This window comes from Streptomyces fumanus (assembly GCF_014655295.1).
GTDB lineage: Bacteria > Actinomycetota > Actinomycetes > Streptomycetales > Streptomycetaceae > Streptomyces > Streptomyces fumanus.
Genome location: NZ_BNBI01000016.1, coordinates 1 through 111,497, shown reverse-complemented (window position 1 = coordinate 111,497; position 111,497 = coordinate 1). Strand labels below are relative to the sequence as shown.

Below are 111,497 nucleotides of genomic sequence, written 5' to 3'. Positions count from 1 at the left end.
CACCTCCGCGAAGGCCGCGCACCGCCAGCTCAAGGAGGTGTTCGGCCTGTCCGACGCGGACGCCTGGCGGGGCATGGCGCTGACCTCGATGATCGGCGTCAACGACGTGGCCGGGGAGACGTTCACGCTGGCGGACGCGGCGCGGGTGCGTGCCTTCGCGGAGCAGAAGTCCCTCGCCTGGGTGTCGATGTGGTCGGCCTTCCGCGACCAGCCGTGCGACGACGACGCCGGCTCGGACGACGCGGCGACCGACTGCAGCGGTGTGACGCAGGAGGCGGGGGCGTTCGGGAAGGCGTTCGCGGGCTGAACCGCCCCGGGGACAGGGAGACTTCAGCGCCGCCGGTGGACCAGGCGGCCCGCGCACACCGTCGCCAGACACGCCCCGCCGGACCCGAGGACGGCGAGGTCGGCCCGTCCCCCCTCGGCCAGCACGGCCGGGCGGGCGGCCGGCAGGACCAGGACGCCCCCGCGGACGGCGGCGGCCCGCAGCTCCGCGTCGACGTGCTCCGCCAGGACGGCCACCGCCCCCAGCTTCAGCACCGCGTGCACCCGCTCCCGCGGGCTCGGCGCGTCGGGCAGCGGCCCGTCGTGCAGCCGCCCGGGGCCCAGGACACCGGGCCAGCGCCGCACCCGGGCGCCGGGAAAGGCCCGTACCACGTCCTCGGCGGGTCCCACCCGGGTCACCCGCTCGCCCGTCACGGCGACCGCGGCGTCCCGCAGCGGCTCGCCGTCCCAGGCGGTACGGACCTCGTCGGCGGCGTGGATCGTCAGCACGGGGGCGTCAGTTGGCCGCGATCAGCTTCAGCTCGGGGTGGGCGGTGCCGCCGTCGATCGCGGTGGAGGAGATGTGCGAGACGACGCGGTCGTCGACGGGGTCGTTGGCCGGGTCGTCGTGCACGACGAGGTGCTCGTACGTCGTGGCGCGCTGCGCCGGGACCCGGCCCGCCTTGCGGATCAGGTCGATCAGCTCCAGCCGGTTGGAGCGGTGCCGGGCGCCGGCCGAGGAGACGACGTTCTCCTCCAGCATGACCGAACCGAGGTCGTCGGCGCCGTAGTGCAGGGAGAGCTGGCCGACCTCCTTGCCGGTGGTCAGCCAGGAGCCCTGGATGTGCGCCACGTTGTCCAGGAAGATCCGCGCGATGGCGATCATCCGCAGGTACTCGAAGAGGGTCGCCTGCGTGCGGCCCTTCAGGTGGTTGTTCTCGGGCTGGTAGGTGTACGGGATGAAGGCGCGGAAGCCGCCGGTGCGGTCCTGCACGTCCCGGATCATCCGCAGGTGCTCGATCCGCTCGGCGTTGGTCTCGCCGGTGCCCATGAGCATGGTGGAGGTGGACTCGACGCCGAGGTTGTGCGCCGTCTCCATGATCTCCAGCCAGCGCTCGCCGGACTCCTTCAGCGGCGCGATCGCCTTGCGGGGCCGCTCGGGCAGCAGTTCGGCGCCGGCGCCGGCGAACGAGTCCAGCCCGGCGGCGTGGATGCGCTGGATCGCCTCCTCCACGGACACCTTGGAGATCCGCGCCATGTGCTCGACCTCGCTCGCCCCCAGGCTGTGGATGACGAGCTGCGGGAACTCCTTCTTGATGGCGGCGAAGTGCTTCTCGTAGTACTCGACGCCGTAGTCCGGGTGGTGGCCGCCCTGGAACATGATCTGCGTCCCGCCCAGCTCGACGGTCTCCGCGCAGCGGCGCAGGATGTCGTCGAGGTCGCGGGTCCAGCCCTTCGCGGTGTCCTTCGGGGCCGCGTAGAACGCGCAGAACTTGCACGCCGTGACGCACACGTTGGTGTAGTTGATGTTCCGCTCGATGATGTACGTCGCGATGTGCTCGATCCCGGCGTACCTGCGGCGGCGGATCGTGTCGGCGGCGGCGCCCAGCGCGTGCAGCGGGGCGTCGCGGTACAGGGCGAGGGCCTCTTCGGGGGTGATCCGCCCACCGGCGGCGGCACGGTCGAGGATGGGCTGAAGGTCGGCCTTCTCGGTCACCGGCGTCCCTTTCGTAAGGGGTGTGGACGGACCGTTTCAGCCTACGCCAGCCGTCGCGCCCGCCTGACGCCAGGCCGGGCGCCCCGGCGTACGCGCTCCGCGCCTCACGCCGCGTACGCGCCCGCCAGTACGCCGAGGAAGGCGCCCGCGATGAGGAACGGCCCGAACGCGATGGCCGTCCTGCGTCCGGCCCGGCGCGCCAGGACGAGGACGCCGCCGTACACCGCCCCGAGCAGGAACCCGGCGAGGGTGCCCAGCATCACCGTGGCCCAGCCGTACCAGCCGAGGACGGCCCCGGCGCCCAGGGCCAGCTTCACGTCGCCGAAGCCCATGCCGGCCGGGTTGATCAGCCACAGTACGAAGTAACCGGCGCCCAGCGCGAGGGCGCCCAGCAGGGCGGTGGTCCACGACCCGGCGTGCTCGGGCAGCAGCGCGGCGAGCCCGAGCAGCGCGAGCGCGGCACCGGCGAAGGGCAGGGTGAGCGGGTCGGGCAGCCGGGCCACCCGCCGGTCGACGACCGCCAGCAGCACACCGACGGGCGCCAGCAGCAGCCAGACGACCAGCTCGGGCCGGGTGCCGGTGGCACCGGCGAGAGCGGCGCACACGAGGGCGGTGAGGACGGCGGGGGGCAGGGGGCCGGGGGCGTACGAGCCTCCGCCCTCCGCGCGCGTTGCTCCGCTCTCCGCGTACGAGCCCTCCGCGCGCGTTGCTCGGTCCTCCGCGTACGAGCCTCCGGGTCGAGCGCGCGGCCCCGTGTCCTGCGGGGACGGAGGTTCGCCCGCCGCGTACGAGCCCTCCCCCGCGGCGCACGCGCCGCACCGCGCTCCCCCCAGCCATCCCCGTACCGGATGCCCGCCCGGGCACCGGTCCCGCCACGGCTCCCCGGCGGGGGCGGAGAAGCGGTACGCGGCGCGCGGCAGCAGCGCGCCCGCCGCCGCGCCCCACAGCGCGGCGGCGGCGACGAGCAGCACGTCGAGGACGCCCATGGAGGTCATCCGGCCGCCGGGGACGCCTCGCGCCAGGTCGGGAGGAGTTCGTCCAGGAGCGCCTCGGTGCGCGGCGGCAGCCCGCGCGCCCCGCCGCGTCCGGTGAGGTCGGCGGCGAGGGCGCGCAGCCGCTCGGGGTCGCCGGTGGCGTGCGTGGCGCGCAGCAGTTCGTGCCAGAGGCGTTCGTCGGCGGGGGCGGTCCGCAGCGCCGCGTTCAGCGCCTCGATGGCCTTCTCCGTGCGGTCCTTCTCCAGGTGGAACGCGGACAGCGCCAGCCCCGTGTCCGCGACCAGCAGCGGAAGCTGGGCGTCCACGATCTCGTGGGTGAGCCAGCGGTAGCGGTCCCCGGGCCGGTCGGCGAGGAGCGGCCCGCGCACCAGCACCAGCGCGTCGGTGAGCAGCCGCCCGCGCACGGCCCGGTTGTCGGCGCCCTTGCCCTGCGTGGCCTCGTAATACAGGGAGCGCAGCACGTCGAGGTCGGAGACGACGGACCGGGCGAGGGTGAGCCGTCCGGTGGCGTCGGTACGGAGCCGGGGGCTCCCGTCGGGGTCGGTGCCGAGCCAGTCGCGCAGCCGTTCGAGGAGTGCGTCGCGCACGTCGTCGGTCACGCCGCGTGGCCAGAGCGCGGAGGCCAGGACGCGCGGGTGGACGCCCTCGCGGTGCAGCAGGAGCAGCGCGAGCGCCTCGTGCAACTGGGCGCCGCGGTCGGGGTCCGGGGCGTCAAGCCCGATGATCTCGTACGGGCCGACCAGGCGCGCGTACACCGCGGGCCGGCCCTCCTCGCTGATGTCGACGAGGAACGGCGGGCTGTTGCCGGGCCCGCCGTCGGGTCCGCTGCCGGGGTCGGCGGCGGCGAACAGGTCGACCACGGCCCGCCGCTGGGCGGCCGGCAGGAGCTGGGCGTCGAGTTCGAGGCCGAGCAGCGGGGCGAGCAGCCGCCCGTCGGCGGTGATCTCCATCTCCCAGGCGGCGCCGGGCAGGTCGCCGCTGTCGGTGCCGACCAGGTACCCGATGCCGAGCCGGGCGGCGTCGGCGGCGAGTTCGGCGAGGCGGTGCGCGTCCTCGTCGGAGGGCCGCGCGGCGAGCAGCACCAGGTGCGGGGCCCAGCGGGTGTGCTGGGCGGGGCCGGTGCGCCCGGTCAGTACGGAGTCGTGCCCGGCGGCCCCCAGCGCGCCGCGCCGCTGCCGCGTCTCCGCCTCCATCGTCTCGAACAGCGCCTCGGTGCCGTCGAGGTGCCGGATGCGGTTGGGCGCGAGCGGGGTGAGGTCGTCGCCGAACCCGACGAGGGTGATGGTCATGCGGTCCGACCAGCCGTTGGTGGCCAGTTCGGCGGCGACCGACGCGAACACGGCGGCCCGGTCGGCCTCGGCGCCGCTGAGCGAGACGATGCCGGGCACCGACTCCAGGTTCAGCAGCAGCCGGGAGTCGTCCATGGTGCCGAGGCTGACCAGGCCGGGGTAGGGGGCGGCGGTGTCGGTGTCCTCGTACCGCTCGGCGTCGGCGCGGGCCAGCGTCCAGAACGTCTGGTCCTGCCCCGGCCGCCAGGGCGCCGGCGGCTTCCCGGCGGGCTGGGCGAGCTGAAGGTGCAGGTCCCCGTGGCTGAGCCAGGCCGCGTACACGACCGGCAGCGCCCGCGACTCCCCGGCCAGCGACGCGGCGAGCCCGCGCAGCGCACGGTCGAGCATCCGTACGCCGTCGGGGTCGGCGCCGACGAGCAGCGCGTCCTGCGCGTCCCGGGCGTCGCCGGTGGGCGTCGGCGGTTCCATGCCGCGCCGCCCGCCGACGGCCCCGAGCGCCGACTGCCACAGCGCCTGCCGGCGACGCCGCCCGAGCGCCCCGAGCAGCCCGGCGGCGAGGAGGGGAGCGGTGAGGAGGGCCTCGGGCAGCCCGAACGACCGCTGCTCCTGACCGGCGGGGGCGGGGGCAGGGGCGGGCCGCTGCTCGGGAAGCGAGGCACCGGAGTCACGGTCACCGCGCTCCTGCTGTTGCTGCTGCTGCTGTTGCTGTTGCTGTTGCTGTTGCTGATCCCCGGTCCGGGCATACGCATCGATCTGCTGCCGCACCCGCGGGGAGACATCGGGCGCCTCGTCGGGCATCTCGACCAGCTCGCCGCCCCGCGCGTCCCCGGGCATCTCCATGATCCACCCGGGCCGGATGAGACTGGCCTCCGACAGCCTCGAACCGTCCGGCTGCACCCGGTCCTTGTTCAGCTCGAAGATCTCCTTGTACCGGCGTCCGTCCCCGAGGTGCCGCTCGGCGATCTCCCAGAGGGAGTCGTGGTGCCGTCCCTCGGGCGGCTGGATCCGGTAGAACTTGGTGTCGCCGTGCTCGGCGGTGCCCCGGGCGTCGGCGGCGGCCTGGGACGCCTGTTCGGCGAGGGCGCCCGCGGCGGCGCCGGTCCGCGCCTCCTGCTGGGCGAAGATCCCCGGCGTCTGCTGGGCGGCGGCGACGGCGGGCTGCTGGTTGCCCTCCAGGCCGTGCTGCTGCCCGAGCTGCGCCAGCCCCGGCGTGAGGCTCGCGGCGGTGGCGCCGACCAGCAGCAGGGCGGCGACGAGCTGCCGCGCCAGCAACTGGCTGGGCCCGGCGCCCGGAACCCGCCCCGGCACGCCGACACCGGAGAGCGCGGCCTTGATCTCGACCAGCACACAGGCGGTGAACTGGGCCCACGCGAACCAGACGATGACGGTCAGGATGTTCAGGAACGTCCCGACGGTGATCTCACGCTGCAACCAGTCCAGGCTCGGCGCCCCGCTCGGCAACGGCCACCCGATCTGCGTCGCCAGCGCGAACGGCACCCCGAGCACCAGCACGACCAGCACGACGAAGGCGAGGAACGCCTTCACGAAGTCCCCGACCGTACGCCGCCGCATCCACACGGGCTGCGGCGTCCGGTTCCTGGGGACCGGCGAACCACCCGTCGAGGCTGACGGGCTGGAAGTACGACGTCGCGGCATGGCGGGTGTCCCGGATCGATGTGGAGGGAGGGTCGTGGAGAGATCCTATTGACTCCCACCGCCCCAACGAAGCCCCCGCGGAACCGCCCCCCTGAGGCAGGCCCGGTAAGCCCGACTTGCCCCTATCCCCCTTTTTTCATCACCCGCCGAAGATCTCCTCGGCATCGGCGGCATGCACGGCCCGCTGCGCCCAGACCTCAAGCTGCTCCAGATCACTACACGCCCGCACCCGCTCCCGCACCCCGTCGGACACCGGAATCCCCCGCCACTCCAAAATCCGCAGCGTCATTTCGACCCGGTCCTGCACACGCCCGGCCTCGCGCCCCTCCTCGCGGACCTTCTCGGCCACCGGATGCCGAAAGAAGTAGTGCATCTCCGCCATCAGTTCCCTCCAGATCTCCTTGGCCTGGAAATCGGCCAGACACGATTCGACGAACTGCCCGAAGACCGCCGCGCTCTCGGCGTCGATGGTCCGCAGGGCGGAAGCCAGTGGCTCCAGTATGGCGCCGGCTTTCGGGCCGCGCCCGTGCGTCATGGCCGAGAGAACGGCGAGCGGTACGTCCCTCTCGGCCACCCGCGTATCGGCGATCACCGGCACGTTGTCCGGCCCGATCACCAGCGGCCGTACCGTCAGCGAGTGCCAGCCGGGCAGCCCCAACCGGATCGGCTGCGCCGCCCAGCGCGCCGTCCCACTGCTCTGCGTGATGACGACGAGCACCGGCTCGCAGCGGTACTTCGCGTACAGATACGACAGGTAGTACGCCCAGCTCCCCCGCTTGTCCTCGTCCCGCTTCCCCTGCGCCTCGACGACCAGGAGGTACGCCCCGCCGTCCGTCTCCACCCGCATCAACGTGTCGACACGCCGTTCGACAGGCTCGATCTCCGTCAGATCCGCATTCAGCACCGCGAATTCGCGTGGCTCGGGAAACGGCACATGCAGCACACTCTGTAACGCCCGCGTGAGCAACGCCGGGTCTTTCTGGAAGACCCAGTGCAGCGCCTCGTGCGACGAGCCGACCATCAGCTCTCCCTCCAGTACGACGCGTACAACGCGCCACGCGGCCGCGAGGTCACACCACTCGCGCACCGTCGCCGTGGAAGTAGCCCAAGCACCGGTGAACCACCGACAGGCACCGCCCGTCGGCCCGTCTCACCACCCCCAAGGCGTCCGAGCGCTCTTGAGGGCGCCGTGGTGCCGTGCGATAACTTCACAGCACGCTCTGACACGGGCGTTGCTGGAGTGACGACGGGGGAGTACGCGTGTCGCACAGGCCGACGGACTGGCACATACTCGATCTGGACAAGGACCCCACCCCCGGCGACCCGCACCGCATCCGTCAGCTCGCCGGTACCCTGCACGACTTCGCCGAGGACGTGGGCGAGGCGTTGCGGGACCTCAAGGGCATCGCCAAGGAGGACGAGATCCTCTCGTGGGCGGGGAAGACGGCCGAGGTCTTCGCGGAGGAGTTCGCGGACGCGCCGAAGAAGCTCCGCAAGCTGAAGAAGTCCTACGACCTGGCCGGTGACGCGCTCGCCTCCTTCTGGCCCGACCTCCAGGACGCCCAGGAGAAGGCCGACAAGGCGCTGCGCGACGGCCGCAAGGCGCGCGAGGAACTCACCACCGCGCAGACCGCCCTGTCCGGCGCCCAGGACTGGGTGCGCACGGCGACCGAGAAGGCCGACTCCTACGACCCGGCCAAGAACGGCGGCCGGGACATCCCCAAGCCCGACGAGGCCGACGTCCGCCGCGCCACCCGCGACGCCCAGCACGCCAAGGCCCGCGAGGCCGCGGCCCAGCGCAACGTCGACACCGCGCAGAGCGCCCTCGACGCGGCCAAGAAACTCGCCGCCCAGGCGAAGGGTCTGCGCGAGGAGGCGGCCCGCCGCACGGTCACCAAGCTGCGCGAGGCGTCGGACGCCGGCATACCCAACCGCCACTGGTGGGAGGAGATCGGCGACTGGGTCTCCGACCACTGGGACGAGATCGTCACGGTCTGCAAATGGGTCGTGACCGTCGTCGGCATCATCGTGATGATCGTCGGCGGCCCCTTGGGCTGGCTGGTCTTCGCGGCCGCCCTGGTCGTGATGGCCGACACGATAAGAAAGGTCATCAAGGGCCAGGCAGGCTGGGGCGACCTCCTATGGGCGGCCCTCGACTGCATACCCGCCACCAAGGGCTTCACCAGCCTCGCCAAACTCGGCAAGCTATGGAAGGCGGGAGGTCTCAGGGCGCTGGGCACCGGCCTCATGGGCGGCATCGGCGGCGGCCTGAAAGGACTGGCCAACGGTATCCGCAACGGGTCGGCAAACGTCGTCTCGATGGTCAAGGGCCTCGCTTCCCGGGGCAACAAACCGCTGTCTTTCAAGGTTCAGCCGTTCAAGGACGGCCGGCCCGGGATGCTGGTGTTCAAACCCGGAGACCCGCTGCTGAAAAGCATGAACCGGATCAAGAACAACGGAACCTTCGACGTAGGCATTCACGGCTCCCCCACCTCGGTGGGATACCAGATCAAGGACGGCCCGGCACACCTCTCGGAGAACTGGCACAACTTCAACCACCGAGAGATCGCCTCACTGATACGCGCACACGGCTGGAACGGCGAGACCGTCAGGCTCCTCTCCTGCCAGACAGGAATGAAGGCCGACGGCTTCGCGCAGAATCTGGCGAACTCCCTGGGCGTCAAAGTCGAGGCACCCAATGATTACCTATGGGTGTGGCCCAACGGCAGAACGGCCGTGGCACCGTTCGACGCCAGCGGAACCTACATGCACCCCAAGCTTCGCGGCGCTTTCGAAACCTTCTACCCCAACGCAGGAGCATAATCCATGGCCAAGGTACCCGTACCGCACCGCATTGGCGAACCTCGAACGGAAGCCGAGTTCCTTCCGGACACTCTGCCCGAGGAGCTGTCCGACCGTCTCGCCAGCTTCCTGGAAGAGGCCGAGCCGATTCTCTACTCCCCGGGAACCATGCCGGACCCGTTCTCCGACTCTCCGGACATGCACGTCCGTGTCGGCATCATGACGGACGGAGAATGGGTATGGCATCTCGCCTGGTCCGACTACGTCAAATACCACCGCGTCTCCCCGCCGGACGACTTCCTCGAACACATCACCGCCCTCGACTACACGGCACCGGACATCACCGTGGAACACGCCATGGAGATCGCCGAAGCCGAAGGCATCCCCATGCCCGATTGACGCGAGGGCACAGGACGGGACCACGCCGCTGGACGGCACGAACGAAGCGAGAAAATGAAGGTCATCACCGAGTACTGAGCGTCCGGACGCTCCTTTCGGCATCTCGGTCTCCGTTCCCGAGTCGTGCAGCACACTCTGTGATGGTGAGCCCGTGGGCCGTTCGAGGACACGAGGAACGGGCAGATTCCAGGCTGCGAGGAGCATTATTACTATGACCTTTGACAGGTTTCTGGCGAACCCAGAGAAGATCAGACCTCTCTATGCAGACTTTCCCGCGCTGCGCGGTGTCAGAGTCCGATCCATCAACCTGAACTGGCGCGGCCCCAACGTCGCCTTGCGGCTCGACCTTCCGATCTTCCCCGAACACCCGCCGCAGGAGTGGGCGGATGCCGGAGTCGACACCGTGCAGTGCCAGCTTCGCTTCCTCGCCGCGGGGACGATCTCGCTCAGTGACTGGTCTCCGCCGGCCACTGCCGACATCGAGACGGTGCCCTGCGGGGAGCCGGGAACCATCCGGGTCACCGCCACCGGTGACGGAATCACCCTGTCATTCACCTGCAGCGATTCCGTATTGATCGGCCACCTCAGCGCATACCGCAGCCGTTCCGACGGCACCGATGCAGGACGCCACCTGTTCCTCAGCCGCATCGACGCCCGCCGCTACACCTCGCTTCCCGGAACCGATGAGAAGACTTTCTATGAGCGTTTCTGACTGGACCCATATCCTCCGGCACGGCGGCCTGACCGATCTGTACGAGGATCCGCCCGCCCCGGATCTGTGCCAGATCTTCTACGCACACATCGACGAACGCGGTGACTCGGTGACTCTGGGGTTCTCGACGAATTCCCTTCCTACCACTGTCCCCCTGGAGTGGCAGGAGCAGGAATACAACACGGTCGAATTCTTCCTGACCTTCTCGGAGATCGCGGACCTTCAGGTGACCGACTGGGGTCCGTCCTGTGCGCAGCAGATCGACGTGGCTCGCGGCGACGACGAACGTTTCGACGTCAGGCTGGGCAGCACGCAGCGCGGAATCTCCTTCACCTCGCCCTCGGTGGAACTCACCAGGAGGCGCGCGTACTTGGCCGCCCACACCGAGTGAGTCCGCTCGGCCCACCTACGGAGCTTCTTCTGTGACTGTCACCCCTATAGGAGTGTCCCTTTCCGTTCCCGAGTCGTGGTGGGAGTTCGACATCCGGCCCGAGGGGCGTGAGGCGACCATCCGTGCCCTGGTCGACGCGCGGGTCCGCGAGGTGCCCGACCTGGCGCCGTACCGTGCCGAGATCTCGGCCATGCTCCGCAAGATGGCCAAGGACGCCCACGACTCCGGGGCGTTGTACCTCGGCTGCATGGCCGAGAACTTCGACGGTGTCCCGTTGTCCGCGACCGTCACCGTCTCGGTGCTCGGCGCGAAGGACCGGCAGGGCGTCGCCCTGTCCACCGATCCCCGCGCGATCGCCGAGAACCTGCGCACGATCACCCCGCGCCGCGAGGGCGACGCCTGGCGCAAGGTCACCACCGTCGACATCCCGGACGTGGGCACGGCGGCGCGCAGCTACGGCATCGAGGACGTGCCGGTCGCCGAGGGCGACAGCCGTACCCTGCGCATGGTGCTGACCCAGACGTACATTCCCGTACCGGGAACCACTGATCAGGTCGTGCTCGTCTCCGGGGCCAGCCCCGTGCTGGACCTCGCCGAGGCGTTCCACGACATCTTCGACGCCGTGACCAGCACCTTCCGTTTCGTCTGACCCGAAGGGGGCCGCACGCCATGGGCAAGGGAAAGAGCGATCTCGCGCTGCCGCTGGAGGAGTTGGAGGGGTACGGGCGCCGGCTGCGGTCGCTCAAGACGCGGCTGAATCACACCAAGAAGCTCTTCGAGTCGTACAAGGACGACATCGGTGACGGCAGCGTCAACGACGCCCTCGGCGACTTCGAGTCCAACTGGGAGGACGGCCGCGAGGACATCACCCAGCAGCTCGACGCCCTGGCCGACATGTCCGACGCCGTCGTCCGCGAGTTCAAGAAACTCGACGACGAACTGACCAAGCAGATCAACGACGCGGTGAAGACGGGGGACAAGAGGGGCGGCAAGGGTGGCGGCGAGGGCTGACCGGGACCGGACGGTCCGTTCCGTCGGGTTCTTCGCCGAGTTGTCGCCCGGCTGGGGGCTTCCCACCGACGGCCCGATCGGGGACGCGGTCAGGCCGGTGGGCGAACCCGACGAGGACGGCATCGTCGCGTACCTGATGAACGGCACGGGCCTCTGGTCCGAGATGAGTGCCACCACCGACGTGCTCGACCCCGAGGGGCCCACACTGGCGGGCGCCGGGTCGCTCCGCACCGACGGTACGTGGGTCTGGCGCGACGACCTGTCCTATTACGTACACCGACACCACGTAGTCCTGCCCGCACCGTTCCTGGCGCGGGTCCGGATGCTGGACCACACTCCCCCGCGGGTGCCGGACAGCAGACTTGCCGACATCCTCACACGGGACCTGGGGATCCCGTTGGATTGAGCCGACGAACGGACCGGCTCAGCCGACCTCGTTCTCCGCCACCGCTCGGCCCCGGACCACCACGTCCCCGCCGTAGAGCATGCCCGTGAACACCGGGGAGTACGTGAGCCGCACCTCGACCTCGACGCGGGCGGTGTCGGCCGCGACGCAGTGGGTGCCGGCGATGTCCGCGCCGGTCATGTTCATCTCGCGGGCGAAGGTCTTGACCCGGGCGTCGCAGTTCTCGTAATTGATCGGCGCGGGTCCGCCCTCGTTGTCGTAGAGGGCCTCTCGGTCGATGTCCTGCGCGGCGAAACGGGCCGCCTGTTCCGCGATGTCGGCGGCGCGTTCCCGCTTGGAGATGGACAGGCCGCCGTCGATGACGAAGGCGGAGAGAGACAGGAACACCAGCGCGAAGATGATGACCGCCCCGGCGCCCGAGCCCCGGTCGTCCAGTCGCCCGCGCCGCGCATCGAGCCATCCGCGCGCCCGGGCCCAGCCCCTGGCGTTCACGCCGTCCTCCGGTACGGGTCCAGCGGGGAGCTGAAGCTCGCCGACAGCGTGGTCGGGATGTCCAGGCCGATCATCGCCAGGCCCCGGACCTCGCAGCTCACCTCGACCGTGAACAGCGTGTCGGGTGCGAAGCCGGCGCTCTTCTGCACCACCGACACCGGGCCGGAGCAGACGTCCTCCAGGTCGGCCCGGGCCGCCTTCCGCGCCTCCGCCATCGCCGTGGCGTGGTCCTTCTGGATGGAGCCGGCGCGGGCCGCGTCCCGGGCCGCGCCGTCGATCGCGCCCCGGCCGTCGACCAGTTGCCCGAACGCGACCAGGACCAGGATGAACAGGATCATCACCGGCGCGAGGATCACCACCTCGACCGTGGACAGCCCGCGGTCGTCCCGCCCGTACGGGACCATCAGTCCTCGCCCTCCCGCACGAACCGTTCCACCGGCCCCACCGACCGCGCGTGCACCGTCAGGTCCAGTCCGGGGAAGACCGTCGGGATACGAGCCGTGATCTCCACGCCCACCGTGTCCTGCTCCGGCTGGAGCAGGGTGACGTCGGGGGCGAGTACGAGCTGGGGGCCGAGCTGGCTGATGTAGCTGTCCACCACGGTCGCCGCCTCGCCGCGCCAGCTTCCGGGCTGGGCGTCGGCCGTCGCGCGGGCCTTGCGCGCCCCGGCCTGGGCCGCCGCCTGGGCGACGTGGTCGGCGAAGAAGTACAGCGCGAACTGGACCGTCGCGAAGATCATGAAGAACAGGACCGGGGTGAGGAACACGAACTCGATCGCGGTCATGCCGGAGTCGCCGCGGGTGGCCGCCGCCGTACGTGCGGCCCTCACCCTGCGGCGCGTCCAGTCGCGGAGTCTCGCCCGCATCCCCGTGCCCCCGTGTCCCCGTGCCGTCCGCCGTTCCCGCGTCCGGCTCAGCAGGTGCTGTCGGCGTCGGCGCCCTTGATGCAGTTGCCGACCTTGGTGGCACCGTCGCTGAGCGCGGTGTTGATGATGGCCGCCACCACGCCGACGATCGCCACGACGACCGCGGAGATGATGACCCACTCGACCGCGGAGGCGCCCCGGTCCAGTTCGCCGGAGCGGGCGCGCTCCACGCGGGCCCGCAGGAAGGTGACCAGGAAGTCCATCGCCGGGATGCCGGTGCTGAAGTTCCGTCCGTTCATGATGTGTCGTCCTCTCGAAACAGTGGGTGGGCAGGGGTTCGCCGGAAGCCGCTCACACCTGGAACACCCGCATCGCCGCCGGAAAGATCAGGAACACCAGGAACCCGGCGCACAGCAGCAACTGGGCCACCAGCATCGACTGCGACTTCTCGCCCGCGCTGCCCTCGATCTCGGCGAGTTCGCGGTGCCGCATGGTCTCGGCGCGGGAGGCGAGGGACTCGCGGACCTTGGCGCCGTCGTCCGCGACCAGGGCCAGCGAGGCGGAGAGGTCCTTCAGTTCCTCCACGCCGAGTTCCTCGCCGAGCTGCCCCAGCGCCTGCCACTGGCTGACGCCGGTGATCCGGGCGTCGGCGAGGGCGTTGCGGATGCGCTGCGTCGCCCAGCCGTCGGACACCTCCGCCGCCGCCATCAGGGCCTCCGGCAGACCCCGGCCGCCGGCCAGGCTCATGGAGACCAGGTCCAGATAGGCGCCGATCACGCGCCGCAGGTCACGGCGTTTGTCGGCCGCGTCCCGCCGGATCTCCAGGTCGGGGAGGAAGAAGAAGACCACCGCGCACAGCAGGGCCAGCCAGACCGGGACGACCGGGCTGCGGTTGAAGCCCAGCGCGTAGACCACGGCGAACAGGAACGGGCCGAAGAACAGGCCCGTCGCGCCCAGCAGCACCTTCGTGGCGAGGAACTTCTCCCAGCTCCGGTCCAGCACCGCCAGGTCCGCGCGCAGCGAGCGCTGCTCCCAGCCCTGCTGGAGGTAGAACTCGGCGACCCGCGCCCCGACCTGGGCGCGCAGCGCACCGAACCGCCCCGTCTCCTGGGGCGCGCGCGCCGTCTCGTACGCCGATCCGCGCGCCCGCATCGCGTCGATCCGGGCGACCTGCTGGATCGGGCTGCGCCGGCTCGGCATCAGGGCGCGTACGAGGGCGTAGACGCCCAGGCCGAGGACCGCGCCGACCAGGACCGGCATCGTCAGATTCACCGTCGTACCCCCTCTTCCTGCTGCCCCGGGTACGGCTGCGGCTGGGCCTGGGGATGGGGCTGAAGCTGCGGCTGCGGCTGGGCCTGCGGGCCCGGCGCGCCGGTACGGGGGCGGACGAACCGTACGCCCGAGTCGCCGCGCACCAGGAACCGTTCCGGCGTCTCGATGGTGGACAGCTTGCGCAGCCACCAGAAGCCCAGCGCGAACAGCCCGCACACGCAGAGCAGCACGAGCTGCCCGACCGGCGTCCCGTACGGCTCGACGAAGTCGCGGTTGAAGACGGACAGGCCGAGGACGAACGCCACCGACACGGCGACCACGATCTGCACCGACCGCCGGGTGGAGGCGCGCTGCGCCATCACGCGCTGGCGCATGTCGACCTCCTCGCGCGCCGACTTGGCGAGCGCGCCGAGCACCTGCCGCAGGCCGGGGCCGCGCAGCCGCGCGTTGAGGATGAGCGCGGCGACGATGATGTCGGCGGAGGCGTCGTCGATCTCGTCGGCGAGCTGCTGGAGCGCGTCCGGCAGCGGCGTACGGCTGCGCAGCCGGTCGACGAGGGCGTCCAGGTGGGGCCGGAGCACGGGGGCGGCGGCCCGCGCGGAGGCCGGAATGGCCTGTTCCAGGCCGACCGCGCCGGCGATGGTGTCGCGCAGCGACTCCGTCCAGGAGGCGAGGGCCTCGACCCGCTTCATGGCGGCACGTTCCTCGGCGGCGCCGCCGAAGAGGCGGTCCCAGAAGAAGACGAGGACGCCGGCCGCGATGCCGAGGACCGCCCAGCGGGTGAGCAGCAGCACGGCGAGGCCGACGATGGCGGCGAGGGAGCCGCGCTGTCCCGCCCAGCGGATCAGTTCGGCGGCCCGCTCGCCGGCCTGCCGCTTCTCGTGCTCGGGCCGGGCGGGCAGCCCGCGTACGGCGATCAGGAGCAGGGCGAGGCCGCCGCCGACGGCGACGCCGCAGCCGATGGAGTACAGGACGGTGGTGGAGAACAGGCCGCCCATCGAGCCGAGCGAGCCGAGTGCCGCGTTCGTCGTACCGCTGGTCATGCTCACCCCCACGTTCCGCTGGGCCGGTATCCGTGCGCGATGAGGTCCTCCAGGCAGGCGAGGGGGGCGTGCGGCACGACCCGGCCGTCGGGTGTCTCGGCGAAGACCTCGCTGGACAGCACCCGTCCGTCGACGCCGTTGACCTCGCGGACGGAGGTGACCATGCGCTGGAGGCGTCCGCCGGTCTGGAAGGAGTTGCGCCGCTGGATGAAGACGACGAAGTTGACCGCGCCGGCCACCAGCATCTGGCTGGCCTCGATGGGCAGCCGTTCGGCGGCCTGGAGCGCGTACGTGGAGATGCGGTTGAAGACCTCGCTGGAGCTGTTGGCGTGGATCGTGGACAGCGAGCCGTCGTTGCCCTGGGACATGGCGTTGAGCATGGTGACGATCTCGTCGCCGAGGACCTCGCCGACGATGACCCGGGAGGGGTTCATGCGCAGCGAGCGGCGGACCAGTTCGGCCATGGTGATGGCGCCCTGGCCCTCGGAGTTGGGCAGCCGTTCCTCGAACGCCACGACGTTGGGGTGCAGGTCGGGGAACTGATCGAGTCCCAGTTCCAGGGCCCGCTCGACGGTGATGAGGCGTTCGTGCGGCGGGATCTCGTTGGCGAGGGCGCGCAGCAGCGTCGTCTTTCCGGCGTTGGTGGCACCCGCGATCATGATGTTCTTCCGGGCCCGGACCGCACAGGCGAGGAAGTGGCCCAGCTCGGGCGTGAGCGTGCCGTTGCCGACCAGGTCGGAGATGAACACCTTGCCCATCCGGGCCCGGCGGATGGACAGCGCGGGCCGGCGGGCCACGTCCATCACGGCCGACAGCCGGGAACCGTCCGGCAGCCGCAGGTCGAGCTGCGGATTCGCGGAGTCGAACGGGCGGGACGACAGCCCGGAGTACGCACCGAGCACCTGGATCAGCTCGATCAGCTCCTCGTCGGTGTCGGCGACGGGCTCGCCGCGCACCTCGCGCCCGTCGCTGTAGCCGACGAAGACCTGGTCGCAGCCGTTGATGTCGATGTTCTCGACCTCGGGGTCGTCGAGCAGCGGCTGGAGCCGGCCGACGCCGAACAGCGCGGCGTGCACGGCGGCCGCGTACTGCTCCTCGGTCGCGGCGTCCAGCGGCGTCCGGCCCGCGGTGATCTCGGTGCGGGCGTACTCCTCCAGGATCTGCGCGATGACCGCCCGCGCGTACTGCCGCTCGTCCTCGGTGGACATCGGGGGGACGCCGTTGACCTGGTCCAGGCGGCGCTGCTCGGCAATCCGGTCGCCGGCCTCCTGCCGGAACCGCTTGACCAACTGGTGGTCGACAGCGGTCATCGCCCGGCCTCCGCGCGGCCGCCCAGGTGCGGATCGGCGGGTACGGACCAGGCGGCGCCGAACTGCTGGTAGAGGTCCGCGGTGACCTTGCGGGCGGTGCGGACGAGCAGCGACTTCTCCAGCCGGCCGCGCTTGCGCCCGGCCAACTGGTCGGCTCCGGCGGGGTCGTCGGCTATGGTCCCGACCACCCGGGCGCCGGTCTGGGCGTGCACCAGCATGTCGTTGACCTGCCCGGAGAGCTTGCCCGCGGTGCTCGGGTCGGCTATCAGGACGACGCCGATCGCCGGGGAGGCGAGGCCGGCGGCGCCGCGCGGCCCGCCGTGCAGCCTGGTGGTCAGGGCGGCGGCCCGGTCCCGGACCCGGGCGATGGCCTCGGGTTCGGTACGGGAGATCAGCAGCACCAGCGCGGCGTGCGGGAACAGCTCGACGGCCGGGGTGTCGCCGCTGATCCGTCCGCAGTCGGCGATGACGTCGGCGGGCGCGTGCGGCGAGTCGGCGAGCGAGGCGAAGGCCCGGCCCAGCGTCGGCCACAGCCCGGCCAGCCCGGCGGCCTGCTCGGCGATCCCCAGCCCGACCAGCACCTCAAGGCCGCCGCTCAACGGCTGTACGTGGTCCCAGAGCTGGTCGGGTACGAGGCCGCGCCGGGCGGTCGCGGCGATGGACAGCATCCCGGTGTTGGGGTTGAGCGGCCCGCCGTGCGCGGCGGCGGAACGGTACACCAGGTCGCCGCCGGCCGGGTCGGCCTCGGCGAGCAGGACGCGGCGCGGCCAGACCGCGGCGAGGGCGACGGCCGCGGTGGTGACGCCGGGGGAACCCTTGTCGGCGGCGAGAGCGATGAGCGCCATGGCTTGTCGGTGCCGCCTTCTACTTCGCCGGGACGCGCACGACGGCCAGCTCGCCCGCGGACGCCGCCGAGGCGAGCGCGGCGGCGTCGCCCGCGTCGACGAGGAGGGTGAGGGAGAGGTTGCCGGTGCTGATGGTGGAGTCGCCCGGCTTCTTCGCGGTGTAGACCTGGGCGTCGTCGACGAGCGCACCACCCCCGGAGGAGGCGGCGGTGTCGTCACCGCTGTCGGAGGACGAGGACGAGTTGTTCGCCCCGACCCGGTAGGCGGCGACGTGGTCACCGGGCTTGATGTCCCCGGGGTACTGCCCTTCCTTGAGGGCGACACCGAGGACGGCCTTGCCGGCGGGGAGTTGCTGTTCCTTGGCGAACATCTCGCCGACGGCGAGGGAGCCCGCGTAGATGGTGGACTTCGCCTTGTATGCCTTGAGGGCTTCGCGATTCGACCACTCGACATAGTGGATGCCCGGGTCCTCAGCGACCATCACCGAGGTGACGTTCTTGTCGGTGATGGACTCACCGGCCTGGATGTCGGCGGTCACCTTGACGACCTCGATCCGGTCCCCCACGCGCAGCACGAGCATGGTGGCGCCCAGCGCGCCGACCAGGATCAGCAGGACGGCGAGCGCGGCGAGGGCGGGTTTGCGCTCGCGAGGAGGGGTGGGAAGCCGGTCACCGACCGGCGCCTGAGCCGGACCCGCGGCACGCCCCGCGCCCGCCCCCGTACGCTCCTGGATCTTCACGCAACCGCTCCCCGTACGCCCACGATCTGTCTGCCAAGTCCGCGGAGGACTCCGCGTTTTCGGACACTTCGCCCGGGTCCGCCCGACCTGGGCGAATAGCCAGCGCCGCGGCGAGTGTCAAGCCATCGCACCGTATCAGCAGCCCATAAGCCCCTCAAGGCGTACTCCGCCCGCCGCCACCCGCCGCCGACACGGTTACCCATCTGCAACTTCGCGCCCGCCGACCCCCGTTGGGCAAGGCGCCCACCCCCCTCCTCGCCTGTGCGGCAGCGAATCCCGTTCAGCGGCGAGGGACCACCGCCGGGAAGCCGCCCGTCACGGGCCGGCCATGATGCCTGCACGATTCACTCACGGGGGCGGAGGCCGGGGGCACGGGCGGGATTCGCCCGGGGCGGTGACGGCGGCGGTGACGGCGATGACGTACGGGGACGGCCGGCGCGACGCACCCCCGGCGTCCCGTCCACTCTGGCGAGACCCGTCGTCACGCGGATACCGTCGGACCCCTTGACTGGTCATTCGCCACACGGGGAGCCACCTTGAAGCGCCGCACTCTGCACGCCGCCGCCGCGCTCGCCGCCGCCTCAGCCCTGCTGCTGACGGCTTGCGGCGGCGAGGACGACGGGTCCGGGGGGAACGACAGGATCGCGGGGGCCGATACGGGGGATACCGCACCCTCCGAAACCAGCAGCCCGTCGCAAGCCGCGGCCGACCGACCGGCGATGGATCTCCCGACGGACGTCAAGGAAACCTTCGAGAACTGGAAGACAGGGGACGCGGAGAAGGACGCGATCCTGGCAGACGCCGGAAGGGCGCAGACCGCGGTGACCTATTCGGTCACGCAAGGCGACCCGGACTCATCCGCCCTGAAGTTCTACCAGACCGGCACGGCATTGGCCGGAAGCCAGGACTGGGTGAAGGGGATCGTCGACGCTGGACTGACCTACTCCGGTTCGGTCTCCTATTTCGCGCCGAAGATCAGCGTGTTCGACAAGCAGTCCGCCGGCGTCTCCTACTGCGCCGACGAAAGCAAGGCGTTCAACAAGAACAGGAAGACCAACAAGGTCGACAAGACTCCCGCCACGGATGATTCCTACGTGCTGTACAGCACGCGCCTCGAGAAGAACAGCGAGGGAGTCTGGCAGACGACGAAGCTGCAATCCGAGCGGGGGAACGCGAAGTGCGTCCGGTAAAACACCACCGCCGATGGCTGGTCACCGGCGCGACCGCCGGACTCATCGCGCTGACCCCCGCTACCGCCCTGGGGTGGGGAACGCCCGGCGAGTCCAACGGCCAGACGCAGATCAGCGGCAGCCGAAGCGGCAACCGCCTTGTGTCCCGTATCACTTACACCGGCGCCACCACGGGCTCGACCGCCCAGCGCACCGGTGCTGTGCAGCCGGTCGGCGACTGGACACCCCCGGCCTGCTGGTACGAACCCCGCTCCGCCGACGAGTTCTCGACGTACGTGGAAGACATGTACGACGAGACGGTCAACACCCCAGGACAGCACAGCTACGCGAAGACCGCCGTCGGCATGTTCCGCGACCAGTACAAGGACGGCGAGTACAAGAACTACAACCTGGACAAGAAGGACGAGGGCACCTGGTGGGTGGCCGTCCAGGACGAGGACCGCTGGATGGAACCCGAGGCCCAGCTCTGTGACAAGCAGCCCTTCTGGGTGGAGAACGGAGAGGCGCCGCCCGTCACGAACGCGGTGACGCCGAAGATCCTCGCGGAACTCGCCTACAACCGCGTCCGGTTACCGTCCACCGAGGTCAGCCTGGCCCCGGAGGGCACCACCAAGGTCAACCTCCCGACCTGGGCCTGGCTGGACAAGGCCGCGTTCAAGCCTGTCTCCGTGACCGCTTCCCTGAACGCGGGCGGCCTGAACATCCTGGCCACCACCACCGCGAAGCCCGTGGCCCTCACCCTGGAACCAGGCACCGCGGACGCCGAAACGCACCCGGCCTCCGGCACATGCGTATTCAACGCCGACGACTCGATCGGCGAGCCCTACACCAAGGGCAAGGCCGACCGCACCCCACCCTGCGGCATCACCTACCTGCGCTCCTCCGGCGACGGCACCTTCAAGCTCCGCGCCACCATCACCTGGGACATCACCTGGACCGGCACCGGCGGCACCGGCGGCGACCTGCCCGACGGCACCTTCGGCACCACCCAGGCCGTCACCGTCCAGGAGATCCAGTCCGTCAACCGCTGACAGAGCGCGCATCTCCCCCGTGAGCGCCCACGCCCTGACCGAAATGATTCGCACTGGCGAAACCGAGAATCCCACCGATACCGTCTGTGCCTTTGACTGCACATCTGTCTCACGGGGAGCCCACTGTGAAGCGCCGCACTCTGCACGCCGCTGCCGCGCTCGCCGCCGCCTCAGCCCTGCTGCTGACGGCCTGCGGCGGCGAGGACGACAAGTCCGGCGACAACGACAAGATCGCCGGGGCCGACCAGGGAACAACGGCCCCCGAAACGTCGGCGCAGCCCTCGAAGACCCCGGCAGCGGACAAGCCCGACGGCGTGGACGTGTCCCCGCCCAAGGACATGAACCTGGTCTTCGACTGGGACCGGCCGGAGAACGAGAACGAGGCGGCGGCGATGGACGACGCCGCGAACTATCTGCGGGCGATCTATCGGGGGGTGGACAGGCGCACGTCCCAGGATGCCGCCGTGGCCTCCTACTCCACGGGCGAGGGACTGACGTACGCGAAGACGCAGATCGACAGCCGAGTCGAGGGCGGCTGGACGGCGACCGGCACCCGCCGTCACTACCAGGCGACGACCCGGTCCGCTGCGAACGGCAACTCGGTGGAGATCGCGTTCTGTGTGGACTCCAGCAAGTTCTATGCCGAAGAGGTCAAGACCGGAAAGGTGCTGAAGACCAAGCCCAGCATCGCCGACTTCGATTACTTCAGGATCATCATGGTCAAGTTCCCCGCTGGCGACGGCCTCTGGCAGGCGTCCAAGGTGTTCGTCGAGACCAAGGCGGAGAAGTGCCGGTGAGCGGGTCACGACGCACGGCATTGCGCGTAGGCATCGCTGCTGCGGCCCTGACCGTCGGCGCCGTCGCCCTTGACGAACCGGCCTATTCGGCGGAACAGACGGGCAACAACGAGGGCGCCAGCAGCGAACAGGCGGCGGGAAGCGACTCCACCGGCATCTACGCCACCGCCCGAATCCACTACTCCGGCTCCGTCACCAAGGACGGCAGCACCGGCAACATAACGCCCTCCGACATCACCTGGTCACCACCACCCTGCTGGTACGCCCCCTACCTCGGTGCCAAGGACTTCAAGAAGAAGATGTCCGAGAACATCGACAACGCCCTGAACACCCCCGGCATGGGCGGCACCGCCGGCTCGGCGATCGGCGAGGTGAAGCGCCACTACGAGGACGGGTACGGCTGGACCGACACCCCGGGCTACCAGGACTACAACGTCGAGAAGGACGGCGAGGGCATGTTCTGGGCCGGCGTCGAGAACCCCGACGAACCCGACATCCTCAAGCGCGGCTCCTGCACCGACCTGCCCTTCTGGGTCGACAACGGCGAGGCCCCGCCGCCGCAGTACGAGGAGGCCGTCCGCCCGGAGATCCTCGCCGCCCTCGCCTACCAGCACATGCGGCTGCCCGACACCAAGGTCAGCCTGGCCCCGGAGGGCACCACCAAGGTGAACCTGCCGACCTGGGCCTGGCTCGACAAGGCCGTCTTCGACGAGGTCCACGCCACGGCCGCCATCGACGTCCCCGGCTTCCACATCGAGGCCACGACGACCGCCAGGCCGGTGTCCCTCACCCTCGAACCGGGCACGCCCGACGCCCAGACCCACCCGGCCTCCGGCGAATGCCGGATCAACGCCGACGACTCCATCGGCGAGCCCTACACCAAGGGCAAGGCCGACCGCACCCCACCCTGCGGCATCACCTACCTGCGCTCCTCCGGCGACGGCACCTTCAAGCTCCGCGCCACCATCACCTGGGACATCACCTGGACCGGCACCGGCAACACCGGCGGCGACGACCTGCCCGACGGCACCTTCGGCACCACCCAGGCCGTCACCGTGCAGGAGATCCAGTCCGTCAACCGGTGACCGGCAACAGGAAGCGGTCCGACCCGACCGCTGCAGAACAACCACACGAAACGAAACACCCCTAATGCCCGCTATACGAAACTGTTCGCGCTGGCGGCACAAGGAGCCGCCCCGATAACGTCGATCAGCTCGGTCGAAGCCGTCGCGCACCGGCGCCTTCGGCCTCGCACACCCATGACGACCGCTCGCGGAGACCGGACACCAGATGAGTGACCTGCGACTCGAAGACACCGTCTTCGAGCATCTGAAGAAGACCTTCTCGTCCATCAGCGACCGCATGGAGTCGACCCGGCGCACCTTGCGCGGCTCCGACGCCTCCGTCGTGGGCGAGAGCGGGCTCGTCGAGGATCTTCAGGACTTCGCCGACGACTGGGGCTACGGCATCAAGCAGCTCGGCAAGCACACGCACGGCGCCGTGAAGATGATCAATACGATCAGCAAGACGTTCGACCAGGTCGATCTGGACCTGGCCGAGTCGCTCAAGGTCAAGAAGAAGGGCCGGTAACCGTGTCCGGAAAGCGGCCCGCCTTTCCCCACATAGGGTGGGACCCGACTCCCGGAGACGTGGAAGACACCCGCGAACTGGCGAAGAAGCTGGGCAGCCTGGCCGGCGAACTGGGCACCGCGGTGAAGGAACTGGAGCGCATCGAGAGCGGCGCCTGGAAGGGCAAGACGGCCCTCGCCTTCACCGAGTACATCGGCCAGGACGTCACTCCCCTCGTACGCAAGAGCCACGAGTCCTTCGACAAGGCGTCTCGTGCGCTGCACCGCTGGGCCAATGAGCTCAAGGACTTCCAGGACGAGGCCGACCGGCTGGAGAGGGCCGCCGGCGAGAAACTCGACGAGCAGGAGAAGGCGGAGGCCAAGGCCGGCGGCAAAGGCAGCAAGGAACTCGGAGAAGCCTCCAGCGCCGTCAACGCGGTCACGCAGAAGGTCTACGACCTGCAGGAGCGCTACAAAGCAGCCGCCCGCCAGATCAGCAAGGAACTGGACAAGGCCGCCGACATCGCCCCGGACGAGCCCGGCTTCTGGGACAAGCTCGGCAAGGGCATCTCCGACGCCTGGAACGCCACCGGCGACTGGCTCAAGGAACACGCCGACCTGATCAAGGCAATCGGCGACGTGCTCAGCGACATCACCGCCGTACTGGGCCTGCTCGCCATCGCGACCCTTCCCTTCCCGCCCCTCGCCGCCATCTTCGGCACCGCCGCGTTGATCGGCAGCGGCCTGACGCTGGCTACGCACGGGGTCGCCAAAGCCGCCGGCGCCGACGTGGGATGGGGAACACTGGGGCTGGACGCGCTGGGGCTGATGCCGGGCATCGGCATGTTCAGCAAGGGAATCAAGGTCGCCGGAAAGACCGCCGACGTGGCTGAGGGGGCCGCCAAGGCGAAGACGGCTCTGCTGGGAGCGGGGTTCCAGTACAAGAACCTCGGTGCCTCACGCATTCTGATGTCTTTCGGAAAGGCATCCAGCGACCTCGCGGGAGGGCTCGGGAAGGCCGGCCTGGTGAAGATCGGCGGCATGTCCGACCATGTCTACGAGGTGTCGCACGTGAGCAGCGGCCTGAAGTCGCGTATGGGCGGCCTCGTCAGCGCCGGTTACCACGAAGGTCAGTGGTTGGGTACGAAAGGGATCAATACGCTTTTCAAGGGGAACGTGGATCCGCTCAGTGGCGTCGGCAGGGCCATCGACGGTGGTCTGAAGATCGCGCCCAAGGTGGCCACGCATATCGGGCAGGCAGTGTCCGGCGACTAGAAGACACCCACGGGAAAGACCGCATCACCATGACCATTTGGCAGCCCGATTCTGGGGAGACACTCCTCGCTCGCTCCCCCGTGACCTTCGCAACGGGGGCCGCACCGCGTGTACGGGGCATGCGCTGGTTCCGCGATCCCGACCGCAACGACATTCAGCATGAGCTGCCGGGCTGGCCCGAGGGCCCGTCCTTCATCGCCCGTTCGGTCGGCGGCGGTGTCGCCGAGAGGTCATTGCGAGGGGCCGCGGTGGCCGCCGGCGTGGCCGTCATGGCCTTCCTCAGTTCCGCGGGGGGCAATCTCAGCGGTGGGAGCACAGCCGACGGCGAGGGATCCGACACCCCGGACGTTCCGCAGGACGAGGTCGAGGACTTCCCGGTGATGTGGGCGGCGCCCGGCGGCATCGCCCGCACACTGCCGTGGCAGCTTGACCCCGGCCGCGAGAATCAGAAGCTATTCACCACCCACCTGATCGTCACCGACCGCAGGCTGGTCATCGTCCACCTCCCGTACTACGGCAAGGAACTTGGGCGGATCGAGGACGACGTGCTCTGGCAGTGCACCCGGAGCGATATCCAGCAGGTCACCCGAAGGAATTTTAAGGACGGCACCGATTTCGTCATCGCTTTCGTCGACGGCTCCTGGTGCAGACTGCGCTCCATCCGACGCGTACAGCTCCTGCGCTACCTCGCACCGCCTCGTGACCTGCTCGCCCTCACCGACCTGGCTCCGGACCAAAAGAAGACCGTTCTCGCCTTCGCCGAAGAACACGAGTCACCGGGTACCCCGTTCCCGATCGTCAGTCGCAACCCGACCGGGCGTCTCAGGGTCGAAACTTTTCCGCTCAGCCGGTACACGTCCGCGTTCGGTGCCGCGGAAGTGAACATCACCATGGACTCCGACGGCCGGAAGGTCGACGTCGGTGACTACCTGCCCGAGGACTTCTGACCACGATGCTTTCCTCCTCCGCCCCTCCTGCGCCGGCTGCGTCCGTCGGACCACCCCCCATCTGGTTTCTGGTCCCCGAGGGCTTCTTCGCTCTCCCACTCGGCGAGACGCCCGAGGAACGGGCACGCCGTGCGGATCACTTCGTACGGGAACTCTTCAGCCGTGGGGACGAAACCGTATGGGGACCTGCGGCCCCGTATTACGCGTCTCTCGCGGAGATGCTGGCCGACACCGGTGTCTCCTACGCCGCCCTCGGCCTGTTCTCCACGTCCGAGGAGGAACTCCCGGACAGTCCGGACGGGATCTCGCGGCACGAACTCGCCGAGGGGGCCGCACAATGTGCTTTCACCCTGGCAGCCGTACCCACGGACCATGCCGCGTCCGACACCGATGTGGTGGCCCAGGGCATCGTCGCGGCACTCTCCCGGGACCCGTACAACGACGTCCGTTGGCTGGACCTCCCCTGCGGGCCGGCTGTCGCGTGTATCACCTGGCGGCAGTACGGGGCCGGGCCGCAGGCGACCGAAAGCGATGAGGACGCGGAACTCGTCACCGCCCAGCTCCAGATCCACATCCCGTTCCCCACCGGTCCTTTCACGGCGGTCTTCACGGTCCTGACGGCGTACGTGGACCACTGGCAGCGGTTCTGCGAGATGACGGAAGCCATTCTCCAGACGGTCTCCTTCGTCGACCCGGCCGATGGAGAAGACAGCGAGCCCTCGATGAGTCCCACGGTCATTGGGCCGTGAGGCGTCAGAAGCCGATGGTCATCGTCCGCGCCATGCTGTTGACCGGGCCTTGCGCAAGCCCCGCCTGCCCAACTCGTGGCCGGGCCGGCCGTCAAAGAACCCCGGCCGGCCCGCCGTTTCCGTCGGAGACTTACCTGCTTCGCGCCTGCTTGGCCAGTTCCTCGTCGATCTGTTCGAACTTGTCGGCGGCCGTGGTCAGGTAGTCGCCCATGCCGTCCAGGCCGTCGAGGGTGTCCTTGGTGCCGCGGACGAACTCGTCGAAGTTCTCGTCGAACGCCTTGGAGGAGGACTTGGTGACGTAGCCGGACTGGACGAGGTTGTTGATGTACTTGCGGAGGCCGTCGAGCTTCTCCTGGAGCTTTTCCTTTTCCTTCACGACATGCTTGGCAGCTTCCCGCATGTCCTGGTATGTGATGTCAAGGTCCTTGGCCATGAAGCCGCTTCCTCTCACCATGCCGCAGGGCCAACCCCCGTGGCTCCCTGTTCGCGGACAGGACCGGTCGACTGCCGTCGGGCCGGGCCGGTGTGATCGTCCGTTCTTGCGGCAGCAGCTTACGGGTGTGACTTGTGGTGTCACATCCCCGAAGTGTGAAAGCGCGGTCGGGGGAACGTGTCGGTCGTTGCCTTGGGGGGGGAAGGGGCCCGCGCTCCCGTTGCCCCGTTGTCGTACCCAGCGGATATCGTCGTTCGGACCGTGACTCGTGTCGCGGTAGCGGGCCATGGGGGAATGCTGGGGAGGACGAGCGTGCGCCTGACTCTGACCGTCGTCGACCCGTTCGGCGGGGGCACCGCCGATGTGGTGCTCGACGCCGATCCCGAGTCCACCGTGGGGGACATCGCCGCCGAGCTGGCCCAGCAGGTCGGCGGGCAGGGCGCCCAGGTCATTCCGCTCGGGCCGCAGCGGCTCGCCCCGGCGGGCGACGCGCCGCCGGTGTACGTGGACGGGTATGCGGTCGATCCGTCGGCGACGGTGGTCGGGTCGCCGTTGCGGGACGGGGCCGTCGTCAGTCTGCGCGACCCGGCCGGGTGCGTGCCCGGCGAGCCGACCGGGCTGGTGGAACTGCGCGTCGTCGGGGGGCCCGGCGCCGGGTCCGTGCACCGGCTGGGGGTCGGGCGGTACGACATCGGCAGCGGCGCCGCCTCGTACGTACGGATCGACGATCCGGAGGTCGACGCGCGGGCGCTGACCCTCTCCGTGGCCACCGACGGGACCTGCACGGTCGCCGTGCACGCCGGCAAGGAGGGCATCACCCTCGACGGGGAGCCGATCGGGGAGCGGGAGGGGGACGACTGGCCGCTCGGGGGGCAGATCGGGGTCGGCAACAGCCTGCTGGAGCTGGTCCGTTACACGCCGCCCGACGCCGCCCTGAAGTGGTCCGAGGACGGGGTCGGGCTCGACTACAACCGGCCGCCCCGGCTGCGTCCGCCCGAGCGGCAGACCACGTTCCGGCTGCCGTCGCCGCCCCGGGAGTTCGAACCCCGGCCGCTGCCCTGGCTGATGGCGCTCACTCCGCTGGTCGGCGCGGTCGTCTCGGTGCTGATCTTCCAGCGCTGGTACTACCTGATCATGGCGGCACTGAGCCCGCTGATCCTCTTCGCCCAGTACTTCAACGACAAGAAGCACGGCCGCAAGTCCCACGCCAAGCAGGTCAAGGAGTACAAGGAGCAGAAGGAGCGGATCGAGCGCGACGCGCAGCGGGCGCTGGTCGTCGAGCGCGACGACCGGCGGCACGCCGTACCGGACCCGGCGACCGTGCTCTCCGTGGCGACCGGACCGCGGACCCGGCTGTGGGAGCGGCGGCGCAGTGACCGGGACCATCTGCTGGTGCGGGTGGGCACCGGGCAGTTGCCCTCCGAGGTGGTGCTCGACGACCCCGAGCAGGACGACCACCGCCGCCAGGTCACCTGGCGGATCGAGGACGCGCCCGTCGCGCTGTCGCTGCGCTCCCTCGGCGTCATCGGCATGGCCGGACCCGGGGACAGCGCGCGGGCCATGGGACGGTGGGCCCTCGCGCAGACCGCCGCGCTGCACAGCCCGATGGACGTGCAGTTCTACCTGCTGAGCGAGCACGCCGCGCGGGAGTCCTGGGACTGGGTGCGGTGGCTGCCGCACGCCCGGCCCTCGGCCGGCCAGGACGTCAACGCGCTGATCGGCACGGACGCCGAGACCGTCGGCGCCCGCATCGGCGAGCTGACCCAGATCCTGGACGCCCGCAAGAAGGCCGCCGAGCAGCACCGGTCCCAGGGCACCGCCTTCAGCGACCCGGACATCGTCGTGGTCTGGGACGGTTCGCGGCGGCTGCGGTCGTTGCCGGGGGCCGTACGGCTGCTGCGCGAGGGGCCGGCCGTCGCCATCTACGCCCTCTGTCTCGACGCCGAGGAGCGGTTCCTGCCGGGTGAGTGCCAGGCGTTCGTCGTCGCCGAGCCGAAGGCCGATGCCGAGACCGGGGCCGGGGCCGGGGCCGGGGCCGGCCGCGCGGCGCCGGTCCCGGCCCAGCAGGTCGTCGGCGGTTTTCCGTCCTTCCAGGCGTGGCACACCGGGGCGCCCGAGCCGGAACGGACGCAGGACGTACGGACGTTGCGGCTGCGCGTCGAGGAGGCGGGCGCCGAGCGGATCAAGGACGTACGGCCCGACTTCGTCACCCCGGCCTGGTGCCTGCGGCTGGCCCGGTCGATGGCGCCGCTGCGGGACATCAGCGGGGAGACCGAGGACTCGGCGCTGCCCGCGTCCAGCCGGCTGCTGGACGTGCTCCAGTTGGAGCCGCCCACGGGCGAGGCGATCGCCGCGCGGTGGCGCATGGGCGGGCAGTCGACGCTGGCGGTGATCGGTGAGTCGTACGACGGGCCGTTCGGCATCGACCTGCGCAAGGACGGGCCGCACGGTCTGATCGCCGGTACCACGGGTTCCGGCAAGTCGGAGCTGCTGCAGACGATCGTCGCCGCGCTGGCCGTGGCGAACACGCCGGAGAACATGACGTTCGTCCTGGTCGACTACAAGGGCGGCTCCGCGTTCAAGGACTGCGTGAAGCTGCCGCACACCGTCGGCATGGTCACCGACCTCGACGCCCACCTCGTGGAACGGGCCCTGGAGTCGCTGGGCGCGGAGCTGAAGCGGCGCGAGCACATCCTCGCCGCCGCCGACGCCAAGGACATCGAGGACTATCAGGACCTGGTCCGGCGCGATCCCGCGCGCCCGCCCGTGCCCCGGCTGCTGATCGTCATCGACGAGTTCGCGTCGATGGTCCGGGACCTGCCCGACTTCGTCACCGGGCTGGTCAACATCGCCCAGCGGGGGCGGTCCCTCGGCATCCACCTGCTGCTCGCCACCCAGCGGCCGAGCGGTGTCGTCTCCCCCGAGATCCGGGCCAACACCAACCTGCGCATCGCGCTGCGCGTGACGGACGGCGGCGAGTCCACGGACGTGATCGACTCCCCCGAGGCCGGGCAGATCTCCAAGAGCACCCCGGGCCGGGCGTACGCGCGGCTGGGGCACGCCTCGCTGGTGCCGTTCCAGTCGGGGCGGGTCGGCGGGCGCCGGCCCGGGGCCGCGGACCCGGCGGCGCTGCGCCCCTGGGTCGGGCCGCTGGCCTGGGAGGACCTGGGCCGGGCGGCACTGGCCAAGCCGCCGTCACAGGCCCGCGAGGACGACGAGATCACCGACCTGAAGGTGCTGGTCGACGCCGTCCGGGACGCCAACCGGGCGCTCGGCATCCCCGCCCAGCACAGCCCCTGGCTGCCCGCGCTGGACGAGACGCTGCTGCTCGACGACATCGAGGTCCCGGCCGGGTCGGCGCCAGCCCCCGGCGCGCTGCCGCCCGCCCCGTACGGCGTCGAGGACCTGCCCGCCGACCAGGCCCGCCGCCCGGTCGTCGTGGACTTCGCGTCCTTCGGGCACCTGATGATCGGCGGCGCCCCGCGCAGCGGCCGGTCCCAGGTGCTGCGCACCATCGCGGGCTCGCTGGCCCGCACCCACTCGGTCGCCGACGTCCACCTGTACGGCATCGACTGCGGCAACGGCGCCCTGAACGCGCTGACCCGGCTGCCGCACTGCGGCGCGGTCGTCGCCCGCAACCAGACCGAGCGGGTGGTCCGGCTGGTCAACCGGCTCAAGGGCGAGCTGGACCGCCGGCAGAGCCTCCTCGCCGACGCGGGCTTCGCGGACATCGGCGAGCAGCGGGCCGCGGTCGCCGAGGACGAGCGGCTGCCGCACATCGTCGTCCTGCTGGACCGCTGGGAGGGCTGGGTGCCCACCCTCGGCGAGATCGACCACGGGGCGCTGACGGACGAGTTGCAGACGATGATGCGCGAGGGCGCCAGCGTCGGCATCCACCTCGTCCTCACCGGCGACCGCACCCTCCTGGTCGGCCGGATCGCGACGCTCACCGAGGACAAGTACGGGCTGCGGCTCGCCGACCGCGGCGACTTCTCCGCGCTGGGCATCCCGGCCCGCAAGGTCCCCGAGGAGATACCCCCGGGCCGCGCCTTCCGCAACGAGTCCGGTACGGAGACGCAGTTCGCGCTGCTCGCCGAGGACACCACCGGGCAGGGGCAGGCGGCGGCGCTGGGCGCGATCGGCGAGGCGGCGGCGGCGCGCGACGCGGGCGTGCCGCGGGCGCGGCGGCCGTTCCGGGTGGACAGCCTGCCCAGCCGGATCTCCTTCGCCGAGGCGTGGGAGCTGCGGGACCCGGAGGCGTCCCGGTCCAGGCTGTGGGCGCTGGCCGGGATCGGCGGCGACGAGATCGTGGGCTTCGGGCCGGACCTGGCGGCGGGCGTCCCGGCGTTCGTGATCGGCGGCCCGGCCAAGTCGGGACGCTCGACGGTCCTGGTCAACATCGCGCGCTCGCTGCTCGCGCAGGGCACCCGGCTGGTGCTGGCCGCGCCCCGCCAATCGCCGCTGCGCGCACTGGACGGGACGGACGGGGTGCTGAAGCTGTTCACCGGCGACGACATCGACGAGGACGACTTCGAGGAGCTGCTCGACGAGGCGGAGCCCTCGCCCGAGCGGCCGGTCGCCGTGCTGATCGACGACGCGGAGATCCTGGAGGACTGCGACGCCGCGAGCCAGATGAAGAAGATCGTCTCGCGCGGTGCCGAACGCGGCCTCGCGCTCGTCCTCGCCGGTGACGAGGAGGACGTGTGCAGCGGCTTCTCCGGGTGGCAGGTCGACGCGAAGAAGGCCCGCCGCGGCATCCTGCTCTCCCCGCAGGAGACCTCCAGCGGGGACCTCATCGGGCTGCGGCTCTCCCGGGGGCTGGTCGGCGGCCAGATCACCCCGGGCCGGGGCATGCTCCACCTGGGCGACGGGGAGCTGCGCACGGTGGTGGTGCCGGGGTGAGCGACGACGCACCCCAGCGTGCGCAGGGCGCCCCTCAGGGCTGGAGCAGCTCCACGTGCACGTCCGCCGGGAACCCGGTCGTCGGTCCCACCCGGCGGGCGAACTCGGTGACCGCCGCGAGCTGCGGGGCGCCGAAGCGGAAGTCGAGGGTGGTGAAGTACTGCGCGAGGGTCGCCTCGTCGAAGTCCTCCCAGCGGGCGGCCTGCTCGGCGACCTTGTCGACCTCTTCCAGGGAGAGGTTGCGGGAGGCCAGGAACGCCTCGTGCACCTTGCGCGTGATCACCGGCTCGCGCTCGGCGTACTCGCGCCGGGCGGCCCAGACGGCGAAGACGAACGGCAGGCCCGTCCACTCCTTCCACAGCGCGCCCAGATCGTGCACGTCGAGGCCGAAGCGGGGCCCGTCGAGCATGTTGGCGCGCAGGGCCGCGTCCCCGATCAGGACGGCCGCGTCGGCCTCCTGCATCATCAGGCTGAGGTCGGGCGGGCACGTGTAGTAGTCGGGCTGGACGCCGAAGCGTTCGGCGAGCAGCAACTGGGCGAGCCGGACGGAGGTGCGCGAGGTCGACCCGAGGGCGACCCGGGCGCCGTCCAGGCGCTCCAGCGGGACCTGCGAGACGATCACGCAGCTCATCACCGGGCCGTCGCAGCCGACGGCGATGTCCGGGAAGGCGACCAGTTGGTCGGCGTGCTTCAGGAACTCGACGAGGGTGATCGGCCCGATGTCGAGGTCGCCGCGCACGAGCTGCTCGCTGAGCTTCTCCGGGGTGTCCTTCGTCAGCTCGAAGTCGAGGAGCGTGCCCGTTCTCGCGAGCCCCCAGTAGAGGGGCAGGCAGTTCAGGAACTGGATGTGGCCGACACGCGGCCGGGTGCGAGAATTGTCCACATCGCGAGGCTAGCCCTCACCCGGACGGGTCCGGGCGGCGACCCCCGGGCACTCCGGCGGCGCCCCCGGCAGGCCCCGGCGGCAACCCGCGCACGGCTTTCGGACGGCTTCCCGTGCGCCCTTTCCGTGCGCTCCCGGACGACTCGCGGGCGGCCCCCGGACGACTCGCGGGCGGCCACTCGCGGGCGGCCCCCCGAGACGGCCCCTGCCCGCCCCCGCACGCCCCCCGACGTCAGCCGGACGCCCCGAACCGTTCAAACCTTCGGGTGAAGTGATCTTGACCTCTGTTGCTTTCCGCCGCCCACATGCTAGGCTCGCCGCAAGTTGCAGTTTGGTTTCCCTTGCAGTACAGAGCCTGCGGAGCATGTGACCGCGGGCTCTCGTCATTCTCAGACATATGCAGTTGTGCGGAATTGGTCTTCACACTTGCTGGTGCTGGAGCAGGGCAACCCTTTGAGCCCAAGGAGGGCTTATGGCTACCGGAACCGTGAAGTGGTTCAACGCCGAAAAGGGCTTTGGTTTCATCGCCCAGGAAGGCGGCGGCCCCGACGTCTTCGTCCACTACTCCGCGATCAACGCGACCGGCTTCCGGTCCCTCGAGGAGAACCAGCAGGTGTCCTTCGACGTCACCCAGGGCCCCAAGGGCCCGCAGGCGGAGAACGTCACCCCGGTCTGATCTGATCCTCCGATCCGGATCGAGCAGCAGTACCCAAGGAGCCCCGCGCCGTCCCGACGGCGACGGGGCTCCTGCCTTTTCCGGGCCGCGCCCGGTGCCGGTGCCGCCCGGTAGCTTGGCGCACCATGACGCAGACCACACCCGACACCGACACCGACGCCGACACCCTCCGCCCCACCCGGGTCTTCTACGACGCCATCGCCGAGGACTACGCCGAGCACTTCCGCGACGTCCTGGTCGTCGCGCCGCTGGACGGGGCGCTCCTCGCCGCCTTCGCCGAGACGGTCCAGGCGGCCGGTCCGGACGCCGGCCCGGTGGCCGACCTCGGCTGCGGACCGGGGCGGATCACCGGCCACCTCGCCTCGCTGGGCCTGCCGGTCTTCGGGCTGGACCTGTCGGAGGGGATGCTGGCGGTGGCCCGGCGGGAGAATCCCGGGCTCCGCTTCCACCAGGGGTCGATGCTGGCGCTGCCCCTCGCGGACGGGGCGCTGGCCGGGGCCGTGTCCTGGTACTCGACCATCCACACGCCCGAGGAGAAGCTGCCGGACCTGTTCGCCGAGCTCCACCGGGTACTGGCGCCCGGCGGCCAACTGCTGCTGGCGTTCCAGGTGGGTGACGTACCCCTCACCCTGGAGAAGCCCTTCGGGCGCCCGGTGTCGCTGGACTTCGAGCGGCGGCGCCCCGAGCGGATGGCGGAGCTGCTGACGCGGGCCGGTTTCGACGTGCGGTCCCGCACCGTACGGGAACCGGAGGAGGCGGCCGGGGAGTCCGCGCCCCAGGCGTTCCTGACCGCGACCCGCACCTGATCCCGCCCGGCCCGCTCGCTCACCCCTGGTACAGGCCCTCCACCACGTCCGCGAAGTCCCGCATGACCGCGCCCCGGCGGAGTTTCATCGAGGGCGTGAGATGGCCCTCGTACTCGGTGAGGTCCCTGGGCAGGACGGCGAAGCGGCGGATGGACTCGGGGCGGGAGACCAGCTTGTTGGCCTCGTCGACCGCCCGCTGGAGGACGGCGCGCAGTTCCGGGTCGTCCACCAGCAGCTCCGGCGGCACCGGGTGCTTGCCGTTCATCCGCCGCCAGTGGGTGATGCCCTCGGCGTCGAGGGTGATCAGCGCGGCGACATAGGGGCGGCGGTCGCCGACGATCATGCAGTGGGAGATCAGGGGGTGGGAGCGCAGCCAGTTCTCCAGCGGGGCCGGGGCGACGCTCTTGCCGCCGGCCGTGATCAGCAGCTCCTTCTTGCGGCCGGTGATGGTGAGGTAGCCCTCGTCGTCCAGGCTCCCGAGGTCGCCGGTGGCGAACCAGCCGTCGGGGGCGGCGGGCACCACGCCGCCCGCCCCCGGGTCCCAGTAGCCGTGCAGGACCTGCTCGCCGGCGACGAGGATCTCGCCGTCGGCGGCGATCCGGACCCGGGTGCCGGGCAGCGGCCAGCCGACCGTGCCGAGGCGGGGCTTGAGCGGCGGGGTGACGGTGGCGGCGGCGGTGGTCTCGGTGAGGCCGTACCCCTCGAAGATCTCGATGCCGGCTCCGGCGTAGAAGGCGGCGAGGCGGCGGCCGAGCGGGGAGCCGCCGCAGATGGCGTACTTGACCCGGCCGCCCATGGCGTTGCGGATCTTGCGGTAGACCAGCGGGTCGTAGCAGGCGCGGGCGGTCCGCAGGGAGCGGGAGGGGCCGCTGCCGGTGCCGGTCTGCCGGGCCTCCAGCGCCTCCCCGTACCGGACGGCGACCGAGGCGGCGCGGTCGAAGGTGGCGGCCCGACCGCCGGCCTCGGCCTTGGCGCGGGCGCTGTTGAAGACCTTCTCCAGCATGTACGGGATGGTCAGCAGGCAGGTCGGGCGGAAGGCGGCGAGGTCCGGCAGCAGCTCCTCGGGTCTCAGGCTCGGCGCGTGGCCGAGGCGGACCCGGGCGCGGACGCAGGCGACGGCGACCATGCGGCCGAAGACGTGCGACATGGGCAGGAAGAGCAGGATCGAGGGGTCCTCGTCCGTGTTCGCCTTGAAGACGGGGTAGAGCAGCTCGATCGCGTTGTCGACCTCGGCGAAGAAGTTGCCGTGGGTGAGGGCGCAGCCCTTGGGGCGGCCGGTGGTGCCGGAGGTGTAGACGAGGGTGGCGAGGGTGCCGGGGCCCAGCATGCCCCGGCGGACGTCGACCTCGGCGTCGGGGGTCCGGTCGCCGAGTTCCGCGAGCCGGTCGACATGGCCCTTCTCCATGACCCACAGGTGCCTGAGGTCGGGCAGCCGGTCGAGTTCCGGGCCGAGCGCCGCCGCCTGGGCGGTGGTCTCGGTGACCAGGGCGACGGCCCCGGAGTCCTGGAGTATCCAGCGGGTCTGGAAGAGGGAGGAGGTCGGGTAGACGGGGACGGTGACCAGTCCGGCGGCCCAGGCGGCGAAGTCCAGGAGGGTCCACTCGTAGGTGGTGCGGGCCAGCACGGCGAGGCGGTCGCCCGGCATCAGCCCCTCCGCGAGCAGGCCCCTGGCCACCGCCCGGACCTGCGCGGCGAACTCGGCCGCCGTCACGTCCCGCCACCGCCCGTCCGGGCCCTTGCGGCTGAGGACCACCGCGTCCGGGACCGCGCTCGCGTTGTCGAACGGCAGGTCGGCCAGCGACCCGTGCCGCACCGGGGGCGCGAACGGCGGTACGTACGCCTCCCGCACCACACCGTCCAGTTTCCGGATCTCGGGGGTCACGAGGACGGGGCCGGGCGCGTCGGCGTAGGCGGCGGACGCGGCGAAGGACGGAAGCGGTGTGGACACGGGCGGCTCCTGAGACGTGCAGCGGCGGCACTGCTGTGCTGCGTGACGTACGTGCCTCGCGCGCCGAGGCGTTCACCGGTGGACCACGAAGGGGAGGTCCCGCGGTCAGGTCGGCGATCGTACGGGGCGCTCGTGGGGAGTTGGTGCGGGTTCGGGGACGGTACGGCGCCGGGGGTGTGCAGTCTCGGGGGTTACCTGCCAGTAGGTCAGGTTCGTTCCAGAATGGCCGTGACCCCCTGGCCGCCGGCCGCGCAGATCGAGATCAGCCCCCGGCCCGGCCCGCCGCGTTCGGCGAGCAGCGCGGCCAGGGTCGCCACGATCCGGGCGCCGGTGGCGGCGAACGGGTGCCCGGTCGCCAGCGAGGACCCGGCCACGTTGAGCTTCGCCCGGTCCACGGGGGCCAGGCCCCGCTTCTCCCAGGCGGCGAGGGTGGCCAGCACCTGGGAGGCGAACGCCTCGTGGATCTCGATCAGGTCGAAGTCCTCGATGCCCAGCCCGGCCCGCTCCAGCATCCGCGGCACCGCGTACGCCGGGGCCATCAGCAGCCCGTCCTCGCCGCCGGCCACGTCCCCGGCGACGAAGTCCACGGCGGCCGTCTCGTACGCGGTGAGGTACGCCAGCGGCGTCAGCCCCCGGGCCGCGGCCCACTCCTCGCCGGCCAGCAGTACGGTGGCGGCGCCGTCCGTCAGCGGGGTGGAGTTGCCGGCCGTCATGGTCGGGTCGGGGTGGTCCAGGCCGAAGACCGGCTTCAGCGCCGCCAGCTTCTCCGGGGTGGAGCCGGGGCGCAGGTTCTGGTCACGGGCCAGGCCCCGGAAGGGGATGACGAGATCCTGGAAGAAGCCGCGTTCGTACGCCGCCGCCAGTCGCTGGTGACTGGCGGCGGCCAGTTCGTCCTGGGCCCGGCGGGTGATGCCCCAGGCGCGGGCGGTGACGGCGGCGTGCTCGCCCATGGACAGGCCGGTGCGCGGCTCGGCGTTGCGCGGGATGTCGGGGACCAGGTGGCCGGGGCGGATCGCGGCGAGGGCCTTCAGCCGGTCGCCGGCCGACTTCGCGCGCCGCGCCTGGAGCAGGATGCGCCGCAGCCGGTCGTTGACGCCGAGCGGGGCGTCGCTGGCGGTGTCGGCGCCGCCCGCGACCGCCGACTCGGTCTGGCCGAGGGCGATCTTGTTGGCGGCGGCGATCACGGCCTGCAGGCCGGTGCCGCACGCCTGCTGGATGTCGTAGGCGGGGGTGCGCGGGTCCAGCACCGAGCCGAGGAGGGTCTCGCGGGCGAGGTTGAAGTCGCGGCTGTGCTTGAGGACCGCGCCGGCCACGAACTCGCCGACCGCGCCGGGCTCCTGGAGCCCGTACCGCTCGGCCAGCCCGTCCAGGGCGGCGGTCAGCATCTCCTGGTTGGACGCGGTGGCGTACGGGCCGTCGGAGCGGGCGAACGGGATGCGCGTACCGCCGACGACCGCGACCCGGCGGACCCGCGCGGGCTCAAGGGAACTCATCTCGATCTGCTCCTCCACCGAACGGAACCGAATCGGGCCGGCACGGCCCATCCTACTATTACCTGCGGTAACCTTACTCCAGAGTAAGCAGATCGGGAGCTGGGAGTCACGCATGGCCGACCGCTATCTGAGCTTCACCGGCACCGCGCCGGGCCGTTTCCTGACCCGGCGGCTCGGCCTGCCGCAGCCGGCGCCGCTGCGCCGCTGGTCGCCGGAGCACCCCGAACTGGACGGCGGGACCCTGCTGCTGACGGCCGGGAAGTCCGAGCTGGACCTGTCCTACCTGGAGGCCGGCGCGTCCGACCGCCCGGCCGCCGTCGTCCTGGACGCCACCGGGGTGCGGGACGTCGAGGGGCTGGCCGAGGTGCACGCGGCGCTGCATCCCGTGGTGCGGTCGGTGGCGGCCGGGGGGCGGGTGGTCGTGCTGGGGGCGCCCGTCGACGAGGCGTCGCGCGGGGCGGGCTCGTCTTCCGGCGCGGGGGCGTCATCGGGGGCGGGGGCGGCGCGCGAGGCGGAGGCGGCGCGCGAGGCGGAGGCGGCGCGCGGGGCGGGCTCGTCTTCCGGCGCGGGAGCGTCGCTGGGGGCGGGGGCGTCGCGCGGGGCGGAGGCATCGCGCGGGGCGGGCTCCACTTCCGGCGCGGGAGCGTCGCTCGGCGCGGGGTCCTCCCTCGGCGCCGGTGATCATCACCGCGCCGCCGCCCAGCAGGCCCTGGAGGGCTTCACCCGTTCGCTCGGCAAGGAGATCGGCCGGGGCAGGACCGTCAACCTGGTCCGGCTCACCGACGGTCCGGCCGCCGAGTCCACGCTCCGCTTCCTGCTCTCCCCCAGGTCGGCCTACGTCAGCGGCCAGGTGATCGGCGTCGGCGCGGGCCCGGTCACCGCCCCCGCCGACCCGGCCCGGCCCCTCGCCGGCCGTACCGCCCTGGTGACCGGCGGGGCCCGCGGCATCGGTGCGGCGGTCGCCGAGACCCTCGCCCGGGACGGCGCCCGCGTGGTCGTCCTGGACGTACCCCAGGCCGAGGCCGACGCCCGGCGCGTCGCCGACCGGCTCGGCGGCACCGCCCTCGCCCTCGACATCACGGCCGCCGACGCGGGCGCCCGGATCGCGGACGCGCTGCCCGGCGGACTCGACGTGCTGATCCACAACGCCGGCATCACCCGGGACCGCAGGCTCGTCAACATGCCGGCCGACCGCTGGAGTTCCGTCCTCGACGTGAACCTGGCGAGCGTGCTGCGCACCACCGACGCGCTGCTCGCCGCCGGGACGCTGAGGGCGGGCGGCCGGATCGTGGCGACGGCGTCCATCGCGGGCATCGCGGGGAACGCCGGGCAGACCAACTACGGGGCCAGCAAGGCCGGGATCATCGGCCTGGTCCGCGCGCTGGCGCCGCGCGCCCTCGCCGAGCACGGGGTGACCGTCAACGCGGTCGCGCCGGGCTTCATCGAGACGACGATGACGGCCGCGATCCCGCTGTTCATCCGGGAGGCCGGCCGCCGGATGAACTCCCTCGCCCAGGGCGGCCTGCCCGTGGACGTCGCCGAGACCACGGCCTGGCTCGCCCACCCCGCGTCCGGCGCGGTCAACGGCCAGGTCGTGCGGGTCTGCGGCCAGAGCCTGCTGGGGGCGTGATGACCACCGCCGCGTACCGCACCGGCACGCTGAGGTCGGTGCCCGCGCTGCCGCCGCTGCTCGCCCGGGGCGCGCTGCTCTCCCCGGTGAAACGGCCGCGCCCCGGCGCGGAGTTCCCCCGGGTCCGGCTGGTCCTGCCCGGTCTGACCGCCGACCTCGCCAAGCTGGCGGCGTACGAGCGGGTGTGCGGCTTCCCGGTCGGCAAAGACACGCTGCCGGTGACGTATCCGCACGTCCTGGGGTTTCCGCTGGCGATGCGGCTGATGAGCGCGCGGGAGTTCCCGCTGCCGCTGCTCGGCCTGGTCCACACGTCCCTCGACATCACCCGCCGGGGCCCGCTGCCGGCCGGCGAACCGTACGAACTCGCCGTCCACGTCGCCGGGCTGGCCCCGCACCGCCGGGGCACGGAAGCCACCGTCGTCACGGAACTGCGCTCGGGCGGGGAGCCGCGGTGGGAGTCCCGCAGCACCTACCTGGCCCGGCATGGCACGCCGGACGGCACCGAGCCCGCCCGGCCGCGGCCCGACCCCCTTCCCGTACGGGCCGAGTGGCGGGTCCCCGGGGACCTCGGGCGCCGGTACGCCGCCGCGTCCGGGGACCGCAACCCGATCCACCTGCACCCGCTCACCGCCCGCCTCTTCGGCTTCCCCCGCGCCATCGCGCACGGCATGTGGACGGCCGCCCGGTGCCTGGCCGAGCACGGCACACCGGAGGCGGTGACGGTACGGGCGCAGTTCCGGGCGCCGGTCGCGCTGCCGGGGACGGTGACGTACGGGGCGGAGGGCGGGCGGTTCGAACTGCGGGGCGCGGACGGACGGCTGCACGTCACCGGCGAGGTACAGCCGCTCTGAGCGCTGCCCTGCCCGGCCCGCGCGCCACCTCGGCCGGCCTCCGCGTCCCCTCCGCCGCGCTGAGCGCTACCCCGCCCGGGCAGCCGCCCCGTCCCCGGACTCGTCCCCCGGCGGCACCCAGGGCCGCCCCCGCATCAGGTCGTCCAGGCCCGCCCAGGCGAAGTTCATCAGGGTCGCCGCCGCCTGCCGGGCGGTGACGCCCGGGGTGGCGCCCGCCCAGTCGGCGAGCGACTCGGCGGCGCCGACCAGGGCCTCGGCGAGCCCGGCGACCTCCCGTTCGGGCAGGTCGGGGTCCCGGTGGGCGGCGCGGGCCGCGGCGGCGATGAGCTGGGTGACGAAGGCGACGATCTCCGCGCGGGCCGCCGCGACCTCGGCGGCGAACCGCTCCCCGTGGGTGCGGGCCTGGAGATGGAGCACCGCCCAGCCGTCGGGGTGCTGGGCGGTGTGGGTGAAGAACGCCCGCAGCCCGTTCCACAGTTGGCGGTCGGCGGGCTGCCCGGCGGGCCGGGCGCCGGCCCGGACGGCCTCGGTGAGGGCGCGGGCCTCGCGGCGGACGACGGCGGTGAAGAGGTCTTCCTTGGAGTTCAGGTAGAGGTACACCAGCGGCTTGGACACGCCCGCCAGTTCGGCGATCTCGTCCATCGACGCGGCCGTGTACCCGCGCCGCGCGAAGGTCCGTACGGCGGCGTCCAGCATCTGCTGCTCACGGACCGCACGCGGCATCCGCTTGGTCTTTCCGGCACCCATGCGGTTCAGCGTACGGTCCGTGCGGCGGTCGCCGGAGCGTCCTACGCGGCGGCCGGCACCGGCTCCTCGTCGCGCACCGGCTCGGGCTCGTCGATCGGGGAGCTGTGCGCCCGGTCGTAGGCCACCCGGTCGAGCAGGCCCTCGCGGGCCGAGACGATGACCGGGATCAGGGCCTGGCCGGCGACGTTGGTCGCGGTGCGCATCATGTCCAGGATCGGGTCGATGGCGAGGAGCAGACCGACGCCCTCCATGGGCAGGCCCAGCGTGGAGAGGGTCAGCGTCAGCATCACGGTGGCGCCGGTGAGACCGGCCGTGGCGGCGGAGCCGACCACCGAGACGAACGCGATCAGCAGGTAGTCGCCGACGTTGAGCTGGATGTCGAAGATCTGCGCGACGAAGATCGCGGCGATCGCCGGGTAGATCGCGGCGCAGCCGTCCATCTTGGTGGTGGCGCCGAACGGCACCGCGAAGGACGCGTACTCCTTCGGCACGCCGAGCCGCTCGGTGACCTTCTGGGTCAGCGGCATGGTGCCCACCGAGGAGCGGGAGACGAAGGCCAACTGGATCGCGGGCCAGGCGCCCTTGAAGAACTGCAGCGGGTTGGCCTTGGCGACGGTGGCCAGCAGCGTCGGGTAGACCACGAAGAGCACGATCGCGCAGCCGACGTAGATGTCGGCGGTGAAGGTGGCGTACTTGCCGATCAGGTCCCAGCCGTAGGTGGCGATGGCGGTGCCGATCAGGCCGACGGTGCCCAGCGGGGCGAGCCGGATGACCCACCACAGGGCCTTCTGGAGGAGTTCGAGGACGGACTCGCTCAGGGTGAGGATCGGCTTGGCCTTGTCGCCGAGCTGGAGGGCGGCGATACCGGCGACGGCGGCCATGAAGACGATCTGGAGCACGTTCAGCTCGGTGAACGGCGTGATCACGTCGGTCGGCACGATGCCGGTGAGGAAGTCGAGCCAGGAACCGGTGTGGTCGGGCTTGGCGCCGTCCTTCGGGGTGAGGCCGGTGCCGGCGCCGGGGTTGGTGACCAGGCCGATGACGAGGCCGATGGCCACCGCGATCAGCGACGTGATCATGAACCAGAGGAGGGTGCGGGACGCGAGGCGGGCCGCGTTGTTGACCTTCCGCAGGTTGGTGATCGAGACCAGGATCGCGAAGAAGACCAGCGGGGCGACGGCCAGCTTCAGCAGGCCGATGAAGATGCTGCCGATCTTGTCCAGGGTGGTGACCAGCCAGGACACGTCCTGGCCGCGGGCGAGCCAGCCGAGCAGGACGCCCGCGACGAGGCCGGCGATGATCTGGGCCCAGAAGGGCACCTTGACGGACTTGGTGAGTGAGGACACGGACGGACTCCGTAGGGGGACGGGACGCGCAGGGCTGACGTGACGGGCGGGGAGAAGCGGGGGGACGTCAGGGGCGACAGCTTGCGGACGCGCACCGGCAGAGGTCCACGTGCAGCCGCTGCACGAGCGGGACGCTCGCGGGGAACGGGGGCGCGGCTACTGACTTCATGTCTATGACTTTAACACTAATGCTTTGAGACACCCATAGCCTGACTTTGAGAGGCGGGGGGCGCCTTCTCCCCGTGCAACGCAAAGCGCCCCGGGTGACCGGGGCGCTGGTACGGGATCGGGGGCCGGGTCAGGAGGTCTGACCCTGGGCCCGGGTGGCGTCGTCGGCGACGTCCTCCTGGCTGCGGTTGGCGTCCAGGTTGGCCTTCATCCGGTCCACCCGGCTGACCACCTGCACGGAGGCGCGGTCGCGCTCCTTGCGCAGCGCGACGAAGCTGATCGGGGCCGAGATCAGCAGCGCCAGCAGGACGATCCACATGCCGTTGGAGTCGCCGAGGCCGCGCGGGAAGACGCCGGAGTAGACGAGACCCCAGACGACCACGAGGCAGCCCACGAAGATCCCGAGGCGCATCAGCGTGTAGCGGAGCATCTCAATCCACTCTTCCGTTTCCGGCACAAAGGGGCACGTCCAGTGAAGCACGCCGCACCACCGGCCCCGCACGGGGGTACGCGGGTACGGGCATCAGGTCAGCGGCAGCAGCATGAACACGTCGTCGCGGTCGTCGCCGGGCGCGACCCGGATGGCGCCGGGCACCCGGCCGACCTCCTTGTAGCCGCAGGACGCGTAGAACCGCTCCAGTCCGGTGCCGCCCCGGCAGGTGAGCCGGATCGCCTCGATGCCCTCGCAGGTGCGGGCCGCGTCCGCGGCGGCGGCGAGCAGGTCACGGCCGTACCCCTGGCCCTGGTGGCGGGGGTGGACCATCACCGTGTAGAGCCACAGCCAGTGCGTCATCAGCCGGTGGGTGTTGAAGGTGAGGAACGCGGTGGCGGCCACCCGCCCGTCCGCGTCGTGCCCGACCAGCAGCCGGGTGCGGCCCTCGGCCATGGCGACCAGGTGCCTGACCAGCTCGGGGCGGATCTCCTCCCGGGTCACCGGCGGTACGAAACCCACCGCGCCGCCGGCCAGGGAGACGTCGGTCCACAGGTCGAGCACGCCGTCGCGCAGGGCGGGGGTGACGGCGGGATCGAGCGTAAAAGTAAGAGGCACGGAGCCATCGTAATCATTACCGGAGGGGTCGTTCAGCCGAGCGCGCGGGCGGCGGTCTCCAGGTCGGCGACCAGCCCCCGGTACGCCGCCTCCCGGTCGTCCGCGCGCAGCACCGCCGACGGGTGCACGGTCGGCACCAGCCGCTCCCGGCGCCCGTGGATCTCCTCCTCCAGCACCGTGCCGCGCACCTGGGTGACCCGGAACGACGACCCGAGCAGCGCTTTCCCGGCGGTGGCGCCGAGCACCACGATCAGCTCGGGCCCGACCAGCGCCAGCTCGGCGGCGAGCCAGGGCCCGCACGCCTTGGTCTCCCGTACCGAGGGCGCCTTGTGGATGCGTCGCTTGCCCGGCTCGGACCGGGTGAACTTGAAGTGCTTGACGGCGTTGGTGACGTACGCCTCGGCCGGGTCGATGCCGGCCTCCGCCAGCGCCCGGTCCAGCAGCTTCCCGGCGGGGCCGACGAACGGCCTGCCCTGCCGGTCCTCCTGGTCCCCGGGCTGCTCCCCGATCAGCATGACCCGGGCGTTGGCGCTCCCCTGCCCGAACACGGTCTGCGTGGCCTCGCGGTGCAGCGGGCAGCCGCGGCAGTTGGCGGCGGCCTTGCGCAGCGCGGTCAGTCCACCGCGGTCCGGCACGAAGGGGGTGGCCGTGTAGTCGTCCTCGGGGGGCATGGGGGGCGGGTACCCGCCGTAGGGGGTGCGGATGTGTGCGGGGTGCGGGTGGTTCGTGGCTGGTCGCGCAGTTCCCCGCGCCCCTTTGGGGCACGTCCACCGCACGCACCTCCAAGGGGCGCGGGGAACTGCGCGCTCAGCCCTCACGCACCCGCACCCGGCGACGAAACTCAGACCCGCATCGGCTGCGGCTCGTCCCGGCGCCCCGCGTCGGGCCCCTCGTACTCCCGGATGATCTCGTACCGCGTGTTCCGCTCCACCGGCCGGAACCCCGCGTCGCGGATCAGCTCCAGCAGGTCCTCGCGGGTCAGCTTGTTCGGCGTGCCGTAGTTGTCCGCGTCGTGCGTGATCTTGTACTCGACCACGGAGCCGTCCATGTCGTCGGCGCCGTGCTGGAGCGCCAACTGCGCCGTCTGCACGCCGTGCATCACCCAGAAGACCTTGACGTGCGGCACGTTGTCGAACAGCAGCCGCGACACCGCGAACGTCTTCAGCGCCTCCGCGCCGGTCGCCATCTGGGTCCGCGCCTGGAGCCGGTTGCGGATCTTGCCGTCCTTCATGTCCACGAAGTCGTGCTGGTAGCGCAGCGGGATGAAGACCTGGAAGCCACCGGTCTCGTCCTGGAGTTCGCGCAGCCGCAGCACGTGGTCGACGCGGTGCCGGGGCTCCTCGATGTGCCCGTACAGCATGGTGCACGGGGTCTTGAGGCCCTTCTCGTGCGCCAGCCGGTGGATGCGCGACCAGTCCTCCCAGTGGGTGCGGTGGTCGACGATGTGCTGCCGGACCTCCCAGTCGAAGATCTCCGCGCCGCCGCCGGTGAGCGACTCCAGGCCCGCGTCGATCAGTTCGTCGAGGATCTCGGAGGCCGACAGACCGCTGATCGTCTCGAAGTGGTGGATCTCGGTCGCGGTGAACGCCTTCAGCGACACGTGCGGCAGCGCGGCCTTCAGCTCCCGCAGCGAGCGGGGGTAGTACCGCCACGGCAGGTTCGGGTGCAGCCCGTTGACGATGTGCAGCTCGGTGAGGTTCTCGCTCTCCATCTCCTTGGCGAGCTTCACCGCCTCCTCGATGCGCATCGTGTACGCGTCCTTCTCCCCCGGCTTGCGCTGGAAGGAGCAGTACGCGCAGGACGCGGTGCACACGTTGGTCATGTTGAGGTGGCGGTTGACGTTGAAGTGGACGACGTCGCCGTTCTTCCGCGTCCGCACCTCGTGCGCGAGACCGCCCAGCCAGGCCAGGTCGTCCGACTCGTACAGCGCGATGCCGTCCTCGCGGGTCAGCCGCTCACCGGAGCGGACCTTCTCCTCCAGCTCGCGCTTGAGCCCGACGTCCATGCCCACACCTTTCCTCGACGACTCGATCAACGGTACTCCCCCACCCTCCGGGCGGGCGGTGCCCCCAACGGCGCTTCGCGCCTAGACCTCTTCCGGCAGTTCCCCCACCCGGTTCTCCCACTTCGTGGAGAGCACGATGGTGGTACGGGTGCGGGAGACGCCCTTGGTGCCGGAGAGCCGGCGGATGATCCGCTCCAGGCCGTCCACGTCGGTGGCGCGCACCTTGAGCATGTAGGAGTCGTCGCCGGCGATGAACCAGCAGTCCTCGATCTCGCGCAGCTCCTTCAGCCGCTGCGCCACGTCCTCGTGGTCGGCGGCGTCGGAGAGCGAGATGCCGATGAGGGCGGTGACACCGAGGCCCAGCGAGGCGGCGTCCACCGTGGCCCGGTAGCCGGTGATGACACCGGCCGCCTCCAGCCGGTTGATGCGGTCGGTGACGCTGGGTCCCGACAGTCCGACCAGGCGGCCCAGCTCCGCGTAGGAGGCCCGCCCGTTCTCCCGCAGCGCCTGGATGAGCTGCCTGTCCACCGCGTCCATGCGATCGAAGCCTTCCGATGAATGAGGTCAGAGGAATTCGGGAAACGTATCCGTGCTCAGCGCGGCGGCCGGGCCCCGCCGCCCAGCTCGCCCCGCCACCGCCGGTACAGGCCGTGTCCGACGCCCGCCGCGTCGAGGACCCGTCCGGCGACGAAGTCCACCAGGTCCTGGATGTGGGTGGCGCCCGCGTAGAAGCCCGGCGAGGCGGGCACCACGGCCGCGCCCGCGTCGTCGAGGGCGACCAGGTGGCGCAGGGTCCCCCCGTCCAGCGGCGCCTCCCGCACGGTCACCACCAGCTTGCGGCCCTCCTTGAGGGTCACGCTCGCCGCCCGTTGCAGCAGGTCCTTGGAGAGCCCGAGCGCGACCCCGGCCACGCACGCCGTGGAGGCGGGCACGATCAGCATCCCCTTCGCGGGGTACGACCCGGAGGACGGCCCGGCGGCGAGGTCCCCCGCGCTCCAGTACCGCACCCGGTCCAGATCGACGGTGAAGGTGCCGGGCTTGCCGTCGGCGCCGCGGGCGAGCCATTCGCTCAGGTCCTCGCGCCAGTGGGCGTCCCGGAAGGCGATGCCGGTCTCGTCCAGCAGGGTGAGCCGCGAGGCCCGGCTGACGACCAGGTCGACGCTCTCCCCGGCATCGAGCAGCGCACGCAGCACGGCGGCGGCGTACGGGGTGCCGGATGCTCCGGAGACCCCCACGATCCAAGGTGTGCGCTGCGTTTCTCCTGCGTTCACGTCTTGAGCGTACCGGTGTGCCGTCCGGTGCCGAACTCAGACGGTCAGCCCCCGGACCAGGAGGTCGAGCAGCGCGCACCCGAACAGCGCGATGCCGATGAACCCGTTGACGGAGAAGAAGGCCCGGTTCAGGCGGGTCAGGTCGTTCGGCCGGACGATGGTGTGCTCGTAGCCGAAGGCGCCCGCGACGACGATCAGGCCGAGCCAGAAGAAGAAACCGGCGTCGGTGGCGAGGGCGTACCAGACGAACAGGGCCGTCGTCACGGTGTGGCAGGCGCGGGCGCCCCAGATCGCCGCGGGGATGCCGAAGCGGGCCGGGACGGACTTGACGCCGATGCGGCGGTCGGTCTCGACGTCCTGGCAGGCGTAGATCAGGTCGAAGCCGCCGATCCAGATGCCGACCGCGAGGCCGAGGATCACCGCGTGCCAGGACCACTCGCCGGTGATCGCCAGCCAGCCGCCGATCGGGCCCATGGCCTGGGCGAGTCCGAGGATGGCCTGCGGGAAGTTGGTGAACCGCTTGCCGTACGGGTAGACCACCATCGGGATCACCGCGATGGGCGCGAGGGCCAGGCAGAGCGGGTTGAGCAGCGCGGCGGCGCCGAGGAAGACGACCAGGGCGATCAGCGCGCCGGTCCAGGCGTGCCGGACCGACATCGCGCCGGTGACCAGCTCGCGGTGGGCGGTGCGCGGGTTGCGGGCGTCGATCTCGCGGTCGATGATCCGGTTGACCGCCATCGCGAAGGTGCGCAGGCCCACCATGCAGACGGTCACCAGCAGCAGCTTGCCCCAGTGGATGTTCTGGTCGCGGTCGTACATCGCGGTGAGCGAGGCGATGTAGGCGAAGGGCAGCGCGAACACCGAGTGTTCGATCATCACCAGGCGCAGGAACGCCTTGGTGCGGCCCGGCTGCGGGATCGCGGCTGAGGCGCTGGTCACAGACCGTACTCCTTCCATCGGCGGCTCACCTTCGCCGCCGTCTCCGGGTCGGACACGACCATGTCCGGCCAGCCCCCGTCCCGTGTGTACCCCTCCTCGGGGAGCTTGCGCGTCGCGTCGATGCCCGCCTTGCCGCCCCAGAACTGCTGGTAGGAGGCGTGGTCGAGGTGGTCGACGGGGCCTTCCACGACCGTGAGGTCACGGGCGTAGTCGGTGTTGCCGAGCGCCCGCCAGGCGACCTCGTGCAGGTCGTGGACGTCGCAGTCGGCGTCGACGACCACGATCAGCTTGGTCAGGGACATCATGTGCGCGCCCCAGATGGCGTGCATCACCTTCTGGGCGTGTTTGGGGTACTTCTTGTCGATCGACACGATCGCACAGTTGTGGAAGCCGCCGGCCTCCGGGAGGTGGTAGTCCACGATGTCCGGGACGATGATCTTCAGCAGCGGCAGGAAGAACCGCTCGGTGGCCCGGCCCAGCGGCCCGTCCTCGGTCGGCGGCCGGCCGACCACGATCGACTGGAGCAGCGGGCGCCTGCGCATGGTCACGCAGTCGATGGTCAGCGCGGGGAACGGCTCCTGCGGGGTGTAGAACCCGGTGTGGTCGCCGAACGGCCCCTCGGGCAGCATCTCGCCCGGCTCCAGCCACCCTTCCAGGACGACCTCGGCGTGGGCGGGCACCTGGAGCGGCACGGTCTTGCAGTCGACCATCTCGATCCGCTTGCCCTGCACGAACCCGGCGAACAGGTACTCGTCGATGTCCCCGGGCAGCGGCGCGGTGGAGGCGTACGTCACGGCGGGCGGGCATCCGAAGGCGATGGCGACCGGCAGCCGCTCGCCCCTCCGGGCGGCGACCTGGTAGTGGTTGCGGCTGTCCTTGTGGATCTGCCAGTGCATGCCGATGGTGCGCTTGTCGTGCCGCTGGAGCCGGTAGAGCCCGAGGTTGCGGATGCCGGTCTCGGGGTCCTTGGTGTGCGTGAGCCCCAGGTTGAAGAAGGACCCGCCGTCCTTGGGCCAGGTGAACAGGGCGGGCAGCCGCTCCAGGTCCACCTGGTCGCCGCGCAGCACGACCTCCTGCACCGGGGCGTTCTCCGGCTTGACCTTCTTCGGCGGCAGGTGGGTGACCGCCCCGAGCTTGCCGAACGCCTCGCGCACCCCGACGAACCCCTGCGGCAGCTCGGGCTTGAGCAGCCCGCCGATCTTCTCGGAGATCTCCGCGTACGACTTCAGGCCCAGCGCCTTGAGCAGGCGGCGGTCGGTGCCGAAGACGTTCATCGCCAGGGGCAGGTCGGAGCCCTTGACGTTCTCGAAGAGCAGGGCGGGGCCGCCGGCCTTGTTCACCCGGTCGACGATCTCCCCGACCTCCAGGTACGGGTCCACCTCGGCCTTCACGCGCTTGAGGTCACCCTCGCGTTCCAGTGCCCGGAGCAGGGAGCGGAGATCGTCGTAAGCCATGCGGTCCAGTATCCCCGAGCGGCTACCCTGGCCCCGTACCGCCCACCGCTTTCGCTGGAGAGGCCCCATGCTGCGGGTGCTGATGTTCCTCGTGCCCCTCGCGCTGAGCGTCTACGCGTTCATCGACTGCATCAGCACGAAGGACGACGACGTCCGCCACATGCCCAAACCGCTCTGGGCGATCCTGGTCCTGCTCTTCCCGCTGGTCGGCTCGCTCTCCTGGATCATCGCCGGCAAGAAGCGCGCCACCGCCCCGTCCTTCGAACGCCGCCAGTGGGTCGCCCCCGACGACAACCCGGAGTTCCTCAAGTCCCTCGACGAGGACAAGAAGCGGGACGAGGACTCCAAGGGGGACTGACGGGGGCGGGAGCGGAGGATGCGGGTGCTGCCACGGGTCAGGGCCGGTGCCCGGTCCGGCGGGACCGGTCATGGCACCGGCCTGACCCCCGCGGCGCGGATCCGCCCGCGTTACGGACGCTGGCCCGCCTCGTCCACCACGGCACGCTCCAGGACGGCGAACCGGCCGGTCACCTCACCCTTCTCGAAGCCTGTGGGCAGGTCCTCGACGGCCACCTCCCGTTCGCCCAGGAACTCCTTGGTCCGTTTGTCGAAGATCAGCTCGACGCGTTCCCCGTCGTCGATCCGGGCGACGGCGACCCCGTGCCGGCCCGCGGCGTCGACCGCGTCGTCGACGACGAAGACCCCGCGGATCTTCGCCGCGGCCCGGTAGAGCGCGGCGGCCTGGGCCGGCGGCATCAGGGACTCGCGGGCCAGGTCGCCGACGAGGACGAAGTTGGCCTCGTCCTTGCTGTCGCTGCCCTCGCTCGCCCCGGTCAGCCACGCATACATCTCGTCCGGGTCGGTGGGCAGGGTCTGGAGGTGCCGGTAGTCGGTGTTGGACGGGATGCCGGGGGTCGGCTTCTCCAGCGGCTCGTGGTCGGACCGGACGTAGGGGTCGTGCAGCATTCCCTCCCGCGAGCCGTCCACCGACAGCCAGACCTCGCGCTGGTGGACGGGCTGGAGTTCGGCGGGCGCGCCGTCGCCCCGCTGCGTGGCCCAGCCGCCCTTGCTCTTGATGTACACGAACTGGTCGTCCCGGATGCCCGTCGGCACGTCGGCCTTCTCCGCCGCCAGCGCGATGTCCTCCCACAGGGCCGCCGCCTCCTTCGACGCGGCCGGGGCGGGTTCGTCGGACGGCAGGGTGACGGACAGGGTAGCGACGACTGCCGCGACGGCGCCCGCCACCAGCGCGGGGCGCAGCCACCCGGACGGTTTCCGGGCGGGGGCGGGAGAGTCGGTGCGCCGGATCTCGGTCATCAGATGCTCCTTCAGGAGGTGGTGACGACCCGGTCGGAGGTCTCTCTCGGGAAGGCGGTTCATCGGTTTCCCTCCATGACGGGCCTGACCGCGGTGGTGCGGTCACCTTTCATCTGTCCGTGGGATTCGAGGAGTTCCGTATGTTCCAGGGCTTTTGCGAGTTTCGCCCGGGCGCGGGAGAGCCGGGACCGTACGGTGCCGACGGGCACCCCGAGCGCCTGGGCGGCGGCCCGGTAGTCCAGGCCCGACCAGACGCACAGCGCCAGCACCTCCCGCTCGGGGCGCCGCAGCGCCGTCAGGGCGGTGCGGACGAGGTCCAGCCGGGCGGCGTCGTCCACCCGTCCGGCCACCTCGTCGGCGTGGTCGCGCACGGTGCTGTCGCGGGGCAGCCGGGCGACGGCGGCGGCGTGTCTTCGCGCGGCGCGGCGGGTGTTGCGCGTGACGTTGGTGGCGATGCCCAGCAGCCAGGGGCGCAGCGAGCCGCCCTCGGCGTCCAGGCGGTCGCGCAGCCGCCAGGCGTCCAGGAAGGTGAGCGAGACGACGTCCTCGGCGGTGGCCCAGTCGCCGGTGAGCCGGAACGCGTGGTTGTAGACGGAGCGCGCGTACGCGTCGAAGAGATCGCCGAAGGCGGCGTGATCCCCCGCCCGGATGCGTGTCCGCAGATTCGTGTCCACGTCCTCTTGTCTGTCCGCACGGCGAAGGCCGGTTCCCCTGACCCATGTCACGGGAACCGGCCTCGCGGTGGGGCGGCGGTCGGCTACACGCCCGCGTAGGAGTGCTTGCCGGAGACGAAGATGTTGACGCCGTAGTAGTTGAACAGCCAGCAGGCGAAGGCGATCAGCGCCAGGTAGGCGGCCTTGCGGCCCTTCCAGCCGGCGGTGGCGCGGGCGTGCAGGTAGCAGGCGTAGGCGACCCAGGTGATGAAGGACCAGGTCTCCTTGGGGTCCCAGCCCCAGTAGCGGCCCCAGGCGTCACCCGCCCAGATCGCGCCCGCGATGATCGTGAACGTCCACAGCGGGAAGACGGCGGCGTTGACCCGGTAGGAGAACTTGTCCAGCGAGGCCGCGGCGGGCAGCCGGTCCAGCACCGAGTTGGCGAACCGGCCGGGGGTGCCGCCGGAGGCCAGCTTGTTCTCGTAGGAGTCCTTGAACAGGTACAGCAGCGTGGCGACCGCGCCGACGTAGAAGACCGCGCCGCAGAAGATCGCCGTGGAGACGTGGATGTAGAGCCAGTACGAGTGCAGCGCGGGAACCAACTGGTCACTGGCGGTGTACAGGACGGTGACGGCGAGTCCGAGATCGAGCAGGACCGTGGTGACCAGGGGGAGGCCGAGCCAGCGGATGTTCTTCTTCAGCAGGAGCAGCACCAGGTACACACCGACGGCGACGGTGGAGAAGGTGATGCTGAATTCGTACATGTTGCCCCACGGCGCCCGCCCCACCGACAGCGCCCGGGCGAGCACACCGCCGAACTCGATGAGGAAGGCGAGCACGGTGAGCGAGATGGCGATACGTCCGTAGAGGTCGCCCTTCTCGGTCCCGCCGTGGGCGCCGGGCCCGTCGGGCACGTCCCGCGCACCGGCCGCGGACCGGACGACGACCCGCGGCCGCTCCAGTACGGCGGTGCCGCCGGCCTTCTGCACGGTGACGGCCGGTCCGGTGCGGGCCCGCGCCTCGGCGCCGGCGGTGAGCGCGGCGGCGGTGCGGCCGACCTTGCTCCGGCTGCCGAGGATCCACTCGGCGATGTAGGCGAAGAAGGCCAGGGTGTAGACCGCCATCGCGGAGTAGATCAGCGTGTTGCTGATGTTCGCGAGGTGCTCGTTGGTCGCTGCGGCCAGTTCGGTTACGGCGGCGAGAGTCACTTCTTCTCAGCCCTCTCGGCAGATGGAGCTGCGGGGTCGGATCCGGCTGGGGAGCCGGGGGAGTCGGAGGTGTCGGGACGGTCGGAGGCGGGGTCGGAGCCCGGTTCGGGGTCGGGCGCTCCGGGAGCCCGGGCGTACAGGGCCTCGGCGAGGTCGCCGAGTTCCTCGGGTACCTTCGCGGACTCGCTGCGGCCGAGGCCGGCCATCTCGACCACGGTCACGCCGTCGGCGCCCGGCACGGCCCGCACCCAGACCCGGCGGCGCTGGATGAACAGGGAGCCGGCCAGGCCGAAGATGGCCACCACCGCGCCGCCGAGCGCCCAGACGCTGCCGGGCTGCTGGGTGACCTGGAAGCCGGCCCACTCCTGGACGCCGTCGAAGGTGACCGAGCCGGCGCCGTTCGGCAGCGTCATGGTCTGGCCGACCCTGAGCTGCTTCTTGAACAGCTCGCCGTCGGAGTCCTTGAACTCCTTCATGTTGGTGCGGTCGAGCTGGTAGACGCTCTGCGGGATGCCCGCGTCGACGCCGAGGTCGCCGTGGTAGGCGGAGAGCGCGAGCATCGGGTTGAGCAGCGCCGGGAAGGTGGAGTACATCGCGCTGCCCTTGCCGCCGTAGGTGGGCAGGAAGAAGGCGTTGAAGCCGAGCTGTTCCTTCTCGCCCTTGGCGTTGCGGTAGCCGTCCATCACCTTGATGGCGCCGGAGGAGGTGACATTGGCGTCCAGCGGCAGCAGGGCCACCGCCTCGCGGTCCATGACCACCTTGCCCTGGGCGTCCCGGACGGTGACCACGGGCGCGTAGCCGTGGCTGACCAGGTAGACCTTGGAGCCGTCGATCTCCAGCGGCTCGTTGACCTTGATGGTGGTCGCCTTCTCCTTGCCGTAGGCGCCCTCGCTGTAGGTGACCTTGGCCTCGTAGACGCGGGGGGTGCCGCGGTTGGGGCCGGTCGCCTCGTAGGTGCCGTGGAAGTCCTTCAGGGTGAAGCTGAACGGGTCCAGGTCGTCCTGGGTGAAGAGGTTGCCGGACTTGAAGTCGTCGTACTGGGTGAGCGTGTTGGAGAAGCCGTCGCCTTCCAGGACCAGCTTGTTGCCCTCGTACTTGAACAACTGGCCCCAGGCGAAGGCGATCAGCATCACGATCAGCGCGATGTGGAAGGCGAGGTTGCCGACCTCGCGGAGATAGCCCTTCTCGGCGGCGACGGCGTCCCCGGCGAGGTGGGCCCGGAAGCGGCGCTTGTTCAGCAGGGCGAGGGCGGCCTCGCGGACCTGCTCGGGGGCGGCCTCGGTGCGCCAGGTGGTGTAGGCGGGCAGCCGGGTCAGCCTCCGGGGGGCGCCCGGCGGCCGGCCGCGCAACTGGCCGACGAACTGCCAGGTCCGCGGGATGATGCAGCCGATGAGGGAGATGAACAGCAGGATGTAGATCGCGGAGAACCACACCGAGCTGTAGACGTGGAAGAGGCCGAGCTTGTCGTAGAGCGGCGCGAGGACGTCGTGCCGGGTGCGGAAGTCCTCGACCTTGGTGGCGTCGATGCCTTCCTGCGGGATCAGCGACCCGGGGATCGCGCCCAGCGACAGCAGCAGGAGCAGCAGCAGCGCGACCCGCATCGAGGTGAGCTGCCGCCAGAACCAGCGGGCCCAGCCGAGCACGCCGAGGGAGGGCAGGTGGGGTGCCTCGTCCGCGGGCGCGGTGGAGAGCTGGGCACCGGCTGCGCCCAGCTCCCGTTCGTCACCGGTCGGCGGCGTCTTGTCGGGCCCGGTTTTCGCGGTCGTGCTCATCGAGTCAGATCCCTACAGTGAAGCCGTTGGACCAGGTCTGCATCTGCTGCACGATGCTGTCCCACGCGCCGGTCAGCAGCAGCAGACCGGTCGCGATCATCATGGTGCCGCCCACCCGCATCACCCAGACGTAGTGGCGCTTGACCCAGCCGAAGGCGCCGAGCGCCTTGCGGAAGGCGACCGCGGCGAGCACGAAGGGCACCCCGAGGCCGAGGCAGTACGCGACGGTCAGTATCGCCCCGCGTCCGGCGCTGGCCTGGTCGGAGGAGAGCGCGAGGACGGAGGCGAGGGTCGGGCCGATGCAGGGCGTCCAGCCGATGCCGAACAGCGCGCCGAGCAGCGGGGCGCCGACCAGGCCGGCGGTGGGCCGCTTGTGGAAGCGGTACTCGCGCTGGGTGAGCCAGGGCATCAGGCCCATGAAGAAGACACCCATGACGACCATGAGCACGCCCAGCACCTTGGTGAGGATGCCGCGCTCCTCCTGGAGCGTCTGACCGAAGAAGCCGAACAGGGCGCCGCCGGAGACGAACACGGCCGTGAAGCCCAGGACGAACAGGGAGGCGCCGAGTGCCATCCGGCCGCGCCGGGCCTCGGCCAGGTCGGTGCCGGTGACGCCGGTCACATAGGAGAGGTAGCCGGGGACGAGGGGGAGGACGCACGGGGAGAAGAAGGAGACGAGGCCGCCGAGCAGGGCGATCGGCACGGCGAGCAGCAGCGCGCCGGTGCGTACGGTCTCGCCGGGGTCGGCGGCGAGCGTGGCCACTGCGGTCACGTCACTTCTCCGCCAGGACCGGGGCGAGCATCTTGCGCAGCTTCTCCTCGCTGAGGGCCTGGAGGGTGCGCGCGGCGATCCTGCCGTCGCGGTCGATGACCAGCGTGGAGGGGATGGCCTGCGGGTTGAGGGTGCCCTTCTTGAAGCGGAGCATCAGCTTGCCGGCCGGGTCGTACAGGCTGGGGTAGCTGACGCCGTACTCCTTCTCGAAGGCCCTGGCGGGTCCGGTGGAGGTGTCGCGGGTGTTGATGCCGACGAACTGGACGCCCTGGTCCTTGACGTCCTGGTAGACCTTCTCGAAGTTCTTCGCCTCGGCGCGGCAGGGCGGGCACCAGGAGCCCCACACGTTGAGGACGACGACCTTGCCCCGGTAGTCGTCGATGTCGAGCCGGGCGCCGTCGACGGTCTTGCCGGACAGGTCGGGGACGTCGGCGCGGTCGCCCTTGCCGACGGTGGCGATGCCGTCGGAGCCGGTGATGTAGTTGGTGTTGCCGCCTCCGCCGGAGGTCCCTCCGGAACTGCACGCGGACACGAGCAGCGCGCAGGCGACGGCACCGGTGGTCAGGGCGGCGCGGCGGCGGGCGCGGGCGGTGGCGCGGTTCGAGCGCAGGGGGGCGCGGCTGGCGGCACTCATGTGAAAAGTTTCGCATGTCCGTTCCGGGGATCTTGCGCACCCCCCTCACGGGAGGGAAACCGCATTTCAGGCGGGCGTGGGAGCCGTCCTGAGGAAGCTGTTCCAGCCGCCGGCCGGGGCGGTGCCGACGTCCAGGGTGCGCAGCCTGTCCAGCACCTCGGGGCGCTGCGCGTCTAGCCAGTCGGTGAACTGGCGGAAGGAGACCAGCCGGATGTCGGCGCCCTTCTCCTTCTCCCGGGCGATGTGCTTCAGGGCGCCCTCGACGGCGTCCATGTAGATGCCGCCGTTCCACTCCTCGAAGTGGTTGCCGATGAAGAAGGGCGCCCGGTTCGTCTCGTAGGCCCGCTCGAAGCCGGCTATGTAGGAGCGGGTGGCCTGCTCGCGCCAGCCCGGGTAGCGGTAGGCGGGGGCCTTGGTGGAGTTGACCGACTGGTTGGCGAGGATGTTGTAGTCCATCGAGAGGACCTCGAAGGAGTGCCCGGGGAACGGTATCTGCTGCAGGGGCAGGTCCCAGACGCCGTTGCGCTTCACCGGCCAGACCTGGCGGCCGCCGGGCGAGGAGGCGTCGTAGCGCCAGCCCAGTTCCCGGGCGGTGGGCAGCAGGTTGTCCTGGCCGAGCAGGCAGGGGGTCCGGCCGCCGACGAGTTCCTTGTCGTAGTCGAACGGCAGGGCGGGCAGGTCGGTCCACCCGGTGTTGGTCCGCCACTCCTTGACGAAGGACTTCGCCTGGTCGATCTCGCTGCGCCACTGCTCGGGCGTCCAGTGGGCGACCGTGCCGCTGCCGCCGCAGAAGTGCCCGTTGAAGTGGGTGCCGATCTCGTGCCCGTCCAGCCAGGCGCGGCGCACGTACTTCAGGGTCTCCTTGATGTGCGCGTCGGTGAGGTAGCCGATGTCGGAGGCGCCGCGCGGGTTGTTCGGCGGCTCGTACAGCCGCTTCTTGGACTCGGGCAGCAGGTACAGGCCCGACAGGAAGAAGGTCATGTGCGCGCCGTGCTCCTCGGCGAGGTCGAGGAAGCGCGGGAACAGGCCGTTGCCGATCTCGCCGGCCCCGTCCCAGGAGAAGACGACGAACTGCGGCGGGGCCTGCCCCGGCTCCAGCGGCTCGGGCGCGTCCGGCTGGTGCGGCTGCCGGCCGGTGTACGCGGTGGAACCGTCGCCGAGCGGACGGGCGTTCGACGTGGGCTTCCCGCCGGCGCCGGGCCCGGCACCCTCACCGGAACCGGAACCGGCCGCATGGCTGGAGCCGTCCGACGCGGCGTGGGTGCCGCAGGCCGCCAGTCCGACGGCCGCCGCGACCCCCGCGCCGAGCCCGAGCATGTCCCTGCGGGTGTAGGTGGGCATGGTGTCCCCGTTCGTCACGTCCTCTGGTGGTCACCCGGTCAGAGGACGGGACGAACAGGTGGGTTCCGGAAATCTGTGCGGATTCCGTAACGGAGATCGCGTACCGGTACGGCCCAGGTCAGCGGGGTCAGGCGCCGAACGCCTTGCCCTTCCCCTTCACCGGCCGGGCGCCCGCCAGCAGATGCGGCGGCACCAGGTCGCGGGCCGGCTCCGAGTAGCCGACGGAGACGATCCGGTCGCCCTGGTACGTGAACGTCGTCAACGACGCGAGCGTGCACTGCCGCTTGCGCGGGTCGTGCCAGAGCCGGCGCCGCTCCACGTAGGACCGCACCAGCCAGATCGGCAACTGGTGGCTGACCAGCACCGCCTCGTGCCCCCGGGCGCGGTCCTTGGCGGCGTCCAGCGCCCCCATCATCCGTACCACCTGGTCGACGTACGGCTCGCCCCAGGACGGCTTGAACGGGTTGACGACGTGCTTCCAGTTGCCGGGGCGGCGCAGCGCGCCGTCGCCGATGCCGAAGGTCTTGCCCTGGAAGACGTTCTCGGCCTCGATGAGCCGGCCGTCGGTGGCCAGGTCCAGGCCGTGCGCCTTGGCGATCGGCGTCGCCGTCTCCTGCGCCCGCTCCAGCGGGGAGGCGACGACATAGGTGATGTCCCGGGAGGCGAGGCGCTCGGCGACCCGGTCGGCCATGCGCCGGCCCAGCTCGGAGAGGTGGTAGCCGGGCAGCCGGCCGTACAGCACGCCGGTGGGGTTCTCGACCTCGCCGTGCCGCATCAGGTGGACGACGGTGATGTCCTGCTCGGGCGTGGCGCTCATGCGGTCGCCTCCGCCGCCGCGCGGGCCGCCGCCGGGAGGGCGTCGGCGATCCGCTGCACCGCGCGCTCGTCGTGCGCGGTGGAGACGAACCAGGACTCGAAGGACGACGGCGGCAGATAGACCCCGCCGGCCAGCATCGCGTGGAAGAAGGCGGTGAAGCGGTACGACTCCTGCGCCTTGGCCTCCGCGTAGTCGCGCACCGGCCCGTCGGTGAAGAAGACGGAGAACATGTTGGACGCGGTCTGCACGGTGTGCGCCACGCCCTCCTTGCTCAGCGCCTCGGTGATCAGGGCCTGGATCTCGGCCGACACCGCGTCGAGCTTGGCGTACGCCGCGTCGTCGAGCAGCCGCAACTGGGCGAGCCCGGCGGCGGTGGCGACGGGGTTCCCGGAGAGGGTGCCCGCCTGGTACACCGGCCCGGCCGGGGCGAGGTGCGCCATCACGTCCGCGCGCCCCCCGAAGGCGGCGGCGGGGAACCCGCCCCCCATCACCTTCCCGAAGGTCATCAGGTCGGGCACGACGCCCTCGACCCCGTACCAGCCGGCCCGGCTGGTACGGAACCCGGTCATCACCTCGTCCGAGATGAACAGCGCGCCGTCGGCGGCGCAGGCGTCCTTCAGGCCCTGGTTGAACCCGGGCAGCGGCGTGACCACGCCCATGTTGCCCGGCGCGGCCTCGGTGATCACGCAGGCGATCTCCCCGGGGTGCGCGGCGAAGGCGGCGTGCACGGCGTCCAGGTCGTTGTACGGCAGCACGATCGTGTCGCTCGCCTGGGCGCCGGTGACGCCGGGTGTGTCGGGCAGCGCGAAGGTGGCCACGCCGCTGCCGGCGGAGGCGAGCAGCGAGTCGACGTGACCGTGGTAGCACCCGGCGAACTTGATCACCTTGGTGCGCCGGGTGAATCCGCGGGCCAGCCGGATCGCCGACATGGTCGCCTCGGTGCCGCTGGACACCAGCCGCACCTGCTCCAGCGGCGCGACCCGCTCGACCATGGCCTCGGCCAGCGCGACCTCGCCCTCGGCGGGCGTCCCGAAGGAGGTGCCGCGCCCGACCGCCTCCTGGACGGCGGCGATCACCTCGGGGTGCGCGTGCCCGAGGATCATCGGCCCCCAGGAGCAGACCAGGTCGACGTACTCGCGGCCGTCGGCGTCGGTGAGGTACGGGCCGTCGCCGGACACCATGAACCGCGGGGTGCCGCCCACCGCGCCGAAGGCCCGCACCGGGGAGTTCACCCCGCCCGGTGTGACGGCCGCCGCCCGGTCGAACAGCGCCTGCGAGGCCGGTGCTTCGTATGGATATGCCAGTTCGCTCATGACCTGCGACTTCTCCGACCTTCTCGACCTTCTCCGACTTCTCGGACTCCGGTTGCCCTGGGTGACCTCCTCAGGGTAGGCCAGGGGCGGGGTCCGGCCGGGGGCGGGCGAGGGAAGATCGGGACAACCGGGCCGCACGCCGTGTCGTCTGCAAGACTGGAGGCCCGGTACGCACCGCTCGCGCGGGCACGCGGGCAGGGGCTGCCGACATACTGCGGACATCCTGCGGCCAGATGTTTCGGCGCACGTTTCGGCGGGCGGCCGTGGGGGAGGTCACTGACACGATGATCGGGTTGCGCGGCGGGGGCCACGCGTCCTAGAAAAGCAGTCGGGTGGAGATATGCATCGCGGTGGCGGACTGGGCGAGGGGACCGGCGACCTCGGTCCTCGACGTGCCCGGCGGGGAAGGCACCGGCGCGAAGCGGAGGAGACGACCGAGGCACGTCAGGCGTACGGGGTACCGATCGAGCCGGAGCCGGCCGAGCGGCGGAACGACCGCCGGGTGGACCGCCCGGGGGCGGGGAGCAGGAATGGTGGTCGGGTGGGGGTGACGTACAAGTACTTCGGCGCGCCCGACGGCGCGACCGCGGCCCGCGTCCCGATCTCGATGCGCCCCGAGGAACTCGGCGGCGACGAGCTGGGCATGAACGGCATGTTCACCAAGATCAAGCCGGAGACCATGGCCGCGATGGTCCTCACCGGCATCGAGGGCGTCCCCCTCCACCGGGTCCCCCCGCTCGAACTCGTCGTCCTCCACCCCGACTACGCCGTCGTCAAGCTCCCGATGACCGTCGTCGACCCCCTGCGCGGCATCGGCGAGGAAGCGGTCGGCGCGGCGGCCTTCATCTGGTCCACGGTCCCGGACCGCGGGGGCCCGCGGGACGCGTTCAACGTGTACCAACTGCTCCACGAGTGGCAGGACTTCAGCCGACGGCTGCATGAGGCGGGGCATCAGCCTTATTGCCTGGTGTGGCCCTGAGGCGGGGGTTCGTGGGGGCGGGCGGGCACGGCTACGATCGGCCGCCATGGACTGGCTGGAGCGGGCAGCGAAGCTGAGGCAGTGGACCCGGAGCGGTACGCGCGCCCCGCACAAGCCGCTGCTGCTCCTGTACGCCCTCGGCCGGTTCCAGGCCGATGCCGACGGCGGGCTGCGGTACACCGCGGTGGAGAAGGACTTGCAGCGCCTGCTGACCGCCTACGAGTACCGGTGCACCTTCTGCGGGTACGACGGCCGGATCGGCGCGGTCCCGGTCGGGCTGGAGGCCGCCCACGTGCGCTGGTGGGCGTTGGGCGGACCCGACGAGGTCGAGAACGGGCTGTGCCTGTGCTCGCTGCACCACAAGCTGTTCGACAAGGGCGTCCTCGGGGTGGACGACGGTCAGCGCATCCTGGTCTCGCAGCGCTTCGTCGGGCACAGCCCCGCCGCCCGTGAGCACGTCACCGCCCTCGCCGGCCGCCCGCTGATCGGCCCCCAGCCCGGGGCGCGCCCTGTGGCCGCCGCGCACCTCGACTGGCACGCCCGGCAGGTCTTCCACGGTGAACCCCGCCCTGCCACGGCCGTCTGACGTTTTCGGCCTCACCCTCCGGGGGATGGTGGGGTGTCCAAGGCCCTCGGGAGTACCGGCACGTCTGTGCGGCTCGCGTCGTCGGCCGTGGTGAGGTGCCTGGTCGCGTCCAGGGTGTGTCGCAGGTGCTGGGCGAGGGGGTGCTGGTCGGGGTCGTCGATCCAGCGTTCGAAGGCGACCTTGAACGCGGCCATCCCGATTCCGGCCGCGAGTGCCGCGGTGGTGGCGTCCAGACCGCGTTCCCGGAGCGCGTCAGCGAGGGTGGAGCCGAGGCAGGCCAGTTTGGCCAGTTCGCGTTCCTGCAGTTCCGGATGGGCGGCGATGACGGCTTGGCGCTGCCGTACCAGTTCCGCGCGTTCCTCGAAGACCGGAGCGGCTTCGGTCAGGGCGTGGGTGATCACCTCCAGTGGCGCCAGAGGGGCGGCGGCGGTGGCCGTGGCGTGCGCGAGGACGTCAGCGAGGGCGTTGCGCTGGAAGAGGACTTCGCGTTTGTCGGCGAAGTGCCGGTAGAAGGTGCGCTCGGTGACCTCGGCCCGGGCGGCGATCTCCGCCACGGTGGTGGCCTCGAAGCCCTTCTCGCTGTAGAGCTCCAGCGCCGCCTTCTCCAGGCGGCCTCGTGCGTCGGGTTTCCATCGGCTCATGCCCCGACCCTACCCAGCGATGACAGAATCTGACATCGGAGTGATGACAGAGCCTGACATGGGCGCTATGGTGATGTCACGAACTGACATCACGGCTCCCTGCCCCTGGCCGGGAGCCCGCAGCAGGAAGGCGCATGCCATGCGGGTATTCGTCACCGGAGCCTCCGGACACCTCGGCTCCGCCGTCGTCCCCGAACTCCTCGAAGCGGGACACCAGGTCGTCGGGCTGGCCCGCTCGGACAGGTCCGCCGCCGCGCTGAGGGCCGCCGGTGCCGAAGCGCACCGGGGCGACCTCGACGATCTCGACGGCCTCGCCGCGGCCGCCACCGCGGCCGACGGCGTCATCCACCTGGCCTTCAAGCACGACGCCATGTTCGCCGGAGACTTCGACGGCGCGGTCGCGGCCGATCTGCGCGCCATCGAGGCACTCGGCGACGCGCTCGCCGGCACCGGCAAGCCTCTGGTGGCCACGTCCGGCACCGCGCTGTTCGCCTTCGCGGGAGTGCGGGACACCCTCACCGAGGACCACGCGCTCGACGCGGGACCGCGGATCGACGCCGAGAACGCGGTGGTCGCACTCGCCGGGCGCGGCATCCGCTCGTCCGTCGTCCGGCTGCCGCCGACCGTGCACAGCTCGCTCGACCAGCACGGCTTCATCCCGACCTTCATCTCCACCGCCCGGTCCAAGGGCGTGTCCGCCTACGTCGGCGACGGGACCAACCGCTGGCCCGCCGTACACACGCTGGACGCGGCCCGCCTGTACCGGCTGGCGCTGGAATCCGCGCCGGCGGGGGCCCGGCTGCACGCCGTCGACGACGAGGGGATCACCTTCCGGCGGATCGCCGAGGGCATCGGCCGCGGTCTGAACCTGCCCGTGGTCAGCATCCCGGCCACCCGGGCCGAGGCCCACTTCGGGTTCCTGAGCGCCCACGCCCAGGCCGACAACCCGTCCTCCAGCACGCTGACCCGGGACCTCCTGGGCTGGAAGCCCGTCCAGCCGGGCCTCGTCGACGACCTCGGCCAGGGCCACTACTTCGACGCCCCCGCGACCACCCCGCGCTGAGCCCCCGCACCCGGAAGCCCGGGGCGGAAACGACCCCCACGACCCACCACCCCCTGCACGACCGGCTGCCGCGCAGCCGACAGGAGACGCACCACATGAACACCAAGAACACACACGAGCGGATCGACCCCGAACTCGCCGACGCCCTGAAGGCAGTGCCGATGACGGAGGCGGGGGTGTTCGACCTCAGCGACCTGGCGGGCACCCGCGCCGGCGTCCGCGCCTTCGCCGAGGAGATCGCGGCCCGGATACCGGACGAGCCGTCCGTGTCGGTCGAAGAGATCGCCGTGGTCCGCCCGGACGGATCCACCCTCCCCGTCCGGCTGCTGCGGCCCACCGAGGCGGCCGGACCGCTTCCGCTGCTGCTCTGGTTCCACGGCGGCGGACAGGTCCTCGGGTACGCGGCCCAGGACGATCCCACCCTCAAGCACCTGGTCCTGGAGGTCGGCTGCATCGTCGCCTCCGTCGACTACCGGCTCGCCCCGGAGGCGCCCGCCCCGGCCGCCGCCGAGGACGGACTGCTCGCCTACCGCCGGCTTCGCGGTCAGGCAGCCGCGCTCGGCATCGACGAGGACCGCGTCGCCCTGGCCGGACAGAGCGGCGGCGGGGGCATCGCCGCCGCCACCGCGCTCATGATCCGCGACCAGGGCGACCCGGCGCCGCTCTTCCAGGCGCTGAGCTACCCGATGCTCGACGACCGCAACACCACCGCGTCGAGTCACGAGGTCACCGGCATCGGCATCTGGGACCGCGCGACCAACCTCCTGGCCTGGAACCTGATCCTCGGCGACCGCGCCGGCGCCGACGAGGTCCCGCCGTACTGCGCCCCCGCACGCGCGACGGACCTCACCGGCCTGCCGCCCACCTTCATCGCGGCCGGCGAACTCGACGTCTTCCGCGACGAGGACCTGAGCTACGCGACGCGGCTCCAGGCCGCCGGCGTACCCGTCGAACTGCACCTGTACCCCGGCGCGTACCACGCCTGGGACCTCTTCGCCCCCGAGGCCGCGGTGAGCGCCGCGTACGTCCACGCCTGGTACGGATACCTGCGCCGCCGGTTCTCCGCCGGCCGGCCCTGAGCGTGCGGCGGTCGGCCGGCCGCACCGCGGTGGGTGATCACGAGGGCCAGCCGCCGTAGGGGACGGTGATGAGTTCCATGGCGTGGCCCGACGGGTCCATGAAGTACACGCCGCGGCCGCCGTCGTTGTGGTTGATCGCGCCGGGGTGCTTGCGGTGGGGGTCGGCGTAGTGCTCGATGCCGCGGCGGCTGATCTGCTCGTACGCCGCGTCGAACTCCTCCTCGAAGACCAGGAAGGCGTAGTGCTGGGGGGTGATGCTGTCGGCGGGGACCGTGGCGAAGTCCAGGGTGACGCCGTTGTTCAGCTCGACGGCGATGAACGGGCCCCACTCGGCGGTGATCTCAAGGCCCAGCAGGCCCGTGAAGAATTCCGCGGACTCCCGGTTGTCCCGGGAGTGGACGATGGTGTGGTTCAGATCGACTGACAAGGAATGCCTCCGAAGGCATGTCCCGACACCTCCATGTCTCACCCGGCCGGTGACCGACACGCGATGTCGCCGTAGATGCTAGTCGCTGCCGGGGGCGCGCGAAAGCGGGGGCGGGCGGGGAGAGTTGTGGCGGTGGTGGTGCCGACGGAGGTGTGTCCGTCACCGTCCCCGGGGCAGCGGGCCCACGTCCGGGTGGCGGCCCGGGCGGAGCGCGGCGTGGCGTTGGCCGGGGCCGGGGCCCGAGCGGGCGGCGAGGGCGTCGGCGACGGCGCCGGTGGCGAAGGCGTACACCGTCTTGTGCAGCAGGTCGACGACGAGTTCGCGGCGTGGCCAGGTCTGGGGCGGGGCGCCGACGCCGGTGGCGTTCTCCAGGATCTGGTCGCTGGTGAGCCGGACGACGGTGAACTTCGCCGACGACCACGGGCCGCGCAGCCCGGCGTGCGCCATCACCGACCGCAGGACACCGAGCAGGGCGGCCTGGCCCACGTGCATGGCCAGGTTCACCGGCACCGGCTGGCGGCCGGGGTGTTCCCGCATGCCGGTCAGGCGTTCCAGGGTGCGGGCGGGGACATGGGAGTCGGGCCGGCCGGTGAACCGCTGCTCCGCCTTCTCGCCCAGCGTCATCACCGCCACCCCGGCCGTACCGGCCAGCAGGCCCTGCCACAGCGCGCGTTTCATCATGCCGGGCCGGGTACCCAGCGCTCCCCCGGCTCACCTGTCCCGGGCGACGCCGTTTCGCGGGTACGGCGCCGGAAACCCGGCGGGTGACGGTGGCCGCCGGGGCACCGGAGCGGAGGGCCGCATGATCATCGACCGGAGTGCGCACCGGGTCGCCGACCGGATCGCCCGGTGGCGCTCGGCGCCGGCCCTGCACCCCCACGGCGTGCTCTGCTCGGGCACGCTCACCGTGACCGGCCGGGCCGGCGGCGGGTGGGGGGCGCCCTGGCTGGACCGGCCCGGCTCCTACCGGGCGACCGTGCGCTGGTCCCGTGCGCTCGGGCTGCCCCGGCCGCTGCCGGACGGCCTGGGCCTGGCCGTCCGGGCCGAGGACGCCGACGGGCCGGGCACCCCGCTCGACCTGCTGTTCACATCCAGCCGCGCCGGTCGCCTCGGCCGGCACGTGCCCCTGCTGCGGCCGGATCCGCTGCGCGGGCCGTACTCCACCCTGCTGTCCTATCGGGCGGGTGACCGGGAACGGGTGCTGGCGGCCTTTCCCGCCGGCGATGCGGACGGTGGCGGCCTGACCGGCGGCTCGGACGGCGGTCCGGACGGCCGCCCGGGTGAGGTCATGCCGACGCTCTGGCAGCAGCTCGACCGCCGGCCCGTCCGGTTCGAGCTGCGCGCCGCCGCCCCCGACGAGCCCTGGCGGACCTTCGCCACGCTCTCCCTGGAGGCCGTCCGCCCCGCCCCGGCCGCCGCCACCGTCTCCTACGACCCGTACGCCCACAGCCTGCCCGGACTGCACCCCACCCGGCGGCTGAGCGGACTGCGCGAGGCCGCGTACGCCGGGTCCCGGCGGGGACGTACCCGCGTCAGGGGCCGGGACGTGCCGCGCGGTCCGGTTGCCGGTGCCACTGGAGGGTCAGCGGGGCCGCCGTGAAGACCGAGGAGTACGTGCCGACGGCCAGGCCGATGAGCAGGGCCAGGGCGAAGTCGGTGAGCGTGTCGTCGGCGAGGACGGCCAGGGCGGTGAGGATCAGGGCCGCGCCCAGGCCGGTGTTCAGGGTGCGGGGCAGGGTCTGGAGGATGGCCCGGTTGGTCAGGCGCGGCAGCGGTGTCGCGCGGTCGCGGCCGAGGAGTTCGCGGATGCGGTCGAACAGGACCACGGAGTCGTTGACCGAGTAGCCGACGACGGTCAGCAGCGCGGCCAGGAACACCCCGTCGACGGGCTTGCCGAGCCAGGCGAAGACACCGACGAGGATCACCACGTCGTGGGCGAGCGCACCGACCGCCGCCGCCCCGAAGTACCAGCGGAACCGGACCGCGAGGTAGAGGAGCTGGGCGCCCAGCGCGAGGCCGAGGGCGATCAGGGCGTTGCGGCGCAGTTCGTCGCCCAGGCTGGGGCCGATCAGCTCGTCGCGGACCTTCTCCGCGCCGCCGCCGATCTTCTCGACGGCGCCGGTGACGGTGGCCGCCTCGGCGTCGGTCAGCTTCTCGGCGCGCACGGTGAGCCCGTTCTCGCCGGCCGACTGCACGACCGCGCGCGGGAACCCGGCGTCGGTGAGCGCGGCGCGGGCCCGGTCCGGGTCGACGGCGTGGCCGGTGGCGTACTCGATGAGCCGGCCGCCGGTGAACTCGATGCCGAGGTCGAGGCCGCGCACGGCCACGCCCGAGGCGGCCAGGACGAGCGCCGCGGCGGAGGCGGCCAGCCAGCGCCGCGGGTGCCGCATCAGATGCGGTTCCCGGCGCAGCAGCCGGTCGCGGACCCAGCCGGTGCGGCCGATGCCGGTGACGCGGGGCCGGCGCAGCACGGCCTGGCGGTTCGCCGCGTACTCGGCGAGGACCCGGGTGATCAGCAGCGCGCTGACCATGGAGGCGAGCACGCCGATCCCCAGGGTGACGCCGAAGCCGCGCACGGGACCGGAGGCGAGGGCGAACAGCAGGCCCGCGGCGATCAGGGTGGTGACGTTGGAGTCGGCGATCGCGCTGAACGCCCCCCGGAACCCGGCCGTCAGCGCCGACCGGGGGCTGGGGCGGCGCCGGGCGGCGTGCTCCTCGCGGGCCCGTTCGAAGACCAGCACGTTGGCGTCCACGGCCATGCCGACCGCCAGGACGAACCCGGCCAGGCCCGGCAGCGTCAGCGTGGCGCCGAGCGCGGCCAGGGCGGCGTACGAGATCAGGCCGTAGCAGGCCAGGGCGACGGTGGCGAGCAGGCCCATCAGCCGGTACACGGCGATGACGAACAGCGCGGTCAGCGCGGTGCCGACGACGGCGGCCCGCGCCGCGGCCTCGATGGCGGCGTCGCCGAGGGTGGCGCCGATCGTGCGCTGCTCGATGGTCTCCACCGGTACGGGCAGGGCGCCGCCGGAGATGAGCAGCGCCAGTTCCCGGGCCTCGGTGTCGTCGAAGGAGCCGGTGATCTGCGTGCTGCCGCCGGGGATGCCGGTGCCGCAGGTGACGGACGGGTCGACCCGCGGCGAGGAGATGATCTTGTCGTCGAGGACGATGGCGACCCGGCGCTGCGGGTCGCCCGCCGGGTGGCAGGCGGCCTGCGCGGTGATCCGGGTCCACCGGTCGCGGCCGCCGTCGGTGAAGTCGACGGTGACGTGCCAGCCGGCGCCGCTCTGCTGGTCGAACCGGGCGTCGGCGCCCTTGACGTGCTGGCCGGTGAGCGCGGCGGGCTTCAGCCGCAGGGGTTCGCCGGACTCGTCCGGGAGGGTCCGCTCCCCCGCCGGGCCGGCCGCCTTCGCGCCGGTCCCGGCCGCGCCGAGGACCTCGTGGACGGTGAGCTGCGCGGTGCGGCCGAGGACGTCGGCGGCCTTCTCGGGGTCCTGTACGCCGGGCAGTTCGACGATGACGCGGTTCTCGCCGGAGCGGACGAGGGTCGGTTCGGCGACGCCGAGCGCGTCGATACGGCCGCGCAGCACTTCGACCGTACGGTCGGTGGCCGCCCGGTCGGCCTTGGTGGTGGGCGTGGAACGGGTCTCCAGCACGATCTGGGTGCCGCCGCGCAGATCAAGCCCCAGACGGACCGGCACGGTCAGGGCGATGGCCAGTGATCCGACGATCACCGCGAGGGCGAGCAGCGCGCGGACGCGCGAGAGATGGGTACGGCGTGACAACACGGGCCTCCGGCAGGCGTGTGCGAGGAAAGTGAAAGGGGTGAAAGGTGATTTCAGGTGCCGGAGGGTGCGGGGGGCGCGCGGCCGCGGTCGTGGGTCGCGCGGCGGGCGGAGAGGGGCGGCGGGTACGCGGGCCGCGCGGCGGTGCGTACGGCGGCGGGCGCGGCGGTGCCGGGTGACGGGGGTGTGACGTGCTGGTCGGGCGGGGCGGGGCGGTCACCGAGGTGCTCGTGACGCGTCCTGGCCTGGGCCGCGCAGGGGGTGGGGCAGGGGTGGTCGTCGGCGTGGGGGACGGTGTGGGGGGTGCGGGCCGCGTCGACCGGGGTGACGGGCGTACCGGACGGCACGGACGCTGCCGTACCCGGCGTACTGGACGGTACGGACGCTGCCGCGACGACCGATGCCGGTGCCGTGGTCAGTGGCCCCGTGCCCGCCCCGTCGAGGAGGCCGCCCGCCGGGAACAGCACCGACAGGACCGCGAGCAGCGCCGTCAGCGGTGCCGCCGGGCGGCGGGGGCGGCGGGGGGCCCGGGTCATGACGCCGTCCCTTTGCTGGAGGAGGGTCAGGGTTCGATGAGGCCGGCGCGGATGGCGTAGCGGGTGAGTTCGAGGCGGTCGCGCAGGCCGAGCTTGTGCAGGAGGTTGGCGCGGTGGCGGTGCACGGTCTTGACGCTGATGAACAGCACCTCGGCGATCTCCTTGGAGGAGTGGCCCTCGGCGACCAGCTTGAGGACCTCCTCCTCGCGCGGAGTGAGGATGTGGTCGGCATTCTCCTCTCCGTGCCGGACCCGGTCCAGATAGTTGCGGATGAGGGCGGTGACCGCGCCGGGGTAGAGGAACGGCTCGTCGCGCATCGCGGCCCGGCAGGCGGCGACCAGGTCCCGGTCGGCCACCGACTTCAGCACGTATCCGCAGGCCCCGGCCTTGAGCGCCTGGAACAGGTACTGCTCGTTGTCGTGCATGGTCAGCATCAGGATGCGCAGGTCCGGCTTGAGCGCGGCCAGCTCCCGGGTGGCCTGGAGCCCGGTGAGGCGGGGCATCGCGATGTCCAGGACGGCGAGGTCGACGCGTTCGCTGCGGGCCGCCTCGATCGCCTCGGCGCCGTCCCCGGCCTCGGCGACCACCTCCAGGTCGGGTTCCCGGTCGAGGATCAGCCGCACACCACGGCGTACGAGGGCGTGGTCGTCGGCGAGCAGGATGCGGATCGGCGTGGCGGCCGGGGTGGGCTCGGACATGGTCAGGGCTGCTTCCTGGAGGCGGGGACGGTGAGGCGGACGCGGGTGCCGGTGCCGGGCGTGGAGGTGAGGTCGAGGGCGGCGCCGGCGAGCAGGGCGCGTTCGCGCATCCCGCGGATGCCGGCGCCCTCGCAGGGGGCCTCGATGCCCCGGCCGTCGTCGGTGATCTCCAGCGTCACCGACGCTCCGGACCGGCGCAGCGCGACCTCGATCAGTCCGGCGTCGGCGTGCCGGGCGGCGTTGGTCAGGCTCTCCTGCGCGACCCGGTAGAGGACGAGTTCGGTCTCCGGGTCCAGGGGCGGCAGGTCGGTGGCGAAGCGGCGCACCACGCGCAGCCCGGTGTGGGTGGCGAAGTCCTGCGTCAGCGAGGTCAGCGCGCTGACCAGCCCCAGGTCGTCCAGGACCCCCGGCCGCAGCCTGCGCACCAGGCGCCGTACCTCGTCCAGGCTCTCCCGGGTGATCTCCTGCGCCTGGTGGAGTTCCCCGCGCAGCGGCTCGGGGGCGTCGTCGGCGGCCCGCTTGAGCACCAGCAGGATCGCGGTCATGCCCTGCCCGACCTCGTCGTGCAGTTCCTGGGCGATGCGGCGGCGCTCGGCCTCCTGGGCGAGCAGGACGCGGGCGCTGGAGGTGGCCCGTTCGTGCTCCAGGCGGTCCAGCATGGCGTTGAACGTGCGGACCAGCTCGGTCACCTCGCCGCCCCCGCCGGCCCCGGGCACCGGCAGCCGCTGGCCGGGGCGGAGCAGGTCGACGGTGGCCATCAGACGGGTCAGCCGGCCCAGCGGGGTCAGGCCCCAGCGCAGCAGGGCGGCGTTGGCGACCAGCATCACGGCCAGGCCGCCGACCAGGATGACCGCCTCGGTCAGCAGCACCGGCACCGACACGGTCACCGGCGCCCACAGCAGCAGGCCCGTCGCGGTGCCCAGCACCACGGCGTTCAGCCCGAAGATCCGCCAGAACAGCGACACCGGGGTGACTCCTCCTTCAGGGACCGGCCAGGGACCGGTCAGGGACCGATCCCGGCCGGCGGCCGGGGTCGGTGTTCTCGTGCTCGGTCCTCTCGTCCTCGGCCCTCGCACACCCCGGGTGGAGTCGCGGCCCCGGTTCACGACCGATACCGGCCCCAGCCTGCCCTCCGGGACCGGGCGCGGTCGATGGGGTCCGGCCCCCATATTCGCCCGCGCGGGGTGCCCATGCGGTGCCCGCCGCCGACCGGACGTGGTTACCGCGGCCCCCGCTGAATGGGGTCCGCGCCCGATGGGTTTCGCGGGGCGGGGACGGCAGGGTCGTAGGTGACCGGCCGTCCGATCCGGACCGTGCCCGCGGTGCCGCGGGCACGGTCCGGACCGGACGGCCACCGCCGCGTACCGCCACGCCATGGGAAAGGACCCGATCACCATGACGCCCGACACCTCCCCGGCCACCGACCGCCGTCCCGCCCGCCCCGGCCGTCCCGCCGGCCCCGATGTCCGGCTGCGGCTGGAGCACGCCCGGGACACCCGGCTGGCGCAACTGCGGGCGCTGCGGGAGACCGGGCAGAGCGCGGACGACCACCTGATGTCCGCGCAGGCCGAGGCGATCCAGCGGGTGCTGAAGGAAATCGACGCGGCCTTCGCCCGGGTCGACGACGGCTCCTACGGCACCTGCCTCGGCTGCGCCAAGCCCGTGCCCGCCGAGCGCCTGGAGATCCTCCCGTACACGCGGTACTGCGTCGGCTGCCAGAGCCGCGCGGCCGCCTGACCGGCCGCCCGGAGGGGTGAAGTGGTGCACCACCAGACCATCGGCGAGACCGCCACCCACCTGTCGCCCGAGGACCTCGCCGCGCTGCGGGAGAGCCTGCGCGAACAGCGCCTGTTCCGCCGGGAGCAGCTCCGGCGGATCGCCGCGGAACCCGGCGCCGAGGATGCGCGCCGGTGCCGTACCCCCGCGCGGGACGCCGTACGCGCCCGGCTCGCGGCCTCCGCGCGCATGGTCCTCGCCGACGTGGAGGCGGCACTGCGGCGCATCGCCGAGGGCGGCTACGGCGTCTGCGGCCGGTGCCGCCGCCCCCTCGACCGCGAGCTGCTGCTGATCGTGCCGCAGACCCGCTACTGCCCTCCGTGCCGCCGCGTCCGGGAGACGGGACGGTGACCGCGCCGGGGAGTCGTCACCGCCAGTCTTACCGACCTCTGAGGCAGACCCGCGCGACCACCGCGCCACGGCCCCGTCACCACCCGCCGTACCCACCCCTGCGGGCCCCCCGCGCGACCACCGCGCCGGGGACCCGTCACCGCATACCGTGCCCCCACCCGCGAGAGGCCCGACGATGACCGTGGCCCGCCGTCCCCTCCCCGGTTCGCCGGGCAGGCACCCGCATCGGCCCTGGCCGTTGTGCCGGCAGTGTTCGGGGCTCGCCCTGGACCTGGGGAGTGCCCGTACCCGGGCCTGGATCTCCGGGCGCGGTGCGGTGCTCGACGCGCCCACCGTCACCTTCCCCGGCACCGGCGCGGTGCGCCCCGTCCAGCGGGGCGCCATCGTCGACGTACCGGGCACCGCCCGGATGCTCGACCGGCTGCTCGGCCACCGTCTGCCGCGCCGCGCCCGGCCGCTGGTGGTGCTGACCGCGCCGGTGCTGGGCGGACCGGCCTGGCGGGAGCGGGCCCGTGCCGCCGTGGCGGTGCTCCGGCCGCGTGCGGTGCTGACCGTCCCCGCCGCCCGTGCCGTCGCGCTGGCCGCGGACGCCGATCTGTCCCGCCCGCTGCTGGTGATCGACATCGGTGCCCATCTCACCGAGGTGGTCCTCCTCGTCGACGGCGCGGTGTGGGACGCCCGCCGCGCCGCCCTGGGCACCACCGACCTCTCCGACGCGGGCACGTCGGCGGAGCTGAGCGACGCGGTCGGCGCCATGGTGGCCTCGATGCGCCGGCAGGACCGTACGTCCGTGACCGCGGGTGCGCTGCGCCGGGGCGCGCTCCTCGCGGGCGGCGGCGCCCTGCGGCCCGACCTCACCTGGCGGCTGCTCACCGGTCTGCGGGCGCCGCTGCGGGCCGTTCCGGCGCCGCACACCGCGGCGGTCCGCGGTGCCGCGGTGGTACTGCGCGCCGCCCACGCCCACCCCTCGGTCACCGGCGCGCACCCACGCCCGCCGGGCACCGGCACCGACACCGGTGATCCCCCGTTCCCCTGAGCCCCGACCGTCTCGGCCCCGCCGCTGGAAGGAGGACCCCGGTGTCCGGCGCGATACCTCCCGCCCAGCCACCTCCCGCCCCTCAGCGATACGTGCTCCCCTGGCGCCACCGGCACAACCCCCTGTGCCGGCGCACCGACCGGCTCCAGGGCTGGATCGCGCTCGGGCTGCTGCTGGCCGTGCCGCTCCTCGGCCTGCTCGCCGCGTTCGCCGCCGGGGACGCCGCCGGCCGGCACTACCGGGCCACCGCCGAACGGCAGGCCCACACCCGGCACCACACCACCGCCGTCCTCCTGCGCGACGCCCCCCGGCACCCGGAGCCCGGCTCCGACGAGGCCCGGCGGGCGCGCTACCCGGTCGAGGTCCGCTTCACCGACCCCGACGGCCGCCCCCGCACCGGCACGACCGACGTGCCGCCCGGCACCCCGGCAGACACCGCCGTACGGGTCTGGGTCGGCGCCGACGGGACGCTCACCGGGCCGCCGCTCACCGGGGAGGAGATCCACAGCCGCGCCATGGGCTGGGCCGTCCTCGCCTTCCTGGCCGTCGCCCTCCTCGGCCTCGCCGCCCACGGGACCGCGGCGGCCGTGCTGCGCCGCCGCAACCTCGCCGCGTGGGACGCCCGCTGGGCGGAGACGGCCCCCCGGTGGACGGCGTCACCGTGACCGCCCCCCCCGCGGACGGCCTACGCGCCCACCCGCCCGATGGTGAACCCGATCACCGACCCGCCCCCCTCCCGCCGGTAGGCGAACGGCGCTCCCCCGTGGGCCAGCGCCACCTCCCGGACGATGGAGAGGCCGAGGCCGGAGCCGGGGCGGGAGCGGGCGTCGGTGGCGCGGTAGAAGCGGTCGAAGACCCGGACCAGGTCGCCGTCGGCGATGCCGGGCCCCCGGTCGCGGACCTCGACCCGGAGGGTGCCGGGCAGGGCCGGCCCGGCGACGGCCACCTCGATGGGCGTGGCGCCGTCCGGGTCGAACTTCGCCGCGTTCTCGACCAGGTTGGAGATGGCCCGGGTCAGCAGCGTCGGCCGCCCCTCGGTCGTGGTCTCGCCGCACGCCCGTACGGTGATCGCGCGGCCGGTGCGGCGGCGGGCCAGGGACGCCACGTCACGGGCGATCTCGGCGATGTCGACCCGCTGCGGCGGCTCGGTGTCGGCCTGGCCGGCCGCGAGGTCGACCAGTTCGTTGACGAGGTCGGTCAGCTCGCGGGCCTCCTGGCCGAGGTCGGCGACGAGCTCCTCGCGGGCGGCGGGCGGCAGCTCGTCGATCCGCTTGAGCAGCGAGATGTTGGTCCGCAGCGAGGTCAGCGGCGTACGCAGCTCATGGCCCGCGTCCTGGACCAGCCGGCGCTGGTCCTCCTCGGACTGGGCGAGCCGGCCCAGCATCCGGTCGAAGGCCCGGCCGAGGCGGCCCACCTCGTCGGAGCCGGTCACCGGCACCTGGATGCCGAGCCGCCGGGTGCGGGCCACGTCCTCGGCGGCGGCGGTCAGCGCGACCAGGCGCCGGGTGATGCGCCGGGCCAGCCACCAGCCGAACAGCCCGGCGGCGGTCACCACCACGGCCATCAGCAGCAGCGTCCGCTGCTGGAGGGTGCGCAGCAGGTCCTCGGTGTCGCTGAACTCCTGCGCCACCTGCACCGCGCCCCGACCGCCGCCGAGCGAGACGGTGGCGACGCGGTACACGTCGTGGCCGACGTCGACGTCCTTGTGCTGGACCATCCGCCCGGCGGGCGCCGCGGCGGCGGTCCGCCGGTCGGCGGCGGTCACCGGGAGCCGGGGCTCGGAGGCGTCGGAGACCGTGCCGTCGGGCCCGAGCACCTGTACGTCGGTGCGGGCCGGGCGGACGATGTCGTGGCCGGGCGCGACGGAGGAGAAGTCGTCGGGTGACATCCGCTGCTGGCGCACCTCGTCCCGCAGGTCCTGGACCACCTGCCCGAAGACGGTCTCCTGGTCGACCCGGACCAGCCGGGCGGCGGCACCGTACGACAGCAGTCCGACCAGCACCGTGACCACGGCCGTGACCGTGGCGAACGACACGGCGAAGGTGGTCCGCAGCGACGCCAGCCGGGGCCGCCGCCCCTGCCCCGCCGCCACCGGCCGGGACCGCCGTTCCTGCCCCGCCACCACCGGCCGGAGCCGCCGTCCCTGCTCCACCGCCACCGGCCGGAGCCGCCGTCCCTGCCTCCTCACCGGCCGGTCCCCCTCCCGCCGCGGTCCCGCTCCCGGCCGGCCGCGCCGGGAGGGCCACGGGCGCCCGCGCACTCAGTCCTCCCGCAGCACGTAACCCACGCCGCGCACCGTCTGGATGAGCCGCGGCGCGCCCGGCTCGTCGAGTTTGCGGCGCAGGTAGCCGACGTAGACGGCGAGGTTCTTGGAGCCCGGCCCGAAGTCGTAGCCCCAGATCCGGTCGTAGATGGTGGCGTGGTCCAGGACGATGCCGGCGTTGCGCACCAGCAGTTCCAGCAGCTCGAACTCGGTGCGGGTCAGCTCCAGTTCGCGCTCCCCGCGCCAGACGCGGCGGGCCTGGGGGTCCATCCGCAGCCCGGCCGCCTCCAGGTACCGCCCGGGCGGCCCGGCGGACTCGGCCGGGGGTCTGGGCAGGTCCTCGGGGACGGCGAAGCGGGAGGCACCGGTACGGCGGAGCAGGGCGCGCAGCCGGGCGAAGACCTCCTCCACGTCGAACGGCTTGACCACGTAGTCGTCGGCGCCCGCGTCCAGCCCCGCGATCCGGTCGGCGGTCTCGACCAGCGCGGTCAGCATCAGGATCGGCGTCGGATCGCCCTCGGCGCGCAGCGCCCGGCAGACCTGGAGGCCGTCGATCTCCGGCATCATCACGTCCAGCACCAGCACGTCGGGGCGGCTGTAGCGGGCCCGGGCCAGCGCCGTGGCACCGTCGGCGACCGCGGTGACCTGGTAGCCCTCCAGGGTGAGGGCGCGTTCCAGGGCGTTGCGGATGGCGCGGTCGTCTTCGGCGAGCAGAACCGTCTGGGGTGTCTGGGGCACGTGTCCAGTCTGCCAAGGCCACGGCCGGCGCACCGGGGCCGGGACCCCGGCGCGGGCCGTTCTTACTGGGCTCTCACCCGGTGCTCTCACCCGGTGCTCTCACCCGGTGGGCCGCAGCCCCGCGAGCCGCTCCTCGAACGGCGTCACGTCCTCGAAGGTGTCCGCCTTCCGGACCGGCCGGGCAGGCGTCCCGGCGGTCCCGGACACCAGCGCGGCCAGTTCCCCGGCCGCCCGCGCGATACGGGCGTCCAGGCCCCCGGCGCCCCAGTCCTCGGCGGCGGCGTACACCCCGGTCGGGACGACGACGGCCTTGAGGTAGGAGAACAGCGGCCGCAGCGCGTGGTCGAGGACCAGCGAGTGCCGGGCGCTGCCACCGGTCGCGGCGACCAGCACCGGCTTGCCGGCCAGCGCCTCCGGGTCGCTGCCGCTCAGCGCGTCGAAGAAGGACTTGAACAGCCCGCTGTACGAGGCGGAGAACACCGGCGTGACGACGATCAGCCCGTCGGCGCCGGCGACCGCCTCGAAGGCGGCGGACAGCTCCGGTCCCGGGAATCCGTTGGTGAAGGTGTGGGCGATCTCCACGGCGAGGTCGCGCAGCTCGATCACGCGGGTGTCGTCCGCGCCGGTGGCGGCGGCGAGCCGGTCGCCCAGCAGCCTGGTGGAGGACGGGACGCTCAGCCCCGCCGAGACGACGACGAGCTTCATCGGGCACTCACCTCTTCGGCGTTCTGAGTGTTCTCGGACTTCTTCGCGAGCAGGGACGCGTGCGTCGGGGCGTCCGGCACGTTGGCCGGCCGGTTCTTGGCGAACTCCTTCCGCAGCACCGGCACGACCTCCTCGCCGAGCAGGTCGAGCTGCTCCAGGACGGTCTTCAGCGGCAGCCCGGCGTGGTCCATCAGGAAGAGCTGGCGCTGGTAGTCACCGGCGTACTCGCGGAAGGACAGCGTCTTCTCGATCACCTGCTGCGGGGAGCCGACGGTGAGCGGGGTCTGCGCGGTGAACTCCTCCAGCGACGGCCCGTGCCCGTAGACCGGGGCCACGTCGAAGTACGGGCGGAACTCGCGCACCGCGTCCTGGCTGTTCTTCCGCATGAACACCTGGCCGCCCAGCCCGACGATCGCCTGCTCCGCGGTGCCGTGCCCGTAGTGGGCGTACCGGCTGCGGTACAGCTCGATCATGCGCTTGGTGTGGTCGGCGGGCCAGAAGATGTTGTTGTGGAAGAAGCCGTCGCCGTAGTACGCGGCCTGCTCGGCGATCTCCGGGGAGCGGATGGAGCCGTGCCAGACGAACGGGGCGACGCCGTCCAGGGGGCGCGGGGTGGAGGTGAAGCCCTGCAGCGGGGTGCGGAACTTGCCCTGCCAGGTGACCACGTCCTCGCGCCACAGGCGGTGCAGCAGGGCGTAGTTCTCGATGGCGAGGTTGATGCCCTCGCGGATGTCCTTGCCGAACCAGGGGTAGACCGGGCCGGTGTTGCCGCGCCCCATCATCAGGTCCACGCGCCCGTCGGCCAGGTGCTGGAGCATCGCGAAGTCCTCGGCGATCTTCACCGGGTCGTTCGTGGTGATCAGCGTGGTGGACGTGGACAGGATCAGCCGCTCGGTGCGGGCCGCGACGTAGCCGAGCATGGTCGTGGGCGAGGACGGCACGAACGGCGGGTTGTGGTGCTCACCGGTCGCGAAGACGTCCAGGCCGACCTCCTCGGCCTTCAGCGCGATGGCGACCATGGCCTTGATGCGCTCGCGCTCGGTCGGCGTACGGCCCGTCGTCGGGTCCGGAGTGACATCGCCGACGGTGAAGATGCCGAACTGCATGGTCGCTCAACCTCCAAGTTGTTGACCGTTCAACTATACCGCTGAACGACTGCCCCGCCGACGTTATTCCGCCGCCCTGGATGGCAGGCTGCCCCCATGCCGATCCTCCGCTCCGCCGCCCTCTTCCTCGTCGCCGCGCTGTTCGAGATCGGCGGCGCGTGGCTGGTCTGGCAGGGCGTGCGCGAGCACCGCGGCTGGCTCTGGGCGACCGGCGGCGTCCTGGCCCTCGGCGCGTACGGCTTCGTCGCCACCTTCCAGCCCGACGCCCCCTTCGGCCGCGTCCTCGCCGCGTACGGCGGCGTCTTCGTGGCCGGCTCCCTGCTCTGGGCCGCCGTCGCCGACGGCTACCGCCCCGACCGCTGGGACCTCGCGGGCGCCCTGATCTGCCTGGCGGGCATGGCCGTGATCATGTGGGCCCCGAGGACGCCCTGAGCCCCCGGCAGCCCGCCCTCCCCCTCCCTCACCCCCCGCTTATCCTGGGCCACAGCCCGCCCCAGCCCCAGGAGCCCGGATGCCCACCACCCCGTCCTCGATCGCCATCGTCACCGGCGCCAGCAGCGGCATCGGCGCCGCCACCGCCCGCCACCTGGCCGCCGCCGGCTACCGCGTCGTCCTCACCGCCCGCCGCAAGGACCGCATCGAGGCCCTGGCGGAGGAGATCCAGGCGGCCGGCCACAAGGCGACGGCATACCCCCTGGACGTCACCGACCGCGCCGCGGTGAACGAGTTCGCCACGGCCTTCAAGACCGTCGGCGTCCTGGTCAACAACGCCGGCGGGGCCCTCGGCGCCGACCCGGTGGCCACCGGCGACCCGGAGGACTGGCGCCGGATGTACGAGACCAACGTCATCGGCACCCTCAACCTCACCCAGGCCCTGCTCCCCAAGCTGGAGGCGAGCGGCGACGGCACGGTCGTCGTGGTCTCCTCCACCGCCGGCCACGCCACCTACGAGGGCGGCGCGGGCTACGTCGCCGCCAAGCACGGCGCGCACGTCCTCGCCGAGACCCTGCGCCTGGAGATCGTCGGCCGCCCGGTCCGCGTCATCGAGATCGCGCCCGGCATGGTCCGCACGGAGGAGTTCGCCCTGACCCGCTTCGGCGGCGACGAGGAGAAGGCCGCCAAGGTCTACCAGGGCGTCCCCGACCCCCTGACCGCCGACGACGTGGCCGACACCATCACCTGGGCGGTCACCCGCCCCTCCCACGTCAACATCGACCTCCTGATCGTCCGCCCCCGCGCCCAGGCATCGAACACAAAGGTCCACCGGGAGAGCTGACAGCGGCGGTTGACTCGCAGGAGTGAATCAACTCCGATCACCCGCACGGCGGTTGAACATCCGACCTAGGCTCGCGCCACCACACCCGACGTGACGGCTCCCGGCCGGGACGCGCATCCCGGCCGAGAACCTGACCACCACGGAAGTAGGGCTTCCCTGTGGCTGAATGCGAGCCTAACGGTCACCAGTTCATGGACCTGACGGTCCCCGAGTACGCGTACATGTTCGGCTTCTTACAGGCGGACGGGCACCTGTCCGAGCAGTCCCGACAGCGTGGCCGTCTGACCGTGGAGGTCAACGCCCGCGACATCGACCTCCTCCGCGAGTTCCAGAGGCTGACGCCTTACCGAAGCAGCATCACCGGGCGCACCCGGTCCACCAACTTCGCCGCGACGCACACCTCGGTCATCTGGAGCCTGCACTCTCTGGAGGCCAGGACTCTTCTCAACGAGCTCGGGCTTCCGTACGGACGTAAGTCGAAGACGATCGATGTGCCCCGTACCGATTTCTCGCCCCGTGACTACCTTCGTGGTGTCGTCGACGCAGACGGCTCGGTGGGTTTCACGGGAAAGGGATTCCCCTTCGTCTCGCTCACCACGGCCAGCACTGCCGTCGGCCGCTACTTCTGCGACTACGCGAAGCAGGTGACCGGAGTACAGCGCACGATCAAGCGGAACGCACGGGACGACATCTACAACGTCCTCTACGCCATGGAGGCGGGCCAGCGCTTGGCAGCCGATCTGTATTACCCCGGCTGCCTGTCCCTGGCGCGCAAGCGTGCCGCCGCCGAATCGCTCGCCCCGTGGGCGCGCCCGGCAGGAATGCGATCCGCGTACACAGCGCGCCGCTGGAACGAGACCGAGGACCGCATCCTGTTGAAGCTCGACAACCCGGCAGCGGCCGCCGAGGTCCTCGACCGGACACCCCAGAGCTGCCATCTCCGCATGTGGCGTCTCCGCTCCGGTCGGGTGCCGATGCCCAGCCGACAGTGACCTACTGAGCCAGGGCCCCCGGTGGTGGAGCCGGGGGCCCTGGCCTGCGCATCAGCCTTTGACGCAGATGAACTGTTTGATCTTCGCCACCACTTCGACGAGATCCTGCTGCTGCTCCATCACCTGGTCGATGTTCTTGTAGGCACCCGGAATCTCGTCCAGCACACCAGAGTCCTTACGGCACTCGACGCCCCGGGTCTGCTCCTCCAGGTCACGCACCGTGAAGCGCCGCTTCGCCGCACTGCGGCTCATGCGCCGGCCGGCGCCGTGCGACGCCGAGTTGAAGGACTTGTCGTTGCCGAGGCCCTTGACGATGTACGAGCCGGTGCCCATCGAGCCGGGGATGATGCCGTACTCACCGGAACCGGCCCGGATCGCACCCTTACGGGTCACGAGCAGGTCCATCCCCTCGTACCGCTCCTCCGCGACGTAATTGTGGTGGCAGGAGATCTCCGGCTCGAAGGTGGGCCTCGCCTTCTTGAACTCCTTGCGGACCACGTCCATGAGCAGCGCCATCATGATCGTGCGGTTGTACTTCGCGTACTCCTGTGCCCAGAAAAGATCACTGCGGTACGCCGCCATCTGCGGGGTGTCCGCCACGAAGACGGCGAGATCCCGGTCGATCAGCCCCTGGTTGTGCGGGAGCTTCTGGGCGACTCCGATGTGGTGCTCGGCCAGTTCCTTGCCGATGTTCCGCGACCCGGAATGCAGCATAAGCCAAACAAACCCGTCCCCATCAAGACAAAGTTCGATCATATGATTGCCGCTACCGAGCGTCCCCATCTGCTTCTCGGCGCGATCACGACGGAACCGAACCGCCTCCGCCACCCTCTCGAACCGCCCCCAGAAGTCCTCCCACCCCGCCGTCACGAGGCCGTGCAGGCGGCCCGGGTCGATCGGGTCGTCGTGCATCCCCCGGCCCACCGGGATCACCTGCTCGATCTTCGAGCGCAGCCGGGAGAGGTCGCCCGGGAGGTCGTTGGCGGTGAGGGAGGTGCGGACCGCCGACATGCCGCAGCCGATGTCGACGCCCACCGCCGCCGGGCAGACCGCGCCCCGCATGGCGATGACGGAACCGACGGTCGCCCCCTTGCCGTAGTGCACGTCCGGCATGACGGCCAGGCCCTCGACCCACGGCAGCGTCGTGACGTTGCGCAACTGCTGCATCGCGCCGGCCTCGACCGACGCCGGGTCGGCCCACATCCGGATGGGCACCTTCGCGCCCGGCACCTCCACGTACGACATGACGTCCTCATTCCCCCGGAAACCCAACAGAAGTATCGAAACGCAAAAACCGGCGCCGGGATCAACGAATGGGACATCGGACCGGCGTGCGCGGCAGCGCGTGCGATACACATTGTCCCCAGGGGACACCCCCGCGCGGCAAGCGATTAACCAGCGGGGACACTGAAGGACCGAGCAGACGGCCACCGTCGAGAGGAGCCTGACCGTGCAGCGGAAGGCGTACGTATCCGGCGCCGCCGCCCTCCTCGCGGCGCTGCTGACGAGCTGCACCGGCGGTTCCGGCGACGGGGGCACCACCGACGACTCCAACCCGGGCGGCACCGGCGCCACCACCGCCGCCGCCCAGCCCGGCAAGTACCGCACCCTTCCGGATCCCTGCCGCGCGGTCGGCAGGAAGACCCTGGACGCGCTGCTGCCGGGCCTGCCGCAGATCACGGACGAGGAGCGGCGGGAGAAGGCGTACGCGGGCGAGGCGACGCTCACGTACGACACCGACCGCAAGGTCGGCTGCCGCTGGAAGGTCGACTCGACGGACGCGACCGACCATCTGCTCGTCGACTTCGAGCGGGTGGTGTCGTACGACAACGCGGTCAGCGACGACAGCCAGGCCGAGCAGTTGTTCGCGACGAAGCAGGACGCGGCGGACCTCCCCGAGCCGGTCGTCTCCGAGACGGAGACCCGCACCGCCACGGACGACGAGACCGGCACGGACGACGGGACCGCCACGGACGGCAAGACCGGCACGGATGACGGCAGCGGTACGGGCTCGAACGCGCCCTCCCCGCAGGCGTCCGCCTCCACCGCCCCCTCCTCGTCCTCGTCCGGCTCCCCCACCGCCGACGCGGCGTCCGGCTCGCCCTCCTCCCCCGGTGCCGCCCCCACCGACCTCCAGCCCCGGCTGCTGGAGGGGCTCGGCGACGAGGCGTTCCTGGACGACGAGCTGAACAGCTCCGGTTCGACGGCCGAACGCCGCACGGTGACTGTGGCGTTCCGCACGTCGAACGTCATCGTCACCATCGAGTACACCGAGCAGCCGACCACCGTCGGAGTCGTGCCCGACAGCGAGGAACTGCAGGACAGGGCGCGCACAGTCGCCGCCGAACTGGCCGATGCGCTGGGCGGCTGAGCCGCGCCCGGTGCCCCGGGGGCGGGTTCGCCGGGCCGTCGGAGGCGGGCGGTACCGCGTACCGTGGCCCACCGGACCCGTTCCGGACCGCAGGAACCACGAGCGTCATGAGTGAAGGAACCATGCAGCGACGAGCCCAGCGAGACCAGCGTGACCAGCGAGCCAAGCGCCTCCACCGCGTCCTTGTCTGCGCGGCGGCCGTCCCCGTGATGCTGGTCGCCGCCGGTTGCTCCGCCGACTCCGGCTCCGGCGACGGCAGCGGCGGCGGTGACGCCGGCAAGGACCGGAAGGCCGAGGGCAGTGCGTCGGCGTCGGCGTCCGCGAGCCCGTCGCCGACCGTACGGGCGGCGGCGTACCGGACGTTGCCCGAGCCGTGCGGAGTGCTGACGAAGAAGACGCTGGCCGACCTGGTGCCGGAGGGGACCAAGTCGGGCAAGGAGGGCACCTCCAGCGACACGCAGACGCGCGGCAGTTGCTCCTGGGACAGCCTGGACGACAACGGCGTCAAGGGCTCGCAGTTCCGCTGGCTGAACGTGTCGATGCTCCGCTTCGACTCGGACGCCACGCGCGGCGCGGGCGACGCGCTGGCCCGGGACTACTACACCAAGCAGCTCCAGGACGCGCAGAGCGCGGACGGCGCCAAGGGCGTGAAGACGGACCCGTTCACCGGCGCGGGTGACGAGGCGTCGGTCGTGACGTACGAGCTGAAGAAGAAGGAAGGCACCTTCAAGCAGCAGACGGTGGTGGTGCGGGCGGAGAACGTCGTCGTCACCGTCGACTACAACGGTGCCGGGCTGGCCGGTGACAAGTCCCCCGACGCCGCCGACCTGGTGAAGGACGCCAAGAAGGCGGCGAAGGAGGCGGTCGCCGCGGTGGCCGAGGCCAACGGCGACACCGCTTCCGGCAGCGCCGCCCCGTCCGGCTCGTCCTCGAAGTCCCCGTCCTCCGGGTCGTCCGCCGAGTCCCCGTCCGCGTCCGCCTCGAAGCCCGCGTCGGAGTCCGCCGCCGAGAGCTGACCCAGGCGCACTCACCCGTCCGGCCGCTCGGCTCCCGTACACATGTGCCACTCTGTTGCGCGCAACAACACGCACTGGGAGGGGAGTACGAGTGGCCGCGCCACTTGAGCTGACACGGATGCACCGCGTCTTGATCGGCGTCGTCGTCTTCGGTGCGGTGATCATCGCCGGGATCGGCTTCGCGGGTTCGTACGCGGCCGTCCGCGAACTGGCGCTGCAGAAGGGCTTCGGGGACTTCAGTTACGTCTTCCCGATCGGCATCGACGCGGGCATCTGTGTCCTGCTCGCCCTGGACCTGCTGCTGACCTGGATCCGGATCCCGTTCCCGCTGCTGCGGCAGACGGCGTGGCTGCTGACGGCGGCGACGATCGCGTTCAACGGCGCGGCGGCCTGGCCGGACCCGCTGGGCGTCGGGATGCACGCGGTGATCCCGGTGCTGTTCGTGGTCTCGGTGGAGGCCGCCCGGCACGCGATCGGCCGGATCGCGGACATCACCGCCGACAAGCACATGGAGGGCGTCCGCCTCACCCGCTGGCTGCTGTCGCCGGTGCCGACGTTCCTGCTGTGGCGGCGGATGAAGCTGTGGGAGCTGCGCTCCTACGAGCAGGTGATCAAGCTGGAGCAGGAGCGGCTGGTCTACCAGGCCCGGCTGCGGTCCCGGTTCGGCCGTGCGTGGCGGCGCAAGGCGCCGGTGGAGTCGCTGATGCCGTTGCGGCTGGCCCGGTACGGCGTCCCGCTGGCGGAGACCGCCCCGGCGGGCCTGGCGGCGGCGGGCATCGAACCGGCGCTGCTGCCCCCGGCCCCCGAGCCCCAGTCCCAGCACCAGCCCCAGCCGCACCCGCTGCCGCACCCGCAGCCGGTGGCCGTCGCCGAGCCCCGGCCGGAGCTGGCCGGGGCCCCGGAGGCCGGGCCGGCCGGCCCGGAGCCGCTCGAGGACCGCAATCCGTGGCTGCACGCCCGTGACCCGCAGTCCGTGGAGTACCACGGCGGCTACGACCCGGACTACGACCCCGAGCAGCAGTACGCCGAGTGGTACGAGGAGCAACGGCGGGCGGAGGAGTACCGGGAGCAGTACGAGGAGGAGCCGCCGCCGGAGGCGGAGGAGACGGGCGGTTTCCCGATCCCGGTGGGTCCGGGGCGTACCCGCGAGCTGGGCGAGGGCGGCGGCGTGCCGGTCGTGGAGCCGGACGAGGACGACTACTACCAGGTCTTCAAGAAGGCGATCCCGGGCGGCGGCTACCCGACGGCCCGCGGGTTCGGTGAGGACGTCGAGGCGGAGTTCGGCATCGCGCTGCCTCCGGAGGAGGCCAAGCGCATGGTGAATCGCTTCACCAACCGCTACAACGCGGAGCTGGAGGAAGACCACATCGCCTGACCCCCGCGCAGGAAGCGCCCGGCCCCGCGAAAAAAAGGGGCCCTCCGCGTGGAGGGCCCCTTTCGCTTCCGCTTACTCCCCGAGCAGCGCCCGCACCCGCTCCTGCCCCACCGCGAGCAGCAGCGTGGGCAGCCGGGGACCGGTGTCGCGGCCCACGAGCAGGTGGTAGAGCAGGGCGAAGAAGGACCGCTGGGCGGTCTTGATCTCCGGTGGCAGCTCCTTGGGCGTGGCGTCGGCGGAGAACCCGGCCTGGACCTTGGGCACGCCGTAGACGAGGTGGGTGAGGCCGTCCAGCGACCAGTGGTCGGCGAGGCCGTCGAGCAGTAGCCGCAGTGACTGCCGGGAGGGCTCGTCCAGCGACTTCAGCAGCTCGGCGTCGGGTTCCTCGCGCACGATGGTCCGCTGGTCGGCGGGGACGTGGGTGTTGATCCACGCCTCGGCCTTGTCGTAGCGGGGGCGGGCCTCGTCCAGGGAGGTCAGCGGGTGGGCCGGGTCCAGCTCGCTGAGGATGCGCAGGGCCTGGTCGGCGTGGCCGGCGGTGATGTCGGCGACGGAGGCGAGGGTGCGGTACGGCAGCGGCCGGGGCGTGGCCGGCAGGTCGCCGGCGGCGGTGCGGACGGCCCGGGAGTGGGCGGCGAGGTCGGCGGGCAGGGCGGTGCCGTCGGCGACCTTGGCGTCGAGGCGGTCCCACTCGTCGTAGAGCCGCTGGATCTCCTGGTCGAAGGCGATCTTGAAGGACTGGTTGGGCCGGCGGCGGGCGTAGAGCCAGCGCAGGAGCTGCGGCTCCATGATCTTCAGGGCGTCGGCGGGGGTGGGCACGCCGCCCTTGGAGGAGGACATCTTGGCCATGCCGCTGATGCCGACGAAGGCGTACATCGGGCCGATGGGCTGCTGGCCGCCGAAGATGCCGACGATCTGCCCGCCGACCTGGAAGGAGGAGCCGGGCGAGGAGTGGTCGACGCCGCTGGGCTCGAAGATCACGCCTTCGTAGGCCCAGCGCATCGGCCAGTCGACCTTCCAGACCAGCTTGCCCCGGTTGAACTCGCTGAGCCGGACGGTCTCGGAGAAGCCGCACGCGGTGCAGGCGTAGGTCAGCTCGGTGGAGTCGTCGTCGTAGGCGGTGACCGTGGTGAGGTCCTTCTCGCAGTTGCCGCAGTACGGCTTGTACGGGAAGTACCCGGCGGAGCCGGAGCTGCCGTCGTCCTCGGCGGCGGCGCCGGAGCCCTCCTCGGCCTCCAGCTCGGCGGCGTCGACCGGCTTCTGCTGGGGCTTCTTGGCGGGCTTGGGCTTGGTGCGGTACTGGGCGAGGATCGCGTCGATGTCGGCGCGGTGCCGCATGGCGTGCAGGATCTGCTCGCGGTAGGCGCCGGAGGTGTACTGCGCGGTCTGGCTGATGCCGTCGAACTCCACGCCGAGGTCGGCGAGGGCCTCGATCATCGCGGCCTTGAAGTGCTCGGCCCAGTTGGGGTGCGGGGAGCCGGCCGGGGCGGGGACGGAGGTGAGCGGCTTGCCGATGTGCTCCGCCCAGGTCTGGTCGATGCCCTCGACGCCGGCCGGGACCTTGCGGTAGCGGTCGTAGTCGTCCCAGGAGATCAGGTGGCGGACCTGGTGGCCGCGGCGCCGGATCTCGTCGGCGACCAGGTGCGGGGTCATGACCTCGCGGAGGTTGCCGAGGTGGATGGGGCCCGACGGGGACAGGCCGGACGCGACCACGACCGGTTTGCCCGGGGCCCGACGCTCCGACTCGGCGATGACCTCATCCGCGAAACGGGAGACCCAGTCGGTGGTCTCGGTGCTCTGAGCCACGATCGGCACGTCCTTCTTTCTGAACGGGGTGACAGCCCATTCTCACAGACCGGATCGCGCTCGGGAAAACCGCTTTACCCCCCGTGAGACACTGGGCGTGTCTATCGATCCCCACGAGGAGAACGGCACCCCTTCCTATGGCTCCGGTCACGTCCCTCAGCGACTCCGTCCAGCAGCAGCTCGCGTCCGCCCTCGCCGCCGTGCGGCCCCAGGCCGCCGCGGACCCGCTGCTGCGACGCAGCGACCGGGCGGACTACCAGGCCAACGGCATCCTGGCGCTGGCGAAGAAGGAGAAGGCGAACCCGCGGGAGCTGGCCACCGAGGTGGTCGCGCACATCACGACGGGCGAGCTGATCGCGGACATCGAGGTCTCCGGGCCCGGCTTCCTGAACATCACGGTCGGCGACCGGGCGATCACCGGGAACCTGGCCGCGCGGTACGCGGACGACACCGGCCGGCTCGGCGTGCCGCTCGCCGCGCACCCGGGCACGACGGTCATCGACTACGCCCAGCCCAACGTGGCGAAGGAGATGCACGTCGGCCATCTGCGGTCCGCGGTGATCGGCGACGCGGTCCGGCAGATCCTGGAGTTCACCGGCGAGACGGTCGTGCGGCGGCACCACATCGGCGACTGGGGCACCCAGTTCGGCATGCTCATCCAGTACCTGGACGAGCACCCGCACGAGCTGGACCACGGGGCCGGGGAGGTCTCCGGCGAGGAGGCGATGTCCAATCTGGACCGGCTCTACAAGGCCGCGCGCAGGCTGTTCGACTCCGACGAGGAGTTCAAGACGCGGGCCCGGCGCCGGGTGGTCGACCTCCAGGCCGGGGATGCGCACACGCTGGCCATGTGGCAGAAGTTCGTCGACGAGTCGAAGATCTACTTTTTCTCCGTCTTCGAGAAGCTGGACATGGACATCCGGGACGCGGACATCGTCGGCGAGTCCGGGTACAACGACATGCTGGCGGAGACCTGCCGCCTGCTGGAGGAGTCCGGGGTCGCGGTCCGCTCCGAGGGCGCCCTGTGCGTCTTCTTCGACGACATCAAGGGCCCGGACGGCAAGCCGGTCCCGCTGATCGTGCAGAAGTCGGACGGCGGTTACGGCTACGCGGCCACCGACCTGTCGGCGATCCGCAACCGGGTCTTCGACCTGAAGGCGGACACGCTGCTGTACGTGGTCGACGCCCGTCAGTCGCTGCACTTCAAGATGGTCTTCGAGACCGCGCGCCGGGCGGGCTGGCTCAACGACGAGGTGACGGCGCTGCAGTTGGCGTTCGGCACGGTCCTCGGCAAGGACGGCAAGCCGTTCAAGACCCGTGCGGGCGAGACGGTCCGGCTGGTCGACCTGCTCGACGAGGCCATCGACCGGGCCTCGGCGGTGGTACGGGAGAAGGCGCAGGACCTGTCCGAGGCGGAGATCGCCGAGCGGGGCGCCCAGGTGGGCATCGGCGCGGTGAAGTACGCGGACCTGTCGACGTCGGCGAACCGGGACTACAAGTTCGACCTGGACCAGATGGTCTCGCTCAACGGCGACACCTCCGTCTACCTCCAGTACGCGTACGCCCGGATCCGGTCCATCCTGCGCAAGGCGGGCGAGGTGCGGCCGGCGGCCCACCCGGAGCTGGCGCTGCACCCCGCCGAGCGGGCCCTGGGGCTGCACCTGGACGCGTTCGGGGAGACGGTCGCGGAGGCGGCGGCGGAGTACGCCCCGCACAAGCTGACCGCGTACCTGTACCAGGTCGCCTCGCTGTACACGTCCTTCTACGACAAGTGCCCGGTGCTGAAGGCCGAGTCGCCCGAGCAGGTGGAGAACCGCCTGTTCCTGTGCGACATCACGGCCCGCACCCTGCACCGGGGCATGGCCCTGCTGGGCATCAGGACGCCCGAGCGGCTCTGAGCGGCACCAGGCCCGCCGGGACGTCGAGGCCGAACTCCTCCTCGACGACCCGGCGGGCCTCGTCGTCCCCGGTCAGCTTCCGCTCAGTGACGGTGCCGTCGTCGCGGGTCTCCACGATCCGGTCGCCGTCGAGCGACAGATGCCCGCCCGGGACGAGCCGCTGGAGGTAGGGGCGGCGGTTGAACGGGGAGCGCGGGTCGGTCGCCACGTGCCAGTTGAAGACCTCGTAGTCGGACGCGGTGAACGGCTCCAGCGTGAAGGCGTACTGCCCCTGCCAGCCGCCGTCGAGGTGCGCCTGGAGCAGCCAGGTCTCCAGCGGGCCCGGGTGCGGCGGGCGGACCAGCCGGTGCCGGCGCCCCGCGTCGTGGAACTCGGTGTCCGCCCGCAGCGGCACCGCCTCCAGCAGCGACCCGATCGACCCGAAGCCGACGTCGGCGAGGTAGGGCTCCGCCGTGCCGGGCACCTCGACCAGCAGCGCCGAGTGGGTGCGGGGCCGGTCCTCGATCCGTTCGGCGCCCACCACGACCCGGGCGGCCAGCAGGGTCACCCCGTAGCCCAGCTCGCGCAGGACGCGGGCGAACAGGGTGTTGTGCTCGTAGCAGTAGCCGCCGCGCCGCCCGCGCACCAGTTTGGCCGTCAGGTCCGCCAGGCGCAGGGAGGGCGCACGGCCGGCCAGCGCGTCCAGGTTCTCGAACGGGATCGCCCTCAGGTGGGCGAGGTGCAGGCCCCGCAGGGTGTCCGCGTCGGCCCGCCGGGGCCCCCGCCAGCCGATCCGTTCGCAGTATCCGTCGAGGTCGAAGGGGGTTTCCCGCGTACTGTCAGCCATGACCCCACGGTACGGAACGGGCGCCCCGCCCGGCCGCCCCCCACGGCCGGAACCGGGCCCGTCCTTTGGTCCTACGTCAGGTCCTACGTCAGGTCCTACGACCGCAGCGCCGCGCCCAGCCGGCGCAGTCCCTCGGCGATCTCCCCGGGCGTCTGCGTCACGAAGCAGAGCCGCAGGGTGGCGCGGTCGGGTTCCCCGGCGTAGAAGGGCACCCCGGGCACGTAGGCCACGTCGTGCCGGACCACCCCGGGCAGCAGCGCGGCCGTGTCGTACCCCTCCGGCAGCTTGGCCCACAGGAACATGCCGCCCTCCGGACGGTTCCACACCGACCCCTCGGGCAGCGCGTCCGCCAGCCCCGCGAGCATGGCGTCCCGGCGCTGCCCGTAGGCCGCCGCGACCCGGCGGACGTGGGCGTCCAGGTCCCGGTCGGCCAGGTACCGGGCGGCGGCGAGCTGGTTGACGGTCGGGGTGTGCAGGTCGGCGGCCTGCTTGGCGACCGCGCAGGCCCGCCGCAGGTGCTCGGGGGCGCGCAGCCAGCCCAGCCGCAGGCCGGGTGCCATCACCTTGGAGAAGGAGCCGAGCAGCACGGTCCGGTCCCGGGCGGCCTCGTGGGCGGCGATCCACGGCACCCGCTCGCCCTCGAAGCGCAGCTCCCCGTACGGGTCGTCCTCGATGATCCACAGCCCGCGCCGGGCGGCGACCTCGGCGACGGCGGCGCGGCGCTCGGCGGGCATGGTGCGGCCGGTGGGGTTCTGGAAGGTGGGGACGGTGTAGAGCAGCTTCGGGCGCTCCCGCACGACCAGGTCCTCCAGCGCCTCGGGGTCGGGCCCGTGGGCGTCGCCGGGCACGGGGAGCACACGGGCGCCGGCGAAGCCGAAGACCTGGAGGGCGGCGAGGTAACAGGGGTCCTCGACGAGGACGGTGTCGCCGGGTTCGAGGAGGGCGGTGGCGAGCAGGGACAGGGCCTGCTGGGAGCCGGTGGTGACGAGGAGGTCGTCGGGCGCGGTGGGCAGGCCCCGGGCGGTGGTGCGGTCGGCGAGCGCGGCGCGCAGGGCGGGTTCGCCCTCGGTGGTGGAGTACTGCAGGGCCCGTCCCGGTGCCGTGGTGAGGACCGCCTGGTAGGCGGCGGCGACCCCGTCGGCGTCGAAGAGTTCGGGCGCGGGCAGCCCGCCCGCGAAGTTGATCACCTCGGGACGGGCGGTGACGGCGAGGATGTCCCGCACCGGCGACCCGCCGATCGACCGGGCCCGCGCGGCCAGCGCCGGCAGCGGGGCACCGGTGGCCGGGGCGGGGACGGGGGCGGGCTCGGTGACGGTCATGACGGGTCCCTTCGGCTGCGATCACGGCTGGTCCCGCAGCCTAGGCATATACGTGCCGTCTACAGGCACGTTTCCGTGATGCGGACGCCCCGGCACCGGATCAGCCCTTGGCGGCGACTCCCGCGTAGACGTTGATGTCGGCGTCCGTCACGTCGTTGATGTCCTGGTACCGCACCTTCTCGATGTCGTCGAGGCCCGCGAGCACCGACTCGTCCGGCCGCTCGGCCACGGGCGCGGCGTGGTCGGGCCGCCAGTGGTGCACCGGCACTATCCCGGGCTCGGCGAGCTCCAGCCCGTTCTCCGTGAAGAACCGCGTCACCTCCGCCCGGGTCCGCAGCACGAAGGTGAACCCCCGCTCGGTGTACGTCCGCTGCACCGCGCGGATGTTCTCCGGGTTGAGGTCCTCGGTGAGGTGGCTGAGCACCACCCGGCTGCCGGCGGGCAGCGCCTCGACCAGTTCCCGCACGATCGGGTACGCCTCGGCGTCCTCGACGAAGTGCAGTACGGCGACGAGGCAGAGCGCGATCGGCCGGTCGAAGTCGAGGACCTTCGCGGCCTGTTCGAGGATGGTCCCCGGGTCGCGCAGGTCGGCGTCGATGTAGTCGGTGCGCCCCTCGGGCCCGCTGGTCAGCAGCGCGCGGGCGTGCGCGAGGACGACGGGGTCGTTGTCGACGTACACCACCCGGGACTCGGGGGCGATGCGCTGGGCGATCTGGTGGACGTTCTCGGCGGTGGGCAGTCCGGTGCCGATGTCCAGGTACTGCCGGATGCCGTCCTCGCCGGACAGCGCGGTGACGGCGCGGCGCAGGAAGTCCCGGTTGTGCCGTACGTCGAGGTAGCCGCGCGGGTTGGCGGCGAGCCCCGCGGCGGCCGCGTTCCGGTCGGCCGGGTAGTGGTCCTTGCCGCCGAGGAAGACGTCGTAGACCCGGGCCGGGTGCGCCTTGGTGCTGTCGATCCTCCTCCGCAGCTCCGCGGGGTCCTGGCTGAGCGCGTCACCGGTCATGGGTGTCTCCATGGGGAAATGAGGGGCGGACGGACGGCGTTCGCACGCTCGATCACCTTACGTGGCACGGCCGTTGGCCCGCCCGCCGCCCGTGCTCAATTGCCGTCGAAGTGGTCCCACTTGGTGCCGCCCAGCATCCACCCGTAGTAGTCCTTGCCCGCCGCGCTGGTCCGGAACGGCTTGCCGTGGTCGTCGATCCGGACGGTGCCCGTGCGGGAGCCGCTGGACCAGTCCAGCTCCAGGTACCAGCGCACGTCGTGCCCGCTGGTGTGCGCGGTGACGTAGAAGACCTCGGGGTCGGACTCGCTCACCTTGTACGGGAAGTCCCGCTGCCCGTTGATCGGCGTCGCCAGGGGGTTGCCCAGGTCGAGGGAGACGTCGAAGGACTTGGGGCCGATGCCGCCGCCGCAGCCGACGCCCATCGTGTACCGGTTCCAGTCCAGCGGCGCCCCGCTGCCCACGACCCGGACGTGCAGGCCCCGCAGGACGACGGTCTGCGTGCCGGTGCCCTGCACGGTGAGCGCGACCTGCTGCCGGTCGGCGGCGACGGCCCCGAGCGAGGCGGCGTAGCCGACCACGTCCTGCTGCGGGGGCGGCTTCGGTACGTTCTGCGGGCTGCGGTCGATCAGGAAGTCCTGCTCGCAGGGTACGTCCCAGTAGTACGGGCTGGTCTGCACGGTGATCGGCGTGCCCGTCTCCTCGGGCACGCCGGCCCGGCCCGCCGGGGCGGCCGCCTCGGCGGTGGCGTTCGGTTTCCCGGCCCCGGTCGGCGACGCGGAGGCGCGGCCACTCGCCTTGGCGCTGGCGCTGGCGCTGGGCGAGCCCGAGCGGGCGCTGGCGGACGGCGAGGCCGAGTCCGAGGCGGACGCGGACACGCGGGGGGACGCGGTGGCCCCGGCGACCGCGCCGGCCGGTTCCTTGCCGCCGTCCCCGCCGTCCGGCAGCAGCGTCACGACGAGCGCGAGGGCGGCGGCGACCCCGAGACCGGCCCCGCCGTACAGAGCGGCCCGCCGCCGCGGCCGTCCGCCCTCGCCGCCGCGCGGGGGACCACCGACGACGGTGACGGCACCGTCCGCGTCCGACGACTCGTCACCGGGCCCGCGGTCCTCGGCGTCATTGGACGCGGCGTCGGCGTCGGCGACGGGCTCGGGCGTTGCCTGGGGCGTTACTTGAGTCACTGCTTGGGGCGTCACTCGGGTCGCCGCCTCCCCCGTACCGGCGGGCTCCGGCTTCACCCCCCGCAACGCGTCCGCGCGAATCCAGCGGCGGTGGAGTTCGAGCAGCTCCTCCGGGGTCGCCCGGCAGAGCCGCGCCAGTCTCTCCACGGGCGCGAACTCCGCCGGGACGACCTCCCCCTTCACATACCGGTGGAGCGTCGACGCGCTCATGTGCAACCGCTTGCCCAACACCCCGTAGCTGAGGCCGGACCGCTCCTTCAGCTCCCGCAGCAGTCCAGCGAAGTCGTCCTCCGCCACTGTCCCTCCCACTCCCCGTATCCCCGTTTCCTCGTCCCCGTGGGCCGTCCCAGAAGGGAGACGTTCCCGCAGGTCAGTGCGTTCCCGGCATCCCAGTGTCCCGCAAGCTCCGGCACCGCTGGCGACCGGGACGACGGCGGCCCCAGGCTGTGACCAGTCAAGCAGCCGCTCCCGGCGAACGGTCGAGCGGCCCGTACCAACCACGTAAGAATCGCCACGTACTCCAAGGGGGACCCATGTCCGCACGCACCACCCGCATCCGCCTGTTCGCCGCTTCCACGGTGGCGCTGGCCGCGCTCTCTCTGACGGCCTGCCAGAACGGTACGGACCAGGGTTCCTCCGCCCCGACCGCCACCACCGAGGTCTCCGCCTCCCCCGAGACGAAGCCCGGCACGGACAAGGCCACCGGCGAGCAGAACGAGAACACGTCAGCGAACACGAACAACACCGGCAACACGAAGACGAACGACAGCGCACAGACGAACGAAGACGCAACGACGAACGACAACCCGAAGTCGAACAACGCCACCACCGCCCGTACCGGCACGGACACCGCCGCGGCGAAGCCCGGCAAGTGCTCCGCGGCCGATGTGAAGATCACCGCCTCGGAGGTCTCCCGCCCGCTCAACCACCTGCTGCTGACCGCCACCAACACCGGCTCGACGACCTGCTACCTGCCGGCGTACCCGGTGGCCCGGTTCGACCAGGCGCAGGCCGTGCCGCCGGTCGTGGCGGCCTCCCAGCCGCAGGCGGTGACCACGCTGGCCCCCGGCAAGTCCGGTTACGCGGGCGTGCTGACCTCCGCCGCCGACGGCAGCGGTAGCAACGGCTACACAGCGAAGACCCTGACGGTCCCCTTCGACAACGGCTCCATCGCCACGGTCACCCTGCCCGCCGACGGCGTCTACGTCGACAGCACCCTCAAGGTCACCTACTGGCTGACCTCGATGGGCGAGGCCCTCAGCCACTGAAGGGCACGGACGACGCCCTGCCTGGCCCGCCCGCCCGGGCGGACCAGGGCACGGGAGGTCAGCGCAGCGTGCGGGCGACCTCGGTCGCCCAGTACGTCAGGATGTTGCGGGCGCCCGCGCGCTTGATGCCGGTGAGCGTCTCCAGGATCGCCCGGTCGCGGTCGATCCAGCCCTTCTCGGCCGCGGCCTCGATCATCGAGTACTCCCCGGAGATCTGGTACGCGGCCACCGGCACGTCCACCGCGTCCGCGACCCTGGCGAGGATGTCGAGGTAGGGCCCGGCCGGCTTGACCATGACCATGTCGGCGCCCTCCTCCAGGTCCAGCGCCACCTCCCGCAGCGCCTCCCGCGCGTTGGCGGCGTCCTGCTGGTAGGTCTTGCGGTCGCCCTGGAGCGAGGAGCCGACGGCCTCCCGGAAGGGCCCGTAGAAGGCGGAGGCGTACTTCGCGGTGTACGCCAGGATCGCGACGTCCTCCCGCCCGATCTGGTCGAGCGCGTCCCGGACGACGCCGATCTGCCCGTCCATCATGCCGCTCGGCCCGACCACGTGCGCCCCGGCGTCGGCCTGCACCTGCGCCATCTCGGCGTACCGCTCCAGGGTGGCGTCGTTGTCGACCCGCCCCTGGGCGTCCAGCACCCCGCAGTGCCCGTGATCGGTGAACTCGTCGAGACACAGGTCGGACATGACGAGCAGCTCGTCCCCGACCTCGGCCCGCACATCGCGCAGGGCGACCTGGAGAATCCCCTCGGGATCGGTCCCGGCCGTGCCGAGGGCGTCCTTCTTCTCCTCCTCCGGCACACCGAACAGCATGATCCCGGAGATCCCGGCCGCGACCGCCTCGGCGGCCGCCTTCTTCAGCGTGTCCCGCGTGTGCTGCACCACGCCGGGCATCGCCGCGATCGGCACCGGCTCGCTCACACCCTCGCGCACGAACGCGGGGAGGATGAGGTCGGCGGGGTGCAACCGGGTCTCGGCGACCATCCGACGCATGACGGGCGTGCTCCGCAGCCGCCGGGGCCGGGCACCGGGAAAGCTTCCGTACGTCGACATACCACCTACGCTACGCCCGCCCCGCCCGTGCGTTTGCCGACGCCAAGTCGGACTTCTACTCACCAAGCGTGTCCGTACATGCGTAGCCTGTGACGTACCGCTGACGGGAGGGCGAGGAGTATGAGCGAGTGGGACGCATCCCCGGACGACGACGAGGCCGGGGCGGTGATCAAGACGGTCGCCCGGCAGTTACGCCTGTGGCGCGAGGCGGCGGGCCTGTCCCGCCCCGACTTCGGCGCGGCCATCGGCTACGGCGACGAACTCATCGCCTCCGTCGAACGCGGCCGCCGCATCCCCCGCCCCGAGTACCTGGACCGCGCGGACGAAGTCCTGGGCGCCCACGGCAAGATCGCCGCACTGAAGGAGGACGTGGCGGAGGTCCGGTACCCGAAGAAGGTACGCAACCTCAAGAAACTGGAGGCGGACGCGACCGAGCTGTGCGCCTACAACAACTCCGTCATCCAGGGGCTGTTGCAGACGGAGGAGTACGCACGAGGCGTCTTCAGCGCACGCCGCCCGCCGTTCCCGGCGGAGGAGCTGGACCGGCGGCTGGCGGCCCGCGTGGCCCGTCAGACGATCATCGATGGGTCGGCGGCCCGTCCTGTCTTCAGCTTCGTGCAGTGCGAGTCCACCCTCCGCCGCAGCATCGGGGGAAAGGCGGTGCTTCGCCGACAGCTCGAACATCTGCTGGAGATCTCCGCGTTGCGCAATGTCGACCTCCAAGTCCTGCCTCTGGACCGCGACGAGAACTCGGGCCTCGCCGGATCGTTCAGATTGCTCCGGCTCCAGGGCGGCACCACGGTCGGGCACGTCGAGGTGCAGCACATCAGCCGGGTGATCGCCGATCCGAAAGAGGTCCAACTCCTCGACATGCGCTATGGAATCATCCGGGCACAGGCTCTCAGCCCCGGGGAGTCGACAGCCCTCATCGAGAAAGTGCTTGGAGAGACATGACCCTGGAGTGGATAAAAAGCAGCTACAGCACGGACGAGGGCCCCGACTGCGTCGAGGTCGCCACGCCCGCCCGGGACCGCATATGGGTACGTGACTCGAAGGAGCCGCACCAGGGCCACTTGGCCGTCAGTTCCACCGCCTGGACGCGCTTCCTGCCGTACGCCGGAACCACACTCGGAGAGACATGAACCCGCGGTGGATGAAGAGCAGCTACAGCACGCCCGACGGCCCCGACTGCGTCGAGGTCGCCACCCCCGGCCCGGACCGTGTATGGGTACGTGACTCCAAGGACCCGCAGCGGGGTCACCTCGCCGTCGGTTCCGCCGCCTGGACGCGCTTCCTGCCGTACACAGGGACCACACGGCCAGAGAACGGCTGAGACGAGGCACCCGAGAGGGACGCCTCGAAGGCATTCGGAGAGACATGACCCTGGAGTGGACAAGAAGCAGCTACAGCACACCCAGCGGCCCCGACTGCGTCGAGGTCGCCACCCCCGGCCCGGACCGTGTATGGGTACGTGACTCCAAGGACCCGCAGCGGGGTCACCTCGCCGTCGGTTCCGCCGCCTGGACACGCTTCCTGCCGTACGCCGGAACCACACCCCCCGGCAACGGGTGAAGACGAGGCGCCCGGTGAGGGCGCCTCGTCTGGGTCACGTCGTCGTGGAGCGGCGGCGGCGGGCGCCGGGACGGCGTTCGCTCGGTCGCGTCACCGGGTCGCCCGACTCGATGGCCGCCGCGCGGCGGCGCGCGCCGAAGTCGGCGAGGGCCTCCGCCAGCTTCATGACCGACGGCTCGGGGGCCATGACGTCGACCCGCAGCCCGTGTTCCTCGGCGGTCTTGGCCGTGGCGGGGCCGATGCAGGCGATCACCGTGACGTTGTGCGGCTTGCCCGCGATGCCGACCAGGTTCCGCACCGTGGACGACGAGGTGAACAGCACCGCGTCGAAGCCGCCGCCCTTGATCGCCTCGCGGGTCTCGGCCGGCGGCGGCGAGGCCCGTACCGTCCGGTAGGCGGTGACGTCGTCGACCTCCCAGCCCAGCTCGATCAGCCCGGCGACGAGGGTCTCCGTGGCGATGTCGGCGCGGGGCAGGAAGACGCGGTCGATCGGGTCGAAGACCGGGTCGTAGGGCGGCCAGTCCTCCAGCAGACCGGCGGCGGACTGCTCGCCGCTGGGCACCAGGTCGGGCTTGACGCCGAAGGCGATGAGCGCCTTGGCGGTCTGCTCGCCGACCGCCGCGACCTTGATCCCGGCGAAGGCGCGGGCGTCGAGCCCGTACTCCTCGAACTTCTCGCGGACCGCCCGGACCGCGTTGACCGAGGTGAAGGCGATCCACTCGTAGCGGCCGGTGACCAGGCCCTTGACGGCGCGCTCCATCTGCTGGGGCGTGCGCGGCGGCTCGACGGCGATGGTCGGCACCTCGTGCGGGACGGCGCCGTAGGACCGCAGTTGGTCGGAGAGCGAGGCCGCCTGCTCCTTGGTGCGCGGCACGAGCACCTTCCAGCCGAACAGCGGCTTGGACTCGAACCACGACAACTGGTCGCGCCGGGCGGGGGCGGAACGCTCACCGACCACGGCTATCACCGGTCGGCCGCCGTCCGGGGACGGCAGCACCTTGGCCTGCTTCAGGGTCTGCGCGATGGTGCCGAGCGTCGCCGACCAGGTGCGCTGCCGGGTCGTCGTCCCGGCGACCGTGACGGTCAGCGGGGTGTCCGGCTTGCGGCCGGCCGACACCAGCTCGCCCGCGGCGGCGGCCACCGAGTCCAGCGTGGCGGAGACCACGACCGTGCCGTCGGAGGCGCCGACCTCGGTCCAGCACCGGTCGGAGGCGGTGCGGGCGTCCACGAACCGCACGTCCGCGCCCTCGGCGTCGCGCAGCGGCACACCGGCGTACGCGGGCACGCCGACGGCGGTCGCGACGCCGGGGACGACCTCGAAGGGCACCCCGGCGGCGGCGCACGCCAGCATCTCCTCGGCGGCGTACGCGTCGAGCCCGGGGTCCCCGGACACCGCACGCACCACCCGCCTGCCGCCCCGCGCGGCCTCCATGACAAGATGTGCGGCATCCCGCACAGCGGGGACGCCGACGGTTGCTGACGCGCCGTCAACGACCGTCAGTTGGGGCGTGCCTGTGGCCGGCAGCGGATTCCCGGCGGGGTCCGCGTCCGTGTGCACCTCGGCGACGCCCTGCCGGGCGTGCGTCCGTACGACGTCGAGCACCTCGTGCTCGGCGACGAGGACGTCCGCGTGCGCCAGTGCCTCCACGGCGCGCAGAGTCAGCAGTCCCGGATCTCCGGGTCCGGCACCGAGGAAGGTGACGTGCCCGTGTTCCGGACCGGCGGGAAGGGCGGTGGGGCTCAATGTTCTCGCTCCCCCATCAGACCGGCCGCGCCCTGGGCGAGCATCTCGGTGGCGAGTTCGCGACCGAGTGCCAGTGCCGCCTCGTGCGTCTCGGGCACGGGACCGGTGGTGGACAACTGCACCAGCGTCGAGCCGTCGGTGGTGCCGACGACGCCGCGCAGGCGCATTTCCTTGACAATCTGCCCGTCGGCCAGCAAGTCGGCCAACGCGCCGACGGGCGCGCTGCAACCGGCTTCCAGGGCGGCGAGCAGTGACCGCTCGGCGGTGACGGCGGCCCGCGTGAACGGGTCGTCGAGTTCGCCGAGCGCGGCGATCAGCTCCGCGTCGTGCGCGGGGCATTCGATCGCCAGGGCCCCCTGGCCGGGGGCGGGCAACACCGTGTCGACCGACAGGAAGTCGGTCACCTCGTCGATCCGGCCGATCCGGTTCAGCCCGGCGGCGGCCAGTACGACGGCGTCCAGCTCGCCGCCGCGGACGTATCCGATGCGGGTGTCGACGTTGCCCCGGATCGGGACGGTCTCGATGTCCAGTCCGTGCGTCCGGGCGTACGCGTTCAACTGGGCCATGCGCCGGGGCGCACCGGTACCGATGCGCGCCCCCCGGGGCAGGTCGGTGAACTTCAGCGCGTCCCGGGCGACGATCACGTCGCGCGGGTCCTCGCGCTCGGGTACGGCGGCCAGGACCAGGCCGTCGGGCTGCGCGGTGGGCAGGTCCTTCAGCGAATGAACCGCGAAGTCGACCTCACCCCGCAGCAGCGCCTCGCGCAGCGCGGCCACGAACACGCCCGTGCCGCCGATCTGCGCGAGCTGCTCCCGCGACACATCGCCGTACGTGGTGATCTCGACCAGTTCGACGGGCCGTCCGGTCACCTGGCTCACGGCGTCCGCCACCTGCCCGGACTGGGCCATGGCGAGCTTGCTGCGCCTGGTCCCCAGCCTCAGTGCCTTCTCAGTCATGCCGGCCCTCGGTTCTCTCCGGTGGTGCTGTTCCCGGCCCGGGAGACGGAGGCCACCGTCTCGGGACCGAGGTCGAACAGGGTGCGCAGCGCGTCCGCGTACCCGGCGCCGCCGGGCTCGGCCGCGAGCTGCTTGACCCGCACAGTCGGCGCGTGCAGCAGCTTGTCGACCACGCGCCGGACGGTCTGCGTGATCTCCGCGCGGTGCTTGTCGTCCAGGCCGGGCAGCCGTCCCTCGAGGCGGGCCAGCTCACCGGCGACCACCTCGGCGGCCATGCTGCGCAGGGCGACCACGGTCGGGGTGATGTGCGCGGCCCGCTGGGCGGCCCCGAAGGCGGCGACCTCGTCGGCGACGATCCGCCGGACCTGGTCGACGTCGGCGGCCATGGGGGCGTCGGCGGAGGCTTCGGCGAGCGACTCGATGTCGACCAGCCGTACCCCGGCCAGTTGGTGCACGGCGGCGTCGATGTCGCGCGGCATGGCGAGGTCGAGCAGGAACAGCGCGGGCCGCGGGCGCGGCACCCCGGCGACCGGCTCGGGCCGGCGCAGCTCGGGCACCCGGCCGGTGCGGGCGGCGGTGGCGGCCAGCGCGGCGATCAGCTCGGCGTCGTCCTCGGGGCCGGGGCGTCCGGCCTCGCGGGCGCGGTCCACGGCGGTGCCGCCGGCCACCCAGGCGGCGTGCTGCTCCAGCGCCGCCGCGTCCAGGCCGGCCACGGCGGCCTCGCCCAGGACGGAGAAGCCGGTCGGTACGGCGCTCAGGTCGAGCGGGCAGCCCTCCTCGGCGGCGGGCGCCGGGGACTGCTCGGGAACGGCGGCCGGGCGGGGGGCCTCGGCGAGCGCGACGCGCTCCCCGGTGCGGTCCTCGACGGCGGCGACCACGGTGTCCACGCCCAGGACCAGCCCGGTCGCGCCGGTACAGGAGACGGCGACGTCGGCACGTGTCAGTTCGTCGGCGACGGCGTCCATCGGCACCGCGCGGGCCGTCACCGCGGTGTCGTCGCCCTCGGTGAGGACGCGGGCGAGCCGCTCGGCGCGCTCGAAGGTGCGGTTGGCGACCACGACCTCGGCGACCCCGGACCGCGCCAGCGTGGCGGCGGCCAGCGAGGACATCGACCCGGCGCCGATGACCAGGGCCTTCTTGCCGCGGGCCCAGCTCCGCACGTCACCGCCGGCGGCCAGTTGCTCCAGGCCGAAGGTGACCAGGGACTGTCCGGCGCGGTCGATGCCGGTCTCGGAGTGGGCGCGCTTGCCGACCCGCAGGGCCTGCTGGAAGAGGTCGTTGAGCAGACGGCCGGCGGTGTGCAGTTCCTGTGCCCGGGCCAGGGCGTCCTTGATCTGGCCGAGGATCTGCCCCTCGCCGACGACCATCGAGTCCAGGCCGCAGGCCACCGAGAACAGGTGGTGGACGGCCCGGTCCTCGTAGTGCACGTACAGGTGCGGGGTCAGCTCGTCCAGGCCGACGCCGCTGTGCTGGGCGAGCAGCGTGGACAGCTCGGCGACCCCGGCGTGGAACTTGTCCACGTCGGCGTAGAGCTCGATGCGGTTGCAGGTGGCCAGTACCCCGGCCTCGGCGGCCGGCTCGGCGGCGACGGTGTCCTGGAGCAGCTTGACCTGGGCATCCGCGCTGAGCGAGGCCCGTTCCAGGACGCTGACCGGGGCGCTGCGGTGGCTGAGGCCGACGACGAGGAGACTCATGCCGGCATCACGGCGGGCACGTCCCCGTCGGGTCCCTTGTCGGCGGGCTGCCTGCGGGCGGCGGGCGCCACGGCGGTGTCGGCCGCGGCGGCCTCCTCGCCGGCCTTGCGCTGCTCGTGGAAGGCGAGGATCTGCAGCTCGATGGAGAGGTCGACCTTGCGCACGTCGACGCCGTCCGGGACGTTCAGCACGGTCGGCGCGAAGTTCAGGATGGAGGTGACACCGGCGGCCACGAGCCGGTCGCAGACCTGCTGGGCGGCGCCGGCCGGGGTGGCGATCACGCCGATGGAGACGCCGTTGTCCTGGATGATCCGCTCCAGGTCGTCGGTGTGCTGCACGGGGATGCCGGCCACCGGCTTTCCGGCCATTGCCGGATCGGCGTCTATCAGCGCGGCGACCCGGAAACCCCGCGAGGCGAAGCCGCCGTAGTTGGCCAGCGCGGCCCCGAGGTTGCCGATTCCTACGATCACAACCGGCCAGTCCTGGGTCAGGCCGAGTTCACGGGAGATCTGGTAGACGAGATACTCGACGTCGTAGCCGACGCCCCGGGTCCCGTACGAACCGAGGTAGGAGAAGTCCTTGCGCAGCTTCGCGGAGTTGACTCCCGCCGCTGCCGCCAGTTCCTCGGACGAGACCGTGGGCACCGAGCGCTCCGAGAGCGCGGTGAGGGCTCGGAGGTACAGCGGAAGCCGGGCGACGGTGGCCTCGGGAATCCCTCGGCTGCGGGTCGCCGGTCGGTGTGTTCGGCCAGTTGCCACGGTGCTCCTGCGGGTAGAGCGGGGCTGTAGGCGGTCATACGTCCCTACATGACCGCCCCGTCGAATGCAGGCTATGTCTTTGTGAACGCGTGCACAAAGATGGTGTCCGATTTGCCCGGCCAACGTGACCGGGGTCACGCGCCCCCGGCGCATTCGCCGGGAACCGGCGCGCCCGCACACGCGTTCCTCTCTCATTGGGGGCAAAGCCGCACACGCTCCTCACGATCAACGCCCCCGAGACCAAGTCGCCATCGATCCTAAGCGACCATCCGGACTACTCGGACTGGTCGGTCAGTGCCCTGCGCAGCCGCTCCTCGTTCACACGCCAGAAGGTGTGCTGCCGGCCGTCGACGAGGACCACCGGGATCTGCTCCCAGTACGCGTCGTACAGGCTCCGGTCCTCGGTGATGTCCTTCGCCTCCCACGGGACGCCGAGCTCGGCGCAGACCTTCTCGACCACCTGCTGTGCGTCATCACACAGATGGCAGCCGGGCTTGCGGATGAGGGTGACCAGGTGATGCTCAGGACGCGGCGGCGTCTTTCTGCGGAAGACGGGGCTCATACGGGCCATTCTCGCGCGTCCCGCACCGGACCGGTCGCGCGGAGTTCACGGCCTCCCCACCTCTCGGCTCCGAACCGTCCGAACAGACTGACTATGCTCACGAGCATGGCCGCTCTCGGATGGCTCTCTCCCCGTAGGCGCTCCGCCACCGCGCGCAGCGTGCTGGCCGGCGAGGCTTCGGCTGAGGCAGCCCGCAAATCCGCCCAGGACGCCCCCGCCCCGCCCACCGCCGAGGAACCGGACTTCCCGGTCCACGGCGACGAGCGGGCGGCCGCCTTCTTCGACCTGGACAACACGGTGATGCAGGGCGCCGCCCTCTTCCACTTCGGCCGGGGCCTGTACAAGCGCAAGTTCTTCGAGACCCGGGACCTGGCCCGGTTCGCCTGGCAGCAGGCGTGGTTCCGGCTGGCCGGCGTCGAGGACCCCGAGCACATGCAGGAGGCCCGCGACTCGGCCCTCTCCATCGTCAAGGGCCACCGCGTCTCCGAGCTGAAGTCGATCGGCGAGGAGATCTACGACGAGTACATGGCCGAGCGGATCTGGCCCGGCACCCGCGCGCTCGCCCAGGCGCACCTGGACGCGGGCCAGAAGGTCTGGCTGGTCACCGCCGCCCCGGTGGAGATCGCCCAGGTGATCGCCCGCCGGCTGGGCCTGACCGGCGCGCTGGGCACGGTCGCCGAGTCCGTCGACGGCGTCTACACCGGCAGGCTGGTCGGCGAGCCGCTGCACGGCCCGGCCAAGGCGGAGGCGGTGCGCGCCCTGGCCGCCGCGGAGGGCCTGGACCTGGGCCGCTGCGCCGCCTACAGCGACTCGCACAACGACATCCCGATGCTGTCGCTGGTCGGCCACCCCTACGCGATCAATCCCGACGCCAAACTGCGCAAACACGCGCGGCAACTGGACTGGCGGCTACGGGACTACCGCACCGGCCGCAAGGCCGCCAAGGTCGGCATCCCCGCGGCGGCCGGCGTCGGCGCGGTGGCCGGCGGCACCGCGGCGGCGATCGCCCTGCACCGCCGCCGCCACTGACGGACCCGGCGGCCACTCCGGTGACGTACCCGGTGGCCAATCCCTCTGACGTACCCGCGGAACCGGGCCCTCAGTCCCCGCGCGCTCACCCGGGCACAACACGCTCCGTGGCCAACCGGAAGACGAACCGAACCGATCAGGAAGCGATCACGCTCAGACAGCCGATCGGGCGTCAATCGGTTACACAAGCGACGTAATCGATGATTTGAGCAACTGGGTGTAGCAGCGCCTGTACGAAGCGTTATTCTCCTCAGACGCAATCCGGAACCCTTCCGTCGCTACGACGGGTGAAAGGTCCCGCACTGCACGTGATGGAAGCTCTGCCTCTGGGAGTCCCGTGTACCCACACGTCGGGGTTGACGCCTCGGGCCTGGCTACGCTGCGCGCAACGGTCAAATCGATCCAAGACCTGCTGCGCGACTTCGTCCCCACCGCGTACGCCGTCCCCGCCCTCGCCGCGGCCACCGCCCCCGCCGGCCCGTGCTACGCGCTGGCCGACGGCAGTGCCGCCGTCGGCAGACGCGGGCGCGCACCGGGGACGACCGTGCGCCGCCCCGCCGCGGACAGCGACAGCGCCCGCATGATGGACCTGGTCGAGCGCGCCCAGGCCGGCGAGGCCGACGCCTTCGGCCGCCTCTACGACCAGTACAGCGACACCGTGTACCGGTACATCTACTACCGCGTGGGAGGCAAGGCCACCGCCGAGGACCTGACCAGCGAGACGTTCCTGCGCGCCCTGCGCCGCATCGGCACCTTCACCTGGCAGGGCCGCGACTTCGGCGCCTGGCTGGTGACGATCGCCCGCAACCTGGTCGCCGACCACTTCAAGTCCAGCCGCTTCCGGCTGGAGGTCACCACCGGCGAGATGCTCGACGCCAACGAGGTCGAGCGCTCCCCCGAGGACTCCGTCCTGGAGTCCCTCTCCAACGCCGCCCTGCTGGACGCCGTCCGCCGGCTCAACCCCCAGCAGCAGGAGTGCGTGACCCTCCGCTTCCTCCAGGGCCTCTCCGTCGCCGAGACCGCCCGCGTGATGGGCAAGAACGAGGGCGCCATCAAGACCCTCCAGTACCGCGCCGTGCGCACCCTCGCCCGGCTGCTCCCCGACGACGCCCGCTGACCTGCCCCGAATCACCCACCGCTTACCGCCCGTTGACTCCTCCGACGGCTTGCCCGCCGTCCGTAACCCAAGTGCCGCGCCGCTCGTTGTGCGGGATGCAGGCTCCCTGTGGTCACATCCTGGCCGACCCCTGTCACACGTTCGTGTGGTTTGCGGGCAGGGTGTGGAACCCTCAGGCCCCCTGGGGAGTCGACCGTGATGACGAGAGGAGGTGCCGCCAGTGATCGCGAACGTATCGGCGCACCGGCGGGCGAACGCCTTCGCCCAGGCTCTGGAGGAGCAGTCCGACCCGGACACGGCGGCCGAGCAGCCGGACGGACCGGCACCGGCCGAGGCCGCCGCGGACCCGACCGGACCAGGGCACCTGGTAGCCCTGGCCGCCGGTCTCGACGCGCTGCCCAAACCCACGCTGGACCCCGAGGTCAAGGCCGTCCAGCGGGCCCAGTTGGTGGCCGCGTTCGAGGCCATGCTCCAGGAGGGCACCGCCCGGGGCGAGGCGACCGACCCATCGGTGCCCGAGCAGCGGCGGTCCCGCGGCGCCCACCGGGCGACCCCGCTCAAGCGGCTCCGCCCCCGCAGCAGGCTGGCCAAGGGGCTCACCGCGGGCGGGCTCAGTGTCGGCGTGGCCGCCGGGGCCTTCGGCTCCGTCGCCGCGGCCAGCACCGACGCCCTGCCCGGCGACTCGCTCTACGGCCTCAAGCGCGGCATCGAGGACTTCAAGCTCGGCCTCGCCGACGGCGAGACCGACCGCGGCCGCGCCTACCTCGACCAGGCGTCCACCCGGCTCAGCGAGGCCCGCCGGCTGCTGGAGCGCGACCGCGGCGGACAGCTCGACCACGAGTCCCTCGGCGAGATCCGCCGCGCCCTCACCGGCATGCGGCACGACGCCGCCGAGGGCCACCGGCTGCTCAGCGCGGCCTACGCCCGCGACCCCGGCTCCCTCGGCCCGATGCGGACCCTCTCCGCCTTCTCGCGCTCCCACCGCGAGACCTGGGGAGCCCTCCGCGACCGGCTGCCGGTCCAGCTCGGGGACGTCAGCGAGCAGGTGACCTCGGTGTTCGACGCCATAGAGCAGGACGTCGCCCCGCTGCGCTCCCTGCTCCCCGAACCGCCCGCCGAGGACGACCAGGACAGCGTGCGGCCGGGCGACTCCGGGACCGCCACCACGGACACCCCCGGCAGCAGCCGTACGGCGCCCCCCAGCACCGGCGACGACGGCTCCGCCGAGCACGGCCGGACCGGCAGCGACCGGCCCAGCCGGCCCTCCGCGTCCGGCAGCGACGAGGAGGGCCTGCTCGGCGGCAACACGGGCGGCCTGCTCGACCCGCCGAAGGAGAGCACCCCCACCTCACCCTCCACCGGGAGCAGGAGCAAGACGCCCGTCCCCGAGCCGGACGTCACCCTCCCGCCCCTCATCCCCGGCCTGCTGCCCGGCCTGGGCATCCAGGGCGAGGACACCGAGTAGCACCCCGACCGGTACGGCGGTGGGAATCCCCCTCCCACCGCCGTACCGGCATGTCGGGGCAAGGTCAGAAGAACACCGACCGGCGCTGCACCAGCAGCTTGTAGAGGGTGTGCTGGATCTGCTCCCGGACCTGATCGGTCAGGTTGAACATCAGCATCGGGTCCTCGGCCGCCTCCGCCGGATAGTGGTCCGTGGCGATCGGCTCCCCGAACTGGATCGTCCACTTCGTCGGCAGCGGCACCGCGCCCAGCGGCCCGAGCCACGGGAACGTCGGGGTGATCGGGAAGTACGGGAACCCCAGCAGCCGGGCGAGGGTCCGGGAGTTGCCGATCATCGGGTAGATCTCCTCGGCCCCCACGATCGAGCAGGGGATGATCGGCGTCCCCGCGCGCAGCGCCGTGGAGACGAACCCGCCCCGGCCGAACCGCTGCAGCTTGTAGCGGTCCCCGAAGGGCTTGCCGAGCCCCTTGAACCCCTCCGGCATCACCCCGACCAGCTCCCCCTGGCCGAGCAGCCGCGCCGCGTCCTCCGCGCAGGCCAGCGTGTGGCCCAGCTTGCGCGCCAGCTCGTTGACGACCGGCAGCGCGAACACCAGGTCGGCCGCGAGCAGCCGCAGATGCCGGCCCGCCGGATGGTGGTCGTGCACGGCGACCTGCAGCATCAGGCCGTCCAGCGGCAGCGTCCCGGAGTGGTTGGAGACGATCAGCGCGCCGCCCTCGGACGGGATGTTCTCCACGCCCTTCACCTCGACCCGGAAGTACTTCTCGTACACCGGCCGCAGCAGGGACATCAGCACCTGGTCGGTGAGCTCGGCGTCGTACCCGAAGTCGTCGACCTCGTAGTCACCGGTCAGCCGGCGGCGCAGGAAGGACAGGCCGCCGGCGATACGCCGCTCCAGGCCGCCCGGGTCGTCGGCGTCCCGCGGGGGCCGCTCCGGCTCCTCCCCGGGCCCGGCGGCGGCCCCGGTGGGCAGCGCCTGGACCTCGCCCACCGGGCCGGGCTCCGCAGCGCTCTTGCGGCGGCTCCCCGCACCCCGGCGCCGCGCCGGGCGCTGTCCCGCGCCGCCCCGGGACCGGTCGTCGTCGAACGGAATGACCTTGGCGTCCGCCATCGTTGCTGCGCTCCTCAGTTGGCGCTCTGCGTCGGGAGAGGGCCGCTGCCCCCGCGGGCCAGGGCCGCGATCCGGTCGACGGCCCCCGCGAGGGCCTCCGGCGGGAGCAGCCCGGGTCCCCGGCTGCGCGTGAAGTCCGCGAACGTGTCCGCGGTGGTGTGCTTCGGCTCGAATCCCAGCGTCTCGCGCATCTGGGTGGTGTCCACGACCCGGCCGTGGGTGAGCAGCCGGATCTGTTCCGGGGAGAAGTCCGTCATGCCCAGCGTACGCACCAGGGAGCCCGCCCAGGTGACCGCGGGCAGCAGCAGCGGCACCGTGGGCCGGCCCAGGCGCCGGGAGCACTGGGAGAGGGTCAGCACACCGTCACCGGCGATGTTGAACGTGCCGCTGTTCAGCGTGCCCCGCCGCGGCTCGCGCGAGGCGGTCCGCAGCACCTCGATCACATCGTCCTCGTGCACGAACTGCAGCCGCGGGTCGTAGCCGAACACCGTCGGCAGCACCGGCAGCGAGAAGTACGAGGCGAGCGGCGTGTCCACGGTCGGGCCCAGGATGTTGGCGAACCGCAGCACGCACACCGCGACGTCCGGCCGCCGGCGCGCGAAGCCCCGTACGTACCCCTCGACCTCGACGATGTCCTTGGCGAACCCGCCGCTCGGCAGCGACCTCGGCGGGGTCGTCTCGACGCACACGGCCGGGTCGCGGGACGCCGAACCGTACACATTGGTACTGGACTTGACCACCAGCCGCCGCACGTTCGGCGACTTCTGGCAGGCGCCGAGCAACTGCATGGTGCCGATGACGTTGGTCTCCTTGACCGTGGTCCGGCTGCCGCCGCCGAGCGGGGTGCCCGTGACGTCCATGTGGACGACCGTGTCGGCGCCCGTCTCGGCGAGCACCCGGGCGATGGTGGGCTGCCGGATGTCGGCCTGGACGAACTCGGCGCCGCCCAGGTGGTGCTCGGGCGGGACCGCGTCCACGCCGATGACCCGGTCCACATCGGGATCGCGCATCGCCCGCCGCACGTAACGGCCCCCCAGTCGACGCGCCACTCCGGTCACGAGCACGACCTTGCCCAAGATCCGCGCCTTCCTTCCGCCGGTGGAGCCGGGACGCCTTTCCCTGCGTACCCTGCCGGGTTCCCCGCCCGCGGGCCAACTTAGCGGGTCGGTGTCGCGCCGCGACGACGCCGAAGGCCCCACCTGACGAGAAAGGACGGGTCCGTCCCCGGTACGGCGGCAGGGACGACTGTGGCCCCCCACCGGATCCGGTGGGGGGCCACGGTCACGCCTTCGCGGCGCCGCGTCGCCTACTTCTTGTTACGACGCTGGACGCGCGTGCGCTTGAGCAGCTTGCGGTGCTTCTTCTTAGCCATCCGCTTGCGCCGCTTCTTGATAACAGAGCCCACGACTACCCTCGCTCACTTCTCATCACTCGGTTGTTTGGGCGCCATGGGCCCACACGACCTACGAGGGCTTAGCCTACCCGCCCGAGCGCTGAGACCGTAATCGAGGGGGCGGGAGAGGCCCGAAGAGACCCCGGGGGCCCCTCCCTGATCACCGTCAGGCCGTGTCCACCCCCACGAAACTCTCGCGGAGGTACTCGTGAACCGCATTCTCCGGGACGCGGAAGGACCGCCCCACCCGGATCGCGGGCAGATGACCGCTGTGCACCAACCGGTACACGGTCATCTTGGACACTCGCATCACCGAGGCGACCTCCGCCACGGTAAGAAACTGAACCTCGCTCAGAGGCCGTTGCTCTGCAGCCATGACACACCTGAACCTTCCGCACTCGACGGCCACCGGCTTCCCCTTCCGGTGACTCTTCGTCGCTGCGTGCTCACTCCCCAATGTAGGTGCGGGTGATGCGAGTGGGGAAGAGGTGCACGCATCGGCGCCCTACTGGGACAGACACGCTCGTTTGAGTACGTAGCGGGTAAGCGGCAGGTAGTAATCGGACCGCACGCCGTCATCAAGTGGAACGACGACGGACACCGATCCCTCTGCCTGCCCCACGAAGAGCGCGGGGTCGTCCACATCAGCCAGCCCGATGGCCTCGAACCCTAGCTGACCTGCTCCGCAGACCCATCCGTGGTCTCCGATCACCAGCTCCGGCAGCACCCCCGAGCCCTCCGCCGCACCGGCCAGCGCGGCCCGAACCGGGAGGGGTGAGTGCGTGTGTGCGCCGGGCTCACAACCGGTGCGTTCGGCGCCGGCGTCGCGCACCAACGCGACACCTCGTACGTAGTCGAGGTTGTACGTACGTAGGCCGAACCGGGTCGTTATGTCGACACGGCGACCCTGCGCGGGGGTGAGGACAGTACATCCCGCCGCCGACAGGGCGCCCGCCAATCCGGCGTAGAAGCCCAGCAGCCGATGGGGGTGCCCGGTGCCCAGGAGCACGGGAGCGCGACGCCGGGCGACCACGGCGAGCCGGTCCGCGAAGGCGTCCAGGGCGGCCAGCGTCCGTTCAGGGTCGATCACATCCTGCCCCGAAGTATGCCGAGGATCGGGCGAGACTCCACACTTCTCGGCCATCAACCCGATCACGTCCCCGACCGTCCACTCCCCCACGGGCTCGATCCCGAGGGTCACCCGAGGATCCCGCGCCGCGAAAGCCCGATACCTCCGCAAACTCCCTTCCCGCGCCGCCCCCACCACCCCCGCGATCCCCACCCGCACCAGATAACCCCGAAGGTCACCCTCACCACCCACGCCCTCACCTCCGAACCTCCCAGCCTGCGGGCATACGTGCCGCCTAGGGCGGCACGGGTGGGCGCAGGCGGCACCCCGCACCGCCGGGCAGCGCACCCACCCCCCGACAACAACGCCCCCCACCCCACAACCCCGAACCACCCCCACGCCGCCCCGCCCACCCGCACAACCAACCCACCCGCCACAACACCGTCACGCCAGCAACCCCCGCAACGGAAACACCGCCCTCCGCACCGCCAACACCGCCTGATCCACCCGATCCGCAGGGTCGTACCCCCCCTCCCACCCCTCCCACGACACCGGCCACCGCCCATCCGTCATCCGCCCCGGCCCCACCCGCCGCGTCCGCGCGAACACCTCCCCCCGCCACGCCTCCGGAATCTCCGCCTCCGGCGCCACCTCCCGCCCCGCCGCGATCCCCACCAGATGCGTCCACGACCGCGGCACCACGTCCACCACCGCGTAACCGCCCCCGCCCAGCGCCACCCACCGCCCCCCGGCGTACTCGTGCGCCAGCTCATGGCACGCCCGCTGCACCGCCCGCTGCGCGTCCACCGACACCGCCAGGTGCGCCAACGGGTCCTCGAAGTGCGTGTCCGCCCCGTGCTGCGTCACCAGCACCTGCGGCCGGAAGGACGCCACCAGCTCCGGCACCACCGCGTGGAACGCCCGCAGCCACCCCGCGTCCCCCGTCCCCGCCGGCAGCGCGACGTTCACCGCCGACCCCTCCGCGTCCCCGTCCGCCCCCGTCTCCTCCGGCCACCCGGTCCCCGGGAACAGGGTCCGGGGATGCTCGTGCAGCGATACGGTCAGCACCCGCGGGTCCTCCCAGAACGCCGCCTGCACCCCGTCCCCGTGATGCACGTCGACGTCCACGTACAGCACCCGCTCGGCCCCCAGCTCCAGCAGCCGCGCGATCGCCAAGGCCGCGTCGTTGTAGACGCAGAACCCCGACGCGGACCCCGGCATCGCGTGGTGCAGCCCGCCCGCGAAGTTCACCGCGTGCAGCGCCTCCCCGCGCCACACCGCCTCCGCCGCCGCCACCGACTGCCCCGCGATCAGCGCGGACACCTCGTGCATCCCGGCGAACGCCGGATCGTCGACCGTCCCCAGCCCGTACGACCCGTCCGCCGCCCCCGGGTCCGCCGACGCCGCCTTCACGGCCGCGATGTAGTCCTCCCGGTGCACCAGCCGCAACGTCGACTCCCCGGCCGCCTTCGCGGCGACCACGTCCAGCTCCCGGTCCAGCCCGAAGGCCCCGATCAGCCGCCGCGTCAGCGCCAGCCGCACCGGATCCATCGGATGGTCCGGACCGAAGTCATAGCCCGTTACCGCTTCGTCCCACATAAGCCGTGCCCGACCGCTCATGCCCGCCACCGTATCGGTCAGGTTGAGTCCCGAACGACCGGGCGTACACGAGTGTCACCAGCACCAACACCATCGGTACCAGCATCGCCCCGCGATAGCTCCAGGCACCGCCGAGCGCCCCGACCAGCGGCGAACCGATCAGGAAGCCCACGTAGTTGAAGATGTTCAACCGGGCGACGGCCGCGTCCGAGCCCGCGGACCCGTACTGCTCGAAGGCCCGTCGCCCGGCCGCCGCGAACGTCTGCGGCACCAGCACGCACAACCCCAGCCCCAGCAGCGTGAACCCGCCCATCCCGACCCACGCCCCGGGCGCCCCCGCCACCACCGCGAACCCCGCCGCCGCAGTCAGCGCCCCGCCCCGCACCACCGCCACGGCCCCGAACCGCCGCACCCCGAAGTCCCCGACCGCCCGCCCCAGCAGCGTGGTCACCATGTACACGTTGTACGGCACGGTCGCCAACTGCTCCGAACTGCCCAGCACGTCCTGGAGGTACTTCGCACTCCAGTTGGAGACCGTCGAATCCCCGATGTACGCGAACGTCATCACCAGGCACAACGGCAGCAACACCCGAAACCCCACACCCCCGCCCCCCACCGCACCGGACGCACCCCCCGCCCCCTCCCCGTCCGCCTTCCGGTCGACGTACCACCGGCTCCCCACCAGCACCGCCGGCAACAGCACCCCCACCACCGGCAGATACGACACCCACAGCGCCAGCCCCCAGTGCGCCCCCGCCCACGCCAGCGAGGCGCCCAGAATCCCGCCCAGGCTGTAGGCCGCGTGGAACCCGAGCATGATGCTCCGCCCGTACGCCCGCTGCAGACTGACCCCGAGCATGTTCATCGAGGCGTCCAGCGCCCCCACCGCCAGGCCGAAGACGCCGAGCGCGGCGGCCAGTACGGCCACCCGGTCCCCCGCCCCGACCCCGAGCAGCGCCAGCAGCACCACCGGCTGGGACCACCGCAGCACCTGGCTGGGCCGTATCCGCCGCACCAGCCACTCGGTCACCACGCTCCCCACCCCGGCGAGCACGGGCACGGCGGCCAGGAAGGCCGGCAGCAACGCGTCGGACACCCCGTACCGGTCCTGGATGGCCGGAATCCGCGTCACCAGCAGGGCGAACGCGGCACCTTGAGCGAAGAAGCCGAACGCCAGAGAGGCCCTGCCATGCCGCAGCACATCCGTCATGGCGGCGAGCGTAGGTCCCCGGCCCACCCCTGAACAGATCCAGTCAAAGCTGAATCTTCCTCAGTTTCCTTCCCTGGTCCGGCTCAGACCAGCAGGTCGGCCAGCTCGCTCATGTCGCCGAACAGCCGCCCGGCCCCCGCCAGCTTCTCCGCCGGCGTCATCGCCGTGAACCCGAGGACATCCATGCCGGCCGCCACCGCGGCCGCCACCCCGAGCGGGCTGTCCTCGACGACGAGGCACCGCCCGGGCGCCACGCCCATCCGCTCGGCCGCGTACAGGAACAGGTCCGGCGCCGGCTTCCCCCGCCCGACATCCTCCGCGCTGAAGACCCGGCCCTCGTCGAACCACCGGTCCAGCCCGGTCTTCCGGTGCCCCACCCGTATCCGCTCATGGCTCCCCGAGGACGCCACGCAGTACGCCACCCCGTCCGCGGCCAGCTTCTCCAGCACCCCGACCACCCCGGGCACCGGCTCCAGGTCCCGCTCGAACGCCGCGAACACCCGCCCGTGGAAGACCTCGTCGAAATCCGCGGGCAGCTCCTGGCCCGTCCGCTCCCGGATCAGATCATGGATCCGGTGCATGGCGGCCCCCATGTAATCCCGCAGGGAGTCCTCGTACGAGGTCGGGTGCCCCAGCTCCGTGAGATAGGCGGCCAGCAGCCGGTTGGAAATCGGCTCGCTGTCGACGAGCACACCGTCGTTGTCAAAGATGACCAGGTCGTAGCGCATACCTCGACAGTAAACGACCCAGAAAAACGAAAAACCCCGCACCGAAAGGTGCGGGGTTTCCCTTGAATAATTGTTCGGCGGCGTCCTACTCTCCCACAGGGTCCCCCCTGCAGTACCATCGGCGCTGTAAGGCTTAGCTTCCGGGTTCGGAAT

General features: G+C 71.9%; 114 protein-coding genes and 1 rRNA gene (1 of these 115 running past the window's edge). 46 read left to right on the top strand and 69 right to left on the bottom strand.

What is annotated here, in order from left to right:
* A protein-coding gene (locus IE316_RS29960) for a chitinase (protein ID WP_190207677.1) crosses the window boundary here: on the top strand, window positions 1-307 show its 3' portion. The gene continues 710 nt to the left of window position 1, outside the view; 307 of the gene's 1,017 nt are visible here — the last part of the coding sequence; the start codon falls outside the window, past its left edge; it ends in the stop codon at window positions 305-307.
* Window positions 308-330: 23 nt separating this feature from the next.
* Here the strand turns inward: IE316_RS29960 and IE316_RS29955 are convergent, their stop codons facing one another.
* The 5 genes from IE316_RS29955 to IE316_RS29935 all read right to left on the bottom strand — a co-directional run bounded on the left by IE316_RS29955 (window position 331) and on the right by IE316_RS29935 (window position 6,942).
* Entirely contained in the window at window positions 331-774 is a 444-nt protein-coding gene (locus IE316_RS29955; RefSeq protein ID WP_190207676.1) for an imidazolonepropionase-like domain-containing protein, read from the bottom strand.
* 7 nt (window positions 775-781) lie between these two features.
* Complete coding sequence (mqnC, locus tag IE316_RS29950; RefSeq protein ID WP_190207675.1) at window positions 782-1,981, bottom strand: cyclic dehypoxanthinyl futalosine synthase; 1,200 nt, start codon at window positions 1,979-1,981, stop codon at window positions 782-784.
* 104 nt (window positions 1,982-2,085) lie between these two features.
* Window positions 2,086-2,967 carry a prepilin peptidase gene (locus tag IE316_RS29945; protein WP_190207674.1) on the bottom strand — a complete coding sequence of 294 codons (882 nt, stop codon included), beginning with the start codon at window positions 2,965-2,967 and terminating at the stop codon, window positions 2,086-2,088.
* Between the two features lie 5 nt (window positions 2,968-2,972).
* Window positions 2,973-5,837, bottom strand: coding sequence for a BTAD domain-containing putative transcriptional regulator (locus IE316_RS29940; protein WP_229910616.1), 2,865 nt, complete (start codon window positions 5,835-5,837; stop codon window positions 2,973-2,975).
* 223 nt (window positions 5,838-6,060) lie between these two features.
* Window positions 6,061-6,942 (bottom strand): RpnC/YadD family protein, encoded by an 882-nt coding sequence (locus IE316_RS29935; RefSeq protein WP_190207672.1) that lies wholly within the window; start codon window positions 6,940-6,942, stop codon window positions 6,061-6,063.
* Window positions 6,943-7,181: 239 nt separating this feature from the next.
* Between IE316_RS29935 and IE316_RS35695 the strand changes: the two genes are divergently transcribed.
* From IE316_RS35695 to IE316_RS35690, 7 genes are all read left to right on the top strand, one after another.
* Window positions 7,182-8,744: a WXG100 family type VII secretion target gene (locus IE316_RS35695; protein ID WP_229910615.1), complete on the top strand. Its 1,563-nt coding sequence runs from the start codon at window positions 7,182-7,184 to the stop codon at window positions 8,742-8,744.
* Window positions 8,745-8,747: 3 nt separating this feature from the next.
* Complete coding sequence (locus IE316_RS29925; protein ID WP_190207671.1) at window positions 8,748-9,122, top strand: hypothetical protein; 375 nt, start codon at window positions 8,748-8,750, stop codon at window positions 9,120-9,122.
* A gap of 211 nt (window positions 9,123-9,333) precedes the next feature.
* Window positions 9,334-9,834, top strand: coding sequence for an Imm50 family immunity protein (locus IE316_RS29920; RefSeq protein WP_190207670.1), 501 nt, complete (start codon window positions 9,334-9,336; stop codon window positions 9,832-9,834).
* Entirely contained in the window at window positions 9,821-10,225 is a 405-nt protein-coding gene (locus tag IE316_RS29915; RefSeq protein WP_190207669.1) for an Imm50 family immunity protein, read from the top strand. Before IE316_RS29920 ends, IE316_RS29915 begins: the two co-directional genes overlap by 14 nt.
* A 46-nt stretch (window positions 10,226-10,271) precedes the next feature.
* Window positions 10,272-10,874, top strand: coding sequence for a hypothetical protein (locus IE316_RS29910; RefSeq protein ID WP_190207725.1), 603 nt, complete (start codon window positions 10,272-10,274; stop codon window positions 10,872-10,874).
* Between the two features lie 20 nt (window positions 10,875-10,894).
* Entirely contained in the window at window positions 10,895-11,236 is a 342-nt protein-coding gene (locus tag IE316_RS29905; protein ID WP_190207668.1) for a hypothetical protein, read from the top strand.
* Window positions 11,220-11,642, top strand: a complete 423-nt coding sequence (locus IE316_RS35690) for a hypothetical protein (protein ID WP_229910614.1) — start codon at window positions 11,220-11,222, stop codon at window positions 11,640-11,642. Before IE316_RS29905 ends, IE316_RS35690 begins: the two co-directional genes overlap by 17 nt.
* Window positions 11,643-11,660: 18 nt before the next feature.
* Here the strand turns inward: IE316_RS35690 and IE316_RS29895 are convergent, their stop codons facing one another.
* The 9 genes from IE316_RS29895 to IE316_RS29855 are packed head-to-tail and all read right to left on the bottom strand — an operon-like array spanning window position 11,661 to window position 18,208.
* A complete protein-coding gene (locus tag IE316_RS29895; protein WP_190207667.1) occupies window positions 11,661-12,134 on the bottom strand; it encodes a pilus assembly protein TadG-related protein in 474 nt (157 codons plus the stop codon).
* Window positions 12,131-12,538: a TadE/TadG family type IV pilus assembly protein gene (locus IE316_RS29890; RefSeq protein ID WP_190207666.1), complete on the bottom strand. Its 408-nt coding sequence runs from the start codon at window positions 12,536-12,538 to the stop codon at window positions 12,131-12,133. Before IE316_RS29890 ends, IE316_RS29895 begins: the two co-directional genes overlap by 4 nt.
* A complete protein-coding gene (locus tag IE316_RS29885) occupies window positions 12,538-12,999 on the bottom strand; it encodes a TadE family protein (RefSeq protein ID WP_190207665.1) in 462 nt (153 codons plus the stop codon). The genes IE316_RS29890 and IE316_RS29885 overlap by 1 nt, the downstream gene beginning before the upstream one ends.
* 47 nt (window positions 13,000-13,046) lie before the next feature.
* Window positions 13,047-13,298 (bottom strand): hypothetical protein, encoded by a 252-nt coding sequence (locus IE316_RS29880; RefSeq protein ID WP_190207664.1) that lies wholly within the window; start codon window positions 13,296-13,298, stop codon window positions 13,047-13,049.
* A 52-nt stretch (window positions 13,299-13,350) separates the two neighbouring features.
* A complete protein-coding gene (locus tag IE316_RS29875; protein WP_190207663.1) occupies window positions 13,351-14,271 on the bottom strand; it encodes a type II secretion system F family protein in 921 nt (306 codons plus the stop codon).
* The gene (locus IE316_RS29870; protein ID WP_190207662.1) at window positions 14,268-15,314 is read right to left on the bottom strand and encodes a type II secretion system F family protein; all 1,047 of its coding nucleotides are present in this window, start codon (window positions 15,312-15,314) and stop codon (window positions 14,268-14,270) included. Before IE316_RS29870 ends, IE316_RS29875 begins: the two co-directional genes overlap by 4 nt.
* A gap of 2 nt (window positions 15,315-15,316) precedes the next feature.
* Window positions 15,317-16,624, bottom strand: a complete 1,308-nt coding sequence (locus tag IE316_RS29865; RefSeq protein ID WP_190207661.1) for a TadA family conjugal transfer-associated ATPase — start codon at window positions 16,622-16,624, stop codon at window positions 15,317-15,319.
* Window positions 16,621-17,469, bottom strand: a complete 849-nt coding sequence (locus tag IE316_RS29860; RefSeq protein ID WP_190207660.1) for a hypothetical protein — start codon at window positions 17,467-17,469, stop codon at window positions 16,621-16,623. Before IE316_RS29860 ends, IE316_RS29865 begins: the two co-directional genes overlap by 4 nt.
* 19 nt (window positions 17,470-17,488) lie before the next feature.
* On the bottom strand, window positions 17,489-18,208 hold the full coding sequence (locus IE316_RS29855) for a hypothetical protein (RefSeq protein ID WP_190207659.1): 720 nt from the start codon (window positions 18,206-18,208) through the stop codon (window positions 17,489-17,491).
* Window positions 18,209-18,744: 536 nt separating this feature from the next.
* On the opposite strand from IE316_RS29855, the gene IE316_RS29850 reads away from it, so the two are divergent.
* The 8 genes from IE316_RS29850 (at window position 18,745) to IE316_RS29815 (ending at window position 25,765) form a co-directional block, all read left to right on the top strand.
* Entirely contained in the window at window positions 18,745-19,398 is a 654-nt protein-coding gene (locus IE316_RS29850; RefSeq protein WP_190207658.1) for a hypothetical protein, read from the top strand.
* Window positions 19,386-20,429 (top strand): hypothetical protein, encoded by a 1,044-nt coding sequence (locus IE316_RS29845; RefSeq protein ID WP_229910613.1) that lies wholly within the window; start codon window positions 19,386-19,388, stop codon window positions 20,427-20,429. Before IE316_RS29850 ends, IE316_RS29845 begins: the two co-directional genes overlap by 13 nt.
* Window positions 20,430-20,554: 125 nt before the next feature.
* On the top strand, window positions 20,555-21,226 hold the full coding sequence (locus tag IE316_RS29840) for a hypothetical protein (protein WP_190207657.1): 672 nt from the start codon (window positions 20,555-20,557) through the stop codon (window positions 21,224-21,226).
* Window positions 21,223-22,311 (top strand): hypothetical protein, encoded by a 1,089-nt coding sequence (locus IE316_RS29835; RefSeq protein WP_229910612.1) that lies wholly within the window; start codon window positions 21,223-21,225, stop codon window positions 22,309-22,311. The genes IE316_RS29840 and IE316_RS29835 overlap by 4 nt, the downstream gene beginning before the upstream one ends.
* 205 nt (window positions 22,312-22,516) lie before the next feature.
* Window positions 22,517-22,816, top strand: a complete 300-nt coding sequence (locus IE316_RS29830) for a hypothetical protein (RefSeq protein ID WP_190207655.1) — start codon at window positions 22,517-22,519, stop codon at window positions 22,814-22,816.
* Between the two features lie 59 nt (window positions 22,817-22,875).
* Window positions 22,876-24,069, top strand: a complete 1,194-nt coding sequence (locus tag IE316_RS29825) for an enoyl-CoA hydratase/isomerase family protein (protein ID WP_373311348.1) — start codon at window positions 22,876-22,878, stop codon at window positions 24,067-24,069.
* A 119-nt stretch (window positions 24,070-24,188) separates the two neighbouring features.
* Window positions 24,189-25,016 carry a hypothetical protein gene (locus IE316_RS29820; protein WP_229910611.1) on the top strand — a complete coding sequence of 276 codons (828 nt, stop codon included), beginning with the start codon at window positions 24,189-24,191 and terminating at the stop codon, window positions 25,014-25,016.
* 218 nt (window positions 25,017-25,234) lie between these two features.
* Window positions 25,235-25,765 carry a hypothetical protein gene (locus IE316_RS29815; protein WP_229910610.1) on the top strand — a complete coding sequence of 177 codons (531 nt, stop codon included), beginning with the start codon at window positions 25,235-25,237 and terminating at the stop codon, window positions 25,763-25,765.
* Between the two features lie 130 nt (window positions 25,766-25,895).
* Here the strand turns inward: IE316_RS29815 and IE316_RS29810 are convergent, their stop codons facing one another.
* Complete coding sequence (locus IE316_RS29810) at window positions 25,896-26,198, bottom strand: WXG100 family type VII secretion target (protein WP_190207651.1); 303 nt, start codon at window positions 26,196-26,198, stop codon at window positions 25,896-25,898.
* A 312-nt stretch (window positions 26,199-26,510) separates the two neighbouring features.
* Between IE316_RS29810 and IE316_RS29805 the strand changes: the two genes are divergently transcribed.
* Window positions 26,511-31,100 carry an FtsK/SpoIIIE domain-containing protein gene (locus IE316_RS29805; protein WP_190207650.1) on the top strand — a complete coding sequence of 1,530 codons (4,590 nt, stop codon included), beginning with the start codon at window positions 26,511-26,513 and terminating at the stop codon, window positions 31,098-31,100.
* A 34-nt stretch (window positions 31,101-31,134) separates the two neighbouring features.
* On the opposite strand, the gene IE316_RS29800 is transcribed toward IE316_RS29805, so the two are convergent.
* On the bottom strand, window positions 31,135-31,983 hold the full coding sequence (locus IE316_RS29800; RefSeq protein ID WP_190207649.1) for a menaquinone biosynthetic enzyme MqnA/MqnD family protein: 849 nt from the start codon (window positions 31,981-31,983) through the stop codon (window positions 31,135-31,137).
* Between the two features lie 472 nt (window positions 31,984-32,455).
* On the opposite strand from IE316_RS29800, the gene IE316_RS29795 reads away from it, so the two are divergent.
* Both IE316_RS29795 and IE316_RS29790 read left to right on the top strand, forming a co-directional pair.
* The gene (locus IE316_RS29795) at window positions 32,456-32,659 is read left to right on the top strand and encodes a cold-shock protein (RefSeq protein ID WP_004984723.1); all 204 of its coding nucleotides are present in this window, start codon (window positions 32,456-32,458) and stop codon (window positions 32,657-32,659) included.
* A 125-nt stretch (window positions 32,660-32,784) separates the two neighbouring features.
* Window positions 32,785-33,465 (top strand): class I SAM-dependent methyltransferase, encoded by a 681-nt coding sequence (locus IE316_RS29790; protein WP_190207648.1) that lies wholly within the window; start codon window positions 32,785-32,787, stop codon window positions 33,463-33,465.
* 19 nt (window positions 33,466-33,484) lie between these two features.
* Here the strand turns inward: IE316_RS29790 and IE316_RS29785 are convergent, their stop codons facing one another.
* Window positions 33,485-35,413 (bottom strand): AMP-dependent synthetase/ligase, encoded by a 1,929-nt coding sequence (locus IE316_RS29785; protein ID WP_190207647.1) that lies wholly within the window; start codon window positions 35,411-35,413, stop codon window positions 33,485-33,487.
* Window positions 35,414-35,619: 206 nt separating this feature from the next.
* A complete protein-coding gene (locus tag IE316_RS29780; protein WP_190207646.1) occupies window positions 35,620-36,906 on the bottom strand; it encodes an acetyl-CoA C-acetyltransferase in 1,287 nt (428 codons plus the stop codon).
* Between the two features lie 112 nt (window positions 36,907-37,018).
* Here IE316_RS29780 and IE316_RS35685 point away from each other — a divergent pair, with 112 nt between their 5' ends.
* A complete protein-coding gene (locus IE316_RS35685) occupies window positions 37,019-38,536 on the top strand; it encodes a 3-oxoacyl-ACP reductase (RefSeq protein WP_229910609.1) in 1,518 nt (505 codons plus the stop codon).
* Complete coding sequence (locus IE316_RS29765) at window positions 38,536-39,387, top strand: MaoC/PaaZ C-terminal domain-containing protein (protein WP_190207645.1); 852 nt, start codon at window positions 38,536-38,538, stop codon at window positions 39,385-39,387. Before IE316_RS35685 ends, IE316_RS29765 begins: the two co-directional genes overlap by 1 nt.
* A 66-nt stretch (window positions 39,388-39,453) precedes the next feature.
* Here the strand turns inward: IE316_RS29765 and IE316_RS29760 are convergent, their stop codons facing one another.
* The 10 genes from IE316_RS29760 to IE316_RS29715 form a co-directional block, all read right to left on the bottom strand.
* On the bottom strand, window positions 39,454-40,134 hold the full coding sequence (locus IE316_RS29760; protein ID WP_190207644.1) for a TetR/AcrR family transcriptional regulator: 681 nt from the start codon (window positions 40,132-40,134) through the stop codon (window positions 39,454-39,456).
* A 41-nt stretch (window positions 40,135-40,175) separates the two neighbouring features.
* Window positions 40,176-41,480 carry a dicarboxylate/amino acid:cation symporter gene (locus IE316_RS29755; protein WP_190207643.1) on the bottom strand — a complete coding sequence of 435 codons (1,305 nt, stop codon included), beginning with the start codon at window positions 41,478-41,480 and terminating at the stop codon, window positions 40,176-40,178.
* Window positions 41,481-41,778: 298 nt separating this feature from the next.
* Window positions 41,779-42,078: a DUF4229 domain-containing protein gene (locus IE316_RS29750; protein ID WP_190207642.1), complete on the bottom strand. Its 300-nt coding sequence runs from the start codon at window positions 42,076-42,078 to the stop codon at window positions 41,779-41,781.
* 93 nt (window positions 42,079-42,171) lie between these two features.
* Window positions 42,172-42,696 (bottom strand): GNAT family N-acetyltransferase, encoded by a 525-nt coding sequence (locus tag IE316_RS29745; protein ID WP_190207641.1) that lies wholly within the window; start codon window positions 42,694-42,696, stop codon window positions 42,172-42,174.
* 32 nt (window positions 42,697-42,728) lie between these two features.
* Window positions 42,729-43,367: a UdgX family uracil-DNA binding protein gene (locus IE316_RS29740; protein ID WP_190207640.1), complete on the bottom strand. Its 639-nt coding sequence runs from the start codon at window positions 43,365-43,367 to the stop codon at window positions 42,729-42,731.
* Between the two features lie 170 nt (window positions 43,368-43,537).
* A complete protein-coding gene (mqnE, locus tag IE316_RS29735) occupies window positions 43,538-44,701 on the bottom strand; it encodes an aminofutalosine synthase MqnE (RefSeq protein WP_190207639.1) in 1,164 nt (387 codons plus the stop codon).
* 81 nt (window positions 44,702-44,782) lie between these two features.
* Window positions 44,783-45,238 carry an Lrp/AsnC family transcriptional regulator gene (locus IE316_RS29730; RefSeq protein WP_190207638.1) on the bottom strand — a complete coding sequence of 152 codons (456 nt, stop codon included), beginning with the start codon at window positions 45,236-45,238 and terminating at the stop codon, window positions 44,783-44,785.
* A gap of 56 nt (window positions 45,239-45,294) precedes the next feature.
* Window positions 45,295-45,972 carry a UbiX family flavin prenyltransferase gene (locus tag IE316_RS29725; RefSeq protein WP_190207637.1) on the bottom strand — a complete coding sequence of 226 codons (678 nt, stop codon included), beginning with the start codon at window positions 45,970-45,972 and terminating at the stop codon, window positions 45,295-45,297.
* Between the two features lie 36 nt (window positions 45,973-46,008).
* On the bottom strand, window positions 46,009-46,911 hold the full coding sequence (gene mqnP, locus IE316_RS29720) for a menaquinone biosynthesis prenyltransferase MqnP (RefSeq protein ID WP_190207636.1): 903 nt from the start codon (window positions 46,909-46,911) through the stop codon (window positions 46,009-46,011).
* Window positions 46,908-48,365 carry a menaquinone biosynthesis decarboxylase gene (locus tag IE316_RS29715; protein WP_190207635.1) on the bottom strand — a complete coding sequence of 486 codons (1,458 nt, stop codon included), beginning with the start codon at window positions 48,363-48,365 and terminating at the stop codon, window positions 46,908-46,910. Before IE316_RS29715 ends, mqnP begins: the two co-directional genes overlap by 4 nt.
* A gap of 67 nt (window positions 48,366-48,432) precedes the next feature.
* On the opposite strand from IE316_RS29715, the gene IE316_RS29710 reads away from it, so the two are divergent.
* On the top strand, window positions 48,433-48,723 hold the full coding sequence (locus tag IE316_RS29710; RefSeq protein WP_190207634.1) for a PLD nuclease N-terminal domain-containing protein: 291 nt from the start codon (window positions 48,433-48,435) through the stop codon (window positions 48,721-48,723).
* Window positions 48,724-48,833: 110 nt separating this feature from the next.
* Here IE316_RS29710 and IE316_RS29705 read toward each other — a convergent pair whose 3' ends face one another.
* From IE316_RS29705 to hemL, 9 genes are all read right to left on the bottom strand, one after another.
* Window positions 48,834-49,745, bottom strand: coding sequence for a CU044_5270 family protein (locus tag IE316_RS29705; protein ID WP_190207633.1), 912 nt, complete (start codon window positions 49,743-49,745; stop codon window positions 48,834-48,836).
* A complete protein-coding gene (locus tag IE316_RS29700) occupies window positions 49,742-50,356 on the bottom strand; it encodes an RNA polymerase sigma factor (RefSeq protein WP_229910607.1) in 615 nt (204 codons plus the stop codon). Before IE316_RS29700 ends, IE316_RS29705 begins: the two co-directional genes overlap by 4 nt.
* 83 nt (window positions 50,357-50,439) lie before the next feature.
* On the bottom strand, window positions 50,440-51,543 hold the full coding sequence (ccsB, locus tag IE316_RS29695) for a c-type cytochrome biogenesis protein CcsB (protein WP_190207632.1): 1,104 nt from the start codon (window positions 51,541-51,543) through the stop codon (window positions 50,440-50,442).
* A complete protein-coding gene (gene resB, locus IE316_RS29690; protein ID WP_190207631.1) occupies window positions 51,540-53,315 on the bottom strand; it encodes a cytochrome c biogenesis protein ResB in 1,776 nt (591 codons plus the stop codon). Before resB ends, ccsB begins: the two co-directional genes overlap by 4 nt.
* Before the next feature lie 4 nt (window positions 53,316-53,319).
* The gene (locus IE316_RS29685; protein WP_190207630.1) at window positions 53,320-54,087 is read right to left on the bottom strand and encodes a cytochrome c biogenesis CcdA family protein; all 768 of its coding nucleotides are present in this window, start codon (window positions 54,085-54,087) and stop codon (window positions 53,320-53,322) included.
* Between the two features lies 1 nt (window position 54,088).
* A complete protein-coding gene (locus IE316_RS29680) occupies window positions 54,089-54,721 on the bottom strand; it encodes a TlpA family protein disulfide reductase (RefSeq protein WP_190207629.1) in 633 nt (210 codons plus the stop codon).
* A gap of 66 nt (window positions 54,722-54,787) precedes the next feature.
* Window positions 54,788-56,038, bottom strand: a complete 1,251-nt coding sequence (locus IE316_RS29675; RefSeq protein ID WP_190207721.1) for a polysaccharide deacetylase family protein — start codon at window positions 56,036-56,038, stop codon at window positions 54,788-54,790.
* 151 nt (window positions 56,039-56,189) lie between these two features.
* Window positions 56,190-56,879 carry a histidine phosphatase family protein gene (locus IE316_RS29670; protein WP_190207628.1) on the bottom strand — a complete coding sequence of 230 codons (690 nt, stop codon included), beginning with the start codon at window positions 56,877-56,879 and terminating at the stop codon, window positions 56,190-56,192.
* The gene (gene hemL, locus IE316_RS29665) at window positions 56,876-58,192 is read right to left on the bottom strand and encodes a glutamate-1-semialdehyde 2,1-aminomutase (protein ID WP_190207627.1); all 1,317 of its coding nucleotides are present in this window, start codon (window positions 58,190-58,192) and stop codon (window positions 56,876-56,878) included. Before hemL ends, IE316_RS29670 begins: the two co-directional genes overlap by 4 nt.
* A 340-nt stretch (window positions 58,193-58,532) precedes the next feature.
* Here hemL and IE316_RS29660 point away from each other — a divergent pair, with 340 nt between their 5' ends.
* Together IE316_RS29660 and IE316_RS29655 are read left to right on the top strand one after the other, a co-directional pair.
* Window positions 58,533-59,171 carry a hypothetical protein gene (locus IE316_RS29660; RefSeq protein ID WP_190207626.1) on the top strand — a complete coding sequence of 213 codons (639 nt, stop codon included), beginning with the start codon at window positions 58,533-58,535 and terminating at the stop codon, window positions 59,169-59,171.
* A gap of 46 nt (window positions 59,172-59,217) precedes the next feature.
* Entirely contained in the window at window positions 59,218-59,757 is a 540-nt protein-coding gene (locus IE316_RS29655) for an HNH endonuclease (RefSeq protein WP_190207625.1), read from the top strand.
* Window positions 59,758-59,768: 11 nt separating this feature from the next.
* Here the strand turns inward: IE316_RS29655 and IE316_RS29650 are convergent, their stop codons facing one another.
* Window positions 59,769-60,398 (bottom strand): TetR/AcrR family transcriptional regulator, encoded by a 630-nt coding sequence (locus IE316_RS29650; RefSeq protein WP_190207624.1) that lies wholly within the window; start codon window positions 60,396-60,398, stop codon window positions 59,769-59,771.
* Window positions 60,399-60,537: 139 nt separating this feature from the next.
* Between IE316_RS29650 and IE316_RS29645 the strand changes: the two genes are divergently transcribed.
* Together IE316_RS29645 and IE316_RS29640 are read left to right on the top strand one after the other, a co-directional pair.
* Window positions 60,538-61,461: an SDR family oxidoreductase gene (locus IE316_RS29645; RefSeq protein WP_190207623.1), complete on the top strand. Its 924-nt coding sequence runs from the start codon at window positions 60,538-60,540 to the stop codon at window positions 61,459-61,461.
* Window positions 61,462-61,556: 95 nt separating this feature from the next.
* On the top strand, window positions 61,557-62,540 hold the full coding sequence (locus IE316_RS29640) for an alpha/beta hydrolase fold domain-containing protein (protein ID WP_190207622.1): 984 nt from the start codon (window positions 61,557-61,559) through the stop codon (window positions 62,538-62,540).
* Between the two features lie 37 nt (window positions 62,541-62,577).
* Here the strand turns inward: IE316_RS29640 and IE316_RS29635 are convergent, their stop codons facing one another.
* The gene (locus tag IE316_RS29635; protein WP_190207621.1) at window positions 62,578-62,967 is read right to left on the bottom strand and encodes a VOC family protein; all 390 of its coding nucleotides are present in this window, start codon (window positions 62,965-62,967) and stop codon (window positions 62,578-62,580) included.
* A 159-nt stretch (window positions 62,968-63,126) separates the two neighbouring features.
* On the bottom strand, window positions 63,127-63,648 hold the full coding sequence (locus tag IE316_RS29630) for a hypothetical protein (RefSeq protein WP_190207620.1): 522 nt from the start codon (window positions 63,646-63,648) through the stop codon (window positions 63,127-63,129).
* A 121-nt stretch (window positions 63,649-63,769) separates the two neighbouring features.
* Between IE316_RS29630 and IE316_RS29625 the strand changes: the two genes are divergently transcribed.
* A complete protein-coding gene (locus IE316_RS29625; RefSeq protein WP_190207619.1) occupies window positions 63,770-64,567 on the top strand; it encodes a phosphodiesterase in 798 nt (265 codons plus the stop codon).
* Here IE316_RS29625 and secD read toward each other — a convergent pair.
* From secD to IE316_RS29605, 4 genes are read right to left on the bottom strand one after another with little or no spacing between them, the layout of a single operon-like run.
* A complete protein-coding gene (gene secD, locus IE316_RS29620) occupies window positions 64,500-66,752 on the bottom strand; it encodes a protein translocase subunit SecD (RefSeq protein ID WP_373311346.1) in 2,253 nt (750 codons plus the stop codon). The genes IE316_RS29625 and secD overlap by 68 nt on opposite strands.
* Before the next feature lie 50 nt (window positions 66,753-66,802).
* On the bottom strand, window positions 66,803-67,285 hold the full coding sequence (locus IE316_RS29615; RefSeq protein WP_190207618.1) for a hypothetical protein: 483 nt from the start codon (window positions 67,283-67,285) through the stop codon (window positions 66,803-66,805).
* A gap of 26 nt (window positions 67,286-67,311) precedes the next feature.
* Window positions 67,312-67,983: a response regulator gene (locus IE316_RS29610; RefSeq protein ID WP_190207617.1), complete on the bottom strand. Its 672-nt coding sequence runs from the start codon at window positions 67,981-67,983 to the stop codon at window positions 67,312-67,314.
* 2 nt (window positions 67,984-67,985) lie between these two features.
* Window positions 67,986-68,948, bottom strand: a complete 963-nt coding sequence (locus IE316_RS29605; protein ID WP_190207616.1) for a HAMP domain-containing sensor histidine kinase — start codon at window positions 68,946-68,948, stop codon at window positions 67,986-67,988.
* Between the two features lie 409 nt (window positions 68,949-69,357).
* Between IE316_RS29605 and IE316_RS29600 the strand changes: the two genes are divergently transcribed.
* The 4 genes from IE316_RS29600 (at window position 69,358) to IE316_RS29585 (ending at window position 71,811) form a co-directional block, all read left to right on the top strand.
* Complete coding sequence (locus IE316_RS29600) at window positions 69,358-69,720, top strand: TraR/DksA family transcriptional regulator (protein WP_373311345.1); 363 nt, start codon at window positions 69,358-69,360, stop codon at window positions 69,718-69,720.
* 21 nt (window positions 69,721-69,741) lie between these two features.
* Window positions 69,742-70,110 (top strand): TraR/DksA family transcriptional regulator, encoded by a 369-nt coding sequence (locus IE316_RS29595; RefSeq protein ID WP_190207615.1) that lies wholly within the window; start codon window positions 69,742-69,744, stop codon window positions 70,108-70,110.
* 175 nt (window positions 70,111-70,285) lie between these two features.
* On the top strand, window positions 70,286-71,146 hold the full coding sequence (locus tag IE316_RS29590) for a rod shape-determining protein (RefSeq protein WP_190207614.1): 861 nt from the start codon (window positions 70,286-70,288) through the stop codon (window positions 71,144-71,146).
* A gap of 41 nt (window positions 71,147-71,187) precedes the next feature.
* Complete coding sequence (locus IE316_RS29585) at window positions 71,188-71,811, top strand: Rv1733c family protein (protein WP_190207613.1); 624 nt, start codon at window positions 71,188-71,190, stop codon at window positions 71,809-71,811.
* Window positions 71,812-71,831: 20 nt separating this feature from the next.
* Here the strand turns inward: IE316_RS29585 and IE316_RS29580 are convergent, their stop codons facing one another.
* The 4 genes from IE316_RS29580 to IE316_RS29565 form a co-directional block, all read right to left on the bottom strand.
* Entirely contained in the window at window positions 71,832-73,238 is a 1,407-nt protein-coding gene (locus IE316_RS29580) for a HAMP domain-containing sensor histidine kinase (protein WP_190207718.1), read from the bottom strand.
* 168 nt (window positions 73,239-73,406) lie between these two features.
* Entirely contained in the window at window positions 73,407-74,147 is a 741-nt protein-coding gene (locus IE316_RS29575) for a response regulator transcription factor (RefSeq protein WP_190207612.1), read from the bottom strand.
* Window positions 74,148-74,246: 99 nt separating this feature from the next.
* Entirely contained in the window at window positions 74,247-74,852 is a 606-nt protein-coding gene (locus IE316_RS29570) for an FMN reductase (protein WP_190207611.1), read from the bottom strand.
* On the bottom strand, window positions 74,849-75,958 hold the full coding sequence (locus IE316_RS29565; protein ID WP_190207610.1) for an LLM class flavin-dependent oxidoreductase: 1,110 nt from the start codon (window positions 75,956-75,958) through the stop codon (window positions 74,849-74,851). Before IE316_RS29565 ends, IE316_RS29570 begins: the two co-directional genes overlap by 4 nt.
* A gap of 96 nt (window positions 75,959-76,054) precedes the next feature.
* Between IE316_RS29565 and IE316_RS29560 the strand changes: the two genes are divergently transcribed.
* The 3 genes from IE316_RS29560 to IE316_RS29550 all read left to right on the top strand — a co-directional run bounded on the left by IE316_RS29560 (window position 76,055) and on the right by IE316_RS29550 (window position 78,226).
* Complete coding sequence (locus IE316_RS29560) at window positions 76,055-76,390, top strand: YnfA family protein (RefSeq protein ID WP_190207609.1); 336 nt, start codon at window positions 76,055-76,057, stop codon at window positions 76,388-76,390.
* Between the two features lie 79 nt (window positions 76,391-76,469).
* Entirely contained in the window at window positions 76,470-77,234 is a 765-nt protein-coding gene (locus IE316_RS29555; RefSeq protein WP_190207608.1) for an SDR family NAD(P)-dependent oxidoreductase, read from the top strand.
* 191 nt (window positions 77,235-77,425) lie between these two features.
* Window positions 77,426-78,226: an LAGLIDADG family homing endonuclease gene (locus tag IE316_RS29550; protein ID WP_229910605.1), complete on the top strand. Its 801-nt coding sequence runs from the start codon at window positions 77,426-77,428 to the stop codon at window positions 78,224-78,226.
* A 51-nt stretch (window positions 78,227-78,277) separates the two neighbouring features.
* On the opposite strand, the gene IE316_RS29545 is transcribed toward IE316_RS29550, so the two are convergent.
* Entirely contained in the window at window positions 78,278-79,471 is a 1,194-nt protein-coding gene (locus tag IE316_RS29545; protein WP_190207606.1) for an RtcB family protein, read from the bottom strand.
* A 205-nt stretch (window positions 79,472-79,676) separates the two neighbouring features.
* On the opposite strand from IE316_RS29545, the gene IE316_RS29540 reads away from it, so the two are divergent.
* From IE316_RS29540 to IE316_RS29530, 3 genes are all read left to right on the top strand, one after another.
* Entirely contained in the window at window positions 79,677-80,597 is a 921-nt protein-coding gene (locus IE316_RS29540) for a DUF3558 domain-containing protein (protein WP_190207605.1), read from the top strand.
* Between the two features lie 122 nt (window positions 80,598-80,719).
* Window positions 80,720-81,613, top strand: a complete 894-nt coding sequence (locus tag IE316_RS29535; protein ID WP_190207604.1) for a DUF3558 family protein — start codon at window positions 80,720-80,722, stop codon at window positions 81,611-81,613.
* Between the two features lie 118 nt (window positions 81,614-81,731).
* Entirely contained in the window at window positions 81,732-82,988 is a 1,257-nt protein-coding gene (locus IE316_RS29530; RefSeq protein ID WP_190207603.1) for a DUF2637 domain-containing protein, read from the top strand.
* A 72-nt stretch (window positions 82,989-83,060) separates the two neighbouring features.
* Here IE316_RS29530 and lysS read toward each other — a convergent pair whose 3' ends face one another.
* A complete protein-coding gene (gene lysS, locus IE316_RS29525; RefSeq protein WP_190207602.1) occupies window positions 83,061-84,803 on the bottom strand; it encodes a lysine--tRNA ligase in 1,743 nt (580 codons plus the stop codon).
* 128 nt (window positions 84,804-84,931) lie between these two features.
* Between lysS and argS the strand changes: the two genes are divergently transcribed.
* A complete protein-coding gene (argS, locus tag IE316_RS29520) occupies window positions 84,932-86,692 on the top strand; it encodes an arginine--tRNA ligase (RefSeq protein ID WP_190207601.1) in 1,761 nt (586 codons plus the stop codon).
* Here argS and IE316_RS29515 read toward each other — a convergent pair.
* The 4 genes from IE316_RS29515 to IE316_RS29500 all read right to left on the bottom strand — a co-directional run bounded on the left by IE316_RS29515 (window position 86,670) and on the right by IE316_RS29500 (window position 91,315).
* Window positions 86,670-87,518: an arylamine N-acetyltransferase family protein gene (locus IE316_RS29515; RefSeq protein WP_190207600.1), complete on the bottom strand. Its 849-nt coding sequence runs from the start codon at window positions 87,516-87,518 to the stop codon at window positions 86,670-86,672. The two genes, argS and IE316_RS29515, sit on opposite strands and share 23 nt — an antisense overlap.
* A 95-nt stretch (window positions 87,519-87,613) precedes the next feature.
* Window positions 87,614-88,837, bottom strand: coding sequence for an aminotransferase-like domain-containing protein (locus IE316_RS29510; RefSeq protein ID WP_190207599.1), 1,224 nt, complete (start codon window positions 88,835-88,837; stop codon window positions 87,614-87,616).
* Window positions 88,838-88,937: 100 nt separating this feature from the next.
* Window positions 88,938-89,840 carry an SAM-dependent methyltransferase gene (locus tag IE316_RS29505; RefSeq protein WP_190207598.1) on the bottom strand — a complete coding sequence of 301 codons (903 nt, stop codon included), beginning with the start codon at window positions 89,838-89,840 and terminating at the stop codon, window positions 88,938-88,940.
* 95 nt (window positions 89,841-89,935) lie between these two features.
* Window positions 89,936-91,315 (bottom strand): helix-turn-helix domain-containing protein, encoded by a 1,380-nt coding sequence (locus IE316_RS29500; RefSeq protein ID WP_190207597.1) that lies wholly within the window; start codon window positions 91,313-91,315, stop codon window positions 89,936-89,938.
* A gap of 236 nt (window positions 91,316-91,551) precedes the next feature.
* On the opposite strand from IE316_RS29500, the gene IE316_RS29495 reads away from it, so the two are divergent.
* Entirely contained in the window at window positions 91,552-92,286 is a 735-nt protein-coding gene (locus IE316_RS29495; protein ID WP_190207596.1) for a DUF4232 domain-containing protein, read from the top strand.
* Between the two features lie 58 nt (window positions 92,287-92,344).
* On the opposite strand, the gene hemB is transcribed toward IE316_RS29495, so the two are convergent.
* Window positions 92,345-93,337, bottom strand: a complete 993-nt coding sequence (gene hemB, locus IE316_RS29490; protein ID WP_190207595.1) for a porphobilinogen synthase — start codon at window positions 93,335-93,337, stop codon at window positions 92,345-92,347.
* A 120-nt stretch (window positions 93,338-93,457) separates the two neighbouring features.
* Between hemB and IE316_RS29485 the strand changes: the two genes are divergently transcribed.
* The 4 genes from IE316_RS29485 to IE316_RS29470 are packed head-to-tail and all read left to right on the top strand — an operon-like array spanning window position 93,458 to window position 94,909.
* Window positions 93,458-94,291: a helix-turn-helix domain-containing protein gene (locus IE316_RS29485; protein WP_190207594.1), complete on the top strand. Its 834-nt coding sequence runs from the start codon at window positions 93,458-93,460 to the stop codon at window positions 94,289-94,291.
* Window positions 94,288-94,479, top strand: coding sequence for a DUF397 domain-containing protein (locus IE316_RS29480; RefSeq protein WP_190207593.1), 192 nt, complete (start codon window positions 94,288-94,290; stop codon window positions 94,477-94,479). Before IE316_RS29485 ends, IE316_RS29480 begins: the two co-directional genes overlap by 4 nt.
* Window positions 94,480-94,490: 11 nt before the next feature.
* Window positions 94,491-94,670 carry a DUF397 domain-containing protein gene (locus tag IE316_RS29475; RefSeq protein WP_229910604.1) on the top strand — a complete coding sequence of 60 codons (180 nt, stop codon included), beginning with the start codon at window positions 94,491-94,493 and terminating at the stop codon, window positions 94,668-94,670.
* 44 nt (window positions 94,671-94,714) lie between these two features.
* Window positions 94,715-94,909, top strand: a complete 195-nt coding sequence (locus IE316_RS29470; RefSeq protein ID WP_190207591.1) for a DUF397 domain-containing protein — start codon at window positions 94,715-94,717, stop codon at window positions 94,907-94,909.
* A 34-nt stretch (window positions 94,910-94,943) separates the two neighbouring features.
* Here IE316_RS29470 and IE316_RS29465 read toward each other — a convergent pair whose 3' ends face one another.
* The 5 genes from IE316_RS29465 to IE316_RS29445 all read right to left on the bottom strand — a co-directional run bounded on the left by IE316_RS29465 (window position 94,944) and on the right by IE316_RS29445 (window position 100,623).
* Window positions 94,944-96,653: a bifunctional uroporphyrinogen-III C-methyltransferase/uroporphyrinogen-III synthase gene (locus IE316_RS29465; RefSeq protein WP_190207590.1), complete on the bottom strand. Its 1,710-nt coding sequence runs from the start codon at window positions 96,651-96,653 to the stop codon at window positions 94,944-94,946.
* Entirely contained in the window at window positions 96,650-97,609 is a 960-nt protein-coding gene (hemC, locus tag IE316_RS29460) for a hydroxymethylbilane synthase (RefSeq protein ID WP_190207589.1), read from the bottom strand. The genes IE316_RS29465 and hemC overlap by 4 nt, the downstream gene beginning before the upstream one ends.
* Entirely contained in the window at window positions 97,606-99,303 is a 1,698-nt protein-coding gene (locus tag IE316_RS29455; RefSeq protein WP_190207588.1) for a glutamyl-tRNA reductase, read from the bottom strand. Before IE316_RS29455 ends, hemC begins: the two co-directional genes overlap by 4 nt.
* On the bottom strand, window positions 99,300-100,061 hold the full coding sequence (locus IE316_RS29450) for a redox-sensing transcriptional repressor Rex (RefSeq protein ID WP_190207587.1): 762 nt from the start codon (window positions 100,059-100,061) through the stop codon (window positions 99,300-99,302). Before IE316_RS29450 ends, IE316_RS29455 begins: the two co-directional genes overlap by 4 nt.
* Before the next feature lie 274 nt (window positions 100,062-100,335).
* Window positions 100,336-100,623 carry a glutaredoxin family protein gene (locus IE316_RS29445; protein WP_190207586.1) on the bottom strand — a complete coding sequence of 96 codons (288 nt, stop codon included), beginning with the start codon at window positions 100,621-100,623 and terminating at the stop codon, window positions 100,336-100,338.
* A 105-nt stretch (window positions 100,624-100,728) separates the two neighbouring features.
* Here IE316_RS29445 and IE316_RS29440 point away from each other — a divergent pair, with 105 nt between their 5' ends.
* From IE316_RS29440 to IE316_RS29430, 3 genes are all read left to right on the top strand, one after another.
* Complete coding sequence (locus IE316_RS29440) at window positions 100,729-101,652, top strand: HAD family hydrolase (RefSeq protein WP_190207585.1); 924 nt, start codon at window positions 100,729-100,731, stop codon at window positions 101,650-101,652.
* 337 nt (window positions 101,653-101,989) lie between these two features.
* On the top strand, window positions 101,990-102,769 hold the full coding sequence (locus IE316_RS29435; RefSeq protein WP_190207584.1) for an ECF subfamily RNA polymerase sigma factor, BldN family: 780 nt from the start codon (window positions 101,990-101,992) through the stop codon (window positions 102,767-102,769).
* Window positions 102,770-102,989: 220 nt separating this feature from the next.
* Complete coding sequence (locus IE316_RS29430; protein ID WP_190207583.1) at window positions 102,990-104,234, top strand: DUF5667 domain-containing protein; 1,245 nt, start codon at window positions 102,990-102,992, stop codon at window positions 104,232-104,234.
* A 64-nt stretch (window positions 104,235-104,298) separates the two neighbouring features.
* On the opposite strand, the gene IE316_RS29425 is transcribed toward IE316_RS29430, so the two are convergent.
* The 9 genes from IE316_RS29425 to rrf all read right to left on the bottom strand — a co-directional run.
* Window positions 104,299-105,345, bottom strand: a complete 1,047-nt coding sequence (locus IE316_RS29425; protein ID WP_190207582.1) for a lysophospholipid acyltransferase family protein — start codon at window positions 105,343-105,345, stop codon at window positions 104,299-104,301.
* A 14-nt stretch (window positions 105,346-105,359) separates the two neighbouring features.
* Window positions 105,360-106,421 carry an NAD-dependent epimerase/dehydratase family protein gene (locus IE316_RS29420; RefSeq protein WP_190207581.1) on the bottom strand — a complete coding sequence of 354 codons (1,062 nt, stop codon included), beginning with the start codon at window positions 106,419-106,421 and terminating at the stop codon, window positions 105,360-105,362.
* A gap of 230 nt (window positions 106,422-106,651) precedes the next feature.
* Window positions 106,652-106,750 (bottom strand): 30S ribosomal protein bS22, encoded by a 99-nt coding sequence (locus tag IE316_RS29415; RefSeq protein ID WP_003948845.1) that lies wholly within the window; start codon window positions 106,748-106,750, stop codon window positions 106,652-106,654.
* 154 nt (window positions 106,751-106,904) lie between these two features.
* Window positions 106,905-107,114 (bottom strand): helix-turn-helix domain-containing protein, encoded by a 210-nt coding sequence (locus tag IE316_RS29410; RefSeq protein ID WP_190207580.1) that lies wholly within the window; start codon window positions 107,112-107,114, stop codon window positions 106,905-106,907.
* 129 nt (window positions 107,115-107,243) lie between these two features.
* Window positions 107,244-108,059, bottom strand: a complete 816-nt coding sequence (locus IE316_RS29405; protein ID WP_190207579.1) for a phosphatase — start codon at window positions 108,057-108,059, stop codon at window positions 107,244-107,246.
* A 192-nt stretch (window positions 108,060-108,251) separates the two neighbouring features.
* A complete protein-coding gene (locus IE316_RS29400) occupies window positions 108,252-109,427 on the bottom strand; it encodes an acetoin utilization protein AcuC (protein WP_190207578.1) in 1,176 nt (391 codons plus the stop codon).
* Window positions 109,378-110,616 (bottom strand): MFS transporter, encoded by a 1,239-nt coding sequence (locus IE316_RS29395; RefSeq protein ID WP_190207577.1) that lies wholly within the window; start codon window positions 110,614-110,616, stop codon window positions 109,378-109,380. The genes IE316_RS29400 and IE316_RS29395 overlap by 50 nt, the downstream gene beginning before the upstream one ends.
* Window positions 110,617-110,699: 83 nt before the next feature.
* On the bottom strand, window positions 110,700-111,344 hold the full coding sequence (locus tag IE316_RS29390; protein ID WP_190207576.1) for an HAD family hydrolase: 645 nt from the start codon (window positions 111,342-111,344) through the stop codon (window positions 110,700-110,702).
* A gap of 72 nt (window positions 111,345-111,416) precedes the next feature.
* Window positions 111,417-111,497, bottom strand: a 5S ribosomal RNA gene (rrf, locus tag IE316_RS29385); the annotation flags it as partial.

Excerpts from the sequence above, each read along its gene's own strand:
- IE316_RS29905 (WP_190207668.1), top strand. The coding sequence starts at position 10,895 with ATGGGCAAGGGAAAGAGCGATCTCGCGCTGCCGCTGGAGGAGTTGGAG.
- IE316_RS29940 (WP_229910616.1), bottom strand. The coding sequence starts at position 5,837 with ATGCGGCGGCGTACGGTCGGGGACTTCGTGAAGGCGTTCCTCGCCTTC.
- IE316_RS29760 (WP_190207644.1), bottom strand. The coding sequence starts at position 40,134 with ATGGGTGCCGGAAAGACCAAGCGGATGCCGCGTGCGGTCCGTGAGCAG.
- IE316_RS29680 (WP_190207629.1), bottom strand. The coding sequence starts at position 54,721 with ATGAGTGCCGCCAGCCGCGCCCCCCTGCGCTCGAACCGCGCCACCGCC.
- IE316_RS29865 (WP_190207661.1), bottom strand. The coding sequence starts at position 16,624 with ATGACCGCTGTCGACCACCAGTTGGTCAAGCGGTTCCGGCAGGAGGCC.
- IE316_RS29400 (WP_190207578.1), bottom strand. The coding sequence starts at position 109,427 with ATGAGCGGTCGGGCACGGCTTATGTGGGACGAAGCGGTAACGGGCTAT.
- IE316_RS29830 (WP_190207655.1), top strand. The coding sequence starts at position 22,517 with ATGAGTGACCTGCGACTCGAAGACACCGTCTTCGAGCATCTGAAGAAG.
- IE316_RS29885 (WP_190207665.1), bottom strand. The coding sequence starts at position 12,999 with ATGCGGGCGAGACTCCGCGACTGGACGCGCCGCAGGGTGAGGGCCGCA.
- IE316_RS29495 (WP_190207596.1), top strand. The coding sequence starts at position 91,552 with ATGTCCGCACGCACCACCCGCATCCGCCTGTTCGCCGCTTCCACGGTG.
- IE316_RS29535 (WP_190207604.1), top strand. The coding sequence starts at position 80,720 with ATGCAGCGACGAGCCCAGCGAGACCAGCGTGACCAGCGAGCCAAGCGC.
- IE316_RS29675 (WP_190207721.1), bottom strand. The coding sequence starts at position 56,038 with ATGCTCGGGCTCGGCGCGGGGGTCGCGGCGGCCGTCGGACTGGCGGCC.
- IE316_RS29740 (WP_190207640.1), bottom strand. The coding sequence starts at position 43,367 with ATGCCCCCCGAGGACGACTACACGGCCACCCCCTTCGTGCCGGACCGC.
- IE316_RS29730 (WP_190207638.1), bottom strand. The coding sequence starts at position 45,238 with ATGGACGCGGTGGACAGGCAGCTCATCCAGGCGCTGCGGGAGAACGGG.
- IE316_RS29880 (WP_190207664.1), bottom strand. The coding sequence starts at position 13,298 with ATGAACGGACGGAACTTCAGCACCGGCATCCCGGCGATGGACTTCCTG.
- IE316_RS29810 (WP_190207651.1), bottom strand. The coding sequence starts at position 26,198 with ATGGCCAAGGACCTTGACATCACATACCAGGACATGCGGGAAGCTGCC.
- IE316_RS29655 (WP_190207625.1), top strand. The coding sequence starts at position 59,218 with ATGGACTGGCTGGAGCGGGCAGCGAAGCTGAGGCAGTGGACCCGGAGC.
- IE316_RS29590 (WP_190207614.1), top strand. The coding sequence starts at position 70,286 with ATGACCGTGGCCCGCCGTCCCCTCCCCGGTTCGCCGGGCAGGCACCCG.
- IE316_RS29455 (WP_190207588.1), bottom strand. The coding sequence starts at position 99,303 with ATGAGTCTCCTCGTCGTCGGCCTCAGCCACCGCAGCGCCCCGGTCAGC.
- hemC (WP_190207589.1), bottom strand. The coding sequence starts at position 97,609 with ATGACTGAGAAGGCACTGAGGCTGGGGACCAGGCGCAGCAAGCTCGCC.
- IE316_RS29440 (WP_190207585.1), top strand. The coding sequence starts at position 100,729 with ATGGCCGCTCTCGGATGGCTCTCTCCCCGTAGGCGCTCCGCCACCGCG.
- mqnE (WP_190207639.1), bottom strand. The coding sequence starts at position 44,701 with ATGGACGTCGGGCTCAAGCGCGAGCTGGAGGAGAAGGTCCGCTCCGGT.
- IE316_RS29475 (WP_229910604.1), top strand. The coding sequence starts at position 94,491 with ATGAAGAGCAGCTACAGCACGCCCGACGGCCCCGACTGCGTCGAGGTC.
- IE316_RS29870 (WP_190207662.1), bottom strand. The coding sequence starts at position 15,314 with ATGACCAGCGGTACGACGAACGCGGCACTCGGCTCGCTCGGCTCGATG.
- IE316_RS29815 (WP_229910610.1), top strand. The coding sequence starts at position 25,235 with ATGCTGGCCGACACCGGTGTCTCCTACGCCGCCCTCGGCCTGTTCTCC.
- IE316_RS29410 (WP_190207580.1), bottom strand. The coding sequence starts at position 107,114 with ATGGCTGCAGAGCAACGGCCTCTGAGCGAGGTTCAGTTTCTTACCGTG.
- IE316_RS29710 (WP_190207634.1), top strand. The coding sequence starts at position 48,433 with ATGCTGCGGGTGCTGATGTTCCTCGTGCCCCTCGCGCTGAGCGTCTAC.
- IE316_RS29750 (WP_190207642.1), bottom strand. The coding sequence starts at position 42,078 with ATGCTCCGCTACACGCTGATGCGCCTCGGGATCTTCGTGGGCTGCCTC.
- IE316_RS29545 (WP_190207606.1), bottom strand. The coding sequence starts at position 79,471 with ATGTCGTACGTGGAGGTGCCGGGCGCGAAGGTGCCCATCCGGATGTGG.
- IE316_RS29650 (WP_190207624.1), bottom strand. The coding sequence starts at position 60,398 with ATGAGCCGATGGAAACCCGACGCACGAGGCCGCCTGGAGAAGGCGGCG.
- IE316_RS35685 (WP_229910609.1), top strand. The coding sequence starts at position 37,019 with ATGGCCGACCGCTATCTGAGCTTCACCGGCACCGCGCCGGGCCGTTTC.
- IE316_RS29555 (WP_190207608.1), top strand. The coding sequence starts at position 76,470 with ATGCCCACCACCCCGTCCTCGATCGCCATCGTCACCGGCGCCAGCAGC.
- hemB (WP_190207595.1), bottom strand. The coding sequence starts at position 93,337 with ATGTCGACGTACGGAAGCTTTCCCGGTGCCCGGCCCCGGCGGCTGCGG.
- IE316_RS29645 (WP_190207623.1), top strand. The coding sequence starts at position 60,538 with ATGCGGGTATTCGTCACCGGAGCCTCCGGACACCTCGGCTCCGCCGTC.
- argS (WP_190207601.1), top strand. The coding sequence starts at position 84,932 with ATGGCTCCGGTCACGTCCCTCAGCGACTCCGTCCAGCAGCAGCTCGCG.
- IE316_RS29530 (WP_190207603.1), top strand. The coding sequence starts at position 81,732 with ATGCACCGCGTCTTGATCGGCGTCGTCGTCTTCGGTGCGGTGATCATC.
- IE316_RS29765 (WP_190207645.1), top strand. The coding sequence starts at position 38,536 with ATGACCACCGCCGCGTACCGCACCGGCACGCTGAGGTCGGTGCCCGCG.
- IE316_RS29390 (WP_190207576.1), bottom strand. The coding sequence starts at position 111,344 with ATGCGCTACGACCTGGTCATCTTTGACAACGACGGTGTGCTCGTCGAC.
- IE316_RS29600 (WP_373311345.1), top strand. The coding sequence starts at position 69,358 with ATGGGAAAGGACCCGATCACCATGACGCCCGACACCTCCCCGGCCACC.
- IE316_RS29395 (WP_190207577.1), bottom strand. The coding sequence starts at position 110,616 with ATGACGGATGTGCTGCGGCATGGCAGGGCCTCTCTGGCGTTCGGCTTC.
- IE316_RS29485 (WP_190207594.1), top strand. The coding sequence starts at position 93,458 with ATGAGCGAGTGGGACGCATCCCCGGACGACGACGAGGCCGGGGCGGTG.
- IE316_RS29660 (WP_190207626.1), top strand. The coding sequence starts at position 58,533 with ATGCATCGCGGTGGCGGACTGGGCGAGGGGACCGGCGACCTCGGTCCT.
- hemL (WP_190207627.1), bottom strand. The coding sequence starts at position 58,192 with ATGAGCGAACTGGCATATCCATACGAAGCACCGGCCTCGCAGGCGCTG.
- IE316_RS29480 (WP_190207593.1), top strand. The coding sequence starts at position 94,288 with ATGACCCTGGAGTGGATAAAAAGCAGCTACAGCACGGACGAGGGCCCC.
- IE316_RS29425 (WP_190207582.1), bottom strand. The coding sequence starts at position 105,345 with ATGGCGGACGCCAAGGTCATTCCGTTCGACGACGACCGGTCCCGGGGC.
- IE316_RS29610 (WP_190207617.1), bottom strand. The coding sequence starts at position 67,983 with ATGTCCGAGCCCACCCCGGCCGCCACGCCGATCCGCATCCTGCTCGCC.
- IE316_RS29515 (WP_190207600.1), bottom strand. The coding sequence starts at position 87,518 with ATGGCTGACAGTACGCGGGAAACCCCCTTCGACCTCGACGGATACTGC.
- IE316_RS29715 (WP_190207635.1), bottom strand. The coding sequence starts at position 48,365 with ATGGCTTACGACGATCTCCGCTCCCTGCTCCGGGCACTGGAACGCGAG.
- IE316_RS29640 (WP_190207622.1), top strand. The coding sequence starts at position 61,557 with ATGAACACCAAGAACACACACGAGCGGATCGACCCCGAACTCGCCGAC.
- IE316_RS29790 (WP_190207648.1), top strand. The coding sequence starts at position 32,785 with ATGACGCAGACCACACCCGACACCGACACCGACGCCGACACCCTCCGC.
- IE316_RS29625 (WP_190207619.1), top strand. The coding sequence starts at position 63,770 with ATGATCATCGACCGGAGTGCGCACCGGGTCGCCGACCGGATCGCCCGG.
- IE316_RS29860 (WP_190207660.1), bottom strand. The coding sequence starts at position 17,469 with ATGGCGCTCATCGCTCTCGCCGCCGACAAGGGTTCCCCCGGCGTCACC.
- IE316_RS29615 (WP_190207618.1), bottom strand. The coding sequence starts at position 67,285 with ATGACCCGGGCCCCCCGCCGCCCCCGCCGCCCGGCGGCACCGCTGACG.
- IE316_RS29890 (WP_190207666.1), bottom strand. The coding sequence starts at position 12,538 with ATGGTCCCGTACGGGCGGGACGACCGCGGGCTGTCCACGGTCGAGGTG.
- IE316_RS29470 (WP_190207591.1), top strand. The coding sequence starts at position 94,715 with ATGACCCTGGAGTGGACAAGAAGCAGCTACAGCACACCCAGCGGCCCC.
- IE316_RS29915 (WP_190207669.1), top strand. The coding sequence starts at position 9,821 with ATGAGCGTTTCTGACTGGACCCATATCCTCCGGCACGGCGGCCTGACC.
- IE316_RS29920 (WP_190207670.1), top strand. The coding sequence starts at position 9,334 with ATGACCTTTGACAGGTTTCTGGCGAACCCAGAGAAGATCAGACCTCTC.
- IE316_RS29925 (WP_190207671.1), top strand. The coding sequence starts at position 8,748 with ATGGCCAAGGTACCCGTACCGCACCGCATTGGCGAACCTCGAACGGAA.
- IE316_RS29630 (WP_190207620.1), bottom strand. The coding sequence starts at position 63,648 with ATGATGAAACGCGCGCTGTGGCAGGGCCTGCTGGCCGGTACGGCCGGG.
- IE316_RS29780 (WP_190207646.1), bottom strand. The coding sequence starts at position 36,906 with ATGAGTTCCCTTGAGCCCGCGCGGGTCCGCCGGGTCGCGGTCGTCGGC.
- resB (WP_190207631.1), bottom strand. The coding sequence starts at position 53,315 with ATGAGCACGACCGCGAAAACCGGGCCCGACAAGACGCCGCCGACCGGT.
- IE316_RS29570 (WP_190207611.1), bottom strand. The coding sequence starts at position 74,852 with ATGAAGCTCGTCGTCGTCTCGGCGGGGCTGAGCGTCCCGTCCTCCACC.
- IE316_RS29795 (WP_004984723.1), top strand. The coding sequence starts at position 32,456 with ATGGCTACCGGAACCGTGAAGTGGTTCAACGCCGAAAAGGGCTTTGGT.
- IE316_RS29820 (WP_229910611.1), top strand. The coding sequence starts at position 24,189 with ATGCGCTGGTTCCGCGATCCCGACCGCAACGACATTCAGCATGAGCTG.
- IE316_RS29705 (WP_190207633.1), bottom strand. The coding sequence starts at position 49,745 with ATGAACCGCCTTCCCGAGAGAGACCTCCGACCGGGTCGTCACCACCTC.
- IE316_RS29505 (WP_190207598.1), bottom strand. The coding sequence starts at position 89,840 with ATGACCGGTGACGCGCTCAGCCAGGACCCCGCGGAGCTGCGGAGGAGG.
- IE316_RS29670 (WP_190207628.1), bottom strand. The coding sequence starts at position 56,879 with ATGAGCGCCACGCCCGAGCAGGACATCACCGTCGTCCACCTGATGCGG.
- IE316_RS29510 (WP_190207599.1), bottom strand. The coding sequence starts at position 88,837 with ATGACCGTCACCGAGCCCGCCCCCGTCCCCGCCCCGGCCACCGGTGCC.
- IE316_RS29445 (WP_190207586.1), bottom strand. The coding sequence starts at position 100,623 with ATGAGCCCCGTCTTCCGCAGAAAGACGCCGCCGCGTCCTGAGCATCAC.
- IE316_RS29560 (WP_190207609.1), top strand. The coding sequence starts at position 76,055 with ATGCCGATCCTCCGCTCCGCCGCCCTCTTCCTCGTCGCCGCGCTGTTC.
- IE316_RS29935 (WP_190207672.1), bottom strand. The coding sequence starts at position 6,942 with ATGGTCGGCTCGTCGCACGAGGCGCTGCACTGGGTCTTCCAGAAAGAC.
- IE316_RS29550 (WP_229910605.1), top strand. The coding sequence starts at position 77,426 with ATGGACCTGACGGTCCCCGAGTACGCGTACATGTTCGGCTTCTTACAG.
- IE316_RS29945 (WP_190207674.1), bottom strand. The coding sequence starts at position 2,967 with ATGGGCGTCCTCGACGTGCTGCTCGTCGCCGCCGCCGCGCTGTGGGGC.
- IE316_RS29565 (WP_190207610.1), bottom strand. The coding sequence starts at position 75,958 with ATGCAGTTCGGCATCTTCACCGTCGGCGATGTCACTCCGGACCCGACG.